We start from the raw sequence: 115,343 nt of genomic DNA, 5'->3' as shown, positions 1-115,343 counted from the left end.
TATTACTAGTCGCACTATAGCAGAAAAAAAATAAAAGTATACTTTTTAAATTGTTGTTTCTACTTAAAATTAACTTTAAACAGAACGATTCTGATGAAGTTTAATTGTGAAACTTCGGCATTTATTTTATATTTTTAAATATAGAAATAAATTACGAAATTATCTTTTAAAAAAGAATTTGATAACAAATAAGATGGCAATAAAAAGTAGAAAGACGATCAGGACTTTGTAGTTTCCTTTATAAAAAATCTTGTGCAATGCAAGATCTTTTCGATAAGCAAATATCATTACGATTACAAAGGCGATGAAAAAACAGACTGCGAATATTAATTGTCCCTGACTAAACATAGTTGAAAATTATTTTTGGCAAATTTAGAGAATTGTATACGAATAGTTGCTAATTTGGCTTTTCATTTCATTAAAAAACAAATTTATCTACATATGAAAAAACAAATAGACGCAGTAAAGGAATTTCATACTGCTTTTAAAATAGGACACAGTGAAACTCCGATTGCAGATGTGGGTGAAACTAAAAAGTATCTTCGTTATAATTTAATGAAGGAAGAGAACGAAGAGTATCTCGATGCAGTTCAGAATAATGATTTGGTTGAAATTGCAGATGCCCTTGGAGATATGATGTATATTTTGTGCGGAACCATTATTGAGCATGGTTTGCAGGATAAAATTGAAGCTGTTTTTGATGAAATTCAGCGTAGTAATATGAGTAAATTAGGTGAAGATGGTCAGCCAATTTATCGTGAAGACGGAAAAGTTATGAAAGGTCCAAATTACTTTAAACCCGATTTTTCTAAGCTTTTATAAAATAGAAAACCCGACAAATTCTCAGAATCTGTCGGGTTTGTTTTTATAAATATCTTTTGATTATTGAACCTTAACAGTCCAGCCAAAAGTATCTTCAGAAAGCTTGTTTTGAAGACTTGTTAGTTTTTCTTTTAATAAAGAAGCATAAGAATTTTCAATTGGAGTCATTTCGTAATAAACATCCTGATAAGAGAATCCTTTGATTACGCTAATTACGGCAGCAGTTCCGGCTCCAAAAATTTCTTTTAAAGATCCGTTTTTAGCCGCTTCTACTAATTCTGATACAAGAACAGGACGAACCTCTACATTCAATCCCTCTTTTTCAGCCATAGCAATCAAACTTTTTCTGGTAATACCATCTAAAATTCTTTCGCTTGTTGGAGCAGTCATTAAAGTGTCATTAATTCTGAAGAAAACGTTCATTGTTCCCGCTTCTTCTAATTTAGTATGCGTTGCATCATCTGTCCAGATTACTTGTTGGAAGCCGTCTTTGTTAGCCAAATTAGTTGGGTAAAACTGTGCAGCATAATTTCCAGCCGCTTTTGCAGCTCCAATTCCACCATTTGCAGCTCTACTATAATGTTCAGCTATAATTACTTTTACTTCGCCACCATAATATGATTTTGCAGGTGAAAGTAAAATCATGAATTTATATTCGTCAGACGGATTTGCAATAACACCAGGTCCTGTAGCAATCATAAAGGGACGGATGTACATACTTGCTCCGTTTCCTCTTTGAATCCATTCCTGATCGATTTTCAATAATTCATTTAAACCATCCATAAAAATAGCTTCCGGAACTTCTGGCATTGCCATACGTACAGCAGAATTATTGAAACGTTTGTAGTTTTCATCAGGTCTAAACAACCAAACATCATTATTTTCATCTTTATAAGCTTTCATTCCTTCAAAAATAGCCTGACCGTAATGAAAGACTTTTGAAGAAGGATCCATTAAAATAGGAGCATACGGCTTAATGACAGGATTTTGCCATTCTCCATTTTTAAAATCACATTCGAATAAATGGTCTGTAAAAACAGCACCAAAGTTTAAGTTTTCAAAGTCTACCGCGCTTATTTTGGAAGATGTAGCTTTTCTGATTTCAATTTTGCTTGTTTGAGTTGTACTCATAATAATATATGTTTTATCTAATTTTCATCTCAACAGAAAGACTTCTAACGTGATGATTTGGTGTAAAATAGGTTTTATTAAATGCAAAATTAAGTAAAAATATATAAATTACTTGCTAAAACTGTATTAATTACGGCCTTTAACTGAGATTTATTTATCTTATAATAAACCTAAAAAAATCACTGACTTTTATAAAGAATTTATGAAAAAAGTATCGTTTTTTAAGGCTTTACGCATTTGTTTTGACTAAATTTGACTAGTAAAATGGTCTGAAAAAGTATAAAATCAGATTGTAAATATTGAAAAGGTGGAAAGAGAAATAATTAAAACGCTAGATGGTTCAACTACAATTCATTTGAAAGAATGGGATGAATGTTATCATTCGAAACACGGTGCCATTCAGGAAGCAAAACATGTATTTATAAAAAACGGACTTTCTTTATTTGAAAAAGACCCGGTTAGTATTCTTGAAATAGGTTTTGGAACTGGATTAAATGCTTTTATTACTTTTTTAGAATCAGATAAAAAAAATCAGAAGATTGATTATGTTGGGGTAGAAGCATACCCTGTAAATGCTGAAGAAGTTTTAGCTATGAATTATGTAGAAGAGCTGGAAGCATTGGAATTTCATAACATTTTTGAGAAAATGCATAAATGTGAATGGGATAATAAAGTAGAAATTTGCGATCAGTTCTCGTTAACCAAAAGAAAACAATTTTTTGATGAAATAGATGATTTTGAAACTTTTGATTTGATTTACTTTGATGCCTTCGGGTATCGGGTTCAACCCGAATTATGGAGTACTGAAATTTTTCAGAAAATGTACAATAGTTTAAAACCAAATGGTGTTTTAGTTACATATGCTGCTCGTGGAGTTGTTAAAAGAAGTATGATTGCTGTTGGTTTTACAGTCGAAAAGTTAGCGGGTCCGCCGGGAAAACGAGAGATGTTTCGAGCCTTTAAAAGGGTTTAAATTAGTTATTTATAATGGTTCTATATTGATTTATCTGTACTAAGAAAACGGTTTCGTTGCTAAAGTTTTTAAAAAAAATAGTTAAAATAAAGCTTTGTATATGTTATTTGTTTAAATTTGGTGCGAGTTTAGAAATATAGATAACCCCCAAAAATCTTATTTTATTATGTCAAAAATGATGTTTGATTACACGAAATCAATACTTGAGAGAGTTAGTTTCGATCCGATACTTTTCTGCAAAGAGCTGGAAAAAGCTATCAAAACACTGTTACCGTATGAGATGGAACAATTGCAAGAATGGTTATTGAATTTTATTATTGAAAAACCAGAATTAAAACAAAGTCTACTACTAATAAAAGTATAAAAAAAGGAGCCAAATTGGCTCCTTTTTTATTTTTATTTCTTTGATAGCGGACTGATGATTTGCACATTCTGAAAAACAATTGCTCCTTTTACAACTCCGGCAATGGTTGATCGAAGTGCGTCAATGATTTGCATTTTTAATTCGCTCTTCGGGTAAATTAAACTTACCTCACGGGCAGGCTTTGGTTCCTTAAAATTACGTAGTTTCAGTTTATCGGAATCTTTTAAATCCATGGTGTGCAAGTACGGTAGTAACGTTGTGCCCAAGCCTTCGTCGGCCAATTTTATCAGCGTTTCAAAACTTCCGCTTTGAATCTGAAAATTGTTTTGTTCGACATCAGTTCCGTTTTTGCATAAATTCAAAATACCATCTCTAAAACAATGTCCGTCCTGCAAAAGCAAAATTTCGTTGATATTTAAGTCGGCTACCTCAATTTCTTCTTTCTGAAAATTAGCATGTTGTTCCGGTATGTAAGCTACAAACGGCTCAAAATACAACACAATTTCTTTTATTTTTTCATCTTCAAGCGGAGTAGCGGCAATGGCAGCATCAAGATGGCCATTTTTAAGTTTCACAATAATTTCATCTGTATTCAGCTCTTCGATTAAGAGTTTTACTTTTGGATATTTTTTAATGAAATTGTTCAGGAACATTGGTAAAAGAGTTGGCATAATCGTCGGTATTATTCCCAAACGGAATTCTCCTCCAATGAAACCTTTTTGCTGTTCTACAATATCTTTGATTCTATCTGCTTCGTTTACAATATTTTTAGCCTGATTTACAATTTTCTGACCAATGTCTGTAAGTTGAATAGGTTTTTTGCTTCTGTCGAAAATTAAAATGTTAAGTTCTTCTTCAATTTTCTGAATCTGCATGCTTAAAGTGGGTTGCGTCACAAAACATTTTTCGGCAGCAAGGGTAAAGTTTTTGTGTTCGGCAACTGCTAACACATATTGTAATTGAGTTATCGTCATTTTGATAGTATTTTGTGATGCAAAAATAAGAAAATATAATTTTTTTTTATAACTTTTTTTAAGGAGTTACTTTAAATTTGTAGTAACTTACTGTAAAATAATAAAAAGATGAAAACGAATATTTTAGGATTACCTGTAAAAGAGTCAGAATTGTTAGTAAAAGAATTGAATGTCTTATTGTCTAATTTTCAGGTTTACTACCAAAATTTAAGAGGGATACATTGGAATATTAGAGGAAAACGTTTCTTTGATTTACATGTAAAATTTGAGGAATTATACACAGATTCTCAATTAAAAATTGATATGATAGCGGAGAGAGTTTTGACAATTGGCGGAACTCCTTTACATACTTTTGAAGACTACATAAAAAATAACAAATTGACAGTTGGAAAAAATATTTCAAATGATGAAAAAGCAGTTCAATTGATCGTACATTCTTTATCAGATTTACTTAAAATTGAAAGAGAAATCTTAAATCAGTCAGCTGAAATCAATGATGAAGGGACAAATTCTATGATGAGTGACTTCATTGCGGAGCAGGAAAAAACGATTTGGATGATGAATGCATGGCTTGAAGAAGAGTTGTAATTCGTTGTTTATAAATAATTTAAAAAGCAGCATTATCGCTATAGATGATACTGCTTTTTTTATGAATGTTAAATTTCTATAAAAATTTTTGCTTCAGGCTTTGATTTTATTTGTTTAACACTATTTTTGCGACAATGAAATTAGTCGCTCGCATATTATTATTCATATTTATTGCTTTCCTGGCAACGCCTACTGTTGTGACGTTGATGAAGAAAAGTAATGATACGTCTATATTCTTCAGTTTTTCTGAAGAGGAGCATTCACACAAAGAACTAAAGGCTGCGGTTTATCCGGCAATACTTCACCATGAAGTTGTAATGCCTGTTTATATTGAAAAAAAGACTATCGTGTCTGAAAATATTGTAAAATTAGACAATATTTCGCCGAGCATATTTGCTCCACCTCCCAATTTAGTATAATACTTCCGATTATTTTAAACTAACTGTATTTATAGTAAATGCAGTAGATCTTTAATGTATCAATTTTTAGTATTGTATTATGTCAAAAAAAATTAATCTTTTTGCCAACCTTAAATCTGATTTTGCTTCAGGTTTGGTGGTTTTCTTGGTGGCTCTTCCATTGTGTTTAGGTATTGCAATGGCTTCTGGAGCGCCGTTATTCTCTGGAATTATCGCAGGTGTTGTTGGTGGTATTGTGGTAGGTTTTTTAAGCCAGTCACATATTAGTGTATCCGGTCCGGCAGCTGGTTTAACAGCTATTATTCTTACCGCTATCACTGATTTGGGTGCCTTCGATGTTTTTTTAATGTCTGTTTTTATTGCTGGATTAATTCAATTAGCATTAGGATTTTTAAAAGCCGGAAGTATTTCAAATTATTTTCCAACCAATGTAATCGAAGGAATGCTTGCGGGTATCGGGATTATTATTATTCTGAAACAATTGCCACACGCTTTTGGTTATGATGCTGACTTTGAGGGTGATCAGGCTTTTATTCAGAATGATGGTAGCAATTCATTCTCCTTTTTATTTGATGTAATTAATCATATTCAATTAGGAGCTGTAGTTATTTCGTTAGTTTCATTTGTAATATTAATTGCCTGGGATAAAGTTTCTTTTTTGAAGAAACTAAAACTAGTTCCGGGAGCACTTATCGCGGTTATTGCAGGTGTAGTTTTAAATGAAGTTTTTACTTCTACAGGAAGCTCATTGGCAATTGCAAAAGAACATTTGGTTTCTTTGCCAGTTCCAAAATCTTTTGACGAATTTAAATCAATTCTTATTACGCCAAATTTTGCTGCCGTAACAAATCCGCAGGTTTGGGTAGTAGCTGTTACAATTGCCATTGTAGCTTCTATTGAAACTTTACTATGTATTGAAGCTGCTGACAGAATGGACGTTCAAAAACGTTATACCAACACAAATGTTGAGTTAAGAGCTCAGGGAATTGGTAATATCGTGAGTTCACTTTTAGGAGGTTTACCAATGACATCAGTTGTAGTTAGATCATCTGCAAATAATAATGCAGGTGCAAAATCTAAGATGTCAGCTATTATTCACGGTGTACTTTTGTTAGTAAGTGTATTGAGTATTCCGGCAATATTAAATAAAATTCCGTTGGCTACTTTAGCAACTGTTTTAATATTAGTTGGATACAAACTAGCTAAACCGGCAACTTTCTTCCATTTCTGGGAAAAAGGAAAATACCAATTCGTGCCTTTTATTGCCACTTTAGTATTTGTTGTAGCGACAGATTTATTGAAAGGTGTTGCATTAGGAATTATCATCAGTATTATTTTTGTACTGAGAGGAAACCTGAAAAGAGCTTACAGCTTTAAAAAAGAAGAATACGAAGACGGCGATGTTATTCATATCGACTTAGCTCAGGAAGTTTCTTTCTTGAACAAAGCAGCTATTAAGTTGACATTAAATGAGATTCCTGAAAACTCAAAAGTCATTATCAACGCACACGATACAGAATATATTGCACACGATGTTTTGGATTTAATTCGTGAGTTTAAAGAAACTCGTGCTATTGATGAAAATATCAAAGTAAAACTGAAAGGCTTTAAGAAAGCTTACGAGTTAGAGAATACACCTGACAAAGACAATCATGTTACAATCGAACATTATTATGATGTTGCGAAGAGAGCATTGGTTAAAAAGGAAACCTCAAAATAGAAATTTAAAACAAATTAAATAAATTAAGGGATTTCTAAACGGTGAGAATTATCAAAAATTAAATAACTTTACAGTTAGGTTACTTTGATGTGTTTAAACATATAGAAATTCCATTTAAAATAAAAAAGAATGAGAAAGTTTTATGAGCAGTTATTAGAAAACAATAAAGAGTGGGTTGAAAAATCATTAGCATTAGACCCAAATTATTTCGCAGATTTAGCAAAAGGACAAACTCCACCATTATTATGGATTGGATGTTCTGATAGTCGTGTTCCTGCAAATGAAATTATTGGTGCTAAGCCGGGTGAAGTTTTTGTACACCGTAATATTGCTAATATGGTTGTTCACTCAGACATGAATATGTTAAGTGTATTGGATTATGCAGTAAATGTTTTAAAAGTAAAACACGTTATTGTTTGTGGACATTATGGATGTGGTGGTGTAAAAGCAGCTATGGGAAATATGTCAGTTGGAATTATCGACAACTGGATTCGTCATATTAAAGACGAGTACCGTTTACACGATAAATACTTAAATTCGATTGAAGATGAAACAGAGCGTTTTAATGCTTTTGTTGAAATCAATGCTAAAGAGCAAGTTTATAACTTAGCAAAAACTTCAATTGTACAAGGAGCATGGAAAAATGGTCAGGATCTAATGCTTCACGGATGGGTTTACGGATTAAATTCAGGTTTTGTAACTGATTTAAATGTAAATATTAGTTCGAATGCTGAATTGGATGATGTATATCAATTGAGTAATCTATAACTAGATAAAATTATAAGAATAAAAAATCGCCTCAAAAGGGCGATTTTTTTTATTCGTTTTCGTCTAGATTTTCGTTGAAGGCTGATGGTAACATCGTTGGAATAAACTTTATTAAGATCGGCAACAACAAACTTCCGCCGGGAAGTAAAAAGATAGTAAGTGATGGAATCGTTTTACAGATATCCAAAAGCTGTTTTTTTACTTTTTTCTTTTCCTTGGCATCCAAGTCTCTGGTGGTAGAATAAGCCAGCAGTACCATTAATTCTTTACTCTGAACAATTTCCTTAACCAGTCTGTTTTTATTTCTAATAATCAATTTTACGACCGTGTGTGTCATTTGATCATAAAAATGTTTTACCGGATTCGAATAATTAAAATACGGTATCTTCTTTTTATGTGTTGTAATGAACGAATTAGTAGTATCAATACTGTGCGTTACAAAATCGTCTGAAACCCGCATCATTGATCCTAAAGAATATAAGAAGTAAGCTTCTTCATTCTCTACCACGCCATCACTCCATAAAGCCATTCCGGCCATATCGATCAGGTAATAATGCTCCAGTTTATTAGTAAAATATTCTAATTGTAAAGTTTCTAAAGTATCAACCGTAACTTTTGAAAATTTCGAATAGCGAATAGAAGCTTCAAAAAGCTTAATTAATAAATCATCATGCTGCGATTTTATTGTTTTGGTTTTTAAGGCCAAGCCAACAATACCAAGAACGGTTTCTTCAATTCGCTTTAAATATTTCTCCGGAATTGCACCATGTTCTAAATATTGTCTAAAAGCTAATACATCAATAAATAACAAGGCATTGGTTACCAGATGCGAAAAGTTTTTACTGATAATGCTGTCATTAGTTTGTACTCTCTGATCGATTATACTTTCTAATGAAAGGGAAGGAGTATCTTTTGGAAGTAAAATTTTAAACAGACTAAATCCTTCAGGATTCATTTCTTTATAAAATTTTAAAACTTCAGTAGTGAAATTGTTTGGTTCAGAATTTCTTTTTTCCAGACAAAAAACACCATACAAAGTATTTAACAAGGCAATTTTAGAAATCTCGGTTTTGAACCAGCCTTTTATCGGAATAGGAATTTGAGAATCAATCGAAATGATATGCCCATAAATAAATCCGGTTGCTCTGACTTTATCGTAAAACGATTCATTAGTCTCAAAAGGAATAGCTTCTGAAAACTTTTGTTCGCTAAAAAACTTATCTATCCAACCTGGTGCTGATGGGTTAATCATTAACTTTTGTTTGAGGCTACAAAGCTATATCTTTTTCTTGTTTTAGAATTACTTTAAAATGAAATAACCACTAGATTTTGTGAAAAAATAGTGGTTATTGTATTTTTATTTGATGATCCCTGCGCAGGCAACCCTACCGCCGGCATTTCCAGTTGGTTGTGTCGTGAAATCATCTGTTCCCTGATGTACGATTAAACCTTTGCCTAAAACATCCTTAGTTTCGTCTCCACAACCAACACACCATTCATCGGTAGTTAATGTAATGGTTCCGTTTCCTTTTGCGTCAGCAGTGAAGTTTCCAATATCTCCTTTGTGATATTCACCAACTCCCCATTTTCCGTGTTTTTTAAAGGTTGGATTCCAGTGTCCGCCAGCTGAACTTCCATCGGCAGCAGTACAATCTGATTTTTCGTGAATATGTATAGCGTGAACTCCAGGCTGTAATCCGGCAACTTTTGCAACAAACGTTACTTTTCCGTTTTTCTCTGTAAAAGTAGCTGTTCCGCTTACAGTGCTATTACTTTTTGGCTCTAAATTTACAGTTAAAGTTTTGGCATCATTCGACTTTGTACTCGTCTTACAGCCAATAATTAAGGCGGCAATTATAGCGAAAGAAACTATTATTTTTTTCATACGTGAGGCTTTTAAATTAAAGATTAAGTAAATTTAACATAAAAAATACGATATAACTTAACGTCTTAAGTTAAAAAAATCTAAAACTATTAGTCGTATTTTACTAATAGTTTGAGGCTGAAGACAAAAATATTGTTTAAATTCGTAGAGGTTTTTAACGAAAATTTTCCCAAATTCGATTTTCTAATTCATTAATATTTAATCTTTAACGTTATGATGAAGAATGTTTTTATCCTGGTTTTTTTAAGCGCCATACTAATTTCGTGTAAATGCAAAAAAGTAGATTCAGTTTCTAAGCTAGAGGGAAATTGGGAACTAAATTATATTTCGGGTCCAAGAATCGCTTTCGATGGATTATATCCAACTAAAAAACCAACTATAAATTTTGACCTGAAAGAAAATCATATTTCAGGGAACAGCAGTTGTAATTCTTTTAACGGAAAACTGATTCTAGACGGTAATAAAATTGATTTCACTCAACCTATGGCGATGACAAAAATGATGTGCCAGGACGGACAAGGAGAACAAGTATTTATGAGCACTTTGCAAAAAATAACTTCTTATGACGTGACAGATGATGGCAGGACTCTCAATCTTATTTCTGGTGACATTGCTATGATGCGATTTACTAAAAAATAAAAGTTTCATTGATTTAACTCTTTTAAAAATTTATTTATGAAACGTAAATTTTCCATTTTATTAGTGTTATTGTACTTTTTAAGCTTTCCGGTTTTGGCTCAGGAAAAAACAAAGAAAGAATTAAAAGCAGAACGCGAATTACAGAAACAAAAAGAAATTGAAGCACTTATCGATTCTAAAAATTTTGTTTTTGAAGCGCAAAAAGCAACTCCTCAAGGAGGCAGGATGTTGAATTTAGATTACAATACCTATTTTTTGAAATTTAATACAGAGAAAACAACTTGTGATTTGCCTTTCTTTGGCCGTGCTTTTAATGTACCATATGGCGGAGATGGAGGTATAAAATTTGAAGGTGTGCCGGAAGACGTAAAGATTGAAAAAAAGAAAAAATCGTACAACGTCAAAGCAACAGTTAAAGGTAAGGATGACGTTTACACGCTGTATTTTAATATTTTTTTTGATGGAGGAGCGTCGCTTTCTATTAGTAGCAATAATAGAGCATCGATTTCATATGATGGAGAAATTGAAGCTCCAAAAACGGATGAAATTAAGAAATAAGAATACTAAGAGCGTCTTTAGTTTTAATAATCATATCCCCGAATTCTTTACTTTATGCCAAAAAATACTTTTTATGTCTTGATTCAGAAACACCATTTTATAATATTGTTTCTACTAGGAATGTTTTCAGGTTTTAGCCAGGATTTAGAACCGCGAGTATACGCAAATGTTCCAAAAAAATTAAATGTAGCCGCCATTGGATATGCTTATATGGATGGAAATGTCTTAACAGAACCATCATTGCCAATTTCTGATTTTGTTATTCAAAGTCATAATCTGGCTGCAACTTATGTGAGAACATTTGGTTTATCAGGTAAATTGGCTCGCGTACAAGTTGCACTGCCTTTCACTTTTATGGACGGATCTGCGAATGTAAATGGTGAAAACATAACAGGATCAAGAACGGGCTTTGGCGATATGAAAGTTCGACTTGGTGTAAATCTGTTAGGTTCTCCCGCTCTTGATAAAGCCGAATTTAGAAAATTTGAGCAAAAAACCATTTTAGGGGTGAGTTTAGTAACGTCAATCCCAACTGGAAAATATTACGACGATAAGCAAGTGAATATTGGTACAAACCGTTGGGGATTTAAACCTGAAATAGGTATCTCGCAGCGGTTCTCTCATTTTTATGCTGAAGTTTATGGTGGCGTCTGGTTTTATACTGATAACAATGATTTTTTAGGAAAAAAGTTGGAGCAGAAGCATACTTACAGTTTGCAGGCGCACGGTAGCTATTATTTCAAGAATAGTATGTGGATTGGTCTTAATACTAATTGGTTTTTTGGAGGTGAAACCATAACAGATGGTGTTTCTGATGATAGTCAAATAGATAATTGGAGAGTTGGTGCAACATTTTCTACACCAATTGCAAAAGGTCAGAGTATCAAGTTTCAATACCATATTGGTGCCTATACCAACAACGGATTGAATTATTACGCTTTAACAGCGGCTTATCAATACTCATTCTTTTAAAGAATGGAAATAATGTAATGTGTTTAAAATCAGTATATTTGATAGGGAATAAATGTTTAAAATTAATCTAAAACCAAAAACCATGAAAAAATTAAGTCTTATTCTTGTTTTGGCAATCGCCTCGTTTTCATCGTATGCTCAATCTTCTTATAAAGAAGATGTAGAATTAGTGCAGAGTATTTATGGAAAATCTAAAAGTGATCTTGTAAGGCAATATATGAATTTGTCTGATACTCAGGCGGCAGCTTTTACAAAAGTTTACGATAATTATGAAACAGAGCGCAAGGGGCTCGGACAAACAAAGTTACAGCTGATAAATAATTATGCTGAAAGTTATGCAACACTTACCGATGAAAAAGCAGATGAATTAGCCAAGGGAACTTTGAAAAATAATCAGGATTACGAAAAGTTATATTCGAAAACATACGGACAAATGAAAAAAGCAATTGGTGCAATTAATGCTGCAAAATTTATTCAGCTAGAGGTCTATCTTCAGACTGTTATTCGTAACGAAATTCAGGAGTCAATTCCTTTTATAGGAGAATTAGATAAAACAAAAGTTCAGCCGTAATTTTCTTTTAGATATAAAAAAAAGCGACAGTTGTAGAAATCTATAACTGCCGCTTTTTTTATTTTTTAAACTCTTTATTTTGCTGTTTTAACTTCGTAAATAGCATTTACCATTCCATTTTTCGGACTATCCAGTGTAAGCTCCCAAAACATGATACCGCCTAATTTTTTAGCTTTCACATATTCTGTTTTTGCTTTTATAGATCTAACATCATCAGATGTTGCAAATGTTTTTGTCGTTGCATTATACCAATATGGCGCTTGCGCTTTTTCGTCATAAAAATATTTCCACCCATTTGCTTCTGTATAAGTTGTAGCAAAGTTTTTAAAATCAGCACCAGGAATGTGCTCACCAGCCTGATATAAACCATTGTTGATGTTTTCAACATTCTTCCATGTTCTGGTATAAAAAGCACCACCAATAACTAATTTTTCTGCTGGAACACCTGCTTTTAATAAGTAAGTTACAGCTCTGTCAGTTGATTCTTCTTTTGGATTTGTGCTGTATAAGGGTGTATGATGTCCTGTTACCTTAGAATATCCGTTTACTAAATCGTAACTCATGATATTAATACGATTTACATATGGTGCAACGCCTTTCCAGTCTATAGATTCATCTAAACATTTTTGAAAACCTCCTGCGGCAAAACTTAGTTCATACTTTTTACCCAGAGTTGAGCGCAATTTTTTCAATAAATCAGTAAAATTAGGCTTATCCGCGGCTTGGTATAAATGACCTGGCAGACCTTCAATTGATGGATATTCCCAGTCTAAATCTAAACCGTCTACTTTGAAATAATCACTAACTTCTTTCACGGATTTTGCAAAAGTAAGTCTGCCTTCATCTGTTGAAAATGCTGCAGAACATGGCTCGCAGCCACCCCATCCACCAAGAGATAATACAATTTTAAGTTGTGGATTTGTAGCTTTTAAAGAAACTAAATGTTTAATTGTGATTGAATCTTTAGGGGAATCAACACTTAGTTTGCCGTTTCTTAAATGACAAAAACTAAAAATAATTTGATCTAGTTTATTGACTTCATATTCGTTAATCAATTTGTCATCGCCTGTGTAGTATGCAATGATATCCATTTTTTTATTTTTTTGTGCAAAAGTATTTGTGGTACATAAGCACAATAATAAAAAGGCAATCAGGTTAATTTGTTTCATTTTAAAGTTTTTAGTTTTTTGAAGGTTAAATATAAAACTTTTAGAAATAAAATATTAGTTAAATAGTAACATAGTATTAAGTCAATTTGTTATACTCTTTTGTAAACAATTATTTATAGTAGTAAATAAGGAAGTTATTTCTTTTTGATTAAATTTACAATGCATTGATTAAAAGATTTTTGGAGTATTTTTTTATTCAATACTTCCTCGATTTAGACCCTTTTAGAGAATAACAATAATAAATCATTCCTATATGAATAAATCTGCCAATTCAAATGTCTTTCAAACCAATTTTACTAAATCAGTTGCTTTTCCGAGTTTAGCTATTATTATTGCCATTTCATTGTTTTGTGGTTTCTTTTCAAAAGAGGCAGAGCAGTCTTTTAATTTCGTAAAAGATATCATATTCAGAAATCTGAGCTGGCTTTACGTATTGTTAGTTACCGTTTTTGTTTTGTTTTTGATTACACTCGCGATCAGTAAATTCGGCAAAATCAAATTAGGAGCAGATGATTCGGAACCTGAATATTCTTTTTTTTCCTGGGTAGCCATGCTCTTTGCTGCCGGAATGGGAATTGGTTTGATGTACTTTGGAGTAGGAGAGACGATGTCACATTATGCAACGCCCGCAAATGCAAATTTGGCTGAAAATTTAAGAGCGAAAGAAGCGCAACTCTATACTTTTTTCCATTGGGGTTTTCATGCGTGGTCGATTTATGGTGTAGTAGGTTTGTCTCTTGCTTATTTTGCTTATAGACATAACTTACCTTTAGCAATTCGAAGCGGATTTTATCCCATTCTGAAAAGTAGAATACATGGTAAATTTGGAAATATTGTTGATGTTTTTGGTTTGTGCAGTACTTTTTTCGGAATTGCAACTACACTTGGTTTTGGTGTGGTTCAGTTAAACGCTGGCTTAGTGAGTCTGGGACTTATTCCGGATTCCAGCTTTAAATATCAAGTACCAATAGTTTTGGTTGTGATGATTATTGCTGTTTTTTCGGCCATTTCCGGTTTAGGAAAAGGAGTTAAAAAACTGAGCGAGCTAAATATAATGATGGCGGTTTTATTAATGTTGTTTATATTGATTTGCGGACCAACAATCTATATCCTGAGCACTTTTACTGAAGGTTTAGGACATTATATTAGTCATTTTATATCGCTTACGTTTAATACCTATGCCTACGAAAAAGGTAGTCAGGAATGGTTCTCTAATTGGACCATTTTATATTGGGCATGGTGGATTTCCTGGGCGCCTTACGTTGGATTATTTATTGCGAAAATTTCTAAAGGAAGAACTATCCGGGAATTCATTCTGGCTGTTTTATTCCTTCCTTCATTTTTTAATTTTCTTTGGATGACTGTTTTCGGAAGCAGTGCAGTATGGATTGACGAGCACGTCGCTCATGGTGCTTTAAGCGAATTCGCAAATAATCCGGATACCTTGTTGTTTAATTTCTTTACTTATTTTCCGCTTACCACATTTTTAAATGTTTTATCTATTTTGATAATCTGCGTGTTTTTTATCACTTCAGCCGATTCCGGAATATTTATAATGAATGGAATAGCCTCAAAAGGCGCAATAAGCTCGCCTAAATGGCAAAGTGTTTTTTGGGGTGTTCTGTTGTCGCTTTTGTCTTTAAGTTTACTACGCTCCGGCGGTTTGGCTTCGCTCCAGACAATGACATTAATTACGGCTTTACCTTTCGGAATTATTATGGCTTTACTCTGCTATAATCTCTGGAAAGCTTTGGTTGTGGATAGTGAATACAGTGAAAAAAAATATTCGCATGGAAGTTTAAACTGGAATAATAATAATTGGCGGGAACATTTAGAAAAAATTGTAACCGTTTCCCAGAAGAAAGATGTCCACAAATTTCTGAATGAAACCGTAAAAAAAGCTTTTGAAGAATTAGCAGTAGAATTATCAAAAAACAATATAGAAGCCCATATAAATTCCTTTACTGATCCACAGCAGGCAATTGAATTGGAAATAAAATACGATCAGTTGCGAAACTTTAAATATGGCGTTATGGCTCAAAAACAAACCGTTTCTGAAACATTAATTAATGAAAAAAATACGCCGGATATTGATTCCGAGGTAATTTTCCAACCCATAACCTATTTTGGAGATCATCGTATGGGGTACGATATTCAATATTTCAGCAAAGACGGAATTATTTCTGATGTGCTGAGAGAATATGAACGTTTCCTAAATCTAAGTTCAGAAGGAGATCACGATTTGATCATGAAACCGATAAATTAATTGTTAATTGTGAATGGTTAATTATAAATTAATTGGAATATAAAATGCCACAGATTACGCGATTTATAAAGATTTTTAAATCATTTTAATCCTGTAATCTGTGGCAAACTTATATGAACTGTGGTTTAGACGCACTGCTGTGCGCCTCTACATAAAATGAACTTATATCACTTATATGGTGAAAAAATAAAAAAATAAACCCGCACAGTTTCGGACTTGTGCGGGTTTAAACAAATTAAAAGCTAAAAACTATTTTTGTATTAGAAGCAGTATTCGTTTTCTGCAACTAACTTAGAAGTAATCGTTTCTCTTAAGGCTACAACATTTGGATTGTTTGTGTATTTTGTGAAACGTTTTAATCCCATTAACATCATACGTTGTTCGTCACCTTCAGCAAAAGAAATAATTCCTTCTTTTCCTCTTGAGTTAACGATATCTACTGCTTTGTATAAGTATAATTTTGCCATAGCAATTTGCTCTTGTACTTTTGCTTCACCTTGATTTTTGGCTAATTTTTCCGTTCTAAGAATAGTACTTTCAGCCATGTAAACCTCGATTAAGATATCAGAAGCAGCCATTAATAACTGTTGGTGAGAATCTAAATCCGGACCATATTTTTGAACAGCGCTACCAGCAACCATTAAGAAAACTTTCTTAAGGTTAGCGATGATTCCTTTTTCTTCAGCAAATAATTCAGAGAAATCAGGAGTATCAAAAGATGGAATTCCCATTAATTCTTCCTGAACCTTCATTGCAGGTCCAAGTAAATCAACATGTCCTTTCATTGCTTTTTTGATCAACATACCTACAGAAAGCATTCTGTTGATTTCGTTTGTTCCCTCATAAATACGAGCGATACGAGCATCTCTCCAGGCACTCTCCATTGGAGTATCTTCTGAGAATCCCATTCCACCAAAAATCTGAATTCCTTCATCAGCACAAGATTGAACGTCTTCAGAAACAGCTACTTTCAGGATAGAACATTCGATAGCATATTCTTCAACACCTTTCAATTCCGCTTCCTGGTGAGAAGTTCCTTCTGCCTCACGAGCAGCAATTCTGTCTTCAATATCTTTTGCAGCTCTGTAAGAAGCACTTTCTCCAGCGTATGCATTAGTTGCCATTTCAGCTAATTTAGAACGGATAGCTCCAAAAGAAGAAATTGCAGTGTTGAACTGAATTCTTTCGTTAGCATATTTTACTGCATTTGAAGTAACTCTACGTTGTGCATCTAAACAAGCTGCTGCCAATTTAATACGTCCAACGTTCAAAGCATTCATTGCAATTTTGAAACCGTTTCCTCTTTCAGATAACATGTTTTCAACAGGAACTTTTGTATCGTTGAAGAAAACCTGACGAGTAGAAGAAGCACGAATTCCTAATTTATGCTCTTCTTCATTCATAGAAATTCCGTTTGACGGATCGTTTTCTACGATGAAACCTGTAATGTTTTTATCATCTCCAATTCTAGCAAAAACGATGAAAACGCTGCAGAAACCTGCATTCGAAATCCACATTTTTTGTCCAGTGATTGAGTAATGTTTTCCATCTTCAGATAAAACAGCTTTTGTTTTTCCTGAGTTAGCATCAGATCCTGCACCTGGTTCAGTTAAGCAATAAGCTCCAAACCATTCTCCAGAAGCCAATTTAGGAACGTATTTTTTCTTTTGTTCTTCAGTACCATAAAGTGTAATTGGCATAGTTCCAATTCCTGTATGCGCACCAAAAGCAGTTGAGAAAGATCCTGTAGCACCAGAAATGTAATCGCAAACTAACATTGTAGAAACGAATCCCATTCCTAATCCACCGTATTCTTCAGGAACCGCAACTCCAAGAAGTCCTAGTTCTCCTGCTTTACGCATAGATGATTCTGTATAAGCGTAATCTTTTTTCTCAAAACGATCTTTATGCGCCCATAATTCTTTGTCAACGAACTCTTTTACAGAGTCACGCATCATTAATTGCTCTTCCGAAAAATCTTCTGGTGTAAAGACATCTTCGCATTTTGTTTCTTTAACTAAAAACTGACCACCACGGGTTACGTTTTTTTCGATTGTATCTGCCATTGCTTTTGTTTTTTGTATATTTTTTTATTTTATAACCTTGTATAATTTAGTATTTCCGGCTTTTTTGTCATTCCGACGGAGGAGGAATCTCCGCAAGTAGCTCCACAACGATTGACAAACTATGCGGATAATTGTCGCGGAGATTCCTCGTTCCTCGGAATGACAAACTATACGTTTACTTTGTCGAATCACTAGTGTGATTTACTTCGTCTGTTCGCTATCGCTCGAGTCTCCTTCGTCGAAATGACAAAAAAAAGACTTATTGTCTTAAAGAACTTCGTAAATCCCTGCAGACCCTTGTCCAGTTCCCACACACATACTCACAATTCCGTATTTACTACCTCTGCGTTTCATCTCGTCGAATAATTGAACAGAAAGTTTAGCACCTGTACATCCAAGAGGGTGACCTAAGGCGATAGCTCCACCGTTTACGTTTACGATATCCGGGTTTAAACCTAGCTCGCGAATTACAGCCAAAGACTGAGAAGCGAATGCTTCGTTTAATTCAACCAGGTCAATATCTTTCAATTCTAAACCAGCTTGTTTCAACGCTTTCGGAATCGCTTTTACGGGACCAATACCCATAATTCTTGGCTCAACGCCAGATGAAGCAAAATTTACTAATCTGGCAATTGGCTCAAGGTTTAATTCTTTAACCATGTCCTCACTCATGATTAAAACAAAAGCAGCACCATCACTCATTTGCGATGAGTTACCTGCTGTAACGCTTCCATCGGCGGCAAAAACAGGTCTCAATCCAGCCAAAGCAGCAACTGATGTTCCGGCTCTTGGACCTTCGTCTTGTTTTACAACGTATGATTTAGTTTCTTTTTTTCCATTTTCATTGATGAAAGTCTGATCAACAGTAATCGGAACGATTTGTTTGTCGAATTTCCCTTCAGCTTGTGCTTTCAAAGCTTTCATATGCGAGTTGTAAGCAAACTCATCCTGATCTTCTCTTGAGATTTTGTATTGGTTTGCAACCGCTTCAGCAGTTAAACCCATTCCCCAGTAATAATCTTCGTGACCTGCAGCGGCAACTTTATAATCCGGAGTTGGTTTGTAACCTCCCATCGGAATAAAACTCATACTTTCAGCTCCACCAGCGATAATACAATCTGCCATTCCTGATTGGATTTTAGCAGTTGCCATTCCGATAGTTTCTAATCCGGATGCGCAATAACGGTTCACTGTAACACCAGGAACATCTTCCACTTTTAATCCCATTAAAGAGATCAAACGTCCAACGTTAAGTCCTTGTTCTGCTTCCGGCATGGCATTTCCTACCATAACGTCATCGATACGTTTTTTGTCAAAATCAGGCAGTTCATCCATCATAAACTGAATAGTTTCTGCTGCTAATTCGTCAGGTCTTTTAAATCTAAAAACCCCTTTTGGTGCTTTTCCTACCGCAGTACGGTAAGCTTTTACGATATATGCTGTTTTCATGTTTTTTTCTTGTTTAGATGAAAGAAGAAAGAGTCAAGAGAAAAGACTTTATCTTGCTTCTTGTTTCTTGTCTCTAGTTTCTTAATGGTTTACCTTTTGTTAGCATGTATTGAATACGTTCAAGAGTCTTTCTTTCTGTACAAAGCGATAAAAACGCCTCTCTTTCGATATCTAATAAATATTGTTCAGATACTAAAGTCGCTTCAGATAAATCACCACCAGCCATTACATAAGCCAGTTTGTTTGCGATTTTTTTATCGTGCTCAGAAATGTATTTTCCAGCTTCCATTTGGTCAGTTCCAACTAAGAACATTCCTAATGCTTGTTTACCTAAAACCTTAACATCAGTTCTTCTGATAGGCTGAGTATAACCCGCTTCAGCCATTAATAAAGCATGTTTTTTAGCTTCAGCAATCTGACGATCTTTGTTTACTACGATAACATCTTTTCCATGTTGAAGAAGACCTGTATCAAAAGCTTCATAACCAGAAGTGGATACTTTTGCCATAGCGATCGTTAAGAAATACTCTTGAAGAACATTCAATTCCACATCGTTTTTGCGGAATAAATCTGAAGCTCTCAAAGCCATTTCTTTAGATCCACCACCACCAGGAAGTACACCAACACCAAATTCAACCAATCCCATATACGTTTCAGCAGCAGCTACTACTTTATCAGCATGTAAGCTCATTTCGCATCCACCACCAAAAGTCATTCCGTGAGGCGCCACTACAACTGGAATAGAAGAGTAACGAACGCGCATCATCGTGTCCTGGAACAATTTGATAGCCATGTTTAATTCGTCATATTCCTGCTCAACTGCCATCATGAAAATCATTCCGATATTAGCTCCAACGGAGAAATTCGCTGCCTGGTTACCAATAACCAAACCTTGATATTCTTTTTCAGATAAGTCGATTGCTTTATTGATAGCCTGAAGTACATCGCCACCAATTGTATTCATTTTAGATTGGAATTCTAAGTTCAAAATTCCGTCTCCTAAATCCTGAATGATTGCACCGCTATTGCTCCAAACTTTTTTGCTTTCGCGGATGTTGTTTAGGATAATGAATGAATCTTGTCCAGGAACTTTAACTTGTGATTTTGTTGGAATATTGTAGAAATAAGTTGCTCCTTCTTTTACAGAGTAGAAGCTTTCGCTTCCAGAAGCCAACATTTCAGTAACCCATGCAGCAGGCTCTAAACCTTCTGCTTTCATGATTTCGATTCCGTTGGCAACACCAATCGCATCCCAGATTTCGAATGGACCATTTTCCCATCCAAAACCAGCTTTCATCGCATCATCAATTTTGTATAATTCATCTGAGATTTCAGGAATTCTGTTTGACACATAAGCAAACATTCCAGAGAAACTCTTGCGGTAGAATTCACCTGCTTTGTCTTTTCCTTTTACTAAAACTTTAAAACGATTGATTGGTTTATCAATAGTTTTTGTTAGTTCAAGCGTAGCAAAATTTGCTTTTTTAGCAGCACGGTATTCTAATGTATCTAAGTCTAAAGACAAAATATCTTTATCTACTTTTTTATAAAAACCTTGTCCTGTTTTGCTTCCCAACCATTTATTTTCCATCATTTTATTGACGAAATCAGGAAGTTTAAACAATTCGTGTTGTTCGTCTGTTGGGCAGTTTTCATAAATACCGTTGGCAACGTGTACCAAAGTATCCAAACCAACAACGTCAACCGTACGGAAAGTAGCCGATTTTGGACGACCGATTACCGGACCAGTCAATTTATCCACTTCTTCAATTGTTAATCCCATTTCTTTTACCAAATGGAATAAACTCTGAATTCCGTAAATACCAATTCTGTTTCCAATAAACGCTGGAGTATCTTTAGCAATAACCGAAGTTTTTCCTAAGAATTTAGATCCGTATTCGTTTAAGAAATCCAATACTTCAGTAGAAGTTTTTGGACCAGGAATAATTTCAAATAATTTTAAGTAACGCGCAGGGTTAAAAAAGTGAGTTCCGCAGAAGTGTTGTTGAAAATCTTCGCTTCTTCCTTCGCTCATAAAATGAATCGGAATACCAGAAGTGTTTGATGTAACCAAAGTTCCCGGAGTACGGAATTTCTCGATTTGTTCAAAAACCAGTTTTTTGATATCCAAACGCTCTACAACAACTTCAATAATCCAGTCAACATTGGCAATTTTTGCCATATCATCAGTCGTATTTCCAGTTGTGATTCTGCTAGCAAATTTTTGACTGTAAATAGGAGACGGTTTCGATTTTAATGAATTCGCCAAGTGCTCGTTTACTACACGGTTGCGAACTGCTTTACTTTCAAGTGTTAATCCTTTTTTAGCTTCAGCTTCTGTCAACTCGCGTGGTACGATGTCAAGCAGTAAAACTTCAACACCAATGTTGGCAAAATGACAAGCTATTCCTGAACCCATAATTCCGGATCCAATTACAGCAACTTTTTTAATTGTGCGTTTCATAATTTGTTACTATTTGTTTTTTGTTTTGAATTGAAATAAGCCGTCTCCATTAATACGAATCTGCTTATTCCTTTTCTTTGTTTTCTGTTTGGGTAAATATGTTTTTGTCCTGAATCAATTCGTTGATAATTTCAGAAACTTCGATAAAATGTTTCAGTTTTTCGTCCGAAACATGTTTTCTAACGGTTTCATTAAATTTCAGAACTGTATTCTTAGATAAATCTCTTTTTTCTTTTCCAAATTCGGTCAGGTAAATCAAAACACCGCGTCCGTCAGATGGATTTTTTTTGCGAACAATCAAACCTTTGTCTTCCATTGATTTTAATGTTCTGGTTAGGCTGGTGGCTTCCATTCCCATTCTTGGCCCTAAGGCAGTCGAAGGTGTTCCTTCTTCCTTGTCGATACTCAAAAGAGCAAACCCGGTGGCCATAGTGGCATCGTATTTTGCAGCTTCTTCGTTATACATTCTTGAAACAGCTTGCCATGTCGCTCTCAAAATATAATCTATTGTTTTGTCTTTCATAGGTAACTATATCGATTTCAAATATAATCAAAAAATACTATGCATGCATATTATTTTAAGATAAATTTTTGGTTAATAAATTTTTTGTTCTGGTTTTCAGTGTTTTATGGTTATTTTTAATTTGAAATATACTATTCTTTTTTGATATTTTAACAAATTAAGTGCGGTAAAAATTGTTTTATGACTTTAAAACGGAGTTAAATTCCATATAATGTAAAAATTGCTGTTTATAATGCAGTATTATTATCCAATTCATATTTGGAAAGTGCCTTTTGCAGTATATTTTTCATTCGTTTTCGGAGGTTTTCGGGTCGGAGAATTTCGATTCCGTCTCCAAAACCCAATAAAATACGTTCCATTTCATAATTAGGAGAAATAAACAGATGCACAATAATACTTCCGTCTTCATTTTCTTTAATCAACCGCTGCGACGAATGCAAAGGTTTGGTCACAACATAAGGCGCATTTACAGCATCAACCCAAAGTTCGATTCTCTTGGGCTGTAAGCCTGTATTTACCGTAACGCCAATTACATTCTTATAAAAAGAATCCGCATCAAAATCTTCTTCTATATAAGGTAGGTTAAAATCGTAGTCGATTGCGATAATGCGATCCAAAGCCAAATTTTTAATGGGCTGTAAGCTTTTTGTCTTTCCTACTAAAAACCATCTGTTATTAAATTCCTTCAATATAAAAGGATGAAAATGGAATTTTGTTTCTTCTCTCGATTTAAAAGACTTGTACGTAATCACAAGCGTAACTTTCTTAATAATCGCCTGATAAATCTCGTCCAGAAAATGGAGCCCTTTCAAATTCTCATTTTTATCCAGATAAATAACGGGTTTCGTATGTGATTTCTCGGAATAGATTTTATCTTCCAGTCGCTGTAAAATATCTGATACATCATTAAACAAAGAGAAATCCTTAAACTGTTTCAGCATCGAAACGGTTTCGGTTAAAACATTCATATCAGTTTCCGTCAGCGGAATATCGGTTATCGAAAAATCTTCGTCTTCATATTTATAATACTTTTTATCGTAAACTACGATTGGCGCATTATAACCCAATTTCTCGCTCCGCATCAGCTGAATATCCATTTGAATCGTTCGCTTGCTGATTGGGTTTTCCCGACCTTCATATTCAAACAAAGCTTCAGAACAACATTCGATTAAATCTTCTAAAGTCCATTGCCGGTATTTATTCTGCAGGCATTTGTCGATTGTTTTGTAGCGTATTAAGGCATTTTTGTTTTGTGACATGTTGTGTTGTTTTTGCTCGCAAAGTCGCGAAGTCGCAAAGTTTTTATTTTTTAAGCCATAGATTTAAAAATTAAACAGATTCAAAAAATCTGCAAAATCTGCTGAATCTGCGAGAAAAAAACTTTGCGTACCAAAAATCATCTTTGCAAGATTCAAATTTTCAATTACGTATAATTATTTCGAGTTTTTGGGCGTGTCCCTCCGGGTCGCGCTTTCGGCTTTATCTTTTGTTCCGTTCCACTTCACAAAAGGATATCGCCTCTATCCCTCACGCGTCTACGTTCCATAAAGGCATTTCTGTTATTACAATATTATTTAACGTCACAATATTTAAGTCCCAGCGGGACAGCATGTTTATAGAAACCAGCGGGACAATAGGTTTATAGAAATAATAAAACACGTTTTCATAAACCCGATCGGGGTGACATATTTTGTAATGTATTTACAGCCTAAATATCGCTCCGCTGGAGCTTTGATTCAACAATTCAATATTAAGCTATAAACATATTGCTCCTCTGGAGCCTTTAAATAAATTCAAAAAAAATCTGCTAAATCTGCTAAATCTGCGTGAAACAAAACTTTGCGGCTCTGCTCCCGATAGCTATCGGGATTGAGAGATTCAAAAAGCCCCAATTAAATTAAAAGCTTTATTTCCTTTTCAATATTAACCCGTGCCTTCTCTTCATATAATTTCCTAAATTCATCCGTCTGAAAAATAAACTCATTCTCCAGAAAATGTTTCAACGCTTTTGCACGTCCGGGTTTATAGAGAAAATCGGGATAAATGCGGTATTCTTTTCTAATCTGTTCAAAATAGATTTTATAATCCTCCCAATCTCTGGCGAGAATCTTCAAATCAAAATCGATCAGCCAGTTTATATCTTCAACTTCATTATGCTGATGTTGTTGCGTTGCACAAATCATATCAAAAACCAATGCCGAATTCAAAGTAGTTTCCTTCGGAAGAATCTTAACCGCATATTCAGCACTTTTTAATTCGTTGTCTTTTTTGCTGCTTACATAAATGTAATCATGATAAAAGATCGAGTACAAAACTTCATTCGGAAATTGAAGCTGATCAAAATAGGTTTCATAACTGGCAATCATATCTTGTATATGCGTCAGATTATGATAATGTCTTGATTTTTTGGAATAGGCTTTTTCTAAATCAAGCCAGTTTTGCTGAATCTCATTTTCTCCGAAACCAATATTCGTGAGTAATTCGGTATATTTATCTTTAAGATTCATGTAGTTTTTTCTCAAAAATAGCCATTCTTTTTTACTGCGCAAAATAATTGCGTAGTAGTATTTGAATCTTTGAAAGATAAATTAATAGATATGAAAAATTCAGAATTTGAAATCCATCCTTTTAATGAAGTTTTCTACATTGAATCTTTATTAAATAAAACACGTTCAATTTTGAATGATGTTGAATCAGTAAACAATTTTTGGAAAAATGGAAATCATGATTGTCAAAACGATGATATGATTTTAGATTTATTTCAGAATATCATTCTTAATGCAGGAGGAATTTCCCGATTTTTTTGGCCTCCAAAGAATAAGAATAGCGGGCATTATCAAATTAGAGGGGAAAAATTACGCGAAGTTTATCTTGTTAGTGATTCAAATATTTTGAAAAATCGAGATATGAGAAACCTTATTGAGCACTTTGATGAGAATTTAGATGACTTTTTAAAAGAATTTGTTAGCGGAATAGTCATGCCAAAATACGTTGGACCAATAATTTATGTAGATGATTCAAGAATATTTTTTAGAGCATATTTTTACGATAAGCAAATTTTTAAGATGCTCAATGTGGACTATGAAATAAAACCAATAATAGCCGAAATTAAGAGAATTCATGAAATTTTATTACTGCAACTATCGAATGGTGGTCGATTTAAATAACTGCGCATTAGTAAAAAACCTTTGCACCTATGAACCTCTGCAACTTTGCCCCTTTAAATATAGAAACAATGAAAACACAAATCAACGGATTTGAATTAATGGAATTAGGATTCCCGGAAGGAAAAATAATCGGAATCGCATTAAAAATAAACAGTAAAAGACATGGATTAAAACGTGATGAAATGATAACAAATTTCAAAAACGTTTTGGAAACACCAGAAAATTATACAAACGATGCTATTTTTAGCAAACTCGCCATTGCCTTAATCGAAAAAGCGAATGAAAAACCAGAAGATTTCATCACTTTAAATCAAAATCCAAACGCCTATTCTGCTTACGGATTAGCACATATCGAAGACGGCGCCAGAAAACAAATGGAAGTGGCCATGAAATTGCCGGTTACGGTTGCCGGAGCTTTAATGCCGGATGCACACCAAGGTTACGGATTGCCTATTGGCGGCGTTTTAGCGACCAAAAAGGCCATTATTCCGTATGGTGTTGGAGTTGATATTGGTTGTAGAATGGCTTTGTCGGTTTATGATATTCCGGAAGCTTTTTACTTTGAAAACGAAGCTAAATTCAAAAGAGAATTAGTGGCACATTCTAAGTTTGGTGCAGGTCATGGTTTTCAGGGACAATACAAATCAGATCACGCGATTTTAGAAAATGACACTTTCAATATGAACCCGTTTGTTCAGCACTTAAAAGATAAGGCCTGGTCGCAATTGGGTTCGTCTGGTGGAGGAAATCATTTTGTGGAATTCGGAATCATGGAATTCGCCAAAGACGATGCCGTTTTAAATATCCCAAAAGGGAAATATGTCGCTTTGTTAACGCATTCCGGTTCACGTGGAATGGGCGCAACTATTGCCGGACATTATACCAAAATTGCCAAAGAGGTTTGTAAACTTCCGGAAGTGGCAAGAAACTTAGCCTATTTGGATATGAATTCGCAATTGGGTCAGGAATATTGGATGGCGATGAATCTGGCGGGAGATTACGCTTCGGCTTGTCATGAAATTATCCATAACAAAATGGAGAAAGCTTTAGGCGCAACAATTTTAGCCAAAGTAGAAAACCATCATAATTTTGCCTGGAAAGAAACCTGGAATGGAGAAGAAGTAATTGTGCACAGAAAAGGAGCAACGCCAGCCGGAAAAGGCGTAATGGGAATCATTCCGGGAAGTATGACTGCACCGGGATTTTTGGTGAGAGGAAAAGGAGAGGAGAACGCGATAAACTCAGCTTCGCACGGAGCAGGAAGACAAATGAGCAGAACTCAGGCGATTAAAAACATCACGAAAACCGAAATGCAGTCCATCCTAAAAGACCACGGCGTAACGCTTATTGGTGCTGGTTTAGACGAAGCACCAATGGCCTACAAAGACATCAATCAGGTGATGGAAGCACAACAGGATTTAGTTGATGTCGTAGCAAAGTTTACCCCAAAAATGGTCAGAATGGCGGATGACGGAAGCCGTGAGGATTAAGCAAACCTAACAGGTTTTTAAAACCTGTTAGGTTTTTTAGGTTTAAAGGTGCAGAGGTTCAAAGGGACAAAGTTTTTCGTCATTTTATGTCATTTCGACGGAGGAGAAATCCTCGCGAGTAACTCCGCAACGAAAGTCCAATCTTTGTCGAGCTTCTGGCGAGGATTTCTCCTACGTCGAAATGACAAACATCGCCAAAAAACTTTGCGCCTCTGCGTCTTTGCGAGATTAAATTACTTTAATTTGCCAAAAAAAAACGGAATGAAATTTATACAGCAGCGAACCATAATCTTAAAGTCACTTATTGCCGCATTGGCCATATTAATAATTAAAAATTTTGTTTTCAAAAAACTTTCTCTTTACGGACAGGATTTTCACGATTTGATAGAACTATCCGATATTACGATTATTTTTACCGGAGCCTTTTTCGTATTCGGATTATTATTGGCGGCAACCATGACCGATTTTAAGGAAAGTGAAAAAATCCCGGGTGAAGTCGCTTCGAATCTGGAAGCGATCAAAGACTGGATTTATCTGGCTTTCAAGGCGCCAAGAACAGGAACTTCTGATTTGTGCAAGGAGGAATTGGACAGCACCTTTTTACGCGAGCAAATGATCGCCATTACCGATGGTATCATTGCATGGATTTATTCCCACGGAAAAGATTCTACTGTTATCTTTCCCTTAATTCGAAAATCAAATGAGATTGCCTATTATTTTGCCGAAAGAGGTGTCGATAAAGAAGCCATAAAAGGCATACAGGAAAATACAAATGCGATGCGAAAACAGCTTACGCGTGCCTATTCGATTTCGAGAAACAACTTCATCAAACCGGCTTATACCTTGCTGCAAAGTATATTGTTTATCGTGATGTCACTTTTACTGATTACCAAATTCAAAAGCCCTTCAGCCGATTATCTGGTAACGTCTGCCATTACATTTTTGTTTTGCTATTTGTATTTATTAATTAGTGGTTTAGACGATCCTTTTGATATCCTCAACGGAGATACCAATGTCGATTTGAAACCTATCGATCGATTTAAACAACGATTGTGTTCGGATTTTTTGGTTTGAAAACCGATTAATATTTGAAAAGCTTTTTATAAATTTAATTTTTTAAGAAACCATCATCTTAACTCCCAAAATGTGCTTACAAATTCCTCTTTTGCCCTGATAAGCCGTAAACCAGTCACAAGTACATCTTTGCGAATTAGCATCGATAATCACTTTGTGTAAAACGCCCGAACCTTTTACTTTGGCTTCGATATAGTCGGCCCTTCGTTCGACGATTTCGATGTCTTCATTGTCGATTAGTTTTTTGGCATTTTTAAGTCTTGGGTTTAGCGATAAAATGCGTTCGGTTTTAAAAGGAAGACGGCGGTAGAAATGCGCTTTTTCGCTTAAATCATAACCTAATAATCCCATTGAAGATAAATTAGACGTCAGGTTGTCCATTGTTCCAAAATCAATATCGTTTTCTATAGAAAGCATTGTTGGATCAAAAGTCTCATTTGATTTTAATAAACTGTTTAATCCATAAACCCATTCTATTGGTAAATTTTCAGTCATGGTTTCCAATACGTTTCCTTCGCCTGAAAATCCGCGATACGAGTCGGGAGAAAAAGCCATTAAAAGCTGCATTTTTCCAAATTCGGCCACTATCGCACAAGTTTGTTTGTCTGACGATTCATAAATATAAATTTTATCTACAATGGCCAGAATTCCTTCTAACAAACGCAAACGCTGTACACCGCCAATTCTAACACTGTCGGCGGTAGCCAAAGTCGAAAACATAAATTTTCCGGCTCTTTTGGTAATAAAAAAATCACCTTTTACAGCTCCTTTTGGTAAACTTTGAAACAACTGAATGGTCTGAATTTTATTCAACTCAAACTTAATATCCATATCTGCCAGATACAACTGAACACTCGTTAAACCTTTTATCCACCGCATTGGTAAAGTCACTTTTTTCTCGGTCACTTTTGCTTTGCTGGTAATCACCTGAATATCCTGCTGACCAACGGCAAGGGTTACTTTTTCGTTTTTCTGAATCGCATTTAAGGCATTCAGCATCGGATCATTAAAATCGACATTCGTCGTTCCGTTAGCAATAAATTCTCCGTCAATCGCTTCTGGCTTCATATCCAGTCGTACATATACGCCATTGCAAGACGAAAACCCTTCGAAACGCAAGCGCTCAGATCCCGCCGAAACGATAGGATCCCGAAGACTTGGCGGAATAGGTCCAAAACTGGAACCAACTACTTTGGCAATCGTACTCCAGCATTTTGCCGTAACATAAGGATCTGTCAAACTTCCCCAGAAAAAACACGGAATGTTATTGACTTCTTCAATTTCGGTCTGATGTGCCAAAACCAAATTGTTGATGCCTTTGGTTTTACTGTAAGTCGATATTCCTTTATAATTATATTGTAGATCGGTCATGCTATTAATTTAAAATTTGTTTTACTAAAACTTTTAAGGAATTGTTCTCTTTTAACTTTTCTAAAAAAACTTTTGTTTCAGGTGAAGGTTTTTGATTGGTTTTAGATAGAACATCTAAGTAATTTTCTACTAATTTCTTGAAATTGGCAGGAAGTTTTTCTTTTAGTTCTACGTTTTTTAGAATACCATCTAAAAGTAAAAATAAGGCAGAATTATGCAAAGATGAAATATCTTTTAGAGCAATAATAGATTCTGCTAATCGAAGCAAAACACCGTATCTATTTGAAATTAATAAAGCTACTTTTTCTGCAAATAAATTGATTTCGATTTTTTGATTTTCAACTAAATTAATTAAAACTTCTGAAGCCAGTAATCTTGTGTCTTTCTTCTCCTGAAAAAAACAGCAAGTGAAAATGAGCAAGGTGATATCAGAAAATTTAAAATCAGGCTGATTCACAACTGTAAGGAACCCTTTTAATTCAGCATTTGTTCCATCTGCAGTACTACAACATTTTTCTAATAATAAATAACCTAACGGATCATTATTTTGAGGCATTAAACTGTTCCAATAATAAGCATTTTCTATAGATTCCAGTTTGAAATGGCTCATCCATGTATATTGCTCTTTTTTTTTGTGAATATCTAAACTGTATAAAAAATGACTTGGAATTGATGTGTCATCTGGTAACTCAAAAAGAATTTCTGTCCAGGTTGTTCGCATTATTTTTTTGGTATAACTATCTGTCCATTCATTTGATTTTTCTTTAAATTCAAGTTTTGGAGAAAAAGGTGCGACCAAAAAAGGAAGATCTTTTAAGTATGTTTTTTCGAATTCTGTAAAAGTTTCATTCGGATAAAATGTTCTTGAAGCGGCTGCCCATAATCCAACTTTTTCTATATTCTGACTGGCTCCGGTAGCTTTTTGAAATAACTTAGTAATGATAGAACTTGATTGAATGTTGATATCTTTTGTAACACCCAGACAAAAAGACATTAATTGCTCCATGTCAGCATCTAATTTGCTTAATAACGGAATTGCTTCTTCAATATTTTCGCGGGGCATTCTGCTAATTGCAATGCTTAAATCAACCAAATCAATAGTTTCGCCCGCAGTTTGATAGGAGATAATTCGTTCCAATAAAATTTTAGGTGCGACCCAATGTGGTTTATGTGTTGGAAAAGACAATAAAGGCAAAGTAGAATTGTCTTTATTTTTTTGTAATACTTTTTGAATAAGAGGTTTTACTGATCGAAGCGTTTTAAGGGAGACAAGCTTTTTATCATCAAGTACATAAAAGAAATTTTTATCATTAATTTTATTGACCAGCAAATTTTTTATATAGATTTTCAGAATACTAGTAAAATGATTTTTATCTAATTGCTTTAAATAGGGTTGTAACTGATCAGAATAGTCACTCGGGAATAAATCTTTTTGCGTAATATAAACATTCAATAACGTTTCAGAATCAATAACATCTTCAGAAGAAATAAAACGCCCGAAAAGAAACAAAATTTCATTCCAATCTCGAGGAATTTGAACTTCATCAATTAACACTTTTGATTTTTTAGGATTAAATTCATAAAGTTCCAGAGACGATTCGTTCGCTGCTAAAATATCCTCACTCAAGAAATCACTTAAACTCGACTTTATACTGCCTTGCATGTACGAAGCGTAGTTAGAGAGTTTCTCTCTCAAAAGGGCATCTTTTTTATTGCCTAATTTTAGAATTATTTTTGTTGCTCTTTCTTGTAAGCTTAAATCAGATACGACGTAAATATCAGCAATTAATAGGGCTGTTAACTTGTTTAATTTTGGATTTATTTTGCTAAGTTTTTCTAAAACAATTAAATTACTTTTTATTGCAGCTTTACATTCACTTCGCATCATTAATGCTTCAAGCCACTCTAAATATGATTTAGTTTTAAACTTGGGATGATCATATATTTTTTTTATTAATTCGGAACCATAATTAGTAATCGTTGGATTTGAATTATGAAAATAAGTGAAAATATTTTCCTGAAATGGAATTAACTCATCAGGAGTAAGGTTTAATTCGGCAAGAATTTTTCTAAAAAATAATTTTAAATTGTTATTCCATTCTTTTGTCTGAATTAGAATTGCATTTTCAATAAATGATTTTTTATCTAATTTGTTTTCTGACAATAACTGTAAAAAAGTAATTGACCAGGTATTACATTCTCTGTAACTAGCATTTTCAGTTTCTCTAAAAGTACTATTTTGTATGCCAGTTTCGTAGTTATATAACTGGGGAATATCTCTTTCGTAGGCGATTTTATCATTTACTAAATAAGCAACAAATTCGCGAGCATTAACTTTTCCTGACCAGCTGTTGAATCTTGATAAACACAAAGCGGTTAATTCAGGATTAAAACTTATTAATTCTTGTTCTTCAAGAGAACGTAATGCTTTATAATCAAAATTTAACCATTCTGATTTTCTAAATCTACCTAGTATGTAGGTTTCAATCCAATTTGGTTTTGCCCAATGTAAAATTTCTAAAACATATGGCTCATTTACCTTTTCTAAAACTTGTAATACTTCATCAAATGCTAAAATAGAAGATTTATCAAATAAGGCGATAGCGCTTAATGTAATTATATTTTTAATCTTATCATCTCCTCTAGTTCCCCAATCCCAATTATTTCTTGTGATTTTATTGTATCCAGGTTCTTTTGTCAAATCAATATAAGTCATCCAATGACGTTTGTTTTTTTTGATCTGATTTTTTAAAACTTCAATATTTCCTTTTGATTTTTCTTTAAGAAAAGGTAATAATAAAGCAACGTTTTTCGATTTTAAAATTGCATCATATTCTTCAATAATTTGGTTGGAATTACCACTTTTTGAATTGTTTGTTTTAGAAACAACACTAACATCTCCATTTTCAGAATATCCCTTTTTAATTTTTTCAGCTAATATTTTTTCCGCTACTTTTAAACATTCCTCATTGGTACTAAAACTTTTTGTTTGTGATGTTCCAGAAGTTCCATTCCTTCCATAAATAACGGTATAATTTAAACCTGTAACTTCGATTTGCCAAAATTTATCGGAATTTCCATCTATGTATTTAAGACTTTTTTTCATGGGATTTTAATGGAATGGATTTTTAAAATGATTGTATGTATGTTTTTTTTAAATAGATTTTTTGTTCGAAATCAAACGGATAGAACTGAATCAAACAATAATGGTTTCGTTAACGGGTTGTTCCGCTTTTTTAACGAACTTCAAATAAATAAAATACTCCACAAAAGGAATAATCAAAAACAAAAGGAAAAAAAGCAATTCGTGTTTCAGGATTTCGTTAAAAATAAGATCCAATCCGGCTTGCAATTTGCGTCCTATTTCAGATTGTATGGAGTTTTCGATTCTTTGTGGTTCGATTTGATCTAGTTTTTGTAAAAGCGTTTTGAATTTATTGTAATCAATATCTTTTACGTTTTTCATGTCGGCTTTGTCGTCAACGACTTTCATAAAGCCATACACGCAGGCGCTGTAAATTTCCGACTCGTATTTTTGAAGCAAAAACGATGTCGATGAATTCTTAAAGTTATCTACAGTTTGTAAACCGCTGTTGTTTTGTTTGATATAAAGCGCCAATGCCTGGGTCAAAGATTTGCTGACATCTTCTGAAGAATTAGAAAGCAATTGAAGCGAATGCAGAAAATCTTTTTTCTCCTTTTCAGATGAAAAAGTAGTTCCGATTGTTTTCGAATAAATATTGGCGGTTATGTTTTTGTTTTCTGATTTCAAAACAGATTTTCCTCCATACAAAAGGCCAATCATAGCAAAGAAATAAAGGAAAACGATCATAAAATACGGAATCCAGAGTTTGGCAATCCAATTGTAATATTTCCTGTCACGGGTGAAAATATTTTTTCTGTACAAAAAGACATTGAAAATGATTCCTACAATGAGGCCCAGAATAATAAATAAAACCGTCCAGAATATAAACCAACCAATATTGGGTAAAATAAATTGTTTCGAAAATTCCCAAACTTCAGACCAGACGATACTGTCAATATATTCTTTCATAGGTTTTATTTAAGTGAGATAAAAATAATCAAAAGTCGCTACCAAACTAAAATTCTGGAAGAAATCAATGGGTTTTGTTTGTTTTAATTTTAACAAAAACAATAGAAAAAGTTATATTAAATAAAAATATACGTTACATTTGCCCTCGAATTAGTAAAAAAACAATCATATGACCCTGTCAGCAATAAAAAATAGCGATCGTTTAGCGGGATTTCTTCCGGCTAAAGACTCAGGATGTCATATACATTTTATGGAATAGAAACGGAATTGTAGTTCCAAACTCAACATAAATAGATAAAAGCGTCCTCATCGGGACGCTTTTTTTGTTTTTAATGCACTTCGACTCCGCTCAGTGTGACAAGAAAATTGCTGAATGGGACAAGAAAATGATAAAAAATAACCCTTAACTAAAAATAATTAGAAAAATAATTGACCAAATTTTACATGATAAAACAAATTAGTGAAATATAATCTTGAAAAGTAATCTGATGAGAGACAGTCATTTGATACAAAAAGAAATCTGCACCAGTATGCGGACAGGGATTTTTATGGATGTTGTTTAAATGTAATTAACTGATAATCAATAAAATAATTTTAAAAATGATTTGGATAATTGATTTTTTCGACTTTATCTTTGCCGAAGAAAATCTGAAAAGAGAATTTCAAAAAATAACAACGATTTCAAAATATAATACAACATATAAAATGGCTTTTAATAAAAACATATATAACGAACAACTGCTAAACCCGGGATCAGATCTTGGATGTTTAACAATACAGGTGCATCAATACAGGCAATAGGATAGTTATATCCCGTTGAATTTATAAAGCACCTTTAACCGGGTGCTTTTTTTATGCTTGTGAGGTTTGCCACGAAGGCACAACGACACTAAGTTTTTTTGCTTTGCGACTTTGCGACTTTGCGAGAAATTACTCGCCAGTATTGTTAACTATACTTTGTCAATCTCTCGCAAAGTCGCAAAGACGCAAAGTTGATTTCCCTTTGTGACTTAGTGGCAAAAAAAACACTGCGCAGAATAACTGCGTAGTACAATTTGAATATTTGTCTAAGAAATAAAACAAGTTCTTTATAAACTGAAATTCATCAAAGGAAACTTTGATTTACAATATCAAACAAGTCCTGTTGCGTGTTTCTGTATAGCACCATTGTAGGGAACTTTCCGCAAAAGCGTATTATGTTTTTCTATGCAACTTGATTTGGAGGTTTTGATTGTTTTCCAAAAAATAATCCCACACTCTATGTGTCATGGGTTCGAATCCCATTCGCAGCAATGCGATAGCTCAGTTCGGTTAGAGCAATAGACAATTCGCAGGTTCGAATCCTGCACCGATTTTTGGATTCGGTTTGACAGCGGCGGTCACAGACTCAAAATCTGTATCCCAGAGAACATCACTCTTTAAAAGATGACCACAAAAAAACTGATTTGTCTTTGTCAGTGAAATTAGGATTTGGGGATCCTAATTCACACTCATGATAAAACCAGTGCGAACAGAAATGTATTTTGAAATACGCTTTTTCTTTTCGGTTTGATTGTTAGAGTGATTTTTTTAGAATTAAAAATCGCTTTTTCAAAATAGAATTGCAAAACAATTAGGGTAAACAAATTACAAACTGTTAGTCCGTTTTTCTCGGAGGAGAAGGGCAATGAGGTTTTTTTATTTAACGAGAGAATAGAGTATAGAATATAGAGAATAGAGGCAAGAGGCAAGAAACAAGAAGTAAGAGAATAGAATATAGAATATAGAGAATAGAGGGAAGAGAATAGAGTATAGAATATAGAGTATAGATTTATGCGGTTTCAAAACTTGAAACCTGAAACCTGAAACTTGAAACAAACAAAACAAAACAAACTAAAAAAAATAACCATGATTACAAGAATTAAAATCGAGGCTTACCAAGTAGGATTGGTATTCGAAAATAGAAAATTGGTAAACGTACTAGAAGAAGGATTGCACTGGATTTTTGGAAACAAAAATGTGATGATCTACAATACGAATGAATCATTTCAGGCACCATTTGAGTTGAATATTTTGTTGCAGAACGAAGTATTGGCTTCAATGCTGGAAATCGTTGAGGTGGCCGATAACGAGATTGTTTTGCAATTCGTAAACGGAAACTTTAAAGGTGTTTTGCAAGCGGGAAGATATGCTTTCTGGAAAGGCATTATAAAAAATGAATTCACAAAAGTGGATGTTTCCAAAATTGAAATCACGGAGAATATTCCAGTGAATTTATTGGAGCACAATCAATTGAAATACTTTGTTAGAAAATTCATAGTATCAAGTAACGACAAAGCTTTGTTGTTTGTAAATGGAACTTTCGTGAAAGAATTGAAAGCCGGAACGCACTACTTTTGGAATAACGCGATTACGATCGAAGTTAAAACGGTTGATGCAAGACAACAACAAGTGGAGATTTCGGGTCAGGAATTGTTGACAAAAGATAAAGCGGGATTGAGAATCAATTTCTTTGTGAGATACCAGGTTGTTGATATCATGAAAGCGTTGGTTGATAACAAAGACTTCGATAAACAATTGTATGTTGCTATGCAATTGGCTTTAAGAGCTTTTGTAGGCGGATTGACTCTGGATGAATTGTTGGCGAAAAAAGATTCGATTGCTGATTCGATTTTGACTGAAGTAACTGCCAAGATAAACGAATTGGGATTGACGATTTCTGACGCCGGAATTCGTGACGTGATTTTGCCAGGAGATATGAAAGAAATCATGAATCAGGTTTTGGTTGCCGAGAAAAAAGCACAGGCCAACAGCATCATGAGAAGAGAAGAAACCGCTGCAACAAGAAGTTTACTAAACACAGCAAAGCTGATGGAAGAAAATGAAATGCTGTGGAAATTGAAAGAGATGGAATACGTTGAAAAAATCGCTGATAAAATTGGAGAAATCACAATTTCAGGCGGCGGAAACGTCATTGGTCAATTAAAGGAAATCTTCGTGAAGTAAAAAAAAGAAACCCTTAGCAGTATTTGCTAAGGGTTTAATTAAAAATAAAATTTAAGAATGAATCAAAAAACAGTATTTACGTCTGATCCTTATGTTGGTCAGACAAATATAATTAGGGGTATTGAGCTTCCGTTGGCTTCGGCAGAAGAAACGGGTTTAGAGCTCATTAAACGACGGAATGAAAAGATAGAAGCAAAGAATATTGTATACAATTTATATAATATTCCTCTGGCAAAGTATGGGTGTTTTTAAAACTTACAGCTGGAGGATTCTGCGAATTCCTGCGTTTTTCCTGAGATTCTCAAGAATTTCTAAAGAGAAATACCATGCGTAACAATACATTAAAAGAATATAAAAAAGCGATCAGAATTAAATATGAGATAGAAAAAAACGGAAAATACTTTGATTATTTGCACAAGCCTTCTCGTGGAAAACTTCGTGATTTTTGTTGGCTTATTTTCGAGAGTAACCCAACCCAGGATGACTTAAATGTTTTTAAAAATCTATTTTCTTTAGATTTTGATCATACTAAAAAGAAAAAGTTTAAGGAGCAAAAAGATAAGTTCAGACCTATTGAGACTTTCTTTAAAGGCGAAACAGATCCGGTAAATATTGATGCAATTAATATGGCTGCAATTATGGTTGATTTTCAACCGCGTCCTTTTAAAAAGTTTCATGAAAAATGTAAAAATGAAGAAGCGAAACAGACTGAAAAAAGCGGCAAAGCTATTTCCGGAAAAAAGAATCGCAAAATAAAATGGCAGAAGCGTTATATAGTAATTGAAAGAAACCTTCGTCAGGTCATGGCTCTTTTTTAGAATCGAGGCAAAGCACAAAGATTTTTATTTAAGGATGTCATAGAAAACACAGAGTTCACAAAGCTAAATTAATACAAAGCTTTGTGAACTTGCCCTTTTATAGTTTGCGCAATTAAAAAAGGCTGTCCTTGGGAGACAGCCTTTTTCTTGGTTAATTATTTTGGAATGTTATTCGTGACCATAGATTTTAGCGTAAAGATCTTTGTAAATTTCTTTAATGATCTTACGTTTTAATTTTAAAGTAGGAGTAAGTTGTCCGCCGTCGATAGACCAAACATCAGGAGTTAACTCAAAACGTTTGATTTTTTCCCAGTTTCCAAACTTCTCATTAATTGTTTCAACTTCTTCGTCGATACGTTTAATTACTTCCGGATTAGCACTTATTTCGGCGTTTGTGCTTCCTAAAGTTGTTTTATGAAGCTTTGCCCATTCTTTTACAAATTCAAAGTTAGGCTGGATAAAAGCAGCCGGCATTTTTTCACCGTCTCCAATTACCATAATCTGCTCAATAAAACGAGATTGTTTCATCGCATTTTCAATCAGCTGAGGTGCAATATATTTTCCACCAGAAGTCTTGAACATTTCTTTCTTACGGTCTGTAATTTTTAAGAAACCTTCGCTGTCAATTTCGCCAATATCTCCTGTATGGAAATAGCCGTCTTGCAACGCTTCAGCCGTTTTTTCAGGATCTTTAAAGTAACCTAACATTACGTTTGGTCCCTTGCAAAGAATTTCTCCGTCAGCAGCAATTTTAACTTCGACATTACGAATTACTTTTCCAACCGTTCCAATTTTAAATCCTTTATTTCTTTGATCGTTTACGGCAATTACCGGAGATGTTTCAGACAAACCGTAACCTTCCATAACCGGAATTTCTGCAGCAGCAAAAACTCTTGTTAAACGTGGTTGTAAAGCGGCACTTCCGGAAACCATTAAATCTAAATTTCCACCCAAACCTTCTTTCCATTTACTGAAAATAAGTTTGCGTGCAATTTTTAACTGAAACTCATACCAGGCACCATTGGCTCCGTATGGTTCATATTTTAAACCTAAATCAATAGCCCAGAAAAACAGTTTTTTCTTGATACCGGTTAATTCAGATCCTTTTGCGTAAATTTTATCGTAAACTTTTTCTAAAAGTCTTGGTACAGCTGTAATTACAGTTGGACGAACTTCTTTTAAGTTATCACTGATTTTATCAATTGATTCTCCAAAATATACCGAAACACCATAATATTGATAGATGTACAAAATCATTCTTTCAAAAATATGGCAGATAGGCAAGAAGCTCAACGCAGTGCTTTTTCCCGGATCAAACGGAATTCTTGGCGCGCTGTCCAAAACATTTGAAACAATATTTTTGTGTGAAAGCATAACCCCTTTAGGTCTTCCTGTTGTTCCTGAAGTATAAATAATTGTAGCTAAATCATCAGTTTGAATACTGTCTTTTCTTGCTTCAACTTCGTTTTGATTACTTTGGTCTTCACCAAGTGCCAATAAATCACTCCAGTGTTTACAACCCGGAATTTCATTAAAAGAATAGACTTCTTTTAAAGTCGGAACATTAGCCTGTATCAGTCTTACTTTTTGAAGTACTTCATCATCAGATACAAAACAGTAAATACTGCCACTATGGTTCAATATATATTCGTAATCTTCTTCAGAAATGGTTGGATAAATCGGCACGTTCTGAGCACCAGTCTGCAGAATACCAATATCCATAACATTCCATTCGGTACGGTTATTTGAGGTGATTAAAGCGATTTTATCATCTTTCTGAACGCCCATACGCAACAATGCTCTCGAAACAGCATTGGCTTTAGCAATATATTCTTCGCTAGATGTTTTTTCCCAGACTCCGTCTTTTTTTGTTGCCAAAGCAACCGGAAGGTTATAAGTTTCTTGTTGATAATAGGGAAAATCAAAAAGGCGTGTGATTGAAACCATGTTTAATATGTTGAATTTTATCGCAAATTAAATAAAAAATAGGTATAATTTTTAATTTTGTGGAATTTTATGGGAAAATTTATATGGACTCTTGAAAATCAACGAAAACGTTTTCTTTTTGTGGGTAATTTTTCCCAAAAACTAAAAATTATGTAATTTGATGTGTGATTTTTTTTTCAGATTACTGAACATCATAATCTACATATTCTTTCACTCTTTCTCCCATCAAAAACATTTTTTTCTTGGTAAAGTGAATAGAAAATTGAGAGTTAATCCATTCGTTGCTATCATTTGGCCTGTACCAAAAAGTATAAGAGGCGCTATTGAAACCTTCTCTGAAAACAGGAATTCCTTCTTCAGTACATTCAATTCCCCAATTCATTTTTGTTTTGCTTAAATCTTCAGACTGAATTACTCCGGTTCCGTCCGGATTTAATACGGTGCTAGGCTCTTTTTGTCCTGCCGGAATATAAGTACCGGGAATGGGATACCCAATTGTTGTGGTTATATAACGATCACGACCATTATAAGAAATTTTATTTACCTCGACTTGTGAGTAGGATTGGGAAACAGTAAAAAATAACGTGATTAGTAATAAATGTAGTGCTTTCATTCTTTGTAGGTTTAAAAGTATTTTTGGGGTTAAAAAAGATTTAGCGGCAAATATTTTTTACGAATATAGTTCAAATTTTAATTAAAAATAGTGATTATTTTAACTAAAAAATACCGTTTTTTTCTGGGATTCACATGAAAAACTGTGGGCGAAAAAATTTTACCGCAAAGTGCGCTAAGATTTTTTATCTGTTTGTGTTTGCAGGATCTTTATGTAGTTCGCAAAGCTGTATGTGATTGCCTTTGCGAGCCTTGCGTAAACCCTTTGCGTACGTTGCGGTTAAATTTAACGCAAAGTTCGCTAAGGTTTTTATCTGCTTGTGTTTGCAGGATCTTTATAAGTACGCAAAGCTGTATGTGATTGCCTTTGCGAGCCTTGCGTAAACCCTTTGCGTGCGTTGCGGTTAAATTCAATTTGTGAAATTTGTGGCAAAAAAAAAGCGCCCGAAGTTTCGAGCGCTTTTAGAAAAATATATTTTTTAGTTTTTCTCAATCCATTTTCTCGCATTGATAAAAGCTTCATGCCAAGGTGTAAACTCGTCATTTCTGTCTTTTGGATAATGTGCCCAGTTCCATTGGAAAGTTGAACGCTCAATATGAGGCATTGTAACCAAGTGTCTTCCTGTTTTGTCGCACATCATGGCTACATCGTAATGAGAACCATTTGGGTTTGCTGGATATCCTTCGTAAGCGTATTTAGAAACAATGTTATAATTTTCTTCACCCATTGGTAAATTGAATTTTCCTTCTCCATGAGAAACCCAAACTCCCAAAGTAGTTCCAGCCAATGTCGATAACATAACCGAATTGTTTTCCTGAACTTTTACAGAAGTAAAAATACTTTCGTGTTTATTACTATCGTTATGAAGCATTTTTCCGTGCACTTCATGCTCCGGATTAATAACTTCTAATTCCATGAACAACTGGCATCCGTTACAGATTCCGACAGATAATGTATCTTCTCTTTTGAAGAAATTATCTAAAGCAGTTTTTGCTTTTTCGTTGTATAAGAAAGCTCCGGCCCAACCTTTAGCAGAACCTAAAACGTCAGAATTAGAGAATCCTCCAACAGCTCCGATAAATTGAATGTCTTCCAATGTTTCACGTCCAGAAATCAAATCTGTCATGTGAACGTCTTTTACATCGAATCCTGCCAAGAACATTGCATTTGCCATTTCACGCTCAGAATTACTTCCTTTTTCACGAATAATAGCTGCTTTCGGTCGAGGTTTTGAAGCATCAATTACAGGCGCTTTACCAGTAAAATGTGCTGGGAAAGTATAATTTAAAGCCTGATTTTTATAATTTTCAAAACGTGCTTTAGCCGTTCCGTTTTTAGATTGTTTTTGATCTAATAAATAAGAAGTTTCAAACCAAACGTCTCTGTAAGTTGGAATATCCAATTTATAATCAGCAAATTCTAAAGTTGCAGTACTTTGAACTGAACCAATTTTGAAGAATTCGATATTATTTGCTTTCAATTTAGCTTCAACAGCTGCATCAGATTTAGCTTGGAAAACGATTCCGATGTTTTCTGCGAAAAGGATTTTCAATAGATCTTTTTCTGCGAAAGCACTAAAATCAATTTTAGCTCCAAGATTCACATCAGCAAAACACAATTCTAATAAAGTAGTAATCAATCCACCGCTTCCGATATCGTGACCTGCTAAAATTTGGCTTTCGCCGATTAATTCCTGGATTGTGTTAAAAGCATTTTTGAAGAAAGAAGCATCTTTAATGGTAGAAGTTTCGTTTCCGATTGTGTTTCTGATTTGTGCAAAAGATGAACCTCCTAATTTGAAATCATCCTGAGACAAATTGATATAATAAATTGAATCTCCGTCTTTTTGTAAAACAGGTTCAACTACTTTTCTGATATCCGTACAGTTTCCTCCAGCCGAAATAATAACCGTTCCCGGTGCAATTACTTCGTCGTTTGGATATTTTTGTTTCATCGAAAGTGAATCTTTTCCTGTCGGAATGTTGATTCCCAATTCAATTGCAAATTCTGAACAACCTTCAACTGCAGCGTACAAACGAGCGTCTTCACCTTCGTTTTTACAAGCCCACATCCAGTTGGCAGATAATGAAATTCCTTTCAATCCGTCTTTAATTGGCGCCCAGACAATGTTTGATAACGATTCTGCAATAGCATTTCTGCTTCCTGCAACCGGATCAATCAAAGCCGCGATAGGAGCGTGGCCAATAGAAGTAGCGATTCCTTCTTTTCCTAAATAATCAAGAGCCATAACCCCAACATTATTTAAAGGCAATTGCAACGGTCCTGCACATTGTTGTTTGGCAACTTTTCCACCAACGCAACGGTCCACTTTGTTTGTTAACCAGTCTTTTGAAGCAACAGCTTCTAAACGTAAAACATCTTTTAAATAACTTTCGAAATCATTTGCCGAATAAGAAACAGCAGCATATTTTCTGTCGATCGTTTTGTCTGTCATAACCGTTTTTGGAGAACTTCCGAAGAAATCTTCTAAAGCATAATCCATCGGTTTTGAACCATTTGATTTTGATTCGAAAGTAAAACGGTGATCTCCCGTTACATCTCCAACCTCATACATTGGCGAACGCTCTCTGTCGGCGATTCTCTGTAAAGTATCAATATCTTTTTGACCAATAACCAATCCCATTCTTTCCTGAGACTCGTTACCAATAATTTCTTTTGCAGAAAGTGTTGGATCTCCCACCGGTAATTTATCTAAATCGATTAATCCACCAGTTTCTTCCACTAATTCAGAAAGACAGTTTAAGTGTCCACCAGCACCGTGATCGTGAATAGAAACAATCGGATTATGATCGCTTTCTACCAAACCACGAATGGCATTAGCAGCACGTTTTTGCATTTCAGGATTTGATCGTTGAATCGCATTTAATTCGATTCCTGAACCGAAAGCTCCGGTATCTGCAGAAGAAACCGCAGCACCACCCATTCCGATTCTATAATTTTCTCCACCTAAGATTACGATTTTATCGCCTTCTTGTGGTTTCTTTTTGATTGCCTGATCTAATTTTCCGTAACCAATTCCACCCGCCTGCATGATTACTTTATCGTAACCAATTTTGCGGTCGTTTTCTGAATGTTCGAAAGTTAAAACTGAACCTGTGATTAACGGTTGTCCAAATTTATTTCCGAAATCAGAAGCTCCGTTTGAAGCTTTAATTAAAATATCCATTGGAGTTTGGTACAGCCATTTTCTTTCTTCCATTGCGTTTTCCCAAGTCCTGTCATCCTGAGCGGAGTCGAAGGATTTCAAACGAGAGTATGAAGTCATGTAAACTGCAGTTCCTGCTAATGGCAATGAACCTTGTCCACCAGCCAAACGGTCACGAATTTCTCCTCCTGAACCTGTTGCAGCTCCGTTGAAAGGCTCAACTGTTGTTGGGAAATTGTGTGTTTCTGCTTTTAGAGACAAAACTGAATCAAATTCTTTTATCTCGTAATAGTCTGGTTTGTCAGCTGTTTTTGGTGCAAACTGCTGCACTTTTGGTCCTTTTACAAAAGCAACGTTGTCTTTGTAAGCAGACACAATATCGTTAGGATTTTCCTGTGATGTTTTTTTGATTAATTTGAAAAGAGAAGTTTCTTTTTCTTGGCCGTCAATAACAAAAGTTCCGTTGAAAATTTTGTGACGACAATGTTCTGAATTCGCTTGTGAGAAAGCAAAAATCTCGGAATCAGTTAACTTTCTTCCTAATTTTACAGCAAGATTATCTAAGTAATCTACTTCTTCCTGGCTTAAAGCCAAACCTTCTACTTTGTTATATGTTGCAATATCATCGATTTCCAGAATTGGTTCCGGCTGTACGTTGATAGTGAAAATTTCCTGATCTAATTGAGTAAACTTTTGAAAAAGCATTGGATCAAAATCAGTAAAGTCAGCCGTTGCAGGATGAAATTCTTCAATTCTGATGATGCCCGGAATACCCATGTTTTGAGTGATTTCTACAGCATTTGTACTCCAAGGTGTGATCATAGTGGCGCGGGGACCAACAAAAAAATCCGTCAAAGCGGATTTTTCGATCTTATTAGAGTTGGCAAAAAGCCAGTTTAATTTTGAAATGTCTTGAGCCGAAATTTCGTTTTGCGTTTGTACCGCGAAAACAGTTTTGCTTTGGTTTTCAAAGAAATGGATCATTGTGATGTGTAGTTTGTTGTATTGAAGGTGCAAATTTAGTGTAAATAAATAGTAAGCGCAAATTTGAAAAGGAACTCTTTTAATGTTTTTTTGCCACAAAGACACAAAGGCACAAAGTTTTTTTTGTTTCACGCAGATTTTGCAGATTTATGCAGATGCTCGCAGATAATTTATTGCAACTAATTTTTAAAATTAAATCTTTTAAAATCTGCGTGAAATATCTATTTTAATCCTTTAATCTGTGGCTAAAGAAAACCTGATGTCTTAGTGGCAAAACAAAAAAAGCGACAATATGCCGCTTTTTAAATGAAGTAAGATGTGGTTTTATTATTTGATAACGATGTTTTTAATAATCGTTTTGGAGTCTTTTGTGATTTTTACCAGATAAATTCCTTTAGCAAGATGACTTACTGAAATAGCAGGGTCTGAAGTGTTTTGTTTTTCAAAAACTTTTTGTCCGGCAAAGGAGATAATTTCAATGGAGTAGACTTCTTCTAAACTAGAAAAACCAACATAGAAATTCCCGTCTGAAGGATTTGGATAAATTATAATTTCATCTGAAAGTTCAATAATTTCTTCGTCTTCAATAGGCTGTGCCATTTTGCTTGCCAGATTGTTACAAGTATCTGTGGTGTACGAATCCCATTGTGAGCTTAAATTGAAAGTTGTTGAGGGAGAAGTTACAGTTGATTTCCTTCTTAAGGTAACATCAATTGCAAAGTTTGCAGTTCCGCCGCTGAAAGTTCCAATAATATCAATCAAAACGCCATTTTTGAATAAACCTACAGCGTCATTTCCGTTGAAGGTCAATTCGGTTGCTGTGGTCGAAATATTGGCTGCGCTTGTAGAAAAACAAGCGGAAGAAATAGAACTGTTTACAATTACAAATTTACTTCCAGTTGTTAGCGTTCCGCTTAAAGCTAAACCAGTACTCCAGGAACCTGCCCCGTTGGTTTGTTTTTTTATAGTGTAAGCAGATAAGCTGACAGAGCTTCCGGTATTGTTTGCAATCTCCAAAGCTTTATTGTTGCCTGAACCCTCAATATACTCAGAGAAAAGCAAATCGGTTGCTGTTCCGGTACCGCTGCTGTTTGTGGTTACGGCAATAGTATTGCTGGATGCAGAAGCATTTCCGGCAGCGTCTTTTGCTTTTACATAGATTGAATAACTTGTCGAAGCTGTTAAGCCAGTGATTGTTGCTGATAATCCTGAAACAGTAGTTTTTAAAACGCTATTGGCATAAACGTCATAACCTGTTACACCAACATTATCAGTTGAAGCTGTCCAGACAACTGTAATTGAAGTCGCTGTTTTTGATGTTGAAGCCAGACTTGTCGGAGTAGTTGGTGACTGAGTATCTCCGGAAGGAGTACCGCCCCAGATCTGATTTACATATTCCGGATGATCGATATAGGGATTTCTATTATTTTGGCGTGCATAAATGGCATTGTTTCGTGCAATTTCTCTCGCACTTACCGGATCCTGTGTATGCCAGGCCAAAAGAAGATTTAAAAATGCCGTTGTAAAAACTTTGTTACTTGAACCATCAAACATGGCGTAGGAATATCCCGCAACGGTATTCTCATAACGTGTTGCAAAATAGAGATACATTCTGGCAATGTCGCCTTTAAAAGCATTTACAGGTTCAAAAACAGTTCCTGAATATCCAGATACAGAACTTGAACCTAATTTTCCTCCATTTTGAGCCGTATAAGTTGCTGAAGCTACAGTTCCATGAGGATAGTTGGAACGTATGCCGTTTACTTTTCCATCTGTTGGTGTAATGAAATGTGCATCAGAAACCATTGGAGATTGCTCGTTAAATACAGATTGCGGAATAATATGTTCTCTATTATAACAATCGCCTTCAACAGAATAATTTCCGCATCGTTGTGTAGTTCCTGTGCTGTAATTGTAAGGATCTGTTCCGGAAGGATTTTCAGAATACATGTCCAGGACCGTTCCGTCGTTTTCATAAAAGTTATCGACGTCAGAAGTTTGATAGGTGGTGTACAAACCTGCATATCCGTTATCGGTATGTCCTTTAATGATGTTGTACAATTGTGTTTTTAAGGTATAACCGGTCCCGGTTGCAGTGTTATAATACCCACTTGGAATCTGTGCAAAACTTGCTGTGAAAACAAGTAATAAAAAAAAAGAGTAGTGTTTTTTCATAAAAAATAGTTTTAGATTTGGTTGTGTAATAAATTGATATTAAATGAATTAATTTATTATTGTATCAAAAATACTACTTTTATGAATGCATGAAGTTAAGGAATGTTTATTTTTAGATATATTTTCTTACTAGTTGTTTTTTTGCCACGAAGACACAAAGACACAAAGTTTTTTTAATTTCGCAAAGGCACAGAATCCCTAGGTTGTTTTCATTTTTTTCCATTTCGAAGAAATGAGATCTGTAGCTTAATTGTTTCTTAAAACAAAAAAAATGCGACTTTACGAGATTATTTCACCAGCATAGATTCACATAGAAAAATAAAAAACTTGGTGTCTTTGTGCCTTCGTAGCAAATTTTCTTTATTTAGGGAAGACTGCACTCTGATAAGCACCTAAATCCGGAGGAGAAGTTCTTGTTGCCCCAATAATATCGAACGGTATTATGTAGATCTGATTTCCTTTCGCGAAAGCGGATGAAGTATTATCAATGTTGAATTTATTCTGAGAAACATTATAAAACTTCGGATTTTCATTCAGGATAATCTGATTGTAATGAACAGCATCTGTTTTAAATTGATAATCTGGATTAGTTGAAGAACTGCTAAATTTTAACAGACAATTGTTTAATTGATAAACAAATGGGGCGCTGGTATTTTTGTTTAAATTAAATTCATTAGTATTTGAGCCGTAAATAATACAGTTGTTAAAAGTTGCGTTCGTCAGCGGATTTGTTTCGGGTGTTTCACCAGACAGACTATTACTTAAATTAACAGCAAAATGCGAGCTGCTTTGCCAGTTATTATTGAAGGTGCAGTGTGTAAAATTATAGTTACCACCATACACGCAAGATAAACTTGCTAAACCAGCATAATTAATTACAATGTTTTCGCCAATGATATGCGTGTTTTTTGCTAAAATTCCATATTCGACACAATTGTAAATTTGAGTATTCTTTATTTCAACCGTATTAAATGGATTTTGGAAATCTAAACCAATAACAGCATTTTTTAGAGTTAAATGATTGATAGTATGATTTGCGCTTCCATTAGAAAAAATAACTGAATTCCATTGCCCTGGAATATCTGAATAAAGCGACTCCAATCGATCACCTTCAAAAATAATCTCGTTTTCAAGTTTGTTGGTTGTTGAAGCTGCGCCATTAATTTGGAGTGAAGCATTGTCACCAATGTATAAGCCCGAATTATCATGAAAATGAACTCTTGCGCCGGCTTCAAATTTTACAGTTTTATTCTCGGGAACTCCGGCATAACCGTAAAGTACATAAGGTTTGTCATTAGTAAAAATTAATTCATTTCCGTTTACAACATCATTTTCATCTAAATAAAATCCATCAACCTCTTTTCCGCCGATTTGAATTTTTTCCTTAGTTCCATCAGCATTTTGCTTCGGATATAAAAAAACAGCATCCTGAATTAAAGTTACTAAAGCTACTTGCTGAAGATTCGCTCCACTGTCAAACTGAATTTCGTCAGTATATAAAAAATCAGTGGGATCAGCATCTGTAATATCTGCTGTTGTCTCTACAAAAATGTACAAACTGTCTTTGGCTAAAAGCGTAACATTATTGAAGATTTTCCCATTGTTACCAGTCATTCCGTCAACTGTCATTCGGTATTTAGAATTTAATCCTTTTTTGAGTTGAATAATCGGAATTGAGATATCGTTTTTAGTTTTATTATAGACTTTTAGTTGGTAAGTGCTCGAACCAATATTCTTAAAAACGGTGTCCAAATAAACGGTATCTTTTGAAAACTTTAAATCTCCTGTGCTGGCAACGGTATCAAAATCAGTTCGGCAAGAACTGAAAGCTAAAAGTAGGCCGAGAAAGAAGAGTGCAAAATAGTGACGCATTTAAAATCTTTTTTTGTAAAAATAACAAAAAAGGGTCAGGTTCATAAATGATTTTTAATATTAGAATTGGATTTTCTAATTTGTATCTTATCTTTTCTTTAATTTTACGATTTTAAAGCCTATTTTAAATGAATTATACAAAAGAACAAATTTTAGAGCGTTGCAATCAGTTTTCTAAAAACACTTTGATGGAAACGCTAAAAATTGAATATATAGATGCAGGCGAGGACTTTTTAACTGCAAAAATGCCTGTAAATCCAAGTGTTCATCAACCAATGGGCTTATTACATGGAGGAGCTTCAGTCGCTTTGGCCGAAAGTGTTGGAAGTGCAGCCTCTTTCTTTTTTATCGATCCGAGAGAACAGGAAGTTCGTGGAATCGAAATTTCAGCAAATCATCTAAAAAGTATTCGTGAAGGTTGGGTTTTTGGAACTGCAAGAATCATTCATAAAGGAAGAAGTATTCATCTTTGGGAGATTAAAATTACGGATGAAGCCGGAAATTTGATTTCGCTTTGCAAATTGACTAATATGGTTTTAGATAAAAAGAAAGATTAAAATATTTTACAATCCAAATCGCTATAAAATTAATGACGCAAAATTACACAGCTCCGGTTTCTGCCACCTTCAAAAAAAGGACAACTAATGCAATTCTTTCTGTTATCTTTTTTTTTATTGTTTATCTCGCCTTAATTCTTTCAGGAATTGCTATTACCGTTTTAGCAGGTTATGCAGGTTTTATGATTATTGCTGCAAAGCCAATGTTTATTACTATTATGATTGGTGCAGGTCTGCTCTGTATGGGCGTACTTGTTTTGGTTTTTCTTTTTAAATTTATGTTTGTAAAACATACTGTTGATCGCTCTCATTTAATAGAAATAACCCGCGAAGAAGAGCCTAAATTATTCGCTTTTATTGATGAAATTGTAAGTGCAGTTAAAACAGATTTTCCTAAGAAGATTTATTTATCGTCAGAAGTGAATGCCTCGGTTTTTTACGATTCTACTTTTTGGAGCATGTTTTTACCGATCAAAAAAAATCTACAAATAGGAGTTGGGCTTATAAATTCCGTTTCCGAGGTTGAGCTGAAAGCCATTTTGGCACATGAATTTGGACACTTTTCGCAACGAAGTATGAAAGTGGGTAGTTATGTTTATAATGTAAACCAAATTATTCATAATATGCTTTATGATAATAATTCATATAACTCAATTGCCAATAGTTGGGGAAGTGTTAACGCATACTTTGCTTTTTTTGCAACAATTGCTATAAAAATTGTTGAAGGAATTCAATGGGTATTGAAACAGGTATATAGCGTAGTAAATATCAATTATCACGCTTTGTCAAGACAAATGGAATTTCATGCGGATGCTGTTGCAGCAAGTGTTACAGGTTCCAAGCCATTGATAACATCGTTGTTAAGGCTTGATCTTGCAGACCATTCGTTTAATGCTGTGTTGGATTATTATGGAAAAAAAATTTCGGATTCGGTTACTACAGAAAATATTTATTCACAGCAATCTTTTGTAATGAACTTTATTGCTGCAAAAAGTAAACTTGAGGTCGAAAATAATTTACCACAGTTAACGCCTGATTTTCTTTCCAGATACAATAAATCAAAATTGGTTATTGAAAATAAATGGGGAACACATCCTAGTATAGAAGATAGGGTTAAGGAATTAGAAAAATTGAATATAAAATCTAATGGAGAAAACAATTCATTAGCAATAGGGTTATTTAAAGATGGTGAACAATTGCAAAATAAGTTTACAAATAAATTATTTTCTGCGGTTACTTATTCTAATGAAGTAGTTTTTCATGAAAATGAGAAATTTTTTCAAGAGTATGAAAATGACTTTTTATCAAACTCATTCAATGATTTTTACAATAGTTATTATGATGATAAAAACCTGGGTGAGATTGATTTCGATTCGGTTTTGCCGGAAGCCTTAATTTCTGATGTAAACGAACTGTTTAATAATTCGTCAGTAGATTTGGTATATAATTCCATTTCATTAGAAAGAGATATTAATACATTAAAACAAATTGTTGATGGTAATTTTAAGATAAAATCATTTTCATATAATGGGCACAAAGTTTTATCTAAAAATGCTAAAGAATTAATTGATGAATTAGAAACGGAATTAGAAGAAATTAAAGATCAAATCACCAAGAATGATGTTGAGATTTATCTTTATTTTTTGAATTTGGCAAAGAATCAAAATAAAAAGGAAGAGTATAAAAGTAATTATGCTGAGTTGCAAAAAATGGACAAGGAATTTGATGTTAAGATTGATTACTTTGTGAAAATGATAAATGCTTCTGAATTTATGCATCAGGTAAACACCTATGATGTGATTGAAAAAAATATGATATTGCTAAAAAGAGAAGAAGATAAGTTTAAAAAACAAATCGAAGAAATGTTGGAAAACAAAAATTACAGTAATGTAATTACAATCGAGATGAAAGAATTGTTTACAAAATATTTATCTGAAGATTGGGTTTACTTTAGTAAAAACGAATATCTAAATGAATGTTTAGACGTTATGTCTAAAGCAATGAGTAATTATCAACTAATTTTATCTAAATCATTTTTTGAGAAGAAAAAAGATTTACTGAATTTCAATATTCAGCTGATGAAGATTAAATAACAAGATACTTTATGTATTTTGACAGAACACATATATAAACATGAACGACTTTTTCTCCACTATAAGAAAACATCAGGAGCAGAAATTGCCTTTTGTAATTTATTCTAAACCTAATTCGTCCAGTATTTTTGCGCTTTTGCAGCAAAATGATACTTTGTACAAAGTCACAGATTATAGTGAAAAAGGCTTTGTTTTTGCTTCTTTTGATGAAAAACAGCTATTTGTAATTCCAGAGGAAGAATCGAGAATTATTAGTGCCGAACAGACCTTTGTTGGTTTTAGTTTCAACGAAATTGATGATCTGTTTGTTGATTCCGAAGCAAAAAGTCAATATGAGGATTTGGTCTCAAAAGGAATTGAAGCCATTAATAACGACGAATTCAAAAAAGTAGTTTTATCCAGAAGTGAAAAAGTTGATTTGATAGATTTTGATTTTATCGTCACTTTTAAACGTTTGATTCATCTTTATCCGTCGAGTTTCTCCTATTGTTTTTTTCATCCGGAAATTGGATTTTGGATGGGAGCAACTCCGGAACAATTGTTAAAGGCAAATGGAAATTTTTTTGAAACAACAGCTTTGGCAGGGACGCAAAAAGCAACTTTAGAAACAGAGATATCCTGGCAGCAAAAAGAAAAAGACGAACAGCAATACGTAACTGATTTTATTGTGAAAAGATTGCGTGAAGTTGCTTCTTCAGTAGTTGTTACGGAACCATATAGTATAAAAGCAGGATCAATCTGGCATATTAAAACGGATATTTCGGGAGTTTTAAATGATAATTCTACTTTAGAGGAAGTTATTGACACACTTCATCCGACACCCGCAGTTTGCGGTTTACCAAAGAAAAAGGCAAAAGCATTCATAATTGAAAATGAAAACTACGATAGAACTTTCTACACGGGTTTTCTAGGCGAATTAAATTGCAGTTTCGCGCATAATGCGCATAGTTCTGATTTATTTGTAAATTTACGTAGCATGCAAATTATAGATAAAACAGCCATTCTATATATGGGATGCGGTATTACAAAAGAAAGTATTCCCGAAAAAGAGTGGGAGGAAAGCGTCAATAAATCAATGACGATGAAAAGAGTTTTGAATATAAAAAAGAATAATAATTGTTAAAAAGTTTCAAGCTTCAGGTTTCAAGTTTTTGGAACGTAAAACCTGAAACTTGAAACCTGAAACTTGAAACCTGAAACTTGAAACAAAAAAAATGAAATTAGATATACTAGCCTTTGGCGCACATCCTGATGATGTAGAATTGGGTTGTGCCGGAACAATTTTAAAAGAAGTTTCACTAGGAAAAAAAGTGGGAATCGTAGATTTAACCCGAGGAGAATTAGGAACCCGAGGAACTGCCGAAATCAGAGATGAAGAAGCGAAAGCTGCCGCAAAAATATTAGGTGTTTTGGTTCGGGAAAATTTAGCCATGCGCGACGGTTTTTTCGTTAATGATGAAAAGCATCAGTTGGAAATTATTAAGATGATCCGAAAATATAAACCGGAGATTGTATTATGTAACGCAATTGATGATCGCCATATTGATCACGGAAAAGGAAGCAAATTAGTTTCTGACGCTTGTTTCTTATCTGGATTGATGAAAATCGAAACTGTTGTTGATGGTGAAAAACAAGAAGCCTGGAGACCGAAAGTGGTTTATCATTATATACAGTGGAAAAACATTGAACCAGATTTTGTTGTAGACATTACGGGCTTTGAGGATAAAAAAGTAGAAGCAATTGCGGCTTATAAAACTCAATTTTATGATCCAAATTCTGATGAACCTGCAACGCCAATTACAAGTAAAAACTTTTTTGAAAGCCTAAATTACCGCGCTAAGGACTTAGGACGACTTGTTGGGAAAGATTTTGCTGAAGGTTTTACGGTTGAAAGATGTTTGGCAGTCAATAGCTTAGAAGATTTGATTTAAAAAGTTTAATAATTTTTCAATTTTTTATTTGCGGAAGTAAACATTAGTTGTATATTTGCAACCGCTAAGCAAAATGGTGGTTGTAGCTCAGCTGGTTAGAGTAGCGGTTTGTGGTGCCGCGGGTCGCCGGTTCGAACCCGGTCAGCCACCCAGAAATTTAAAGCCTTGAAGAAATTCAAGGCTTTTTTTGTCCGCTTAATTTTTTCACCATATAAGTCATATAAGCTTTTTTTAAAATTACTGCGAAAGCTTGTGGAGTGATTAAGTTTTAGTACATATAAATCTAGTGTGGAAAGGAAATATTTGAACTTCGTATTCTGAAGGAAAAACTCAAACAACACAAATGAAAACTTAAAAAGTCTTTTTATAAGTTCAAAGTAGTTTTTAAATGAACTTATATGACTTATATGGTGGAAACAAAAAAAGCATGACGTTTAAGTCATGCTTTGGTTGGTTATTATATTTGGTTTATTGAATTATCGAATTTCTTCAAATGTAGTTCCTTGTTCAATGTCTCCGGTTTTAAAACCTTTTTTAAACCAGTACATTCTTTGTTCTGATGATCCGTGTGTAAAAGAATCCGGAACCACCTGATCGCTCATTTTACTTTGAATTGCGTCATCACCAACAGCATTGGCAGCACTTAAAGCTTCGTCAATATCATCGGTATCTAAGTTTTTCTGATTATAGTGTGTCCATACCCCAGCATAAAAGTCGGCTTGTAATTCTAATGCAACGGAAAGCTTGTTTGCTTCGGTCTCACTTTTCCCTTCCTGTGCCTGACGCATTTTTGCCGACGTTCCAAGTAAGGTTTGAACGTGATGGCCAATTTCGTGCGCTATAACGTACGCAATTGCAAAGTCGCCACCCTTGGCACCAAATTTAGTTTTTAGCTCCTCAAAGAAGCCTAAATCCATATAAACCTTTTGATCACCCGGACAATAAAAAGGTCCGGAGGCAGAGGATGCCCCACCGCAGGCTGTTTGTACAGAACCTCTAAAAAGCACCAATTTTGGATTTTTATAGGTCATGCCATGTTCTTCAAATATTTTACTCCAGATGTCTTCGTTGTCAGCAAGAATTACACGTACGAAATTCCCCATTTCTTCGTCTTCTTTGCTCAATGGAGTCGCAGCTTCAGTTTGCTGTTGACCACCTTGCAGTTGCTCTAATGCAGAGCCGACAGTTTGACCGGTTTCACCACCAAAAACATTTAATAACAAAATAATGATTCCGATAACGCCGCCTCCAAGGGCTACTTTTCCTCCTGAGACACCTCTTCGGTCTTCAACATTATCACTTTGTCTTCTGCCTAACCATTTCATAATACTTTGGTTTTAAACTTTTTTAAGTTTTCTTTCACACGAATTTATGTATTTTTCGGGAATTACACAGTACCAGAAACAATTTAGTTTAAAATTATTTCAACCATTTTCGTATCGCTTCTTCAACCGTACCTCTTATAATAGGTTTTGAGATATAATCGTTCATTCCCGCTGATAAACATTTATTTCGTTCTTCTTTTTCTGCTCCGGCGGTTACAGCGATTATAGGTATACGTTGGCCTATTTCGGTAACTCTGATTGCTTTTGTAGCTTCATAGCCATTCATAATTGGCATTTGAATATCCATAAAAACAAGATCCGGATTAATGCTTTCAATTTGTTTGACGGCTTCGTATCCGTTTTCACATTCAAAAATAATAGCATTCAGGTTTAAATTCTTTACAATCGTTTTTAAAAGAAGCATATTTACTTTGTTGTCTTCTACGATTAAAATACTCACCTTCTTTCGATTCGAACTATAACTTAAAGCATATTCCGGATTATTTTGCTTTGAAATTTCTTTAAATTTTTCATTGATGCTTTCATGGCTGGTTTTTAAATTCAGATCAAAATAAAAATTACTTCCCTCGTTTATTTTACTCTTAAGTTGTAAACGACTTTCCATTAAAGCTAATAATTGATTCGAAATAGTTAATCCTAAACCTGTTCCTCCAAATTTTCTAGTTGTTGAGCTATCTTCCTGGGAGAAAGCCTTGAATATTTTTTTCTGATTTTTTTCTAAGATTCCAATTCCAGTATCAATTACAGAAAAACGAATGATGTAATTATCATCTGATTTTTGATCCAGAACAGTGACGTTTAGTTTGATTGATCCCTCGTTTGTAAACTTGATAGCATTAGATAAAAGATTGATCAAAATTTGTTTAAGGCGAACAATATCTGTCCAGATGTATTTTGGTACTTCAGGATCCAGGTTTAATTCGAGTTCGAGATTTTTTTGATTGGATTCGTAAATAATTAAATCAAATATTTGACCCAGTATTTTCTGAACATCATACAAATCAATAAAAAGCTCCAGTTTTCCGGCTTCAATTTTAGAAAAATCAAGAATATCGTTGATGATTTCCAGTAGTGAATGAGCCGATTGATTGATGGTTGTCATGTATTTTTCCTGAATTTCTTCAAGATTGGTTTTCATCAATAAATGGGTAAAACCGATAATACCATTTAAAGGTGTTCTGATTTCGTGCGACATATTAGCCAGAAAATCAGATTTTGATTTATTTGCAGCTTCTGCCAGTTCTTTGGCTTTAATTGCATCTTCACTTTCTTTAATTTTGGCGATATTTCTATTTCGGTCTAAGGCAGAAGAAATGTTATTGGCTAATGTTTGAAAAATATAAATTTCATCATCAGTCCATTTTCTTTCTTTGGTACAATCATCAAAACCAATAAAACCTGAAAAAATGTTGTTGGTAAATAGCGGTAATATTAATATGGATTTAATATTATTAGCGATTAGTAATTGCTTAAAAAACGTGTCTTCCAGATCGCGGGTTCGCGTATTTAACACTTTTCTATTATGAGAATGAAGAATAATTTCTTTTAAATTATCCTCAGTAAAATCTTGCAATTCAGTTATCTGGTGTTCAATTCCATCTCGGGACCATTTATACTGTTGACTTATAGTATTGGTTTCGAAATTTTTATCATGGTAAAAAATATGATCCACTTTGGAGGCTTTTCCAATAATATCAAATGTTTCCTGAAACATTTTTTGCAGACTTTTACTCAGAAGAAACTTTTCGGTACATAAAGCTAATGCAGATAATAAATCACTTTTAAGTTCTAATTTTTTCTCTGCTTTGAGTCGCATCTGAGAAGAAATAGCCAATGAAATTACATCAGAAATAGTTCTGGCATAGTTGATATCTTCATTGTCCCAATCTCTTTTTTCTCCTGTACTTTCAAAACACACTACGCCGGCTAACTGTCCATTTGAAAAGATTGGAACATCAAGCATTGATTTTATTTTGTTTTTATTAAAATAAATTTCCTGAAATTCAGAGGTTTCTAATTTGTCAAAAACATCGGGCGCATTTATTATGGCTTTGTTTTTTAAGGTTTCAAAATAAATAGGATATGACTCCTTGTCCAGAATGTTTTTATCACTTAAATTTTGATCATCACTACTGAATAGGTTTCTGCATATAATTACGTCACCCGTAAATTTCCAGAAACTTACTCTGTTTGCTTTTGAAATTGTCGCCGCTTCTTTAATTATTGAATCGATTACGGTTTGCAGATTATTATATTCACGAAAATCTGTTGTCGATAATTTTTTAGTTGAATTGTTATAGGCTTCAATTTTTTCTAAACGCCTTTTTTTCTCATTTTCAATATTTTTTATCTCTGTAATATCCCTGGCGATACCAGCAAAACCTATGATTTCGTCTAAATCATTTTTGCGGACAATTACTTTTTGTGAAATCCATACCAGGCTTCCATCTTTCTTTATAATTGGAATTTCGATTGTGGGATAATTGTTTCCGTTTTTTTCCAGATTTTCGTAAAAATCAACAGCATTTCTAATATAATCTTCATGAATAAAATTAGAATAATGCTGTAAAATCACTTCATTTTCTGCATAACCTAAAAGTGAAAAACCAAATTCATTGATAAACGTAAAATATCCATCGGCATTTATTTCAAAAATAATATCGGTCGCAGTCTGAATAAGATTTTTATATTGATCCTGAACAATAATTTGTTCTGTAACATCCTGACCAATACTAATAATCAGACGTTCTGAGAACTTTTTATCTTTCCATTGGATGTATTTAAATTCGCCGTTGTTATTTTTTAATTTTCTAATGTATAATTTATTGTCAATGTAGTTTTTTTGATAATTCTCTTTGTTGAATTCCGGGTCTTCTGTAAGTCTCCAGAACTCCAGTCCTTTTACCTCTTCTGGCAGATAGCCTAAAATTGAAGTGATGGTTTCGCTGCAAAAAAGTAATTCCCCTTTTTCATTTGTGGCAATTGTCAGGGAGTTTCCTTTATGAACAATTTCATTGGTAAATCTAAAGTTATCCCGATTATTTAATAGAACGGCATACTTTACCTGATTAATAATAAAAGTGACAATGCTGAAATTGATCAGTAGAACAGATGATTTAAGTGGAATTAAATTAAAAACAACTGTTATGGTTAGAAAGGTAAAGGTGATCGCAACAAATGCCCAATATATTTTTATTGGTTTTAAAATGTTGTACGAAAAGAAAAATGAAATTAAAAAGGTAATTATGGGTACAACATCACTTGGAAGGTAAATAATATTGCGGGCAACATAGCTTATGTAAATAAAAAACGATACGATAAAAACGCCCTGAATTTTATCTCGTAGTATTTTTATTTTATCTGTCAGAAGATAAATTATCAGGACAAAAACACCTATAGAAACATTGGCAACTAGGAGGCTTTTTGGTCTGATCTTAAATATTTCATTGATGATTTCAATTAAAATAACCGCGATACCAAAAAATAAAGTATATAATTGATATTCGTTATTGGCTGTGTCCGTTTCTTTTCTTTTCTCAATGAAATTACCAATTTTAGCTTTGATTTTAAAAAACTGATAAACGAGAATGCTTAAGAAACCCAAAAGAGATAAACCTAAAATAATAAGTTTTGGATTGTTGTAGAAAATAATCTCAGGAGCAAACACATACCAATTTGTTATAACTGCTTTCAGGGTATTACCAAAATAGGTAATTCCTGAAAGCAGTGAATTGTAAAAACTATAGTTTACTACCATAGTATTTGTGGTATGTTGGTTTAGTAAATAGCATTTTGAATTTTCTAAACAGAGTTGGTTAAGCTCTTAATTTATTTAGAATTTTCGTTTTATTCTAAATCTGACTGACCTATTGTGTCAATTGGATCTTCTTCTTCCATATTAAAAATCCCATAATAAGTTGCGTAGGTCATTGATGTATTAAAAGCAAGCGTGAAAATTATGGCAATACAACATCCAAAGAAACCGATGAAAGACCCTATAAAACCAACAATAACCAGAGCAAGGATTATTAGTGGATTTTTACTAATGATAATTAAACATGATTTCAAGGCATCTAATGCTTTTAAATTTCCAAAAATCACCAATGGAATAGCTAAATAGGTAAGAAATGATATGATTAAATTTAGCAAGATCGACACAGCAATGATACCCATTTCGTTAAAATAAGCGCCAATAATTGTTGAAATTGCACCGCTAATGATAGCTATAATAAAGCCAACTGTAAATATCTGTGAAAAATGATGTATTTTATAATAAGTAAAAATAGTGGAAACATTAAATTCTTCATCCTTATCTGCACAGTCTGCCATTTTAAGAAAACCAGCGCTAAAAGGAGCAATAAGACCACTTATTACTGAAGTGCCAAGTAAAGAAATAAGCATTTGTACAGCGCTTTGTTTTTGACTATCGAAATTTTCAAAAAAATCTTTACTCATACTTTCTACTCCATATATAGCAAAAAGTACACTAAAAAGGCCGAAAAAAAAGATAACTGAAAAGACTAAAATAATGAGCCCGAAGTAAAGTGCTATTTTTTTATAATTTTCAAAAGCATGGTTAAAGACAGTTGAAAAATCTAAGGAATAGCCGTGATTTTTAATGTCTTCGATTTGATCAAGTGTAGATTTCATTTTAATAGTAGAATTGTTTTTATATTTTTTACGCTTAGGTTTAATACTGAAACGTAAATATAATATTTTTAATCAATTACGTATGATAATCTACAAAATATCAATAAGTCTATTTTTGATTAATTACATCCAGTCTAGTAATCGTTTGATAGAAGCTAATTTATCTTTATAAGGTGCATATCGCATAGGAAGATCTAACCAATTTCCTTTTTTGACAATAGCTTTATGATGAGAGAAAATATCAAAACTCAATTTACCATGATAAGCTCCAATTCCACTATGTCCAACGCCACCAAATGGTAATCTTTTGTTTGAGAAATGAACAACGGTATCATTAATACAGCCACCTCCAAAAGAATAATTTGCTATAAGTTTTTTAGCAAAAGAATGATTTTCACTGAAAATATAAAAGGCGAGTGGCTTTTCATATTTATTTATGACATTGTGAATTTCGGCTTCAGTCTCATAGGTAAGAATAGGTAAAATTGGACCAAAAATTTCCTCTTTCATTACAGGACTATCAAGTGCCGGCTCTTCAATCAATGTAGGAGAAATAAATAACTTATTGGCATCCGTTTCACCTCCAAAAATTACCTTTTCACGTTCGATCATGCTGTCTAGTCGAAGAAAGTTTTTTGTATTGATAATACGGGCAAAATCAGGAGATTTGTCTAGTTTTTTGCCGTATGATTTTATGATTTCGTCAATTAAAAAAGTAATAAAATTGACTTTCATATTCTTTTGTATCAAAATATAATCCGGTGCAATACAAGTTTGGCCTGCATTGATGAATTTTCCCCAGACAATTCGTTTGGCAGCTAATTTTAAATTAGCAGTTTCGTCAATAATGCAAGGGTTTTTCCCACCTAATTCTAATGTTATCGGAGTTAGATTTTCTGCCGCTGCTTTGGCAACAACTTTACCAACGGCGACACTTCCGGTAAAGAAAATATAATCCCAGCGTTGTGCGAGTAATTTATTAGAAACGTCAACACCGCCTTCATGTACTTCAACGTGATTGATATGAAAAGTCTTTGCAATAATTTTAGCAATAATAGCTGATGTGTTTGGAGTAAGTTCAGATGGTTTTAAGACAACTCTGTTTCCAGCTGCTACAGCTGCTATAAGCGGGCATAAAGCCAATTGAAAAGGGTAATTCCAGGGTGCAATTACCAAAACGTTTCCGTAAGGTTCTTTATAAATATAATCAGTAGAAGGGAAGTTAAGAATAGAGGGAAAAACACGTTTGCGACCAGACCATTTGTAGATGTTTTTGATGGTGTCTTTCAGGTCTGAGATAACATAATTTGTTTCTGTCAGAACAGCCTCAAATTCTGGCTTTTTAAAATCATCGTATAAAGCTTTTACAATTAAATCTTCGCTTTTTTGGATGTTATATAACAACTTTTTAAGCGTTTCTTTTCTATATCCGATGTCGTTTTTATAGTCCATTTTTTGATCAACTTGTTTTTTTACTCTATGCAAGTTAATCGATAAAATTTAAAAAAGTAACAATTAAATCATAAAATCACAACGCATTCCAAATGGTTTCATCGGGAGTAGGTGCAATAATTGTTATGTTTTCTTTGGAGACCGGATGAATAAAAACAAGTTTTCTGGCATGTAGATGAATGCCTCCATCGGGATTGCTTCGGTCAAAACCATATTTCAAATCCCCTTTAATTGGTGATCCAATAGCCGCTAATTGTGCCCGAATTTGATGATGACGACCTGTGTGAAGATTAATTTCTAAAGCGACATAATTTTGAAGTTCTTTGAAAACAGTATAATCTAAACTGGCAATTTTACTATCAGGAACTTCTTTTAAATGTGCTTTTGAAGTATTATTTTTTTCATTTCTTTTTAAGAAATGAACCAATTTGGCAGTTGCTTCTTGAGGTTTATTTTTCACAACTGCCCAATAGGTTTTTTGCGTTTCACGATTGCTGAACATTTCGTTCATTCGTGTCAAAGCCTTACTTGTTCGGGCAAAAACAACAATTCCGGTTGTAGGTCGATCCAAACGATGAATTACACCCAAAAATACATCACCAGGTTTGTTGTATTTGTCTTTGATATATTCTTTAACAACATCAGATAAAGGTTTGTCTCCCGTTTTATCGCCTTGCACAATATCACCCACACGTTTGTTTACCACAATGATGTGATTGTCTTCGTGTAAAATTTGGAGATTATTTTTATCTGAAATTATTTTCATTTTAGACTTGCTTAGATTTTTAGACTTACTTAGACTTCTTAGATTTTGGATTGAAAGAATTCGGCTATAGCCTTTTTATGTGAATAAAAAATCCTCCAGCTAAAGCTGGAGGCTATTCATTTTAAAACCTTTGAACCTTTGTTGCTTTGAACCTTTGTACCTAAAAAAGGAACCTTAGAATCTTAGCAACTTAGAACCTTAGTACCTTAAAAATTAATACTGTTCCTTCTCGTTTGGAAAATCACTAGACTTAACATCAGCCGCATATTGACCAATTGCTGTAGTCATTTGTTCGTATAAATTTAAATAACGACGTAAAAATCTTGGGCTGAATTCATTGTTCATTCCTAACATATCATGAATAACTAAAACCTGACCGTCAACGGCGCCACCCGCTCCAATACCAATAACCGGAATTGAAATACTCTCTGCAACTTTTTTTGCTAAATCAGCTGGAATTTTTTCGAGAACTACTCCGAAACAACCTATTTTTTCAAGCATTTTGGCATCTTCAATCAATTTTTCAGCCTCTTCATCTTCTTTTGCACGAACGCTGTAAGTCCCGAATTTATAGATAGATTGTGGTGTTAACCCCAAGTGTCCCATTACCGGAATTCCCGCGTTTAATATTTTTTTGATTGATTCTTTAATTTCTTTTCCACCTTCTAATTTTACAGCATGTCCGCCGCTTTCTTTCATGATTCTGATTGCAGAACGCAAAGCTTCTTTTGGATCTGATTGGTAACTTCCAAAAGGTAAATCGACTACAACCAATGCTCTTTCGACAGCACGAACAACAGATGAAGCGTGGTATATCATTTGATCTAAAGTAATAGGCAAAGTTGTTTCGTGACCAGCCATAACGTTTGATGCAGAATCTCCCACTAAAATCACATCGACTCCTGCGGTATCAACAATTTTAGCCATTGTGTAATCATACGCAGTAAGCATAGAGATTTTTTCTCCATTGCTTTTCATTTCGATTAATGATTTGGTAGTGATTCTTTTATAATCTTTTTTAGCAACTGACATTATATAAGTAAGTTTTAGTTTTTTTGAATAGTTTTAAAAGCAGAATATACTTTTAAAACGAAATTTTTTTGACTGCAAAATTAAGTAATTATATTCTAACAATCAGCCATATTAACCGCAATTGCCAATCCGCCTTCAGAAGTTTCCTTGTATTTGGAATTCATGTCTTTTGCAGTTTGCCACATGGTGTTAATTACTTTATCCAAAGGTACTTTTGCATTTTTTGAATCAGTTTCTAAAGCCAATTCGGCAGCATTTATGGCTTTTATAGCGCCCATAGTATTTCTTTCAATACACGGAATCTGAACTAAACCACCAATTGGGTCGCAGGTTAAACCAAGATGATGTTCCATGGCAATTTCGGCAGCCATCAATACCTGAGCAGGACTTCCGCCCATTAATTCGCAAAGTGCCGCCGCTGCCATTGATGACGAAACACCAATTTCGGCCTGACAACCACCCATTGCAGCAGAAATAGTTGATCCTTTTTTGAAGATACTTCCAATTTCTCCGGCAACCATCAAAAATTGTTTGATTTCTTTTTCTCCGGCATTATGGTTTTCAATTACCAAATAATACATTAAAACAGCCGGAATTACACCAGCGCTTCCATTAGTTGGGGCAGTAACAACACGGCCTAAAGACGCATTTACTTCATTCACAGCAAGTGCAAAACAGCTAACCCATTTTAAAATCTGGCGGAATTTAACTTCGGTTTTTCTAATTTCTTCCAGCCAGGATTGTGGATTATCATAATTGGCCAGACCAATTAAATTCTGATGCATATCAAAAGCTCTTCGGCGAACATGTAGTCCGCCAGGAAGAATTCCTCCTGTATGGCATCCAATATACATGCACTCTAACATCGTATTCCAGATGCGCATTAATTCAGAGTGAATTTCTTCTTCCGGACGCATCGATTTTTCGTTTTCATAAACAATCTCTGAGATTGATTTGTTTTCTGAAACCGTATAATTTAAAAGCTCAACAGCATTTTGAATCGGGAAGGGGAAAGCGCATTTAATCTCTTCTTTGATCTTGGCATTGGTACGTTCTTCTTTAACTACAAAACCTCCTCCAATAGAGTAAAATATTGATTCATATTCAGAATCATCGGCTTTGTAGGCAGTGAATTTTAATCCGTTAGCATGAAAAGGAAGAAAATCTTTGTTGAAAACAATATCCTGAAGAAAATAAAACGGAATCGTAATCTGATTCCCTAAAATGATTTCATTTTTGGTTTCGATCGTTTTAATAATCCCTGCAATATTGTCTACCGGAATATATTCAGGGTCCTGGCCACTTAAACCAAGCATAACGGCCAAATCAGTAGCGTGACCTTTGCCAGTTAAGGAAAGTGAGCCATATAGATCAACCTTGACTCTGGTAACTTGTTCCAAAATAGATTCGTTTTTTAACTCTTCTAAAAAACGTTCAGCAGCGCGCCACGGTCCCAAAGTATGTGAACTTGAAGGGCCAACGCCAATTTTAAGCATATCAAAAACAGAGATACATTCTTCCATTGTACAATTTTTATTAAGACAAAGATAATTGAATAATGCAATGATGATTTATTTTTGATTGTTAATGTTGCAGTTTTGTTAAAATAAATATTAAATATTAATAATTTGGCAAAGAAGTAAATTTAATTACTTAATATCGGTCTTTCATAAAAAGTTCGGGATTTTTTTAGGTATTTTTGTAAATAGCTATTACTAGAAAAGACTGATTTTTTTAGTTTTTAATAATCGAAATAAACTGCAACTTTGGGTATTTTGTCTGAATGCTGAAAATGTCTTTTTTAAGACAATTTATATACCACACAGGAGCTAAAACCACATTATGATAGAATTTTTCAGGAATTTATTAGAAGAGTTTGAACTGCCACTTAGCAATCCAGTATTGATTTTTTCATTAATACTTTTCATCATTTTATTATCGCCAATTTTACTTAAGAAAATTAATATTCCCGGAATTATAGGTTTGATTATTTCAGGAGTAATTATTGGCCCTCACGGACTTAATATTCTGGCTAAAAATTCGGCAGTAGATTTATTCTCAACTATTGGACTGCTTTATATAATGTTTATTGCAGGTTTAGAACTCGATATGAATGAGTTTAAAGCCAACAAGAATAAGAGTTTATTATTCGGTTTTTTTACTTTTATTTTCCCCCTTTCTATTGGTTTTCCCGTTTGTTTTTACCTTTTAAAATATGATTTTAATGCCAGTTTTTTAACAGCAAGTATGTTTGCAACGCATACTTTGGTTGCATATCCAATTGTGAGTAAACTGGGAATTGCAAAAAATCAGGCAGTTGCCATTACAGTGGGAGGAACTATTTTGACCGACACTGCCGTTCTGATTATTTTGGCTGTTATTATGGGAAGTAGTGAAGGAAATCTGAATCAGGCTTTTTGGTTAAAACTAACTGCTTCGTTGATTATTTTTTCTGCTATTATGTTTTTGGTTATTCCAAGAATTGCGAAATGGTTTTTTAAGAAACTTGAAAGTGAAAAACATGCCCATTATATTTTTGTGCTTTCTGTCGTTTTCTTTGCAGCATTTTTAGCACAAGTAGCAGGAGTAGAACCTATTATTGGTGCATTCGTTGCCGGTTTGGCCCTGAATCCTTTAATTCCGCAATCATCGGCATTGATGAATAGAATTGAGTTTATTGGGAATTCATTGTTTATTCCGTTTTTCCTGATTTCTGTGGGAATGTTAGTTGATATTAGTGTGATTTTAAGTGGCCCAACAGCGTTAATCGTAGCCGGAACATTGAGTGTTGTAGCCATTTTCGGAAAATGGTTTGCTGCCTTTTTTACCCAGATCGTTTTTAAATATACCAAAACTGAAAGACAACTTATCTTTGGTTTAAGCAGTGCGCATGCCGCAGCTACTTTAGCCGTTATTTTAGTGGGGTATAAAGCTAAAATATTAGATGAAAATATCCTAAACGGAACGATTATCTTGATTTTAATTACCTGTATCGTAGCTTCTTTTGCTACAGAAAAAGCAGCGAAAAAAATTGCCATTTGCGAAGAAGAAGTTTCTCATGAAGATGCTCATCAAGATCAAATTTTAGATGAACATATTTTGATTCCGTTGGCGAAAACCTCTGCAACATCAAGTTTATTAGATTTTGCGCTTTTGATCAAAGATAAAAAATCATCGAATCCCGTTACTTTATTGACAATTGTTCCGAATAACGATCAGGCTGAAAAAAATATTTTAAGATACCGAAAAGCAGTTGATAAATTCGTGATCCAGGGTTCGGCATCAGAAGTAAAAATAAACACAATTGCCCGAATTGACCATAATCCTGCGAGTGGAATTGCAAGAACTTCAAAAGAAATAATGTCGGATATTGTGATTGTGGGCTGGCCGCGAAAAACGGGTTTCTTAGATAAAATTTTTGGTGAAAACGTAGATTCAATTATTAATAACGTTGATAAAAGTTTGTTTATCTGTCGTTTCGAAAGAAACTTTATAGAAGAAAAAAGGTTAGTTTTCATTTGTCCGCCTTTCTCTGAAAGAGGAGTAGGATTTCAACTTCTGATTCAGAAAATCTGTCGCTTATCACAGGAATTAAGTATTCCGATTGTGATTTATGCCGAATATAAAACGCATCAGTCAATTCAGCAAATTGCCAATTATTTGAAACTGAATGCCAAATTAGGTTTCAAAAGTATTTTAGACTGGGATGATTTCGATGCAATCTCAGATGAAATTAAATCAACCGATTTGATTGTTTTCAATTTATCAAGAAAAGGTTCTGTATCGTACCAATCCATTTTTGATAAATTACCTCAGAAATTCGAAAAATCATTTAGCGAAAATAACCTGATTTTGGTGTATCCGCAAGACGATAACAAAGTAACTTCTATGGATGCTTATGAAGATTTTACTGCGACACCATTAACCAAAGGTCTTGAAGCAATTGAACAGATTGGTCGAGGTTTGGGGAATATTTTGAAGAAGAGTTAGAAAATAGATAATAGAACAAATGACAAAAAGTTTCTTATTACTTGCATTTATATTTATAACTTTTATTGCAACTGCACAAAACAAAATGAAAAGTGCTGAAGAACTTATAGATAAAAAAGATCCGGCTTGGACAACTGTTGAAGGTTGGATTAAAACGGCAAAAAACAAGGTTGAAGTTTTGCCTGTAGAGGATATTAAAGCAAAAGAAACATTATATAAAGTTCAGGTTTCGACACATTCGTCGATGGGGGCAATTGTTTTTATGACAGGCGGTCTTTTAATTGATGATGGCTGGATTCGAATTTTGGGTTCAGGCAATTTAAGATTTAATCGTACACTTCCGGATTGGAATAAGGGAAAATCCTATAAAGAACTAGGAGAAAATCCTTCTTTTTTATTAATTGCAGATGATGCAATTGGCGGTTTTTATCTTTTAAACGGAGGCGGACTGGGAAAAGATTTAGGCAAAATTTATTATTTTTCTCCGGATAATCTTGAATTTGAACCTCTTGATATTACTTACTCTGAATTTCTAGGTTTTTGCTTTAATAATGATTTGGATAAATTTTATGAAGGCAACAGATGGAACGGATGGAGAGATGACGTTTCTAAATTAAAAGGAGATGAAGTTTTTAATTTTTATCCGTTTTTATGGACCGTCGAAGGCAGTGATATTAACAAATGCTCGAGAAAAGTAATTTCAGTTCAGGAACAATATAGTTTCAATTTAGATTTGCGAAAACAATTAGGTTTTGAGTAATAAAGAAGCAAAATGCAACACAAAGTTCAATCAATAAGACCATTCGTAGGTGCCAAAGATTTTCAAATCTCCAGAAGTTTTTATAAAGATTTAGGTTTCGAAGAAGTGATTTTAGATCCCAAATTTTCTGTCTTCAAGACAGGAGAAATCGCTTTTTATCTTCAGGATTATTATGCAAAAGAATGGATTGAAAACACCATGATTTTTTTAGAAGTTGATGATGTCGATCGTTATTATAGAGAGCTTTTGGCTTTAAACCTAACAGAAAAATATGGAGTAAAATTAACTCCAGCGCGTCATTTAGATTGGGGAAGCGAATGTTTTTTACACGATCCTTCGGGTGTATTATGGCATTTTGGGAAGTTTAAGTAAAAAAAACTATAAATAGAAATCAGCAAGATCAATAGTATTGCTTTTGCGCTGATACCAATCATTATAAACTAATTCGAGTTTATCAACTGTAAATTCTCCAAAATCGTAATCTCGAAATTTTTCTACAACAGCCATTAGTTTCTCTGGATTTTCTAGTTTTTCCTGAAATCTCAGAACCGTTGAATGTGCAGTTGCGATGGCATAACGGCTGTCGATGCTTTGCTGTAAAATTGATTTTTTGAAATTCTCACGCAATTTATCCCTTAAATTATTTAAAGATTCATCCGTTGGAAAACCCTGAATCATTATTGCAGAAGTTGAAGCCGTAACGCCTTTAAATTCGATTTTAATTTCATCTACCTCAAGTAAACTTTTTTGAATGATTTCGATATATTCTTCAATCCTTATCTTATCCAAAGTGAAACCTTCATAACAAGAAATAATCGACATTACCGTAATATGAATGTCTGAATTAGGATAATAGTATTGTTGGGAATCTACTTCTCTCAGTTTATCTAAAAACAACTGAATTTGAGCTTTAATTTCATCGCTTGGACGAATCAATAAAGTTACTCCGAATCGGGAATCCGATGCGTCATTAATTTGGTGATCAACTTTATAATTTCCTTCCAAAATAGCTTTTGAAGATTTTTTATAAAGCTGGTTATAATGTTCTTGTAAATTCATCTAAAAAATTATTCAGCTTCAAAAATAGATTTGAAAAGCTGGTCTATTTCATTTTTGTTAACCTCACGATTGCCTTTCCATTTTCCAATTATAATTCCGTTTTTATCAATCAAAACTTTATGTGGAATACCCGTAACGGCATATTTTATATCAATATCAGTTTGATTTTCTTTTAAGGAAAAATGAGTCCAGGATTCTATTTTTTCTTTTGCAATAGCCTTTTTCCATAGATCTGATTTTTCATCTTTGGTAATACTAATGATCTCAAATCCTTTTTGGTGGTATTTTGAATATAATTCTTTAATGAACGGAAGTTCTTCCCGACATGGAGCACACCAGCTGGCCCAAAAGTCAATTAAAACATATTTGCCTTTAAAGTCATCTAAAGAAACGGTTTTACCCTTTACATCTTTTAAAATGAATTTTGGCGCAGGATTTCCAACTTTGTTTTGGTTGATATTATTGAGTTTTTCAGCCATTTGTTTTCCAGTTTCAGAGTTTTTGATTTCAGGAGAAAAATTTTGAAAGACTTCAACGAAACTATCGTAAAAGTTTATGCCTTCAAACCGGTTTACTCTGAGTTTGATCATTTGTAAGCTTTGCATGGAGTTTGGATGTGCCTTTGCAAATTTTAACTCAACTTTTAATTCATCGATATAATTTTTGTCAACATGATTGTATATAGAATCGCCTTTGAGAATCAGCTGATTTCGTTTAACTGAATCCTTCTCAGTTTTAACCAATAATTCATTTTCATTATAAGATTTCATAATTGAATCGTGCTTAACTTTAAAAGGTTTACGTAATTCAATGATTTCTTTTTCTATTGCAGCCTCATCTTGTGCAAAAATAAAATGGCTTGTAAAAAATATAATAGCTATAAAGCAGAATTGCAATTGTTTCATAGAAAATGGTTTAATTCAGTTGTGAATAATGTACCCAATATAGAAAAGAAAATGGAAAGGATTTTATTTCTTTTTGACTTTTTCAAGATTTTCTTTCACTCTAAATTTTACAATCTTGGTAATCAGTTCAAATGGCATAGGCTGATTCAAGGGAAACTGAACAGAGCCTTTCCCGGATTTATATTTTGAAAGTTCTTCCTGAAAAGCTTCATGACCACTTGGTAAGGCATACAAACCAATATGATTTTTAAAAGCAGCAAAATAAACCACAATCCCATTTTGCTCAAAAGCTGGCATCGAATAACTGATTTTCTCGGTAGCATCCGGAGCTGCTTTTTGAATCGTCATTCGAACTTTTTCTAAAATTTCCTGAACATCATTCGGAAATCCACCAATGTATTCGTCTATGGTTATAGGTTTTTTAGTCTCCATAATTTTTGTTTTAAAAAGTTCCAAGTTTGCTTCGCCAATTCGGCTTTCAGCCTCGGGTCAGGTTTCAAGTTGCTGTAGAACTTGAAACTTAAAACCTGAAACAAAATTAACTTTTAAGCTAATCCTTTAGGAAACCTGTCCAAAACTAAATTTAATAAAATATGATGTTCTAAATAGGCTTTTGCTCCAGCTAAAACCAAAGTAAAGCCTTCGGTAGAATTACGAACCTGATCAATTATTTTATCTGTATCTCCTTTAAAACCTGAATTTGTTATGCTAACAAAGGTTTCATTTTCGTTTAATGGCGTGAAAACCCATTCTACCAAAGTGTTTTCTTCAGGAGTTCCCCATTCAATTACAATTTTTTTATTTTCCTGTAAAACATGGGTCGTGACGGTTAATGAAAAACCATACATTTCCCAGGTCCATTCTGTTTTTTTATCCTGCTTTAATTTGCCTGAGCCTTTTGTAAACCAAAATTTGCTTGTGATTTCCGGATCAGTAAAAGCCTGAAAAACTTCTGAAACAGGTTTTCTAATAAGCATTTCGGCTTTTGCGAATTTGTTATTTTCTGTTTTCATTTTTTTAATTGTGAATTGTGAATTGTGAATTGTGAATTGTGAATTGTGAATTGTGAATTGTGAATTGTGAATTGTGAAACTTGATGTAATTTTTTGGGTAACTAATTTAATAATAATACTTTACATTTTGTCTTTATCAATCCATTTTCCAACTGTAGGGGGTGTATAATTTCTCATTTGATGTAATAAATCGGGAATAGTATCACTTACCAGAAGCATTTTTTGATTCACTTCTTTTAATAAACCTTTTTCAACCATAGTTTTGGTTAGCTCAATCAAAGAATCATAAAAGCCATTTATGTTTAGAATAGCGATTGGTTTTTTATGAAGTCCCAATTGTGCCCAGGTTATCATTTCAAAAAGTTCTTCCAGTGTGCCAAAACCACCCGGAAGCGCAATCACGCCATCACATAAATCATTCATTTTGGTTTTTCTTTCGTGCATGCTTTCTACCAAAATTAATTCGGTTAAACCGAGATGCGCAATTTCTTTTGATCGTAAAAAGTTTGGAAGGACGCCAATTGCTTTTCCTCCATTATTTAAAACTCCATCGGCTACTGCGCCCATCAAGCCTACTTTTGCACCGCCGTAAACGAGTTCTATGTTTTCTTTTGCAAATGTTTCGCCAAGTAATGTGGCTTGCTCTGTATAAATGGATTCGGTTCCAAAACTTGAACCGCAGAAGACAGTTATTCTTTTCATGTGTTAATTGTTAATTGTGAAAAGTAAAAATTAAAAAGTAAAGTTTGTAAGAGATTTAATTTATTGCTACTAACGAGTATCTAACATCTAACATCTAACATTTAACCTTTTACCAATTCATATTCATAATGCAGAATACCATCGGGAGTCGGAGGAAAATTCATCTCGTTTACTTTTGTTGCACCCAATTTTAAAACTGCTTTTTGAGAACGGAAATTTTCAGCTCCAATGTGGAAAAATACCGAATCTACATTTTGAAAAGCGTAATCAATCAATAGTTTTTTGTTCGATTTATTATAAGGACCACCCCAATATTTTCGACCAATAAAAGTGTAACCAATCGCAATACTTGAATTTTCCGGTTTGTAATCATAGAATCGGGTAGTACCAATTGCCTCATTAGTGAGCGCATCCAGAATTAATAAGCCGCCTTTAGAATTCAAGGCTCCATCAAAGAACGTCTGAAAAACTTCTTTTTTATAACGGTCTTTTATTGGATGTTGTTCCCAAAGCAAAGGATCAGAAGCAATTTCAAATAAAGCATCAAAATCGGTTTCCTTCAATGGAACTAATTTGGTAATATCGTCTTCTAAAATTTCTGGTTGTAAATTAATTTCTGATTTCATTTTTTATTGTTTTTATTTTTTGCCACCGATTCACGTCATGGTTTGTCATCCTGACAGAGGAAGGATCACACTAGTAACTCTACAAAGATTGTCCGCCTTTCTATGAGGAGTTACTTGCGGGGATTCCTCGTGCCTCGGAATGACAAAAAAATAAATACTTATATCCGTGGGCAATTATTTATATTCTTCTAACCTGAACACAAGAAACATTTTCCATTTTAATTTCGTTTCCTGTTTTCTTTAGCAATCCTGTTTTTTCATTTCTTTTAAAAACCACCACATTTCCAGATATAACATTGCTGGCAATAAGGAATTTTCCGCTTTCATCAAGAGCAAAAATTCTTGGATGTTTTCCTAAAGTGGATTGATATCCAATGTTTTTCAAAATACCATTTTCATCAATAGAGAAAATAGCGATGTTGTTTTCTTTTCCACGGTTTGTAGCATAAAGAAATTTTCCATCAGGCGAAATATGAATGTCTGAACTTTCAAAACCTTCTGTGACTTTATCAGGATGTGTGTTGATTCTTTGGATTTTACTCAACGTTCCATTATAGTATCGATACACACTAATCGCACCAGCCATTTCTTCGATGCAATAACCAAATTTCTGATTCGGATGAAAAGTAAAATGTCTTGGCCCGGCTTCTAAATCTGTTTTTATAAAAGGAAAATTGGTTTCAACTAAAGGTTGTTTCACCGTTTCATCAAAACGATAACAACGTATTTTATCTGCACCTAAATCGGGTAAAAACAAGTAATCATTTTGAGGAGAAAAAACAGCTGAATGCACATGTGATCTCGTTTGTCTTTCCTTATGAACACTGCCGTCTGCATATTGAAAATTCTGCGCAAGCGAATCTATTTTTCCGTTTTCTAGTAAAGGATGAACAGAAACGCTTCCTTCTGTATAATTGGCATTAACCAACCATTTTCCACTTTTATGAACAGAAACATAAACCGGATTTTCGCCGCCGCTTTTCTGTTTGTTTAAAAAGGTCAGTGTTTTATTTTCGGTATTAAATTCAAAACTGCTGACATTTCCATCATTTGGTGTTTTGGTTTCTGTACAGGCATAAACATATTTTCCGTTTGGAGAAATGGTTAAGTAAGACGGATTTATGACATTTTTTGCAGAAGTTACTTTGGTTAGTTTACCTTTTAGAGTATCTAATTGATAGATCTGAATTGATTCGGCATTTTTGTCTTTATTGTAGCTTCCTAAAAACACATACGTATTTTGAGAAAACAGATTTAAAGTTACCAGAAAGGCAATGACTACAAGGTTGATTTTTAGTTTCAATGTTTTTTTAGTTTCAAGTTTTAATAATTGTGTAATTTCATTGAGAATAGGATGTATAAATAATTTCATTCTCATTTCTTGTCATTCCGAACGAGGAATCTCCGCAAGTAACTCTACAATCAAAATCGACAATCTTTGACGAGCTACTTGCGGAGATTCCTCGTTCCTGGGAATGACAAACATGATGTTTCCGCATCAATCTAAAATCTGCAATCTAAAATTTATTTCACTCCTTTCCACCATTGTTGAAACACTTGATTTTCGTTTTTCAACTCCACTAATTCTCCAATCTTTGGTGTAATCAACGGAATAGGATTTTCTGAATTGGCATTCAATTCGGTTACTTTAATCAGAGGTTCATCCCAGGAATGAAGAGCTAAAGGGAATTTGGAATTATGTACCGGAAATACTCTTTTTGCCTTTAAGTCTTTCATCGCTTTTATTCCATCTTCCGGTAAATTGTGAATGTATTTCCATGCCGGATTATATTGTCCATTGTCGATAAGCGCAATATCAAAAGGACCGTATTTGTTGCCAATTATTTCATAGTGAGAATCATAACCACTATCTCCGCCCAAATACATTTTGAAATTTTTCGTTTCTAAAATAAAGGAAGTCCAAAGTGTATTGCAGCGCTTGATACTTCTGCCAGAAAAATGTCTTGAAGGAGCGGTATAAATTGTCAAATTCTCATCTAATTCTATTTTTTCATGCCAGTCTTTTTCTATAACATTTTCTACAGGAAATCCCCAAAATTCAAAATGCGAACCAACGCCAAGCGCCGTGATTACCTTTTTTATTTTTGGTTTGAGTTCCATAATGGTTTTATAATCTAAATGATCATAATGGTCATGTGTGATTAGCAGGTAATCAATTTCCGGAATATCATCGTAGGTATAAATATCAGTTCCTTTAAAAGCCTTTGTAGTGCCGTAAATAGGAGAGGCGTTCCCGCTGAAAACAGGATCTATTAAAAAGCGTTTTCCTTCTAATTGAATGAAATAAGAGGAATGCCCAAACCAAACTAAAACATCCTGATTTAAAGGCAATTCTTTTAAATTGGTTTTTACGGAAGGAATAAGATCGGTTGGGATTTTTCGGTCAACCTTTTTGAATAAAAATTCAGTTAAAACATCATAATAGCCATAACCTTCTGCAAGTTCCGGAGTAAAACTTTCGTTTTCGAATTTTCCATTTTTGTATTGAGGTGATTTTTGTATTAAGGACAGTCTATCGCCAGAAGGTTGTTTTCCAAATCTAGGATGGAATAAAAAATAAAATATAACGGCTAGTAAAAGAAGTGTTATGGTAAGGATCATGTTTTTTTATTTATTATAATTGAGAACAAACTTTTAATATAAAATCATAGGATAATTTGATACCCATTATTGTTAACATAGTCAATCCCAAATATAATCGATGACTTCGTAATTCAGTAACAGGAAAATTTTCAACGAAATATTTACGAACGTTTTTATGATTATAAATGCAAAATAAAATAAGCGTTATAAAAATTAAAAAGAATATAGATTCTAATATAAATGTGTCATTTTCTTGCTGAGAACTATTATCTGAAAATATTTTATTCATTAAGTTTCGTAAAGATTATTTAGAAGGATATAATTTTAGCAAATATTCAACTGAAGCCGAAGTCATTTCTTTGAGAATTTCGACATTAATATCACTTATTTTTTTGATGTAAATACAACCTTTCGCAGCTCTATGTTTTCCTAATTTCGAAAGTAAATCTTCTCTATTTTCGGGAGATAAATAAACGTATAGGGAAATAGCGGCTTTTCTCGGAGAGAACCCTGCAAGAGGTGCATCGCCCTCGTGCCCGCTGGCATATTTGTAATGATAACTTCCAAAACCAATAATGCTTGGTCCCCACATTTTAGGTTCAAAACCCGTTACGCTTTGCATTATTTTAATAAGCTGAAAAGAATCATTTCTTTTTGTTTCATCGTCTACAAAAGTGTTTATAAAATCTATAACACTGGTTTCTGTTTCTGTCGTTTTATTTTTTGCCATGATTTATTTTTTTGGATGAACTAAATCGCTTTTAAAAAGAATGCTTCGGATTTTAATTTCGGTCGCATAAAATAAATCCATATCAGCATTAGATTGATTTTCCAATACAATCATACTTAAATCACTTTTGGGAATATATACATTAACCGAAGAAAAGCTATCTCCTAAACCGGTATGCCCAACATATTTTATAACATCTTTTTCAATAATTCTAATGCCTAAACCATAACCTTCTTTTTCTTTTCCAAAAAAGCCGTGTTGTGCAGTTATATCGTATTGAAACATTAATTGGTAGCTTTCTGGCTTTAGCAATTTTCCTTTATGTAAATTTTGATTCCAAATTGCCAAATCGCCAACGGTTGAAATAATACCGTTTGAAGCTATACTTTCGGTTGTAATCATTGTTTTTTCTACTCGTTCGAATTTGTTATTTGTATTAATGTAACCCGAAACGACATCCTTCATTTTATCTTTAGAATAGCAAAAAGTATTTTTCATTTTTAATTCTTTAAAAAACGCATTTGCTACTTCTGAGTAACTTTTTTTGGAAGTAGCTTCAATTATTTTCCCTAATAAACTATATCCTAAATTTCCGTATTTAAATTCAGTTCCCGGTTTAAATAAAAGCGGCTTTTCTAAGTCAATTATTCCATGCGTGTGATTCAATAATTGATGAACAGTCACAGAATCTGCCCAGGTTTGCTTCAGTTCTGGCAAATACTTTTTGATCGGTGTCTGTAAATCAATTAGTCCTTTCTCAACTTCTTTTAAGATTAAAACCGCTGTTATCTGTCTCGTGTTAGACATGATTTCAAACTGGCTGTCTAATTGTAAAGGTTTTTTAGTTTCGAAATTTTCAAAACCATAAGCTTTATTGTATAACGTTTTTCCGTTTTGAGCGATCAGAACTACGCCATTAAATTTAGGATCGGCAACTTTGATTAAGCTGTCTATTTTGGCAGCATAATTATCCTTTTTTTGGGCGAAAGAATTACAGTTAGAAAATAGAAAAACGATAGAAAGCAGAGGGAAGAATCGGGTAATAGCGTTCATTAAGAGGGTTTTGTTTTTTAGTTTGTTTGTTTGTTTGTTTGTTTGTTTGTTTGTTTGTTTGTTTGTTTGTTTGTTTCAGGCTTCAGGTTGTTCAGTCGCAGTCGCAGTCATAATTTTCAGTTGCAGCAACTGTAAACTGCGACTGTAAACTGAAAACTCTTTTCTAGAACATTCCGTTTTCGTTAATTGTTTCTTTTGGAATCGGTTGTCCTAAATCCCAAAGTTCTACTATTTTGTCTGCTTCAAATCTAAAAATATGCACAACGGCTGTGCCTAAGTCAGCCGAATTTTGTTTAACACAGGAGTGTACCGCAACCAAATCGCCATCTCTCAAAGCATGATGAATTTTGAAAGTCTTATTCGGATTTTTTCTGGAAGATTCTTCCATTGCTATCATCAAAGTATTGGCATCGCCTTTAAAATAAGCATTATGATGCTTAAAATTCTCGCCTATATAAAGCCGGAAAGCTTCATGTGAATGCCCATTTGCAGCGAGTTTTAAAAATTCCTGAGCAATATATTTCTTAGTCATGACTCTAAAATTAAAAACAAACTAAGTTATGAAATTTAGAAGTATGTTTTCAAGGAAATAAAGCCACAGAAAGGAAGTTTTTTATAAATCTTCTGATTTGATTTGAGAAGTGTCAATACCCAATTTTTTAAATTCTTTTTGACCTAATTCGGTAATATGAAAATGTTTATCAGCGGGTTTATTTTTAACAATCCAGCCTTTATCGGCAAAGGTTTCTGCAAGCAATTGACCGAGTTTTCCACCAATATGACTGTAACACATTTTTGCTGGTTTCATAGAAGTTGATTTCCCGCTCATTTGATGTTTTTTTAGAATAACATTTTCTAAACTCTTCTTTTGACAACCTTAATTGCCAAATAAGCCATTGGGATATAGGCAAAAACTAAATCTACAACCGTAAACCACATTGGCGAAGGCAGAGAACAAACGCTTACAATACCGCCAAGCAAAAAGAAAGCTCCAATAATTAAACCGAGTTTCGTTCTGTGATTAAATGCGATTAAGGACGTTGTTAGCGCTCCGGAAAATGTTCCGATAGCGTGCGCCAAAAATGGAAAAAGAAAATGTTTTGGTTCAAATAAATGCATCGTTTTTTGCAAACCTTCCATAGTGGTGTTATCGGCTCCGTCTGGAGGCGGAATAATAGAACCGCTCATTAAAATAATACTCATGTTAACAATGCTTCCAACAATAAGGCCGGCAATAACGGCCAAAGTATTCTTTAAAATAGGGTTCATAAATTTTGGTTTTTAGTTGCACTAATTTATGAAAAATATTAGAGTTGCAATAAAGCAATTGCATTATTCTATTTTCAATTAAATGACTGTCTAAATTCCAAAGGTGAAAAATTAGTTTTGGTTTTGAATAACTTACTAAAAGATTGTTGATGCTCAAAACCCAATTCAAAGGCAATTTCACTAACGGATAAATCAGTAGTCGAAAGTTTTTCCTTTGCCTTTTCAATCAATTTATTGTGAATATGTTGTTGCGTACTTTGACCTGTATGGAGCTTTAATAATCCACTTAAATAATTAGGAGAAACATTTAGATTTTCGGCAATATAATGTACGGTAGGTAATCCCTTTTTTACGAGCGAATCATCAGTAAAGTAATCTTCCAATACTTTTTCTAAGCGTTCCAGAATCTGATGATTGTTTATTTTTCTTGTAATAAACTGGCGGTTATAAAAACGTTCCGCATAGGTAAGGAACAATTCAATTTGGGCAATAATCACGTCCTGACTGAATTTATCAATATTAGACTGATATTCCTGACGAATATTTTTGATAATGCCTATTAGCATATTTTCTTCCTTTTCAGAAAGATGCAGCGCTTCATGAACGGCGTAACCAAAATATTCATACTGCTTGATTTTCTTTGCGAGAGAAGTATTCCACAAAAAATCAGGATGGATCAATAATGACCATCCTGTATGTTGTAATTCGGAATTACCTTCAATAGAAAAAACCTGACCAGGCGATATAAACATCAAAACACCTTCGTTAAAATCATATTCCTGCTGGCCATATTTCATTTTGGCATTAGAATTTCTTTTAAGCGCAATAGAATAAAAATCAAGCATTAAACTCTTAGGTTCGTCTTCATTAAGATATTTAAGATCTTCAAAATTATAAACGCTCACTAAAGGATGTTCCGGTTTAGGCAAATCTCTAAATTGATGAAATTCGCTGATCGTTTTAATACGCAAAGGTTGATGATTTGCCATAGTACAAGTTACTTAATTTTGATTATAAATCGCAGCAAATTCTTTCGCATAATCTGCCAGTTTTACTTTTCCCATTACTGCAGGTCGATTGTTGTAATAATCTTCGCCAAGAGAACCATTGTAAAGTGCTGCGTACATTTCAACCAAACCCTGAGCAATTTTAGGCTGCATGCCAATCGAAACTAAACTATCCAAAGTTTCCTGATCACTTACTAATTTCCATTTTAAGTCTGTAATTCCAATAGCTTCTCCTAAAGTACGAGCCGTTTCATCACCAGTAAGTTCTTCGCTTGCAACATAACGAACTTTTTTCCCGTCAAGCGGAGTTGTTAATTCTTCAGAAATAGCTTCAGCGATATCATTTGGAGAAACCCACGGAATCGTTTGATCTGCGCCATAATTTGCAGCAATAATTCCTGCATTTTTTATCATCGGAATATAGGCCAATAAATTATAATAGAAAGAAGTTGGACGCATAAAAGTAATCGACACATCCTGAAGTTGATTCAAAACGGCTTCAATTTCATTGTAACGCTGAATAATACCCGAATTTTCTTTTAAATGTGCACCAATACTGCTCAAAAAGGCCACACGTTTTACACCCGATTTTGAAATCGCTTCTGCATAATTATTTCCAATTTTACGTGTAAAAGCATCCAAATCAAGATTCGGATCGAAATAATTCGCACGCGGAATCATGCAATAAACGGCATCTGCATCCGTAAAAGTTGAAGTTAAAAATGCTACTTCCTCAACAGATCCAATGGCTGCTTTGGCGCCTAAAGCTTCAATCGCAATTTGTTTTTCGGCATCGCTGGTAATTACCGTAATATCATGTCCTTTTTGCACTAATGCTGTAGCTAGTGGCTTGCTAATGTTCCCTAAAGAACCTGTAATTATAATTTTCATCGTACTAATTTTTTGATGTTACAAAGTTTCGCAACATCAAAACGGGAATTGTAGCCAAATCTACTATTCTCTTAGCCAAAAAAAGAGAATTACTTCGCACTCAGTCTCTTTTCATTTTCTGTCTGCGGTTTGTCTTTGCCATTTGGCTGGCCTTTTCCAGTGGTAATTAATTTTTTTAAACTATTCTGAATATAATTGGTCCAGGAATCCTTGCAAATATCAAAACATTCATAATCAGGAACCAAACCAACATGTGTAAAGCGAAGTGCCGTTTTTCCGTCTTTTTCAAAAATCTCAAAAGTTGGTTGGGTGCCTGTCCATTCCGTTTCGTCTTCTGTGAATTTGAAGTAGTTTTTCTCTACCAGCCAAACAATCTTCTCATTCGGAATCACCTCAATCAATTTGACTTTGCAGCGATGTATATCTTCATAATGATAATCAAATTCATCGTTCAATTGGGCTGTATTGCCATCAATTTGTTCAGACCACCATCCTCGAACGTTGGTAACGGCATTAAAAACTTCTTCCGGAGATTGGTCAACTATAAGGGTCGTGGTAAAATCTTGCGCACTCATTTTGTGTAATTTAGAAAGTTAGATAACAAATTTACAATCTAAAAATCAATATGTTAGGGTGTTGGTGAGACAATTGTAAGGGGGTAATCAGACAAGTTAGAATTTTAGATTTTAAATTAGCGAATTTCTATGTTGCAGAATTAATTTTACCGCAAAGCACGCAAAGTATTTTTTTTTGCTGCGTTTGTTAGTGGCTTAATTAAGTTCGCAAAGCTGTTTGTGGCGAACTTTGCGTAAACACTTTGAGAACTTTGCACTTAAATCAAATTTTATTATTGTTAGTTCGTCTCAGGAGACTTATCAATAAATTAATAATAAAAATTGGGATAGCTAAAAAAGCAATCAACAAAAATTCTGAAACTAAAGTCATATTTATAATTTCATCTTTATAATTGAGTAAAGGAAAATTAGGGTCGATTACAAACAATTTATCATCAAGAAAAATAATTAACCAATAGATTATAAAACTTCCAATTAAAATAATGGTATGAATTATTGTCAAAGGTTTTATAAGTTGCTTTTGAGGTAGTTTTTCAAATAGCCAATATAATATTCCCATCAAAAAGTAAGTAGTAAACAAAACTAATGTGCAATCATAATTGGATAAAACTAAATAAGTAGAGTGAATATTTATATCTAAACCTGAATTTAAATCAGTACTTCTACACATTCCTATCAATAAAATAAGAATCGAAACAATTAAAAATAAGTGGTGGGCTTTTATTTTTTTTAAAATCATAATCTACGATGATTATATATTTAGTTAGGCAGAATAGCTTTTAATTTTTTGAACAATTTCGTCAATTTGCTTCATGTGATATTCCATCACTTTCTCCAATTCTAAAGTTCCGCCTAGAATCAACATTTCTTTATTTTCAAAACGTTTTCCCAGTCGGTCTTCCAGCATAATGGTTTCCATGCTCTGCGCCATATTTATTTCTTTCAAAAACGCATTTGGATGTCCGGCTGTACAAATCACAAGTCCGTACGGAATGGTTTTCATACTTTGCGAAGTTTCATTTTGCCCATAAGCATATCCAACCGAATAAACCCGATCAAACCAACCTTTGAGTTTTGCAGGGCAATCGCTCCACCAAACCGGATAAAGAAAAATAATGCAATCGGCTTTTTCGATTTTTGCATGTTCATCCAGAACATCATTAGAAATAGGGAGTACCGTTTTTGCAAAACCTTCTCTTTCATATTCTTGTTCAGACATATCACTTTGAAAATTCATCGCATATAAATCGGAGACTTCAAGATTCCAGTTTTGTTTTAAAATTTGAAATTTCAAATGTTCTAAAACCTGAAAAGTATATGACTTTTTACTTGGATGACTGTAAATGATTAAAATATTCATAAACTACTATTTAAGTTAGTCGTTGTGATTTTTTGTTTTATTGATAAACGTTAAGAAACCTATTAAAAGTTTATATTCTCGGATCTGGCTTTAAGTCAAATAGCTTGTCCTCTACTTCAAAGCCTTAGATTCGTTCTCCAACATCTTTTCGATATTAAAGTAAATACCATCAACCTTATATTTCCCTTTTTCAAAACTTAAGTAATCGCAATTACCAACTAAAGCTTGGGACTTACTTTCGATTTCAAAAACATTTAGCATTAGATATTCATGTTCAACAAGTATAACATGAAATCCGGTTTCGCATTGTTTTCCGTCTCCGGTAGAAAAAATAGCATTTAGAATGCTGTGGAATTTTAGAGAAGCCATTTTTGCAGCTTCTTCATCGCCTTTTAAGTGATAGATATAACTTAGAAAATTAAGCTGCTTTAAATCAAACGGAAAATCACTTAACGAATGATTGGCTAACTTTATAATTTCATCATAATCTTTAGTGTCAAGCTGTTCTTTGCTATAAAATTCACGAAGTTTTTTTTCGTCCGGAGATCGCCAGAACGCATTGTATTTTGGTTGAAAAACATAACCGAGATATAAATGCTGATAATCGTCAGTGGTTAAAAGGGTATCATTTTTTACTAATCTTTCCATTAATTTAGGATAATAGTAAGAAGAGTTTTTGTCTTTAATTTCTTTTTCGATTGCTTTATAATCCGGAATTTTAAAAGTAGGTTCTTGTGCAAAAGCGGTGATTCCGATTAGAAATAATGCTGATAACAGAATTTTTTTGATCATAATTTAGGGTTTAGTTTATGGTTTTTGGCGAGGCTAAAATTTTGATACCTAAAGATTTTGTGTTTTTTTATTATTTCAAACGTTCTAAAACTCCTTTGCGTTTGACAATGTTTTTATAATCCCATTGTATTTCTCTTGCTTTTTTGAGCCAGCGTTTTAAATCGTCTTTATTAATTTGTTCCGATGAGGTATAGCGAAATTCTGCTGCTTTAAAAGAACCTTCATTTGAAAGTTTTTCTTCGTCAAAAGATTGTCCGCTCCAAAAGAGTAAGCGAACATTATTTTTTAATTTACTATAACCAACGATAGGATTTCCGTCTATAAACCAAACGGGATGTGCATGCCATATTTTATTTTCTGTATCCGAAAGATTTTCATTGATTATTGTAGCAAGCTGATTACAGATTTCTTTGTCTGAATCGCTTTGTGAATTGTTATAATCTTGTACCGCTGGATTCATATCAATATATTTTGTAGAAAATAATTTGTTGAATTTTTGATGATTTAATTCGTAATCTAAATTAGTCTTTTTTTTATTACAAAAAATTAAGAAAAAACAACTTGTTATAAAAACTGGACTGCGTGAGGGATAGGAGTAGGCTACCGAAGTAGCGCGGATAGCCCGGCATCATCCTGATAAGAGGGTGTGTATACGCAAAGTTAATTTGCCCTCTTATCGGGATGATGACACGCCCTAATAAAAAATCCGACTTGCTTTCACAAATCGGATTGTTGTTTTGAAAATTATATTTGCTGTAATTTATTTTACAAACTCCAGTATGTCACCGGGCTGGCATTCTAATGCTTTACAAATTGCTTCGAGAGTACTAAAACGTACGGCTTTTGCTTTACCGGTTTTTAGGATTGAAAGGTTAGAAAGCGTTAAATCTACTTTTTCTGAAAGTTCGTTTAATGACATTTTCCTTTTGGCCATCATCACATCTAAGTTTACTATTATTGGCATAGTTAGATTGTTAATTCGTTTTCTTTTTGTAATTCAATTCCTTTAGCAAAAAGCTGTGAAATGAAGTATAAGATTCCTGCGAAAAATAAAAAAGCATCACCGTGTCCAATATGTTCCGTTAAGTGTGAGAGATTCATTCCCATCTCAGTGAATTTTTCCAAATAAGAAACCGTTATGTTACTAAAGATACCAATTAATAGAGAGAAGCCGCTCATTTTCTGAATCAATTTTCCGATTGTTTCATGAAATGGACTAACGTAATTAATTTTTAAGAAAATTTGAATTACAGCATAAAACAGCAATGCTTCAAATACAGTAATAGTTGTAATACAGAAAACCATAATTGAGTAATCTATAACGTCATAAGCTTTTAATTGAGACAAATCTAAACCCAATGACAGGTTTTTTGCTCCGACCTCATTGATAAACATGCTTACGCCATATGAGCATAATAGTGAACCGGCTTTTATACAAAGTCCAATAAAAACAATCCATGAAACTACATTCAGTAGTTTTAAAATGTAAGTTGAGTTTTTTGACATGATTTTTGATTTTAAATAAATATACAGCAAATATAAATAAAAATTTATTGATAAACAATAAATTTTTATTTACTGTAGAAAAAGTCACCAATATTGAACTTACTATTTGGTCATCTTATCAAAAAAAATCCGACTTGCTTTCGCAAATCGGATTTTGATATTTTATTTGAATTAAAATTACAACTCAACCACTTTTCCTGTATGTACATCATATCGCATAGAAACGATTTTAACATGATGCTCTTTTACAATTGGATTATCCTGAATTAATTTTAGAGAATGTTCGATATTAGAATTAATGGCGCCTAAATAATTGGTTGCTTTTGGAGTTAGTTTATCGGCGTCAATTTCTTCTTTTTCTTGTGAAATTGTTTCTACAATGTTGTCAATATGGTTGAAATGTTTTTTGTACGAACCATCTTTATCATTGATATAAGCTTTTATAGCACCACATTCGGTATGACCTAAAACAACAATTAATTTGGTGTCTAAATGCTGTACTGCATATTCGATACTTCCCATATCAATATCCGAAATTAGATTTCCGGCGTTTCGAATTACAAATAAGTCACCAATTCCCTGATCGAATACGATTTCTGGGGAAACACGACTGTCTGAACAAGTAATCACTACAGCGAAAGGTTTTTGCCCGTCCTGATTGGCTAAAACGGTCTTCTTGTTTTGACGTGGATGAGCTGATTTACCACTTAAAAACCTTTGGTTACCTGCTGTCAATTGTTCAAAAGAAGTTAAAATTTTCTCTTCAGCTGTTTTGTGTTTTTTACAGCTAATTATAGAAAAAGCGATTAATACAAGTATTGCAATTTTTGTTTTCATTTTACGAATTTTTAAAATTATTTGTTATTTAAAGAACCGCGCAAAATTATTTTGCTTTTACCTGCAAGTTATCCACAAGAAGTTTTTATTGTATCAATTAAATTTATTTTTTGAAGGAGTTGAAAGTAGCTGAGATATTGGCTACGAATTCTCTTGTGTATTGTCCGGATGTATCCAAATCAGGATCTAAAATCGTTATCTCCAGTCCACTCAATTTTTCACTTTGAAATAAATAGGAGTTAAGCTCGTTAAATTCTTCGTAAGTAAGTCCATCTGTTGTTCGGCTGTCAACACATGGCATTACAGCGTCATTTAAAACATCGACATCGATATGAAGCCAAAAGCCATCCAGATTCTTACTTTGGATTTCTAAAAGAAAAGAATTGACACAATTTTTAATGCCTTGTTTTCGTAACATAGCAAGACTTAAATAAGTTGCCGATGAATTCCGAATTTCATTTTCGTATTCGTCATCATATTCACGATTGCCCACGCACCAAAGGTTTTCTTCTTTTATATAAGGAGATAAATTAAGGATATTAGTTAATTTCTCGTGTCCGTTTCCGGTCACGATTGAAGCTGCCATTCCGCCAACGCCTCCCGTTTCAGATAAAGAAACATCCATAAAGTCGGTATGGCCGTCGAGATAGAATAAACCGTAATTTCCTTTTTGTTTTAAGGCAATGGCTGGTCCTAATAGAATACTACAATCCCCGCCAAGTATAAAAGGAAATTTATTTTGAGTCAATAAATTATTTATTAAATAGGCTTGTTCGCGAGCATATTCAACTAAGGAATTTGCATTGAGAATTTGGGTTTCATTATCCTTACTATTGGAATATTTTGGTGGATCAAGTCGGACAATATCTTTGTGTGGAATGAATTTATGTAAATTGTTTTTCCATAACCAGTCTGGTAATTTTTTTACGCCGGGTTCTTTTCCGGGTTGAGGTTCTTTTAAACCCAGATTAGATGGAAATTCAACTATGTATAATTCTTTCATGACTTCTTATTTAGCTATAAAGTTATTAAAATATGATTTAGATCTAAATAAAAGCCAGATTTTGTGGAATGAAACGATGAGTAGATTTTATTCAAGCTTTTTAGCGAGCTGACTTGTGCCTTGTTGTAAAGCCTTATAATAATCGCCTTTTTTTAATTCAGGAATTACATAAGTCGAGACAATATCTTTCATTTCCTGATCACTCATTTTAGATCGTAATTTATTAAGTCCCTGAACTTGAATTTGTCTTAATTGCTTGCTAATCACTATTAAAATTGAAGCGTCGATATTTAACTTAGAAATTAAATATTTATCTAAATCTAATGAATAGTCGCTTAGATCTGTATATGGAGTTATTGACGCAGTTGTTACAATCAGGATTTTGTTTTTGGTTTTAGCTTCATTTGATTTTAAAAAATCGGTTAAGGACTTAATTTGACTTGGAGTAAGAATTTTTTCAAAATCATTTACATAATCGTACGACTTTGCAAAAATATTGTGTGATTCAACTTTTTTTTGCGCGAATAAATTATGCGATAAGAAAAGAGAAATGGCTAAAAAAAACACTAATTTTTTCATGATGATTCGTTTTTGGGCGCTGCAAAATTAGTGCTTTATTATTAAAAATCACTTTCCGGATTGTTACCATAATTAAATATTTATTTTTATAGAAGTGAAAAAAAAATCCGAATTGCTTTCGCAAATCGGATTTTTTAAATTGAAAATTATATGTAACTGTTGAGCCGCACAGCAGTGCGTCTCAACTTAGTTTTACAAGTGAATTACTTCGCCATAAGCATCAGCAACAGCTTCCATAACAGCCTCACTCATTGTTGGGTGAGGGTGAATAGATTTTAAGATTTCATGACCTGTAGTTTCTAGTTTACGAGCTACAACTGCCTCAGCAATCATATCTGTAACACCAGCACCAATCATGTGGCATCCTAACCATTCTCCGTATTTAGCATCAAAAATTACTTTTACGAATCCATCTGGAGTTCCGGCAGCTTTAGCTTTTCCTGAAGCTGAGAATGGGAACTTACCAATTTTTAATTCGTATCCTTTTTCTTTAGCTTGTTTTTCAGTTAAACCTACAGAAGCAATTTCAGGAGTTGCATATGTACAACCTGGAACGTTTCCGTAATCGATTGGGTCTACGTGTAAACCAGCAATTTTCTCCACACAGTTGATTCCTTCAGCAGAAGCTACGTGAGCTAAAGCTTGTCCTGGAGTAACGTCTCCAATAGCGTAGTAACCAGGAATGTTAGTTGCGTTGTAAGCGTTTACTAAGATTTTATCTCTGTCAACAGCGATTCCAACTTCTTCTAAACCAATGTTTTCAATGTTTGTTTTGATTCCAACAGCAGAAAGTACGATATCAGCCTCAAGAACTTCTTCTCCTTTTGCAGTTTTAACGAATGCTTTTACTCCTGCACCAGTTGTGTCAATACGCTCAACAGATGAATTGGTCATTACTTTAATTCCGGCTTTTTTCAGAGAACGCTCAAATTGTTTTGAGATATCTTCGTCTTCTACAGGAACTACGTTTGGCATAAATTCTACAATAGTAACTTCAGTTCCCATTGAGTTATAAAAGTGAGCGAACTCAACTCCAATAGCTCCAGAACCTACAATGATCATAGATTTTGGTTGTGTTGGCAATGTCATTGCCTGACGGTATCCAATAACTTTTACGCCATCCTGAGGTAAGTTTGGTAATTCGCGAGAGCGAGCTCCTGTAGCAATAATAATATGGTCAGCACTGTATTCAGTAACTTTATTATCTTTATCTGTAACGTCAAGTTTTTTACCTGGTTTTAGTTTTCCAAAACCTTCAATAACGTCAATTTTGTTTTTTTTCATTAAGAACTGAACTCCTTTGCTCATTCCTTCAGCAACACCACGGCTACGTTGTACAACTGCAGGGAAATCTTTATCGAATTCAGAAACTTTTAATCCGTAGTCTGAAGCGTGTTTTAAGTAATCAAAAACCTGAGCTGATTTTAGTAATGCTTTAGTTGGGATACATCCCCAGTTCAAACATACACCACCAAGGTTTTCTTTTTCAACTACAGCTACTTTAAAGCCTAATTGTGAAGCTCTAATCGCTGTTACATATCCGCCAGGACCACTTCCTAAAACAATAACGTCGTATTTCATTTTTTTGGTTTTTAGTATTTATAACCGAAAATGAGGTTTATAATTCCGAAACTCACTCTTCGATTCTTCTTTTGTTATTTGTGATTGCGAATTTAAGGATTTATTTTAAAAAACACTTTAAAATTTATTTTTACCAGCGCTGATTTTGACCTTTTCACAGAAACTAAGGTAATTGTTAATTGTAAATTGTGAATTATTAATTGGAAATTAGAATTGAGGCGTTAAATCTGAAAATTATAGTGTTTGCCAAAATAAACAAAGTCGAAGCCTTTTCGTACTGAAAAGCTTCGACTTCGATCAAGGTGACGGATAATTAACCATTCACCATTAATAATTATACTTTAACGTGTCCCCAGTTTTCTCCGCTGGCGATTCGTCTAATCTGCATTTCGCTAACGCCAAATTGTTTGGCGATCATTTTTAGACGTGTTTTTTGTTCTGGTCGGGCCAAAATTTTCTTGATTAACATCACTTTAGTTGTGGTTAATTTTCTTCCGTCTGCTTTTAAGTTGTGTTCGATTAGATTTTTTTTCGCCTGAATCACACGTGGGCTTTTACGGCTATGTGCCATCATTTCGGCTTTTGTTGCCCAGCGTAAATTGCTTACATCATCATTGCTTCGGTTGTAGTCTAAATGCAAAACATAAGTTTGCTCTTCAGAATCTTTTGGAAGGAAATATTGAGCAACTAATTTGTATAAAAACAGGTATTTGTTGACAATTTTATCGTCTTTTTTAACTTTAAATCTGAAGGTAGGATAACCATCACTCAAACCGCCTTTTAGGAGACGGCCATTTTCAATTTCGTCAGTAAAGCTTATAAGTCGGCCTCTGTTTGAAATTGCGTAACGTAATTGTAATGAAGCGTTTATTTCTATTTCTTTGAATTGTTCGTTTGGGTAAAATCTGTTTTGTGGCATTTTCTTTTACATTTGATTTCTATTATCTCAAAGATAAAAAAAGCAAAAGTTAAAAAAGTTACATAATTTCCACAGAATATTACATTTATGATTCCTATAACGCTAATTTAACTTTTTTAAGAACTTTTTTAGCATTTCAAAATCTAGTTCGCAACTGAAAATTGTGAGTCGTATAAATTTTTGTAATAACCTTCTGCCTTATTCAATAATTCCTGATGTGTACCTTGTTCTACAATTAATCCTTTATCCATTACAACAATTTTATCTGCATTTACAATTGTTGCCAATCGATGCGCAATAATAATCGAAGTTCTTCCTTTTGTAATAGTTTCGGTCGCACGCTGAATCAATTCTTCTGAATAAGTATCAATAGACGAAGTAGCTTCATCTAAAATTAAAATACTCGGATTACTTACGTACGAACGTAAAAAGGCAATTAATTGACGTTGTCCGGATGATAGCATTACACCACGTTCTTTTACATCAAAATCATAATTATCAGGCAAGCTCATAATGAAATCGTGAACACCGATTTTTTTGGCAGCATTCAAAACCTGTTCGCGGGTAATTTCGGGATTTTGTAATGTAATATTATTGTAAATGGTATCGGCAAACAAAAATACATCTTGTAGAACCACAGCAATTTGCTTTCTTAAAGATGCCAAGGTATAATTTTCAATGTTATATCCATCAATAAAAATAGTACCGCTGTTTATTTCGTAAAAACGATTAAGCAAATTAATAATAGTAGATTTCCCGGCTCCTGTAGAACCTACAATAGCAATTGTTTGTCCGGCATCAACTGATAAATCAATTCCCTTAATAACTTCTTCTTCGGGTATATAACTAAAACGGACTTCTTTAAATTCGATACTTCCATTAAAAATAGGTGCTTCAATCGTTCCGGTATCCTGAATATGATCTTGTGTATCGATGATGTCAAAAACACGATTAGCAGCAATCATTCCTAATTGCATCTCATTAAATTTATCTGCAATCTGACGCAATGGATTAAACAACATTCCAATGAACATTGTATACGAGAATAAATCTCCAAACGTAGTAAAATGATCGCCGTTTAGGATTTTAAAGCCACCATAAACGACAACTAAACCTAAAGTTATCGAAGATATGATATCAGCAATAGGGAAGAATATCGAGTTATATAAAATTGTTTTGATCCATGCAACGCGGTGTTTATTGTTGATTTCTTTAAAGTTTTCAGCTTCAATTTTCTCGCGGTTAAAAAGCTGAACGATTTTCATTCCCGTAACGCGTTCTTGTACAAATGAGTTCATGTTGGCAATCTGCGTACGAACTTCTTCAAAGGCAACCTGCATTTTACGCTGAAAGATTCGGGTAATATAAACCAGAATTGGCATCGCGACAATAACAATCCAGGTCAGTTTCCAGTTCATATAAAACATGAAAATAAGTACTACCAGCATTTTCATCATATCACTTATAATCATAAATAATCCCTGACTGAAAATACGGGCAATAGATTCAATATCTGATACTGATCTGGTTACCAATTGTCCAACCGGAACCAAATCAAAATATTTCATTCTGAAACTCAAAATATGTTTGAAAAGCTTGGTACGAATGTCTTTTACAATGTCCTGCCCGAGCCAGTTAGCCCAATAAACAAAATAGAATTGGGAGAAAACTTCCATTAAAAGCACAATTCCCATTAATATTATGTACATCAATAAACCATGTTTATCATGCGTCTTAATATAGCCGTCGACCGTTTGTTTTAATAAATAGGGGCGAAGTGCTGCAAAAATCGAAAGTGAGACTGCAAAAATAATAACGCCGTAATAACGCCATTTATAAGGTTTGGTATAAGTAAGGATTCGTTTGAATAATCCGGTATCGAATGCTTTTGCTTTCATTATATTTTTTAGGAGCTATTTCCTGCTTTCCGTTTCAAGTTTTTTTCAAAAATATGTTTTTGTATAATTTTTATAAAGCTTCCGTTGGTCGCTCCATAAAAATTACAAAAACAATATTTTTTTCAAAAAAGCTTTCCACTGCAATCAGGGCTATTTTATGATGTAATCGTATTTTATTTCAGTTAAATATAAACCATGAGCAGGCACCGAAAAACCTGCTTTTTCTCTGCTTTTGCTGGCAATAATGTTTTCAAAATCTTCTAATGAAATTTTGTGCAATCCAATATTAACTAAAGTTCCCACTATAGAACGAACCATATTTCGTAAAAAGCGATTTGCTGAAATCGTGAAAACCAATTTATTATTTTCTTGTTTCCAATAAGCCTCAAAAATCGTGCAATCAAATGTATTGACATCTGTATTTACTTTTGAAAAACATTGGAAATCGGTATGATTCAATAAATTTCTTGCCGCTTCATTCATCAAAGCTACATCTAATTTCTGATTAAAATACCAACTCAATTCCTCCAAAAACGGATTTTTAACAGTATTGATATGGTATTCATAAGTTCGTTTTGTCGCGTCAAATCGGCAATGTGCATCGTCATGAACTAATATAATGTCAAAAATCGCAATGTCTTTTGGTAAATACGAGTTTAGTTTGTGTACCAAAGTAGGAATATCAAGTGCCGTTTCAACATCAAAATGCCCGTACATTTCCTGAGCATGAACTCCGGTATCTGTTCTTCCGGCGCCCATAACATTTATAGGAGCATTTAATAATACCGAAAGCGCTTTGTTTAAAGTTTCCTGAACAGAAGACGCATTCGGCTGAAATTGCCAGCCATGATAATGTGTTCCGTTATATGCAAATTGAATAAAATATCTCATTTTAAGGTGCAGAGTTCTGAGGTGCAAAGGTACAAAGATTTTTTTCTTTATAGGTTCACAGTCGGAAAGGTACAAAGGTTCAGAGGTTTTTTAATGTAGAGATGCACTGCAGTGCATCTAATTTTCTTTATAGAAAAATATTTGATAAAGGTTACTTAATTTTCGAAAGAGAAACCTTTGAACCTTTGTCTCTCTGAACCTCTGAACCATATAAAAGAACTGTTAAAACCCAAAATACCAATCATAGTTTATCCGGCAAAAAATCGTGTCAGAAATTGACAATTCCAACGATTTAATTAAAGCTTTTTTTTAATTTTTTTTGATGAAAATAGCCAAACGTTAATTTTGAAAATATTTTATTTTAACAGGAAATATTTCTCCTATGTTTGTAGTCTAAATATCAAAAATTATGAATGAAATTACTTCTTACTGGTGGATACTTTTAATCTTATTCTCCATTATTTTTTACAAATTTATTTTACGTGTTTTCTTCGGAATGGTAATGGTTCCGGAGGATAAAATTGGTCTTGTGACCAAAAAATTCGTTTTGTTTGGTACCGACAGGTCACTTCCTGATGGTCGTATTATTGCGACAAAAGGAGAAGCAGGATATCAGGCAAAAACGCTTGCTCCAGGTTTGTACTGGGGAATGTGGATCTGGCAGTACTCAATTGATATGAGCGGATTTACAGTTATTCCGGAAGGAAAGATTGGATTGGTTTTAAGTAAAGACGGGCAGGAGATTCCAACCGGACGAATCTTAGCCAGAAAGGTAGATAGTGATAATTTTCAGGATGCTACTTTTTTCTTAAACAATGGCGGTCAAAAAGGACGTCAAACTGCTTTTATCACAACAGGTTCATATCGTATTAATACTTTCCTTTTTGAAATTGTTATTGCAGACCAAATCAAGATTTATGAGAATATGATTGGTATTGTAACAGCTTTGGATGGTGAGCCAATTCCGCAAGGACAAATTGCCGGAAAGTTTGTTGAAGGTCATAATAATTTTCAGGATTTTGACAAATTTTTAGAACATGGTGGAAATCGTGGTTTACAGCCTCAGGTTATGCTGGCCGGTTCTTATTATATTAATACATGGGGAATCCTGATCGAACAGAACCCAATGACTGATGTGCCAATTGGATATGTTGGAGTTGTGATTTCTTATATTGGTGAAGATGGACAAGATGTAACCGGTGATACTTTTAAACATGGAAATATCGTTTCAAAAGGACAACGCGGTGTTTGGATGGAACCATTTGGTCCGGGAAAATATGCCTTGAACAAATATACTACCAAATTAGAACCGGTTCCTACAACTAATTTAGTCTTAAACTGGGCAAATGCGAGAAGTGAATCACATGATTTAGATAAAAATCTTTCTACGATTACCGTTCGTTCAAAAGATGGTTTCCCATTTAATTTAGATGTGGCACAGATTATTCACGTTCCTGCAGCTGAAGCACCAAAAGTTATTGCACGTTTTGGAAGCATGAATAACCTGGTTTCTCAGGTATTAGAGCCTACAATTGGTAACTATTTCAGAAACTCGGCTCAGGATAGCGATGTGATTTCTTTTTTAAGTACCAGAAAAGAGCGTCAGGAATCGGCTAAAAATCATATTAAATTAGTTCTTGATGAATATAACGTAAACGCAGTTGATACTTTGATTGGAGATATCGTTCCGCCAGATTCATTGATGAAAACATTAACGGATAGAAAATTGGCTGAAGAAGAACAAAAAACATATCAAACCCAAAGAATGGCCCAAGAGCAACGTCAGGGTATGGAGAAAGAAACTGCGATTGCTGATATGCAGAAAGAAATAGTACGTGCTTCGCAAAGTGTTGAAATCGCACAAAGAACTGCCGATGCAACAGTTAAAAAAGCAGAAGGAGATGCAACCAGTTTGAAACTGAATGTAAATGCTGAAGCAGAAGCTACAAAAATGCGTGCGAACGCAGAAGCTGAAGCAACAAAAGCAAGAGCAGGAGCACAGGCAGAAGCAACTAAATTGAATGCAAGTGCCGAAGCAGAAAGAATCTCGAAAACAGGTTTGGCCGAAGCAGAGAAAATCATGGCAATTGGTAAATCAACAGCCGAATCGTATCAATTGCAAGTTAGCGCAATGGGAGGAGACAACTTTACCAGATATAAAGTTACAGAAGAAATTGGTAAAGGAAATATCAAAGTAATTCCAGATGTCCTGATTTCCGGAAATGCAGGATCTGACGGTTCTATAAGTGGTCTATTAGGATTAAAACTAATGGAAATGATGGATACCAAAGATTCGAAAGATGGTAAAAATTCTAAGAATTAATTAAATCCAGATGTTATATAACAATACCTAACAGGTTTTTAAAACCTGTTAGGATACAAATCCGGTTTGCGAAAGCAAATCGGATTTTTTTTATAAAAAAAACTTAGCAACTTAGTATCTTAGAACCTTAGCACCTTTAAAAAAAACCTTTGTACCTTTGCATCTCTGAACCTTTGCGCCTTTTAAGAAAAATGACAAAAATCCTCCTCCTTTCCGATACTCACAGTCATATTGACGAAACTATTTTAAAATATGTGGCTCAGGCCGATGAAGTTTGGCATGCCGGAGATATTGGAGATTTAAATGTTACCGATACTATAAAAAAGCTAAAACCCTTGCGTTGTGTTTATGGTAATATTGATGATGCTCAGGCAAGATTAGAATTTCCGTTGCACAATCGCTTCTTATGCGAAAATGTTTCCGTTTGGATTACGCATATTGGCGGTTATCCGGGAAAATATAATCCGGCAATTAGGGAAGAAATGACCTTAAATCCTCCAAAATTATTTATCTGTGGACATTCGCATATTTTAAAAGTAATGTTCGATAAAAAGAATAATTTACTGCATATGAATCCTGGTGCATGTGGAAAAAGTGGTTTTCATCAAATGCGTACAATGTTGCGATTTGTTATTGATGATGATAAAATAAAAGATCTGGAAATTATTGAAATAGGTAAAAAATAAGATATTTGCTTAGTGAGGAAGCGGAATTTTAATTTTAATCGTCGTTCCTTCTTTGGGTTTTGAATCTATAGTAAAATTTCCTTTGAATTTTTTAATTCTTGCTCTAATTCGGTTAAGCCCAAAACCTTCTGCGTCTTTTGTTTTTTTAGTTGTAAAACCTTTTCCATCATCATGAATTACAATAACTAACTGATTGTTTTTTTCTACTAATGAAATTGTAGTTTTTTTTGCGTCACTGTGCTTTATAATGTTGCTAAAAAGCTCAGAGATAATAAAATAAATCTTCATTTCGAATTTTTCAACATATCTTTTTTCTGTTGGAATTGTACTTGAGAATTCAAAAATAATATTTGAATTAGAATTTCTTTCGCATAAATCTTCCAAAGCATAAATTAATCCAAAACGAACTAAGAGAGCGGGAACAAGATCATGTGAAATGTCACGAAGAAGATCATGAACTTCTGTCAAAATTGCTTTTGTTTTCTGAATTTCTTCCGAATTGATATTGTTTTGGATTGTGAAAACATTCAAATGCAATCCTGCTGATGATAGAAGGGAGTTAACGTTATCATGCAAAAAAGAAGCAATTTTTTTTCGCTCAATTTCCTGACTGTCAATTCCGGCATTGATAACATTGAGCAATATTTTTTGCTTGATGTCTTTTCGTTTAATTTTTTGTTTTAATCTATTATTTTCATAAAAGAAATAAAACAGAAAAAATAAGATTATGATTAAAACGATAAATAAACTGACTACTTTTTTATTTCTTAATTGTTCATATTTATTAAGCGCGAGAACAGGATTTTTTTTCGAATTTTCAGGTGTGTGAATTTCTTTTAAAGTCTCTTTATATTGATTAAAAACTGAGTTTCCATTAGAGGAAAGGAGAAAGAGAAGTATTGTAAAAAGTCTAATACAAAACATCTAAGGATTAATTAAATTGTTTTTCAAAGCGTATTTAACCAGGCCAATAGTGTTTTTAGTCTGCAATTTTCGCATAATATTTTTCCGATGGGTCTCAACTGTATTGATGCTAATGAAAAGCTGTTCACTAATTTCTTTACTGCTATATTCCAATGAAATTAGTGCAACAATCTCAATTTCACGAGGAGTTAAAATCGGATTTTCGATGTAAATATTTTTATTTAATTTGGGATTATTGCGGGTGAAAATATTGAAGATTTGCTCTCTGACTGAATTCGAAAAATATTCCTGTCCCTGGTAAACTGTTTCTATAGCTTCGATGATATTTTCGCCAGCGCATTTTTTGGTTAGATAACCTTTTGCGCCAAATTTCATCACTTCTTTAATGATTTTTAAATCATCATAACTGGATAAAATAATGACTTTGCAAGGGCTATTATTTCTATGAAATTCCTGTAATACTTTAATACCATCTTTTTCAGGCATACTTATGTCGAGAACTAAAATATCAGCATTGTTTTGAAGAACATCATCGTATGTAGTAGTGCCATTTAATGAATTTCCGACGACTTCAAAATCAGGAACGGTTTGTAATAAATTGGTAAGACCATCAATCAGAACCTGATGATCATCGGCAAGATGTATTCTTATTTTCTTAGTTATCATTGTTTTTGGAAATGAAAATGCAAAATTAGAAAGAAGATATCTTATCAAATTACCTTAAGAAAGTCGCAGTATATCATTTTAAGGCACAAAAAAACCCGAATATAAATTCGGGTTCTCTTCGCACAAAAAAATTAAGTTTATAGGTTTACCTCAAACGGTCTACAGATTTTACGAGATCTTCATCCTTCTTGATGGCCTTATTAGCTAAAACTAATAATACGATAGCAACAATCGGTAGAAACATCCCAATACCTTTCTCTGAAACAGCGTTAGCTGCCTCTCCAGATAAATTTAGAGAGCGATATACAAATAATCCTAATAAAATTAAATTTAATATTATGTTCAGTCTGTTCATTACAAACTGATTTTGTCTTTTTTTGAATGAAATAATACTAACAATAGTAAGCATTGTACTCAGACCTAATAGAATGGTGTAAAACTGGTCCTGCATAAAATAGAATGCTTTTCCAGTGTTTAATGTCCAAAGCGGAATAAAAAACATTAAAACCCCTGTTACAACAAAGGTAAGAAGTAAATAAACAGTTTGAATTCTTTGTATCATGGTCTAAAATTGTTTTACAAAAATATATTTTCTTTTTTTAAAATACTATTGTATGATTAAATTTTATTCGTATTATTGCATCATAATACCGTAAGCACTTCATACTGCGGTCAATTGAAAACAATTATCTACCTATTCTTTTTACAGTATTTCCTTTAAAATAATTAAATTCATAGAATATTCATGTTTGATATTTCTGCATTAAAAGAAATGAAGCTTTCTGAGCTTCAAGAAATAGCTAAGTTAGCTAAAACTATAAAGTTTAATGGCGTTAAAAAAGAGACTTTAATCAGTCAGATTTTAGCACATCAGGAAACGGCTGAAAAGCCGCATGTCAATGTTGCGCCTCAGGCAGAAATAGCAGATGATAAACCTAAGAGAGCAAGAATTGTTCCGACTAAAAAAGTAGTACCTAATAAAAATGCTCCTGTTTTAGAGTTTGATAAGGTAGAGGAAACAGCTGAGAAGATAGAAGAGGCACCAGAAAAAGTGGTAACACCTAAAATTTCAAAACCAAGTGTGAAAATTCAGCCGGCTTCAAAGATTCAGGAAGCTGCAGAGCCAGCACCGGTAGAGAAAAAAGGACCGAAAATCGTAAAATTTAATAAATCTGCTTACGAGAAAAAGGTTGCTTTACAAAAGGAAAAAGAAGTTGCTTCTGAGCAAGCAACTGAAACTGAAGTAGAAACTGTAGCTCCGGCTCCGGTTGTCGAAAAAGTTGAAGGGAATGCTCCGGTAAAAAAAATAAATCCAAATCAGAATAAAAATCAAAATCCGAACCAAAACCCTAACCAGAATCCAAACCAAAATGGAAATGGTAACGGGAATAACGGAAACCAAAATCCAAATCATAAAAATAAAAAGAATAATTTCAGAGATTCAGATTTTGAATTTGATGGAATTATCGAAAGTGAAGGTGTTCTTGAAATGATGCCTGACGGATACGGTTTCTTACGTTCATCAGATTATAATTACTTAGCTTCTCCTGATGATATTTATTTATCAACTTCACAAATCAGGTTATTTGGTCTTAAAACCGGAGATACTGTAAAAGGAGTGGTTCGTCCTCCAAAAGAAGGCGAGAAGTTTTTTCCTTTAGTTCGTGTATTAAAAATTAATGGTCACGATCCGCAGGTAGTTCGCGATAGAGTTTCTTTTGAACACCTGACTCCGGTCTTTCCTTCTGAAAAATTTAAATTAGCAGAAAAAGGAAGTTCTATTTCAACCCGAATTATTGATTTATTTTCTCCAATAGGAAAAGGACAACGTGGTATGATAGTCGCACAACCGAAAACCGGTAAAACAATGTTGTTAAAAGACATTGCTAATGCGATTGCAGCCAACCATCCTGAAGTTTATTTGATCGTTCTTTTGATTGATGAGCGTCCTGAGGAGGTTACAGATATGCAAAGAAGTGTTCGTGGAGAAGTTATTGCTTCTACTTTTGACAGAGAACCACAAGAACACGTAAAAATTGCAAATATTGTTTTAGAAAAGGCAAAACGTTTAGTAGAATGCGGACATGATGTTGTAATCTTATTAGATTCAATTACCCGTTTAGCAAGAGCATATAATACAGTGCAGCCAGCTTCTGGAAAAGTATTAAGTGGAGGTGTTGATGCTAATGCATTACAAAAACCAAAACGTTTCTTTGGAGCAGCTAGAAATGTTGAAAACGGTGGATCATTGAGTATCATTGCAACAGCATTGACTGAAACTGGTTCTAAAATGGATGAGGTTATCTTTGAAGAATTTAAAGGAACCGGTAACATGGAACTTCAGTTGGATCGTAAAATCGCCAACAAACGTATTTTCCCTGCAATCGATCTTACGTCTTCAAGTACACGTCGTGACGATTTGTTATTAGATGAGAAAACATTACAAAGAATGTGGATTATGCGTAAATATCTGTCAGATATGAATCCTGTAGAATCTATGGATTTTGTAAACGACCGTTTCAAGAAAACCAGAAATAACGAGGAGTTTTTGATTTCTATGAATGACTAGAAAAGGTGCAAAGGTTCAAAGGTGCAAAGGTTTTTCTTTTAGGAATCTAGAATATAAAAAAAAGGGATGAGTTTTTAAAACTCATCCCTTTTTTTGCTTTTACTTTAAAAATTTAGTTGCTTAGAATTTAATAAACTTTAAAAAAGACCTCTGAGCCTTTGCAACTTTGAAGCTTTGTCCCTAAACAAGAACCTATTTTTTATCAACTACCGGTCTATTCTCTCTATTCGCTAAATCCCATGCTACAACAAATGCCAATTGTGTTCTTTTTGTTAAAGCGTCGTATTCGATTTTTTCTGGTTCGTCGCCTTTACCATGGTAATCTTCGTGCACTCCATTAAAGAAGAAAACAGCAGGAATACCAAATTTAGCAAAGTTATAATGGTCAGAACGCTCGTAAAAATGATTTGGATCTTTAGGGTCGTTAAATTTAAAATCTAAATCTAATTTAGTGTATTTGTTATTTTCAGCCACAACAGCATTATGAAGATCTGACGAAAGTCTGTCAGCACCAATTACGTAGACATAGTTGTTAGTTTTAGCATGTTCTACGTCGCGACGTCCAATCATATCAATGTTGATGTCACTAATAGTGTTTGCAATTGGAAACAATGGGTTTTCAGAATAATAACGAGATCCGTGTAAACCGTGTTCTTCGCCAGTTACGTGTAGAAACAAGATAGAACGTTTTGGTCCGTGGCCATCTTTTTTTGCTTTGGCGAATGCTTTAGCAATTTCCATAACAGCTACTGTTCCAGAACCATCATCATCTGCTCCGTTATAGATTTCTCCATTTTTGATTCCAACGTGATCGTAATGCGCTGAAATTACAAGGACTTCATCTGGTTTTTCAGAACCTTCAATATAGGCCCAGATATTCTCAGAATCAGGTAGATTCTCATTACGTTTTGCATTCAAAAATGCTGCAGGAATGTGTTGGTAATAATCTGTTGCACCTTTTGGGAAAGAGATCTTATTTTTTTTGTATTGCTCAATCATATAAAGTCCTGCTTTTTTCTGTCCTTTCGAGCCTGTTTCGCGGCCTTCCATTTCGTCAGAAGCTACAACGTAAAGCATTTTTTTTAAGTCTTTTGCTGTAATGCTGTTCATGTATTTGGTAGGGTCTGAGTTGTCTTTTGAAGCAACAGACTGTACATTTTTACATGAAAATGCTGAAGCAATTAGTAATAGAATTGCAATTTTTTTCATTGAATAGTTTAGTGTAAGTTGATAAATATATATAGCACATAAAAAGTGAGTAAAAATAGGATAAAAAAGAAGTTTATAAAAAATAAGATAAAACTTTTAACAAATGAAACTATTCTGCTTTCGCCATAAAAACGATGATGTGCCGGATAAAAATAATAAGACATCCAGACAATTCCAACGAAGTTAATAATATTACCAACGAAAGTAAGTGGGCCGTTTTCTCCAAATAAGCCAATTACTCTGGTAGTAATAAATAAAAGGAGAAATATTAAAAGTAAAAAGGAGAAATAATGTAAGGTGAAAATACCGTGATCAAAATAGTACCATTTCTTTTTGCTATGAAAAATCCATAAAAAGAAGGCAAAGAAAGGCATTATAATGAACAGAATTTTGGGGATATTATGAATAAAAGACTCGATGAATTTTTCGATAATTTGCTTTTTGGTATTATGTTCAGTAACATGTACAGCTTTTTCATAAACCCAATATTGAAAATCAGAAAGTTTTTCGCTCTCTTTTCCATATTTTTGAATATAGTCAATTTCTTTCATTGTTTTTAAGTGAAAGTAATTTTTATTGACTTGTTTCATTGTTTTTGATTCAAAGTAGTTTTTATCATCATTTGAATTTTTAACTTTTTCATCTTTATCTTGTTTTACCAGGTTTGAAGTGATTTCTTTTTCACTTTTGGTAAGATTCTCAGTTACCTTATTAGGAAACATGGCAATCAATAAGAAAGTAATAAAACTGATAAAAATATAAAGACGAACAGGGGCCAGATAGGATAATCTTTTTCCGGATAAATATTCCTTAGTTAAAGTGGAAGGTTTAAAAAGAAGATTTTTGATCGTTTTCCAAAATGCATTTTCATAATGCGTTAAATCTTCAAAAAAATGAATAAATAAATGATGAAAAGTTTTTCGTGAATCTGTATTTTCCTGCCCGCAGTTTGGGCAAAACTTTTGTTCGACAACGTGCCTGCAATTCAAACAGGTTTTATCTTTTCTAATTGGACTATGTGACATTGGTTAGTTTTGGTTGTTTTTGGGTTTTAGTTTATTTTGCCCGCGGATGTTACGGATTTAAACCGGTTTACGCTGGCTTGCCATTAAAGCAAGTTGTTATTTTTTTAACACTTCATCAAGAAACAATTGCAAATGTTCAAATGATCGCTTAGCAGCTACAGCATTGTAGGCAGCTCCTTTAGAATTGTCATTTCCTGCTTCAGGATTAGTGAAAGAATGGACAGAATCTGAATAATAAATCATTTGCCAATCGGCTTTTGAATCGCGCATTTCCTGTTGAAAAGCGGTAACTTCTTCTTTAGAAACAAAAGGATCATCAGCACCGTGACAAACTAGCACTTTAGCAGTAATTGGTGTTGCAGGTCGCGCAGCATCTTTGCCTAAACCTCCGTGAAATGAAGCTACTCCTTTTACATTCAAATGACCACGTGCAGCTTCTAAAACTCCAGTCCCTCCAAAACAATATCCAATAACGACAATATTATCTGCATTTGCTCCCGATTTGATTAATTCCTGTAAACCAAGATTGATTCTTTTTTGATAAGCTTCGTAATTTGTTTTATAGAAACCAGCTTGTTTTCCTGCTTCTGTAGTGTTTTTGGGATAATTTCCTTCACCATAAATATCAGCGATAAAAACATGATAGCCTAGTTTTGACAGATTCTCTGCAATACCTTTTGAAGCAGTATCAATTCCGAGCCACGCCGGTAAAAGTAAAATTCCTGGATTATTACTGCTTTTTTTAGCAGATTTTATGGCTAAACCATTTAATTTCTGATCACCGTCAGCATATTGTACGGGTTTTAATTGTGCAATTATAGTGTTAGAAAACAGTATACTAGCAAAAATAATTAGGGCTGAATTTTTCATCGTTTTACAATTTTAAACAAATATCAGAAATAATATGTTAGAAAAAAACCTCGAAAGCTATTTCTTACGAGGTTTATAAATGGTATCATCTAAGATTGAAATTATTCGCCCGGATGATATGTTTTTTCAGCATTTTTTATAACGTCTTCTTTATAGAATAAAACATCTTTAAATTGTCCTTTGCGATACATTTCAGCCTGATCGGTAAAGTGCTTTGAGTTTTCATCACCACTGTTTCCTCCGGCTAATAATGATTTTGCTTTTATTTTTGGACCAAATTCAACGGCACAAATAAAACTGTTTCCGTTGTAACCGTAACGTTTTTTAGAACCGTTTTGGTAACTGCTTTTAAAAGAAGGTAAACTTCCCCATGAACCTGGGCCAAAACCAATTGGCAAACTAGGTTTCGAATCATCATATTTCAAATCTATAGCACCGCTTGAACGCTGAAAACGATTAATTTCTCCCCAGGCTACTTGCCAGGTCCCCCATTTCGATTTTAATTCTTTCAGTACGGTTTGCAATTGTGGAATTAGTTGATCAACTCCTGCGGTTACAGCGAATTTTTTTGTGTTATCCACCTGATCTAATTCACCTGCATTAGTATAAGCTTTTAGAATAATAGGATCTAATTTATAGCCCCATTCAACTGCTAATGTCGTTGCCACTGAATTTTCTTTAGCATAATAATCCCAGTTTTTCAAAATTGTAACCGCTTCTGATAATTCATTATAGTCGGGATATTCAGGTTTTATGTTTTTTTCGAAAACATTCACCAGACTCGGAATCAAAATTTCAAAAATGGATAATTTAGAATCGTAACCGTCAGCAATTACTTTGTCTAAAGTATATTTATCGCCTTTGCTGAAAATTTGAACAGCATTTATTCCCCTGAAATTTTCCCCGTCCGGAGCCATGTATGGTAAATAATTTTCTCTTTTTGGACTATTTTCTCCAGCAACAGAGTAAGGAGTAGAATTACAATTCTGAAGCCAGCCGTTTGCAGGATTATATAAATGAACTGTTTCATCCACTTCGTGTAAACCTTTCCATTGTGTGGATGAAATGGAACCATCAATAATTTTTGACCAATTCAGGTTTTTATCTCTTATCGGAATAAAATTACCGTGCCAATACGCAATATTTCCTTTATTATCGGCATAAACCGTATTGTTGGAGGTATTAGCTTTTAAATCCATTGCTTTTTTGTAATCGTCAAAGTTTTTGGATTTTGTTCGAACCCAACTCTGAATCAAACTGGTCATTGAACGATTATTCGATTTTAAACTGACCCATTTCCCGTCACGTTTAGCCATAATTGGACCATTATTGGTGGAATAGGTTTTGAATTTCTTCGGAATTAATTTTCCGTTTTCCGTATAATTTATGGTGATTTCTTTTTCGATTACGGGCAAAAGTTTTTTATCGAATTCGTAAAATAGTTTTCCGTCTTTATAAGTGATTTTTTCGGCATACATATCTGCAACATCTACGTTTGATGAAGTATGCATCCAACCACAATTTTCATTGAATCCCTGATAAATAAAGAATTGGCCCCAGGTTACTGCCCCGTAAACGTTTAGACCTTCTTCACTAGTAACCTGAACTTCTGGTCTGAAGTAAAAAGTAGTGTGCGGATTAATGTATAAAATTGCATTTCCGTCAATCGTTTTTGAAGGAGCAAAAGCAAAACCATTTGAGCCCGTCTGAACGTATTTCTCTCTTTCTACATAAGCTACTTTATCATTATTTCCAGAATAAAAAGTTTTCAATTCGCCTATAGAAAGATCTGCAGTGCTGATAGCGCCAATACTTCCATCTGTCCAAAGCAAGGGAAACCACGGTTCAAAATGCGTTAAAAGTGCCGGTTTTACTTCCGGATGTTTATAAAGATAAAAGTTGATGGCATCTGCATAACTGTTCAGTAGTTTTTTAAGCCATGAAGGTGCTTTTTTATAGTCTGCTTTGGCTTCGTTAACATCAATTAAAAGTTTAATTTCTAAATCATTGTATAAAACAGATTGGCCTTTTATCTCTGAAAGACGTCCCAGTTTTTCAATATAGTTCAGTTCAATTCTTTTGAAATCATCTTCGCATTGTGCATAAAGCAAACCAAAAACAGCATCAGCATCTGTTTTTCCGTAAATATGAGGAATGCCCCAATTATCTCGAATAATTGTAACTTGTTGCGCTAGTTTCTCTAACCGGTCAACTTCTTTTGAATTGATTTTTTGTGCCGAGATTTGAAAACTAATACAACAGAATAGAAAAGTCAGTTTTAGTATTTTTAAAGAATAAAACATGATTTATAAAGTAATATTTCTTTTAAATGCGCAACCCAATTCAATAATGGAATCTGTTTTGGCAATGCCGGGAATGCTATCAATTTTTTCGTAAAGAATTCTTCGCATGTGTTCGTGATTCTTCGCAATAATTTTGATATAAAGTGTAAATGAACCCGTTACATAATAACATTCAGTAATCTCCGGAATATCTTTTAAGGCTTCGATAATTCGATCAGAATCCGAATCTTTATTCAGTGTAATTCCGGTAAAAGAAGCCCAGTCATAGCCAATCTTTTTTTCCTGAATAATTGGTTTTATACCACCAATTACACCTTGTTCTATCATTCTGTTGATACGTTGATGCACCATCGTGTTTGATATTTTCAAATTTGCAGCAATTGCAGAAAAAGCCATTCTCCCGTCTTTTTCCAATTCCTTAATTATATTGATATCAAATTCGTCTAATGTTTCCATTCCTTATAAGTTGAGTTTACCTTTTTATATTCATAAAAGTAATTATTTTTTTTAATAAAAGGTTATAAGATTGATTTTATACTAAAATCATATTTTACTTTTTTAAATATAAAAGCGTGTATTTTGACTTATTTTTATGAAATTTAAGTCAAATGTTTGTTTTTAATGGCTTGAATTAATATTTTTTAATACTTTTGCAACTCTAAAAAGACAGATCATGATTCATACTGAAAATACCCTTTCGTCAAAATCAGAAATTTTGATTGAAAAAGAAAATAAATACGGAGCTCATAATTATCATCCGCTTCCGGTTGTACTGGAAAGAGGAGAAGGTGTATATGTTTGGGATGTAGACGGAAAGAAATATTATGATTTTTTATCGGCTTATTCTGCAGTAAATCAAGGACATTGTCATCCTAAAATTGTGAAAGCAATGGTTGATCAGGCTCAAAAACTGACTTTAACATCACGCGCTTTTTACAATGATCAATTAGGAAATTATGAAGAATATGTAACAAAGTATTTTGGTTTTGATAAAGTTCTACCAATGAATACTGGTGCAGAAGCGGTCGAAACGGCATTGAAAGTTTGTAGAAAATGGGCTTATGAAGTAAAGGGAATTCCGGAAAATCAGGCGCAGGTTATAGTTTGTGAAAATAATTTCCATGGAAGAACAACTACTATTATTTCCTTTTCTAATGATGAAACTGCACGTAAAAACTTCGGCCCGTTTACAGATGGATTTATAAAAATTGAATATGATAATCTTGAAGCTCTTGAAAAAGCATTAGAATCATCAAAAAATATTGCAGGATTTTTAGTTGAACCAATTCAGGGCGAAGCAGGAGTTTATGTTCCTTCTGAAGGTTATTTGGCAAAAGCAAAAGCCTTGTGTGAGAAACATAATGTTTTGTTTATTGCTGATGAAGTTCAAACCGGAATTGCGCGTACCGGGAAATTATTAGCGGTTCATCACGAAAATGTGCAGCCGGATATTTTAATTTTAGGAAAAGCAATTTCCGGAGGAGTTTATCCGGTTTCAGCGGTTTTGTGTAATAACGAAATCATGAATGTGATTAAACCGGGACAACACGGTTCTACTTTTGGAGGAAATCCTGTTGCAGCTGCGGTTGCGATTGCAGCTTTAGAAGTTATAAAAGAAGAAAAACTGGCTGAGAATGCAGAGCGTTTAGGAATTATTTTAAGAAAAGGATTAAACGAAATTGCGGAAAGAAATAATTTGATTACGCTGGTTCGCGGAAAAGGTTTGTTGAACGCTATCGTAATTAATTGTGGTGAAGATTCGGATTTAGCCTGGGAAATTTGTCTAAGATTTAGAGACAACGGATTATTAGCCAAACCTACTCACGGGAATAAAATTAGATTGGCGCCGCCATTAGTAATGACCGAAACTCAAATTCAGGAATGTTTAGAAATTATCGAGAAATCTTTGAACGATTTTAGAGATTAGGTTTTTTTGTTAATACAAACAAAAGCTGCAAGATAAAGAGTCTTGCAGCTTTTTGTTTTTTATGACATATGAAATTATGTAACAATCAAAAATAATTATATAACTTTTAGATGAGGATGATAAGTAGTTTTGGATGTCTTCAATAAGGAAATTAAAATTAGCCATTTTATTTCATTTGATTAGAAGACAAACAATCAATAACTGGATTACAAACTTAAATTCAATTTCAAAAATGGCCTACGCAAATAATGATATTACACGTTTCTTAGACGCACAAAACAAACTTTATCTTACTGCTTTTTCTGAAATTAAAAAAGGGAAAAAAGAAACACACTGGATGTGGTTTATTTTTCCTCAAATAAAAGGTTTAGGAAAAAGTACTATTTCTCACTATTATGCTCTTAATGGTGTTAAAGAAGCAGAAGAGTTTCTTAATCATCCCATTTTATCTAAACATTTGATTGAGATTTCAGAGCTTTTATTAAGTTATAAAACAAGATCTATTGAGGCTATACTAGGAGAATTGGGTGCAAGAAAATTGCGTTCTTCTATGACACTTTTTTCTCAGGCTGAAAATGCACATCCTGTTTTTCAGGAAATATTAGACACCTTTTTTTCAGGTTATTCAGATCCGTTCACATTGTCTATGCCAGCTGCATCCAGACAAATTGCTATGGCATCATAATTAATTTTCAAATTTCACTATAAAAAAGCGACTGTTCAGTAAAACAGTCGCTTTTGGTTTAATTACTTAAAATATCAAAAAAAGCAGTTACTTTTTTAAATCTAAAATCGAACTTTTTTTAGTTCCCATAACGTTTTTATAAAAGTATCTACATCTTGCGTTGTGTTATAAAAAGCTATTGAGGGACGAACAGTAGTTTCGACTCCCATTCTGCGTAAAATTGGCTGAGCACAATGATGCCCGGTTCTTACAGCAACACCTTCTTTATTTAAAGCTTGCCCAACCTGATCATTGGTATATCCTTGCAAATTAAAGGATAAAACACTTGCTTTATCTTTTGCAGTTCCTATCAAACGTACACCCGGAATTTCCTTTAGCAATCGGGTAGCGTATTCTAACAAATAATGTTCGTATTGACCGATAGTTTCGATTCCTATTTTGGTAACATAATCGATGGCTGCGCCAAGACCTATTGCGTCGGCAATGTTGCCAGTTCCGGCTTCAAAACGATTGGGTGCTTTGTGGTATTTTATTTCCTCAAAAGTCACATCCTGAATCATATTACCGCCAGATTGATAAGGCTGCATTTCGTTTAACAATTCTTCTTTACCATATAATGCTCCAATTCCGGTTGGGCCAAATAATTTGTGACCTGAAAAAACAAGCCAGTCCGCATTTAAATCCTGAACATCAACTTTCATATGCGAAACAGATTGCGCGCCATCTATTAAAACTTTCGCTCCGGCAGCATGTGCCATTTCAGTTATTTTTTTAGCAGGAGTTACAGTTCCGAGGGCGTTTGAAACCTGAGTAAAAGCAACCAAACGTGTTTTTGAATTCAGCAGTTTTGCATATTCATCCAACAAAATCTGACCGTCATCGTCAACCGGAATTACCCTTAATTTCAAACCTTTTTTATCGGCCAGTCTTTTCCAAGGAACAATATTCGCATGATGTTCCAGATTGCTAACTATGATTTCATCTCCGGCGACCAAATTAGGATCGCCCCAGCTTTGCGCCACAAGATTAATTCCTTCTGTAGCACCACGAACAAATACGATTTCATTTACAGAACCGGCATTTAAAAACGTTTTTACCTTTTCACGAGCTGCTTCGTATGCATCAGATGCCCGCGCTGCCAACTCATGTGCCGCGCGATGAATATTCGAATTTTCATGCTCGTAGAAATAAGCAACACGATCAATTACAGCTTGCGGTTTTTGAGTCGTCGCCGCATTATCAAACCAAACTAAGGGTTTTCCATTTACAGTCTCACGCAGAATTGGGAAATCTTTTTTGATTAATTCTGCATTAAAATTATTCCCTGTAATGCCGCCAAATTCTTTTAATCCAAAAGTATTTCCAACAATTGCATTTGTGTTTTTTTGATCAAAAGCAAATGGATTCTGATCTAAAAAATAATACGAATTTGCATATTCACTTCCGCCTGACGGAAAATCAACACGTTTTCTGAATTGCGTATCAACCATTTCCAGAGCCACTTTTAATTCTGCCTCAAAAGAAGAATTTTCACTCTGAAATGGTAAATATTGATTGTTCAAAAGCAATGACGAAAAAAAGGATTCCTCATTAATTTGTGGTGCACTTCCGTTTTTCAAATTAATATCTTGAAAACCAGTATGTGGATTATTCATGTTTACGCTATTATCTTCAGGAATTCCAGAGGAAGGAATACCGTATTGAGGATCAAAACCGGCACCTGCATTAGGATACAATGCAGAAGCACTCGAACTTTGATTAGCAATTGATGGAGAAACTCCAAAACCACTAAACGAAGTTGGAGAAGGCTGTACATTTAACGGACTTTGCGTTGGAAATGGTGCAATGATATTTGCTCCGCCAGCATGCAAAAGTGTTTCTGCAATTTTTGTTGCACGAGGATGTTCTGCTTTATCGGGACTCAACGAAATCTCCTTGGGAAATTCGTTGGGTAAAGTTTGGAACAACTCATTGGCTAAATTTTGCAAATCGTCAATGTTTGGCAATCCGTTTTCGTTAGTATTTATACTCATGATACTTTCCTATTTCTACATCTTCCAAAACGGCAATTGCGTCATCAACCAAAACGGCTAAAGAGCAATAAAGAGATACTAAATACGAAGCAATCGCTCTTTCATTGATTCCCATAAAACGAACAGATAATCCAGGAGATTGTTCTCCTTGTAAACCAGGCTGAATTAATCCGATAACGCCTTGACGGCTTTCTCCGGTTCTCAGTAATATGATTTTAGATTTTCCGTTTTTGATAGGTAATTTATCTGAAGGTATAAGCGGAATTCCTCTCCATGTTAAAAATTGCGATCCAAACAAAGAGGTAGTAGGCGGAGGAACGCCGCGACGCGTACATTCACGGCCAAAAGCAGCAATCGCTAACGGATGCAGTAAGAAGAATCCTGGCTCTTTCCACACTTTTGTAAGTAGTTCATCAAGATCATCCGGAGTTGGTGCGCCAGTTCTTGTTTTTATAATTTGAGAAGGAGCAACATTGCTTAATAAACCGTAATCTTTATTATTGATTAATTCACTTTCCTGACGTTCTTTGATGGTTTCGATGGCCAATCGAAGCTGTTCTGTAATCTGATTGTATGGTTTACTATACAAGTCTGAAACACGGGTGTGAACTTCGACAATTGTTTGTACGGCAGCTAAATTATATTCTCTCGGATTTTCGATATAATCGACAAAAGTATTTGGCAAAATCCTTTCGTCTCGTGCAGAACAATCTACTTCGATATGACTTCCGTCTTTAACTTTATTCAAGCGAAATACGCCAGATTCTACAGGTGTCCAATGCAATAGATGCGTTAACCAGCGTGGAGAAATAGTTCCGATTTGTGGGACTGTACGTGTTGCAATTGCTAACTGCCTTGCTGCAACATCGCCTAATGCGGTCTGTTGTTGTTTAGATTCTGCCATTTTGTTTTTGGATTTTTACTAATTAATAATCTATTCTTTTTGGTAGCTTAAAGTTATTGATAAAATTTAAAATTTTAGTCAAATAATTGATTTTCAAATAAATATATTTTAACTGTCGTTTGGTTAAAGTCATCATCACGATATTTTTACTTCTTTAGAATTGCGCCACCGGGCATTACCTCTGGTTTCAATTTAAATTTGCTGTATTCAACAACTCCGGTTCTGTCTGCCCAATCAAAATAAGAGGCAGAAAGTTTATTGACAATTCCTGCATTTTGTTGCGCCACATTGGTTGTTTCGCCACGATCCGTTTCAATGTTGTAAAGTTCCCATTCATAAGAAGGGTAGGTTGAAACTAATTTCCATTTGCCATCGCGAACGGCTCTGTTTCCTGCTCTTTCCCAAAATAATGGTGCGCCTCTATCGACCTGCGAAACATTATTAAATAAAACAGGCAACAAACTGCTTCCAACCAAAGGGTTTGTTGTCACACCATTATATGTTTTGGGATATTCGATTCCGGCCAATTCATAAAAAGTAGGAGCGAGGTCAATAATATGACCAGTTCCTTTATCGATTCGGCCCGCTTTTATTTTGGATGGAAACCATGCAATAAAAGGAGAACTGAAACCACCTTCGTGCATGTTATTTTTGTATTGCTGCAATGGAGTGTTCGATAAATAAGCCCAGTTTTGTTCCTGATAATCAAATGATCCTGAAGTCCCAACTGGTCCGTCATTTCGAACTAAACCTCTTCCAAGCGGATTGTAAGTGTTAAATCCACCTTGTGCACCATTATCTGAAATGAAGATTATCAGTGTATTTTTGTCTTTTTTAAGCGCTTTTAACTTGTCTAATACTTTCCCTACATTCTGATCCATATTGTCGACCATTGCAGCATAAACTTCCATTTTAGCTTTCCAGAATTGTTTTTCGTCATACGTTAGTTTACTCCATTCCGGAACTTCAGGATCTCTTGGTGCCACAGTTTGATCAGCTGGCAAAATGCCATTTGCTTTTAGTTTCTCAATTCTTTTTTCTCTTAAAACATCCCAGCCTTCGTCAAATTTCCCTCTGTATTTGGCAATATCAACCGGTTTTGCCTGCAACGGCCAGTGCGGTGCGGTAAAGGCTAAATACAAAAAGAAAGGTTTATTCTCTTTATTTTGTTCGTCTAAGAAAGTGACAGCGTTATTCCCAATTTCATCTGTAAAATAATACGAATCATCTTTTGGATGCAGTTCTTCATTATTTCGAATCAATTTTACGGGATAAGGTGTTTTTCCGAAAGGCAATCCTTTGGTATCAAAGTAATTCGACGCTCCTTTTAAGATGCCGTAAAATTTATCAAAACCACGTTGATTAGGCCATTGCGCCTGATCTTCAGAGCCAACATGCCATTTTCCTGAAAGTAAAGTACTATAACCACCAGAACGAAAAACTTCGCCTAATGTCAAAGATTCTTTGTTTAAATAACCCTGATACGCTGGCAATCCCAAATTAACATCAAAGAAACCCATTCCGGCTTTGTGCTGGTATTGTCCCGTTAAGAGCGATCCACGAGTTGGTGCACAAATCGAGTTATTGTAAAATTCGCGTAAGCGTAAACCTTCGCTGGCTAATTTATCGAGGTTAGGGGTTTTGATTTCAGAGCCATAATTTCCTAAATCGGAATAACCCATATCATCCACCATAATCAGGATAATATTGGGTTTTGAAGCAGTTGAGGTCGTTTTGTTTTGAGCCTGAATCAGTAAAACTGAAGAAAGAAAAAGGCTGAATGTAAGAGATAATTTTTTCATTTTATTTTAAATTTAATAAGTCGATATTCAGACTTATAGTGGTAATCTAATTATTTACTAAAAAGTAAAAAAGCTATTAGTAGTGTGACAAGAACATTGAATAATTGGGCTATTAGAAAGGCGTATAGCGGTTTTTTACTATTATTTTGAAAGAGATCTTTAAAATTGGTTTCTAAGCCAATACTTGTAAATGCTAATGCAAACCAGATTCCCTGTAAATTTTTTAAACTGTCTTTTACTCCGTCCCGAACTTCTGACGTAAGGAAAAAAGAAAATACTATTGATGCCAGAATAAAACCAATTACAAATTTTGGAAAACGTTCCCAAATTACTTTTAATGTAGGTTTTGATGTTTTGGCTTCCGCCGAATTATTATGCGTATACGTCCAGTAAACAGAGATTGCAAAGGCCGCTAATCCTAATAATACATTTTGAGAAAACTTGACGATGGTGCTGATTTTTAAAGCTGTTTCTCCAACCAAAGTTCCAGAAGCGACAACAGCACCCGAAGTGTCAATACTACCTCCCAGCCAGGCTCCGGTGACTTCTTCCGGAAAATTGAAATATTTGGCAATTATTGGCATGAAAATCATCATTGGGATGGCAGTTACCAAAACAATCGAAATAACATAAGACAGTTTTTTTGAATCGCCTTTTATCGCTCCGGATGTTGCAATTGCTGCAGAGACACCACAGATGGAAACTGCACTCGAAATCATCATCGTCAATTCGTCGTCTACTTTTAATTTTCGGCAAAGCCAAAAAGCAAAATACCAAACCGATAAAACAACAACCAGAGCCTGAATTAATCCCAAAGAACCAGCTTTCAGGATATCTGAAAAAATCACGCTGGTTCCCAATAAAACCAATCCGATTTTTACGAAAACTTCTGTAGAAAGGGCAGAGCGAAACCATTCCGGAAGTTTGAAAAAATTGCCAATAGCCAAACCAATTATCAAACTGAAAATTACGGCTTCTAAATTTAAGGCTTTTATTTCAGTATTTCCTGCAATTATCAAGGCAATTACCGTTAAGAAATAGACGATTGGAAAAACCACTAAAAAATATTTAACCGATTTTCCAATTAAAAAAGCGCCCAAAGTTCCAATTGAAATCAGATATAGAAATTGGATTCCAAGGATTTTCAGATTGCCAAAATTAAAGACATCGTGTAACAATTCTGTTCCGTTTGACCATTTAAAAATGGGAACTTCGGGAAGGAAAATAAAGAGAGAAATTATGATAATCAGGAATCCGAGAATAACTACGGTCCAATCTTCGTGGATGGTAATTTTTTTTGTTTGGGTTGACATTTTATATTTATTTCCTGCAAGGTTTTCAAAACCTTGTAGGTATTAATGGATAGATTTTAAAAAGTGTTAAATAATAAACCAATAAGGTTTTGGAAACCTTGCAGGAGTAGGGATTTTACAAATCAACAAAGTATTTTTGTTTACCAAAATCAAATTCATAATGTGTTAAATTGGGCCATAAAGGTTTAACCAAACCTTTTTCCCAGTTTTGCAAAGCTGTATGTAATTCTTTTACTTTGGCTGGATTTTTTTGAGTACGATCTGTTGTTTCAGATTTATCTGAAGCCAAATTATAAAGCCATTCCTGATGCGTTTTTCCGCTAATGATTAATTTCCAGTCACCGCTTCTGATCGCTTTTGCGTCGCCAGAACGCCAATACAAAGTTTTATGAGCTATTTTATTTTCATTCACAGTACTAATCAGATCTACTCCGTCATAAACACGATCTTTTGGTAAACCGGAATGTGTAACGGAAGCAATCGTAGTAAAAATATCCAAAGTACTTACCGGTGATTTATAGATTGTATGTGGTTTGATTTTTCCTTTCCATGACAAGGCAAACGGAACATTTACACCACCTTCAAAATGAGAAAATTTACCACCTTTTAAAGGTGCATTTGTGGTTGCAAAAGTATAATCGGCGCCACCATTATCGCTGGCAAAAATGATTAAGGTGTTTTCTTCTAAACCTTCTTTTTTGACTTTAGCTCTGATGCGACCAATAGCATCATCCAAAGCGCTGATCATGGCAAAATAAACACGTTTGTTTTCGTCTTTTACATTCGGAAAACGGTCGTAGTATTTTTTGCGAACCTGAAAAGGTGTATGCGGTGCGTTGAACGGAACGTAAAGTAAAAAAGGTTTTGTTTTATTTTTATCAATAAACGCTTCTGCTTCATCAGCAAAGGTTTCGGTCAAATATTTTTTGTCTTTTATAATAGTAGTATCACGACGAATTTGTCCAATACCAACACGACCATTTCCCCAAATTGTTTTATCGGTAAAATCTTTGTGATGGTGGTTGATGATATCCGGATTATCATCTTCAGGCGTGTAAAGCGAGAAAGCCTGATAAAACCCGTAATGATAATCGAAACCTCGGTCTAGAGGAAAAAATCCTTTGTTGTGTCCTAAATGCCATTTTCCAATAATTGCGGTGTTGTAGCCTTCTTTTTTGGCCAAATCGGCAAAAGTAATTTCAGATTGTGGCAAACCCTGAGTAGCAATTGAAGCATCGTTTGGATATTCGATTTTATCATTCAATCGCCAATTATTGGTATTGATTAAGTACTTAAAAGCGTAATATTCTAAGTTATTTTTTGGATAGCGATCGCCGGGCTGAAATTCATGTCCAAAACGTTCCTGATAACGGCCTGTAAGCAATCCGGCGCGCGAAGGCGAACAAATAGAAGAAGATACATAACCATCTGTAAAAGTTACTCCTGAAGCAGCTAGCGAATCAATTTGAGGCGTTGGAGTAGATTTTCCTCCGTACAATGAAATATCATATTTTCCTAAATCATCCGCAAGCAGAATAATGATATTAGGTTTTTTTTCTGCGGTTCCTGAAGTATCTTTTTGAGCTAAAAATGCTGCTTTTCCTTCGACTAATTTTTCATTTGGTTTTATCAATGTTCCATCTGTATTGATCGGCCAGAATAAAAATATCGCTATGATTAATAGTATGGTTAGAATCGAGAAAACGATTTTTTTGGTTTTGGTTAATGCCATGGTTTTTTATTGTTTAGTCTTTTTAGTTCTAGAGCTTTGTCAAAGTTTTAAACTTTGACAAAGCTTACAGTGTTTCTTATTAGAAAATGAATTATTATTTAGATGCCAAAGCCAAATCAACATCATTCTTCAAATCTCCTAAACCGTCTTTTTTGAAAACAATTTTTCCATTTTGATATAAGATCAAAGTAGGGAAGACTTTTACGGTTTTTAAGTCTGCTATAACTTGCGGACTTTCTTCCAGCTCAATTTGAACTATTTTCAGTTTCTCACCATATTGTGTTCTGAGATTTTCTAAAATTGGTTTAACTGTTCTGCAGGTTGCGCAATATTTTGAACCAATGTCTACCAAAACATAATTGTTATCAGCGATGATTTTTTTGTATTCCGGTAATGTTAATTTGCTTTTTAAATTGGTATAAAAAGGTTTTCCGCCACCAATCCAGCTGGCAATTCCACCCTCTAAAATATACACTTCAGAAAAGCCTCTTTTTATTAATTCGGTTGATAGAAGCCCACTTCTGTAGGCGGCAATTGAATAAATAAATACAGGTTGTGCCGGATTTAAAGCGACAACCTGTTTTTCATAATCTTCTGATTTAAGATTGAAGTTTAAGGCGCCTTCAATATGGTTTAATGCAAATTCATCAGCGCCTCTTGCATCAATTATTTGTGGATTTTTTTGACTTTTAATTTTCGCATAAAAGGCATCCAGTAATACAATACTACTGGAGCTTTTATCTTGCGAAAAACCACTTATGGTGAAAAGAAAAAATACAACTGCGAAACTATTTTTGAATATTTGGGTCTTCATAATTTTTAGATTTAGAATTACAGGAAGCAATAAAAATTAGCAGTGCTTTCAAGATTTAATTTTGATTGCACTGCTACATTTATTTTTTATAAAGCTTATTTATTTTTTAAGACTGAACCTGCTCGTAAACCGGGCTCGGACTGATATTTTCCGGTTTTGGTCTCAATGGCACGGATAAAACGCCATCAGCCAAAGCACTTCCTTCTTTTTTAGATTTGAATATGGGCCATAAAAATTGGGCGTACCATTCTTCTTGTTTGTACGATTTCATTCCGTATGATTTTGGAAATTTTCTGGTAATTAAACCTGTTCCGAAGATGATATCCCAAATGAAAAACATGTTTCCAAAGTTGCCTTTAAAGTGCCCAACACCGTCTCCGCTCGTATCGGCATGATGTGCGTGATGCGTTGCGGGAGTCGAAATCAAGCGTTCTAAAACCCACGCAATCGGATGTAATACTTTGTATTTATAAAAAGGTTTATCCCAGGCAACACTAGAGTGCGCTCCCAATACTATAATACTTTTGATAACAAGGACAAATAAAGCCGGTAATCCCAAACCTAAATAAGTTAAAGTAGCGGTTAAGTAAATCTGAGAGAAAAATACAGTGTAAATAAAATTCTGTCTGTTCAACATCGCTACGCCCATATATGGAGCGGAATGATGTGTTCTGTGAAAACGCCATAAAAATGGAACCTGATGATGCAAACGATGGTACCAATATTGTGTCAAATCATCGGCCACGGCAATTAAGAAGAAGCCTCCCCAAAATGGAACCCATGAAAGCGAGTTTTCAAGATTCGGAATTAAATTTGGTAAAATTGTTAAGCTGAAAAAAGCAATTATTGGAGGTAAAATTAATTTAGGAGCAAGAAAACATATAATATCAATTTTACGTTCTTCGCCTGTCCATTCGTCATCATATAAACCTGCCGCGAATTCTATGATCCCCAGGACAAGCATAAAAACGATTAATCCCCATGTTCTGATGTTTTCGAAAGCGGGTTTTGCAAATTCTAAAAAAGAAGGCAGGGTAATATGCGATTCGCTTACAACGCCATTGCTTAATTTAAAATAAAGGAAAATTGCCAATACTGGCAAACTGTATAGTATAAGACTAATACTTAAATCTCTTGTTAGTTT

The 115,343-nt window shown here is 34.0% G+C and carries 102 protein-coding genes and 1 tRNA gene (1 of these 103 only partly in view); 32 read left to right on the top strand and 71 right to left on the bottom strand.

Features of this window, described 5'->3' with window-relative positions:
- Positions 1 to 159 precede the first annotated feature (159 nt).
- Entirely contained in the window at positions 160 to 348 is a 189-nt protein-coding gene (locus IRZ99_RS21190) for a hypothetical protein (RefSeq protein ID WP_072972699.1), read from the bottom strand.
- A 93-nt stretch (positions 349 to 441) separates the two neighbouring features.
- On the opposite strand from IRZ99_RS21190, the gene IRZ99_RS08855 reads away from it, so the two are divergent.
- Positions 442 to 822, top strand: a complete 381-nt coding sequence (locus tag IRZ99_RS08855) for a nucleoside triphosphate pyrophosphohydrolase family protein (protein ID WP_194656934.1) — start codon at positions 442 to 444, stop codon at positions 820 to 822.
- A gap of 60 nt (positions 823 to 882) precedes the next feature.
- Here the strand turns inward: IRZ99_RS08855 and IRZ99_RS08850 are convergent, their stop codons facing one another.
- A complete protein-coding gene (locus tag IRZ99_RS08850) occupies positions 883 to 1,953 on the bottom strand; it encodes a branched-chain amino acid aminotransferase (protein WP_194656933.1) in 1,071 nt (356 codons plus the stop codon).
- 307 nt (positions 1,954 to 2,260) lie between these two features.
- Here IRZ99_RS08850 and mnmD point away from each other — a divergent pair, with 307 nt between their 5' ends.
- Both mnmD and IRZ99_RS21185 read left to right on the top strand, forming a co-directional pair.
- Positions 2,261 to 2,926 carry a tRNA (5-methylaminomethyl-2-thiouridine)(34)-methyltransferase MnmD gene (mnmD, locus tag IRZ99_RS08845; RefSeq protein WP_194656932.1) on the top strand — a complete coding sequence of 222 codons (666 nt, stop codon included), beginning with the start codon at positions 2,261 to 2,263 and terminating at the stop codon, positions 2,924 to 2,926.
- A 166-nt stretch (positions 2,927 to 3,092) separates the two neighbouring features.
- Positions 3,093 to 3,290 (top strand): hypothetical protein, encoded by a 198-nt coding sequence (locus IRZ99_RS21185; RefSeq protein WP_017496117.1) that lies wholly within the window; start codon positions 3,093 to 3,095, stop codon positions 3,288 to 3,290.
- 32 nt (positions 3,291 to 3,322) lie between these two features.
- Here IRZ99_RS21185 and IRZ99_RS08840 read toward each other — a convergent pair whose 3' ends face one another.
- On the bottom strand, positions 3,323 to 4,264 hold the full coding sequence (locus IRZ99_RS08840) for a LysR substrate-binding domain-containing protein (protein WP_194656931.1): 942 nt from the start codon (positions 4,262 to 4,264) through the stop codon (positions 3,323 to 3,325).
- Between the two features lie 108 nt (positions 4,265 to 4,372).
- On the opposite strand from IRZ99_RS08840, the gene IRZ99_RS08835 reads away from it, so the two are divergent.
- The 4 genes from IRZ99_RS08835 (at position 4,373) to can (ending at position 7,759) form a co-directional block, all read left to right on the top strand.
- On the top strand, positions 4,373 to 4,852 hold the full coding sequence (locus tag IRZ99_RS08835) for a Dps family protein (RefSeq protein ID WP_194656930.1): 480 nt from the start codon (positions 4,373 to 4,375) through the stop codon (positions 4,850 to 4,852).
- Positions 4,853 to 4,986: 134 nt separating this feature from the next.
- Complete coding sequence (locus tag IRZ99_RS08830; protein ID WP_194656929.1) at positions 4,987 to 5,271, top strand: hypothetical protein; 285 nt, start codon at positions 4,987 to 4,989, stop codon at positions 5,269 to 5,271.
- Between the two features lie 79 nt (positions 5,272 to 5,350).
- On the top strand, positions 5,351 to 6,991 hold the full coding sequence (locus IRZ99_RS08825; RefSeq protein ID WP_194656928.1) for a SulP family inorganic anion transporter: 1,641 nt from the start codon (positions 5,351 to 5,353) through the stop codon (positions 6,989 to 6,991).
- A gap of 129 nt (positions 6,992 to 7,120) precedes the next feature.
- Positions 7,121 to 7,759 carry a carbonate dehydratase gene (can, locus tag IRZ99_RS08820; protein WP_194656927.1) on the top strand — a complete coding sequence of 213 codons (639 nt, stop codon included), beginning with the start codon at positions 7,121 to 7,123 and terminating at the stop codon, positions 7,757 to 7,759.
- A gap of 49 nt (positions 7,760 to 7,808) precedes the next feature.
- Here the strand turns inward: can and IRZ99_RS08815 are convergent, their stop codons facing one another.
- Positions 7,809 to 9,011 (bottom strand): LETM1-related biofilm-associated protein, encoded by a 1,203-nt coding sequence (locus tag IRZ99_RS08815; protein ID WP_194656926.1) that lies wholly within the window; start codon positions 9,009 to 9,011, stop codon positions 7,809 to 7,811.
- 105 nt (positions 9,012 to 9,116) lie between these two features.
- Entirely contained in the window at positions 9,117 to 9,644 is a 528-nt protein-coding gene (locus IRZ99_RS08810) for a superoxide dismutase family protein (RefSeq protein ID WP_194656925.1), read from the bottom strand.
- A 213-nt stretch (positions 9,645 to 9,857) separates the two neighbouring features.
- On the opposite strand from IRZ99_RS08810, the gene IRZ99_RS08805 reads away from it, so the two are divergent.
- The 4 genes from IRZ99_RS08805 (at position 9,858) to IRZ99_RS08790 (ending at position 12,384) form a co-directional block, all read left to right on the top strand.
- On the top strand, positions 9,858 to 10,283 hold the full coding sequence (locus IRZ99_RS08805) for an META domain-containing protein (RefSeq protein WP_194656924.1): 426 nt from the start codon (positions 9,858 to 9,860) through the stop codon (positions 10,281 to 10,283).
- A gap of 36 nt (positions 10,284 to 10,319) precedes the next feature.
- Complete coding sequence (locus tag IRZ99_RS08800; RefSeq protein ID WP_194656923.1) at positions 10,320 to 10,841, top strand: DUF4251 domain-containing protein; 522 nt, start codon at positions 10,320 to 10,322, stop codon at positions 10,839 to 10,841.
- Between the two features lie 54 nt (positions 10,842 to 10,895).
- Entirely contained in the window at positions 10,896 to 11,813 is a 918-nt protein-coding gene (locus tag IRZ99_RS08795) for a transporter (protein ID WP_194656922.1), read from the top strand.
- Positions 11,814 to 11,895: 82 nt separating this feature from the next.
- The gene (locus IRZ99_RS08790) at positions 11,896 to 12,384 is read left to right on the top strand and encodes a hypothetical protein (RefSeq protein WP_194656921.1); all 489 of its coding nucleotides are present in this window, start codon (positions 11,896 to 11,898) and stop codon (positions 12,382 to 12,384) included.
- A gap of 74 nt (positions 12,385 to 12,458) precedes the next feature.
- Here the strand turns inward: IRZ99_RS08790 and IRZ99_RS08785 are convergent, their stop codons facing one another.
- On the bottom strand, positions 12,459 to 13,553 hold the full coding sequence (locus IRZ99_RS08785; RefSeq protein ID WP_194656920.1) for a glycoside hydrolase family 18 protein: 1,095 nt from the start codon (positions 13,551 to 13,553) through the stop codon (positions 12,459 to 12,461).
- 253 nt (positions 13,554 to 13,806) lie between these two features.
- Between IRZ99_RS08785 and IRZ99_RS08780 the strand changes: the two genes are divergently transcribed.
- Entirely contained in the window at positions 13,807 to 15,819 is a 2,013-nt protein-coding gene (locus IRZ99_RS08780) for a BCCT family transporter (RefSeq protein ID WP_194656919.1), read from the top strand.
- A 260-nt stretch (positions 15,820 to 16,079) separates the two neighbouring features.
- Here the strand turns inward: IRZ99_RS08780 and IRZ99_RS08775 are convergent, their stop codons facing one another.
- The 6 genes from IRZ99_RS08775 to IRZ99_RS08750 all read right to left on the bottom strand — a co-directional run bounded on the left by IRZ99_RS08775 (position 16,080) and on the right by IRZ99_RS08750 (position 24,843).
- Positions 16,080 to 17,885, bottom strand: coding sequence for an acyl-CoA dehydrogenase family protein (locus IRZ99_RS08775; protein ID WP_194656918.1), 1,806 nt, complete (start codon positions 17,883 to 17,885; stop codon positions 16,080 to 16,082).
- Positions 17,886 to 18,152: 267 nt separating this feature from the next.
- The gene (locus IRZ99_RS08770) at positions 18,153 to 19,334 is read right to left on the bottom strand and encodes an acetyl-CoA C-acyltransferase (protein ID WP_042563104.1); all 1,182 of its coding nucleotides are present in this window, start codon (positions 19,332 to 19,334) and stop codon (positions 18,153 to 18,155) included.
- 73 nt (positions 19,335 to 19,407) lie between these two features.
- The gene (locus IRZ99_RS08765; protein ID WP_194656917.1) at positions 19,408 to 21,798 is read right to left on the bottom strand and encodes a 3-hydroxyacyl-CoA dehydrogenase/enoyl-CoA hydratase family protein; all 2,391 of its coding nucleotides are present in this window, start codon (positions 21,796 to 21,798) and stop codon (positions 19,408 to 19,410) included.
- A gap of 64 nt (positions 21,799 to 21,862) precedes the next feature.
- Positions 21,863 to 22,321 (bottom strand): MarR family winged helix-turn-helix transcriptional regulator, encoded by a 459-nt coding sequence (locus IRZ99_RS08760; protein WP_056193743.1) that lies wholly within the window; start codon positions 22,319 to 22,321, stop codon positions 21,863 to 21,865.
- Between the two features lie 227 nt (positions 22,322 to 22,548).
- Positions 22,549 to 23,580: a YafY family protein gene (locus IRZ99_RS08755; protein ID WP_194656916.1), complete on the bottom strand. Its 1,032-nt coding sequence runs from the start codon at positions 23,578 to 23,580 to the stop codon at positions 22,549 to 22,551.
- Positions 23,581 to 24,213: 633 nt separating this feature from the next.
- Positions 24,214 to 24,843, bottom strand: coding sequence for a hypothetical protein (locus tag IRZ99_RS08750; protein WP_370527660.1), 630 nt, complete (start codon positions 24,841 to 24,843; stop codon positions 24,214 to 24,216).
- Between the two features lie 75 nt (positions 24,844 to 24,918).
- On the opposite strand from IRZ99_RS08750, the gene IRZ99_RS08745 reads away from it, so the two are divergent.
- The 3 genes from IRZ99_RS08745 (at position 24,919) to IRZ99_RS08735 (ending at position 28,052) form a co-directional block, all read left to right on the top strand.
- On the top strand, positions 24,919 to 25,488 hold the full coding sequence (locus IRZ99_RS08745; protein WP_194656915.1) for a hypothetical protein: 570 nt from the start codon (positions 24,919 to 24,921) through the stop codon (positions 25,486 to 25,488).
- Between the two features lie 68 nt (positions 25,489 to 25,556).
- Positions 25,557 to 26,978, top strand: a complete 1,422-nt coding sequence (locus IRZ99_RS08740; RefSeq protein WP_194656914.1) for an RtcB family protein — start codon at positions 25,557 to 25,559, stop codon at positions 26,976 to 26,978.
- A gap of 261 nt (positions 26,979 to 27,239) precedes the next feature.
- Positions 27,240 to 28,052, top strand: coding sequence for a hypothetical protein (locus IRZ99_RS08735; protein ID WP_194656913.1), 813 nt, complete (start codon positions 27,240 to 27,242; stop codon positions 28,050 to 28,052).
- 42 nt (positions 28,053 to 28,094) lie between these two features.
- Here the strand turns inward: IRZ99_RS08735 and IRZ99_RS08730 are convergent, their stop codons facing one another.
- From IRZ99_RS08730 to IRZ99_RS08720, 3 genes are all read right to left on the bottom strand, one after another.
- Positions 28,095 to 29,423 (bottom strand): SWIM zinc finger family protein, encoded by a 1,329-nt coding sequence (locus IRZ99_RS08730; protein ID WP_194656912.1) that lies wholly within the window; start codon positions 29,421 to 29,423, stop codon positions 28,095 to 28,097.
- A gap of 4 nt (positions 29,424 to 29,427) precedes the next feature.
- Positions 29,428 to 32,529 (bottom strand): DUF6493 family protein, encoded by a 3,102-nt coding sequence (locus IRZ99_RS08725; protein WP_194656911.1) that lies wholly within the window; start codon positions 32,527 to 32,529, stop codon positions 29,428 to 29,430.
- A 90-nt stretch (positions 32,530 to 32,619) separates the two neighbouring features.
- Positions 32,620 to 33,477: a hypothetical protein gene (locus tag IRZ99_RS08720; protein WP_194656910.1), complete on the bottom strand. Its 858-nt coding sequence runs from the start codon at positions 33,475 to 33,477 to the stop codon at positions 32,620 to 32,622.
- Between the two features lie 600 nt (positions 33,478 to 34,077).
- Here IRZ99_RS08720 and IRZ99_RS08715 point away from each other — a divergent pair.
- From IRZ99_RS08715 to IRZ99_RS08700, 4 genes are all read left to right on the top strand, one after another.
- A complete protein-coding gene (locus IRZ99_RS08715; protein WP_194656909.1) occupies positions 34,078 to 34,278 on the top strand; it encodes a hypothetical protein in 201 nt (66 codons plus the stop codon).
- A 1,086-nt stretch (positions 34,279 to 35,364) separates the two neighbouring features.
- Complete coding sequence (locus tag IRZ99_RS08710; RefSeq protein WP_194656908.1) at positions 35,365 to 36,462, top strand: slipin family protein; 1,098 nt, start codon at positions 35,365 to 35,367, stop codon at positions 36,460 to 36,462.
- 57 nt (positions 36,463 to 36,519) lie between these two features.
- A complete protein-coding gene (locus tag IRZ99_RS08705; protein WP_194656907.1) occupies positions 36,520 to 36,714 on the top strand; it encodes a hypothetical protein in 195 nt (64 codons plus the stop codon).
- A gap of 74 nt (positions 36,715 to 36,788) precedes the next feature.
- Entirely contained in the window at positions 36,789 to 37,280 is a 492-nt protein-coding gene (locus IRZ99_RS08700) for a hypothetical protein (RefSeq protein WP_228519058.1), read from the top strand.
- A gap of 168 nt (positions 37,281 to 37,448) precedes the next feature.
- On the opposite strand, the gene IRZ99_RS08695 is transcribed toward IRZ99_RS08700, so the two are convergent.
- The 5 genes from IRZ99_RS08695 to IRZ99_RS08675 form a co-directional block, all read right to left on the bottom strand.
- Complete coding sequence (locus IRZ99_RS08695; protein ID WP_194656906.1) at positions 37,449 to 39,227, bottom strand: long-chain fatty acid--CoA ligase; 1,779 nt, start codon at positions 39,225 to 39,227, stop codon at positions 37,449 to 37,451.
- 181 nt (positions 39,228 to 39,408) lie between these two features.
- Complete coding sequence (locus IRZ99_RS08690; protein WP_194656905.1) at positions 39,409 to 39,840, bottom strand: hypothetical protein; 432 nt, start codon at positions 39,838 to 39,840, stop codon at positions 39,409 to 39,411.
- 478 nt (positions 39,841 to 40,318) lie between these two features.
- The gene (gene purL / locus IRZ99_RS08685) at positions 40,319 to 43,990 is read right to left on the bottom strand and encodes a phosphoribosylformylglycinamidine synthase (RefSeq protein ID WP_194656904.1); all 3,672 of its coding nucleotides are present in this window, start codon (positions 43,988 to 43,990) and stop codon (positions 40,319 to 40,321) included.
- 327 nt (positions 43,991 to 44,317) lie between these two features.
- Positions 44,318 to 46,165: an endonuclease gene (locus tag IRZ99_RS08680; protein ID WP_194656903.1), complete on the bottom strand. Its 1,848-nt coding sequence runs from the start codon at positions 46,163 to 46,165 to the stop codon at positions 44,318 to 44,320.
- A 360-nt stretch (positions 46,166 to 46,525) separates the two neighbouring features.
- Positions 46,526 to 48,037 carry a hypothetical protein gene (locus tag IRZ99_RS08675; RefSeq protein ID WP_194656902.1) on the bottom strand — a complete coding sequence of 504 codons (1,512 nt, stop codon included), beginning with the start codon at positions 48,035 to 48,037 and terminating at the stop codon, positions 46,526 to 46,528.
- Positions 48,038 to 48,165: 128 nt separating this feature from the next.
- On the opposite strand from IRZ99_RS08675, the gene IRZ99_RS08670 reads away from it, so the two are divergent.
- From IRZ99_RS08670 to IRZ99_RS08650, 5 genes are all read left to right on the top strand, one after another.
- Positions 48,166 to 48,594 (top strand): PaaI family thioesterase, encoded by a 429-nt coding sequence (locus tag IRZ99_RS08670; protein WP_194656901.1) that lies wholly within the window; start codon positions 48,166 to 48,168, stop codon positions 48,592 to 48,594.
- Between the two features lie 32 nt (positions 48,595 to 48,626).
- The gene (locus IRZ99_RS08665) at positions 48,627 to 50,687 is read left to right on the top strand and encodes a M48 family metalloprotease (protein ID WP_194656900.1); all 2,061 of its coding nucleotides are present in this window, start codon (positions 48,627 to 48,629) and stop codon (positions 50,685 to 50,687) included.
- Positions 50,688 to 50,727: 40 nt separating this feature from the next.
- Positions 50,728 to 51,810, top strand: a complete 1,083-nt coding sequence (locus tag IRZ99_RS08660) for a chorismate-binding protein (protein ID WP_194656899.1) — start codon at positions 50,728 to 50,730, stop codon at positions 51,808 to 51,810.
- A gap of 91 nt (positions 51,811 to 51,901) precedes the next feature.
- Entirely contained in the window at positions 51,902 to 52,618 is a 717-nt protein-coding gene (gene bshB1, locus IRZ99_RS08655; RefSeq protein WP_194656898.1) for a bacillithiol biosynthesis deacetylase BshB1, read from the top strand.
- Positions 52,619 to 52,694: 76 nt separating this feature from the next.
- Positions 52,695 to 52,768 (top strand) — tRNA-His (locus IRZ99_RS08650).
- Between the two features lie 326 nt (positions 52,769 to 53,094).
- Here IRZ99_RS08650 and IRZ99_RS08645 read toward each other — a convergent pair.
- The 7 genes from IRZ99_RS08645 to IRZ99_RS08615 all read right to left on the bottom strand — a co-directional run bounded on the left by IRZ99_RS08645 (position 53,095) and on the right by IRZ99_RS08615 (position 63,387).
- The gene (locus tag IRZ99_RS08645; RefSeq protein ID WP_194656897.1) at positions 53,095 to 53,943 is read right to left on the bottom strand and encodes a neutral zinc metallopeptidase; all 849 of its coding nucleotides are present in this window, start codon (positions 53,941 to 53,943) and stop codon (positions 53,095 to 53,097) included.
- Positions 53,944 to 54,037: 94 nt separating this feature from the next.
- A complete protein-coding gene (locus IRZ99_RS08640) occupies positions 54,038 to 57,721 on the bottom strand; it encodes a response regulator (RefSeq protein ID WP_194656896.1) in 3,684 nt (1,227 codons plus the stop codon).
- Positions 57,722 to 57,810: 89 nt separating this feature from the next.
- Positions 57,811 to 58,614, bottom strand: coding sequence for a hypothetical protein (locus IRZ99_RS08635; RefSeq protein WP_194656895.1), 804 nt, complete (start codon positions 58,612 to 58,614; stop codon positions 57,811 to 57,813).
- 123 nt (positions 58,615 to 58,737) lie between these two features.
- Positions 58,738 to 60,066 (bottom strand): aldehyde dehydrogenase, encoded by a 1,329-nt coding sequence (locus IRZ99_RS08630; RefSeq protein WP_194656894.1) that lies wholly within the window; start codon positions 60,064 to 60,066, stop codon positions 58,738 to 58,740.
- A gap of 76 nt (positions 60,067 to 60,142) precedes the next feature.
- Positions 60,143 to 60,832, bottom strand: coding sequence for an RluA family pseudouridine synthase (locus tag IRZ99_RS08625; protein ID WP_194656893.1), 690 nt, complete (start codon positions 60,830 to 60,832; stop codon positions 60,143 to 60,145).
- A gap of 213 nt (positions 60,833 to 61,045) precedes the next feature.
- Entirely contained in the window at positions 61,046 to 61,864 is an 819-nt protein-coding gene (panB, locus tag IRZ99_RS08620) for a 3-methyl-2-oxobutanoate hydroxymethyltransferase (protein WP_026984628.1), read from the bottom strand.
- A gap of 95 nt (positions 61,865 to 61,959) precedes the next feature.
- Positions 61,960 to 63,387 carry an L-serine ammonia-lyase gene (locus IRZ99_RS08615; protein ID WP_194656892.1) on the bottom strand — a complete coding sequence of 476 codons (1,428 nt, stop codon included), beginning with the start codon at positions 63,385 to 63,387 and terminating at the stop codon, positions 61,960 to 61,962.
- Between the two features lie 319 nt (positions 63,388 to 63,706).
- On the opposite strand from IRZ99_RS08615, the gene IRZ99_RS08610 reads away from it, so the two are divergent.
- Genes IRZ99_RS08610 through IRZ99_RS08600 form a run of 3 tightly spaced genes read left to right on the top strand, consistent with a single transcriptional unit; the run spans position 63,707 to position 66,986 of the window.
- Entirely contained in the window at positions 63,707 to 65,854 is a 2,148-nt protein-coding gene (locus tag IRZ99_RS08610; RefSeq protein WP_194656891.1) for a cation:proton antiporter, read from the top strand.
- A gap of 19 nt (positions 65,855 to 65,873) precedes the next feature.
- Complete coding sequence (locus IRZ99_RS08605; RefSeq protein WP_228519057.1) at positions 65,874 to 66,614, top strand: DUF2625 family protein; 741 nt, start codon at positions 65,874 to 65,876, stop codon at positions 66,612 to 66,614.
- Between the two features lie 12 nt (positions 66,615 to 66,626).
- On the top strand, positions 66,627 to 66,986 hold the full coding sequence (locus IRZ99_RS08600) for a VOC family protein (RefSeq protein ID WP_194656890.1): 360 nt from the start codon (positions 66,627 to 66,629) through the stop codon (positions 66,984 to 66,986).
- Between the two features lie 6 nt (positions 66,987 to 66,992).
- On the opposite strand, the gene IRZ99_RS08595 is transcribed toward IRZ99_RS08600, so the two are convergent.
- From IRZ99_RS08595 to truA, 29 genes are all read right to left on the bottom strand, one after another.
- On the bottom strand, positions 66,993 to 67,673 hold the full coding sequence (locus IRZ99_RS08595) for a 2'-5' RNA ligase family protein (protein WP_194656889.1): 681 nt from the start codon (positions 67,671 to 67,673) through the stop codon (positions 66,993 to 66,995).
- Positions 67,674 to 67,681: 8 nt separating this feature from the next.
- Entirely contained in the window at positions 67,682 to 68,578 is an 897-nt protein-coding gene (locus IRZ99_RS08590) for a TlpA disulfide reductase family protein (protein ID WP_194656888.1), read from the bottom strand.
- A gap of 63 nt (positions 68,579 to 68,641) precedes the next feature.
- The gene (locus IRZ99_RS08585) at positions 68,642 to 69,010 is read right to left on the bottom strand and encodes an iron chaperone (RefSeq protein WP_194656887.1); all 369 of its coding nucleotides are present in this window, start codon (positions 69,008 to 69,010) and stop codon (positions 68,642 to 68,644) included.
- 113 nt (positions 69,011 to 69,123) lie between these two features.
- Positions 69,124 to 69,591: an SRPBCC family protein gene (locus tag IRZ99_RS08580; RefSeq protein ID WP_194656886.1), complete on the bottom strand. Its 468-nt coding sequence runs from the start codon at positions 69,589 to 69,591 to the stop codon at positions 69,124 to 69,126.
- A gap of 120 nt (positions 69,592 to 69,711) precedes the next feature.
- Positions 69,712 to 70,293, bottom strand: coding sequence for a TIGR00730 family Rossman fold protein (locus IRZ99_RS08575; RefSeq protein WP_194656885.1), 582 nt, complete (start codon positions 70,291 to 70,293; stop codon positions 69,712 to 69,714).
- A 101-nt stretch (positions 70,294 to 70,394) separates the two neighbouring features.
- On the bottom strand, positions 70,395 to 70,919 hold the full coding sequence (locus tag IRZ99_RS08570) for a GNAT family N-acetyltransferase (protein ID WP_194656884.1): 525 nt from the start codon (positions 70,917 to 70,919) through the stop codon (positions 70,395 to 70,397).
- 178 nt (positions 70,920 to 71,097) lie between these two features.
- Entirely contained in the window at positions 71,098 to 72,222 is a 1,125-nt protein-coding gene (locus tag IRZ99_RS08565; RefSeq protein ID WP_194657090.1) for a lactonase family protein, read from the bottom strand.
- 221 nt (positions 72,223 to 72,443) lie between these two features.
- The gene (locus tag IRZ99_RS08560) at positions 72,444 to 73,541 is read right to left on the bottom strand and encodes an MBL fold metallo-hydrolase (protein WP_194656883.1); all 1,098 of its coding nucleotides are present in this window, start codon (positions 73,539 to 73,541) and stop codon (positions 72,444 to 72,446) included.
- A 286-nt stretch (positions 73,542 to 73,827) separates the two neighbouring features.
- Positions 73,828 to 74,253, bottom strand: coding sequence for a DUF1801 domain-containing protein (locus tag IRZ99_RS08555; protein WP_194656882.1), 426 nt, complete (start codon positions 74,251 to 74,253; stop codon positions 73,828 to 73,830).
- Positions 74,254 to 74,256: 3 nt separating this feature from the next.
- On the bottom strand, positions 74,257 to 75,306 hold the full coding sequence (locus tag IRZ99_RS08550; protein WP_194656881.1) for a serine hydrolase: 1,050 nt from the start codon (positions 75,304 to 75,306) through the stop codon (positions 74,257 to 74,259).
- A 163-nt stretch (positions 75,307 to 75,469) separates the two neighbouring features.
- Positions 75,470 to 75,838 (bottom strand): nuclear transport factor 2 family protein, encoded by a 369-nt coding sequence (locus tag IRZ99_RS08545; protein WP_194656880.1) that lies wholly within the window; start codon positions 75,836 to 75,838, stop codon positions 75,470 to 75,472.
- 81 nt (positions 75,839 to 75,919) lie between these two features.
- Positions 75,920 to 76,135 carry an ArsR family transcriptional regulator gene (locus IRZ99_RS08540; protein ID WP_194656879.1) on the bottom strand — a complete coding sequence of 72 codons (216 nt, stop codon included), beginning with the start codon at positions 76,133 to 76,135 and terminating at the stop codon, positions 75,920 to 75,922.
- A gap of 26 nt (positions 76,136 to 76,161) precedes the next feature.
- The gene (locus IRZ99_RS08535; RefSeq protein WP_194656878.1) at positions 76,162 to 76,575 is read right to left on the bottom strand and encodes a hypothetical protein; all 414 of its coding nucleotides are present in this window, start codon (positions 76,573 to 76,575) and stop codon (positions 76,162 to 76,164) included.
- Between the two features lie 74 nt (positions 76,576 to 76,649).
- Entirely contained in the window at positions 76,650 to 77,564 is a 915-nt protein-coding gene (locus IRZ99_RS08530) for an AraC family transcriptional regulator (protein ID WP_194656877.1), read from the bottom strand.
- Between the two features lie 12 nt (positions 77,565 to 77,576).
- The gene (locus IRZ99_RS08525; RefSeq protein WP_194656876.1) at positions 77,577 to 78,473 is read right to left on the bottom strand and encodes an NmrA family NAD(P)-binding protein; all 897 of its coding nucleotides are present in this window, start codon (positions 78,471 to 78,473) and stop codon (positions 77,577 to 77,579) included.
- Positions 78,474 to 78,562: 89 nt separating this feature from the next.
- Positions 78,563 to 79,048: an SRPBCC domain-containing protein gene (locus tag IRZ99_RS08520; protein ID WP_194656875.1), complete on the bottom strand. Its 486-nt coding sequence runs from the start codon at positions 79,046 to 79,048 to the stop codon at positions 78,563 to 78,565.
- Positions 79,049 to 79,310: 262 nt separating this feature from the next.
- The gene (locus IRZ99_RS08515) at positions 79,311 to 79,787 is read right to left on the bottom strand and encodes a hypothetical protein (protein WP_194656874.1); all 477 of its coding nucleotides are present in this window, start codon (positions 79,785 to 79,787) and stop codon (positions 79,311 to 79,313) included.
- Between the two features lie 24 nt (positions 79,788 to 79,811).
- Positions 79,812 to 80,408 carry an NAD(P)H-dependent oxidoreductase gene (locus tag IRZ99_RS08510; RefSeq protein ID WP_194656873.1) on the bottom strand — a complete coding sequence of 199 codons (597 nt, stop codon included), beginning with the start codon at positions 80,406 to 80,408 and terminating at the stop codon, positions 79,812 to 79,814.
- A gap of 111 nt (positions 80,409 to 80,519) precedes the next feature.
- Positions 80,520 to 81,200, bottom strand: coding sequence for a DUF4919 domain-containing protein (locus IRZ99_RS08505; RefSeq protein WP_228519056.1), 681 nt, complete (start codon positions 81,198 to 81,200; stop codon positions 80,520 to 80,522).
- A gap of 70 nt (positions 81,201 to 81,270) precedes the next feature.
- Entirely contained in the window at positions 81,271 to 81,660 is a 390-nt protein-coding gene (locus IRZ99_RS08500; protein ID WP_194656872.1) for a DUF1801 domain-containing protein, read from the bottom strand.
- Between the two features lie 300 nt (positions 81,661 to 81,960).
- Positions 81,961 to 82,164 (bottom strand): helix-turn-helix transcriptional regulator, encoded by a 204-nt coding sequence (locus IRZ99_RS08495; RefSeq protein ID WP_194656871.1) that lies wholly within the window; start codon positions 82,162 to 82,164, stop codon positions 81,961 to 81,963.
- 2 nt (positions 82,165 to 82,166) lie between these two features.
- Positions 82,167 to 82,706 carry a DUF2975 domain-containing protein gene (locus IRZ99_RS08490; RefSeq protein ID WP_194656870.1) on the bottom strand — a complete coding sequence of 180 codons (540 nt, stop codon included), beginning with the start codon at positions 82,704 to 82,706 and terminating at the stop codon, positions 82,167 to 82,169.
- A gap of 177 nt (positions 82,707 to 82,883) precedes the next feature.
- Complete coding sequence (locus IRZ99_RS08485) at positions 82,884 to 83,543, bottom strand: carbonic anhydrase (RefSeq protein ID WP_194656869.1); 660 nt, start codon at positions 83,541 to 83,543, stop codon at positions 82,884 to 82,886.
- Between the two features lie 103 nt (positions 83,544 to 83,646).
- Positions 83,647 to 84,546: an arginase family protein gene (locus IRZ99_RS08480; RefSeq protein ID WP_194656868.1), complete on the bottom strand. Its 900-nt coding sequence runs from the start codon at positions 84,544 to 84,546 to the stop codon at positions 83,647 to 83,649.
- A gap of 87 nt (positions 84,547 to 84,633) precedes the next feature.
- On the bottom strand, positions 84,634 to 85,125 hold the full coding sequence (locus tag IRZ99_RS08475; protein WP_194656867.1) for a YgcG family protein: 492 nt from the start codon (positions 85,123 to 85,125) through the stop codon (positions 84,634 to 84,636).
- A 192-nt stretch (positions 85,126 to 85,317) separates the two neighbouring features.
- The gene (gene lpdA, locus IRZ99_RS08470; RefSeq protein ID WP_070907207.1) at positions 85,318 to 86,706 is read right to left on the bottom strand and encodes a dihydrolipoyl dehydrogenase; all 1,389 of its coding nucleotides are present in this window, start codon (positions 86,704 to 86,706) and stop codon (positions 85,318 to 85,320) included.
- Positions 86,707 to 87,040: 334 nt separating this feature from the next.
- Positions 87,041 to 87,625 (bottom strand): HNH endonuclease, encoded by a 585-nt coding sequence (locus IRZ99_RS08465; RefSeq protein WP_194656866.1) that lies wholly within the window; start codon positions 87,623 to 87,625, stop codon positions 87,041 to 87,043.
- Between the two features lie 143 nt (positions 87,626 to 87,768).
- Positions 87,769 to 89,523 carry an ABC transporter ATP-binding protein gene (locus IRZ99_RS08460; RefSeq protein WP_194656865.1) on the bottom strand — a complete coding sequence of 585 codons (1,755 nt, stop codon included), beginning with the start codon at positions 89,521 to 89,523 and terminating at the stop codon, positions 87,769 to 87,771.
- 150 nt (positions 89,524 to 89,673) lie between these two features.
- Positions 89,674 to 90,414 (bottom strand): tRNA pseudouridine(38-40) synthase TruA, encoded by a 741-nt coding sequence (gene truA, locus IRZ99_RS08455; RefSeq protein ID WP_194656864.1) that lies wholly within the window; start codon positions 90,412 to 90,414, stop codon positions 89,674 to 89,676.
- Between the two features lie 409 nt (positions 90,415 to 90,823).
- Here truA and IRZ99_RS08450 point away from each other — a divergent pair, with 409 nt between their 5' ends.
- Both IRZ99_RS08450 and IRZ99_RS08445 read left to right on the top strand, forming a co-directional pair.
- Complete coding sequence (locus tag IRZ99_RS08450; RefSeq protein WP_194656863.1) at positions 90,824 to 92,737, top strand: SPFH domain-containing protein; 1,914 nt, start codon at positions 90,824 to 90,826, stop codon at positions 92,735 to 92,737.
- A 191-nt stretch (positions 92,738 to 92,928) separates the two neighbouring features.
- On the top strand, positions 92,929 to 93,423 hold the full coding sequence (locus IRZ99_RS08445) for a metallophosphoesterase (RefSeq protein ID WP_194656862.1): 495 nt from the start codon (positions 92,929 to 92,931) through the stop codon (positions 93,421 to 93,423).
- Positions 93,424 to 93,432: 9 nt separating this feature from the next.
- On the opposite strand, the gene IRZ99_RS08440 is transcribed toward IRZ99_RS08445, so the two are convergent.
- The 3 genes from IRZ99_RS08440 to IRZ99_RS08430 all read right to left on the bottom strand — a co-directional run bounded on the left by IRZ99_RS08440 (position 93,433) and on the right by IRZ99_RS08430 (position 95,575).
- Complete coding sequence (locus IRZ99_RS08440) at positions 93,433 to 94,065, bottom strand: sensor histidine kinase (protein WP_228519055.1); 633 nt, start codon at positions 94,063 to 94,065, stop codon at positions 93,433 to 93,435.
- Positions 94,066 to 94,347: 282 nt separating this feature from the next.
- Complete coding sequence (locus IRZ99_RS08435) at positions 94,348 to 95,010, bottom strand: response regulator transcription factor (RefSeq protein WP_194657088.1); 663 nt, start codon at positions 95,008 to 95,010, stop codon at positions 94,348 to 94,350.
- Positions 95,011 to 95,158: 148 nt separating this feature from the next.
- On the bottom strand, positions 95,159 to 95,575 hold the full coding sequence (locus IRZ99_RS08430) for a DUF4293 domain-containing protein (RefSeq protein ID WP_194656860.1): 417 nt from the start codon (positions 95,573 to 95,575) through the stop codon (positions 95,159 to 95,161).
- A gap of 183 nt (positions 95,576 to 95,758) precedes the next feature.
- Here IRZ99_RS08430 and rho point away from each other — a divergent pair, with 183 nt between their 5' ends.
- Entirely contained in the window at positions 95,759 to 97,582 is a 1,824-nt protein-coding gene (rho, locus tag IRZ99_RS08425; RefSeq protein ID WP_194656859.1) for a transcription termination factor Rho, read from the top strand.
- A gap of 192 nt (positions 97,583 to 97,774) precedes the next feature.
- Here rho and IRZ99_RS08420 read toward each other — a convergent pair whose 3' ends face one another.
- From IRZ99_RS08420 to IRZ99_RS08400, 5 genes are all read right to left on the bottom strand, one after another.
- The gene (locus tag IRZ99_RS08420) at positions 97,775 to 98,791 is read right to left on the bottom strand and encodes a M28 family peptidase (RefSeq protein ID WP_194656858.1); all 1,017 of its coding nucleotides are present in this window, start codon (positions 98,789 to 98,791) and stop codon (positions 97,775 to 97,777) included.
- 8 nt (positions 98,792 to 98,799) lie between these two features.
- Positions 98,800 to 99,816 carry a DUF3667 domain-containing protein gene (locus IRZ99_RS08415; protein ID WP_194656857.1) on the bottom strand — a complete coding sequence of 339 codons (1,017 nt, stop codon included), beginning with the start codon at positions 99,814 to 99,816 and terminating at the stop codon, positions 98,800 to 98,802.
- A 96-nt stretch (positions 99,817 to 99,912) separates the two neighbouring features.
- Positions 99,913 to 100,686, bottom strand: a complete 774-nt coding sequence (locus IRZ99_RS08410; protein WP_194656856.1) for a dienelactone hydrolase family protein — start codon at positions 100,684 to 100,686, stop codon at positions 99,913 to 99,915.
- A gap of 101 nt (positions 100,687 to 100,787) precedes the next feature.
- A complete protein-coding gene (locus IRZ99_RS08405; protein ID WP_194656855.1) occupies positions 100,788 to 102,989 on the bottom strand; it encodes a penicillin acylase family protein in 2,202 nt (733 codons plus the stop codon).
- 3 nt (positions 102,990 to 102,992) lie between these two features.
- The gene (locus tag IRZ99_RS08400) at positions 102,993 to 103,445 is read right to left on the bottom strand and encodes an Lrp/AsnC family transcriptional regulator (RefSeq protein WP_026984584.1); all 453 of its coding nucleotides are present in this window, start codon (positions 103,443 to 103,445) and stop codon (positions 102,993 to 102,995) included.
- 217 nt (positions 103,446 to 103,662) lie between these two features.
- On the opposite strand from IRZ99_RS08400, the gene rocD reads away from it, so the two are divergent.
- Together rocD and IRZ99_RS08390 are read left to right on the top strand one after the other, a co-directional pair.
- Entirely contained in the window at positions 103,663 to 104,916 is a 1,254-nt protein-coding gene (gene rocD, locus IRZ99_RS08395; RefSeq protein WP_194656854.1) for an ornithine--oxo-acid transaminase, read from the top strand.
- 232 nt (positions 104,917 to 105,148) lie between these two features.
- Positions 105,149 to 105,601 (top strand): DUF1810 domain-containing protein, encoded by a 453-nt coding sequence (locus IRZ99_RS08390; protein ID WP_194656853.1) that lies wholly within the window; start codon positions 105,149 to 105,151, stop codon positions 105,599 to 105,601.
- Between the two features lie 101 nt (positions 105,602 to 105,702).
- Here the strand turns inward: IRZ99_RS08390 and IRZ99_RS08385 are convergent, their stop codons facing one another.
- The 7 genes from IRZ99_RS08385 to IRZ99_RS08355 all read right to left on the bottom strand — a co-directional run.
- On the bottom strand, positions 105,703 to 107,634 hold the full coding sequence (locus IRZ99_RS08385) for a family 2A encapsulin nanocompartment cargo protein cysteine desulfurase (protein WP_194656852.1): 1,932 nt from the start codon (positions 107,632 to 107,634) through the stop codon (positions 105,703 to 105,705).
- A complete protein-coding gene (locus IRZ99_RS08380) occupies positions 107,618 to 108,538 on the bottom strand; it encodes a family 2A encapsulin nanocompartment shell protein (protein WP_026984580.1) in 921 nt (306 codons plus the stop codon). Before IRZ99_RS08380 ends, IRZ99_RS08385 begins: the two co-directional genes overlap by 17 nt.
- Positions 108,539 to 108,684: 146 nt before the next feature.
- Positions 108,685 to 110,340: an arylsulfatase gene (locus IRZ99_RS08375; protein WP_194656851.1), complete on the bottom strand. Its 1,656-nt coding sequence runs from the start codon at positions 110,338 to 110,340 to the stop codon at positions 108,685 to 108,687.
- Positions 110,341 to 110,390: 50 nt separating this feature from the next.
- A complete protein-coding gene (locus tag IRZ99_RS08370) occupies positions 110,391 to 111,653 on the bottom strand; it encodes a YeiH family protein (protein ID WP_194656850.1) in 1,263 nt (420 codons plus the stop codon).
- Positions 111,654 to 111,768: 115 nt separating this feature from the next.
- Positions 111,769 to 113,385 carry a sulfatase-like hydrolase/transferase gene (locus IRZ99_RS08365; protein ID WP_194656849.1) on the bottom strand — a complete coding sequence of 539 codons (1,617 nt, stop codon included), beginning with the start codon at positions 113,383 to 113,385 and terminating at the stop codon, positions 111,769 to 111,771.
- 94 nt (positions 113,386 to 113,479) lie between these two features.
- Positions 113,480 to 114,199, bottom strand: coding sequence for a thioredoxin domain-containing protein (locus IRZ99_RS08360; RefSeq protein ID WP_194656848.1), 720 nt, complete (start codon positions 114,197 to 114,199; stop codon positions 113,480 to 113,482).
- Between the two features lie 106 nt (positions 114,200 to 114,305).
- Positions 114,306 to 115,343: the 3' portion of a sterol desaturase family protein gene (locus IRZ99_RS08355; protein ID WP_194656847.1), read on the bottom strand. It continues 21 nt past the right edge of the window; the window shows 1,038 of its 1,059 coding nt (coding positions 22-1,059); its start codon lies beyond the right edge, outside the window — the gene reads right to left on this strand; the stop codon is at positions 114,306 to 114,308.

The organism is Flavobacterium sp. LC2016-12 (genome assembly GCF_015351595.1).
Classification (GTDB): domain Bacteria; phylum Bacteroidota; class Bacteroidia; order Flavobacteriales; family Flavobacteriaceae; genus Flavobacterium.
This window is presented reverse-complemented; position numbering and strand designations above follow the sequence as displayed.

Coding starts and splice junctions, on each gene's coding strand:
- IRZ99_RS08700 (WP_228519058.1), top strand. CDS start 36,789: ATGCGTAACAATACATTAAAAGAATATAAAAAAGCGATCAGAATTAAA.
- IRZ99_RS08530 (WP_194656877.1), bottom strand. CDS start 77,564: ATGGCAAATCATCAACCTTTGCGTATTAAAACGATCAGCGAATTTCAT.
- IRZ99_RS08735 (WP_194656913.1), top strand. CDS start 27,240: ATGAAATTTATACAGCAGCGAACCATAATCTTAAAGTCACTTATTGCC.
- IRZ99_RS08520 (WP_194656875.1), bottom strand. CDS start 79,048: ATGAGTGCGCAAGATTTTACCACGACCCTTATAGTTGACCAATCTCCG.
- rho (WP_194656859.1), top strand. CDS start 95,759: ATGTTTGATATTTCTGCATTAAAAGAAATGAAGCTTTCTGAGCTTCAA.
- IRZ99_RS08400 (WP_026984584.1), bottom strand. CDS start 103,445: ATGGAAACATTAGACGAATTTGATATCAATATAATTAAGGAATTGGAA.
- IRZ99_RS08705 (WP_194656907.1), top strand. CDS start 36,520: ATGAATCAAAAAACAGTATTTACGTCTGATCCTTATGTTGGTCAGACA.
- IRZ99_RS08420 (WP_194656858.1), bottom strand. CDS start 98,791: ATGAAAAAAATTGCAATTCTATTACTAATTGCTTCAGCATTTTCATGT.
- IRZ99_RS08730 (WP_194656912.1), bottom strand. CDS start 29,423: ATGACCGATCTACAATATAATTATAAAGGAATATCGACTTACAGTAAA.
- IRZ99_RS08525 (WP_194656876.1), bottom strand. CDS start 78,473: ATGAAAATTATAATTACAGGTTCTTTAGGGAACATTAGCAAGCCACTA.
- IRZ99_RS08790 (WP_194656921.1), top strand. CDS start 11,896: ATGAAAAAATTAAGTCTTATTCTTGTTTTGGCAATCGCCTCGTTTTCA.
- IRZ99_RS08490 (WP_194656870.1), bottom strand. CDS start 82,706: ATGTCAAAAAACTCAACTTACATTTTAAAACTACTGAATGTAGTTTCA.
- IRZ99_RS08775 (WP_194656918.1), bottom strand. CDS start 17,885: ATGGCAGATACAATCGAAAAAAACGTAACCCGTGGTGGTCAGTTTTTA.
- IRZ99_RS08835 (WP_194656930.1), top strand. CDS start 4,373: ATGAAAACGAATATTTTAGGATTACCTGTAAAAGAGTCAGAATTGTTA.
- IRZ99_RS08840 (WP_194656931.1), bottom strand. CDS start 4,264: ATGACGATAACTCAATTACAATATGTGTTAGCAGTTGCCGAACACAAA.
- IRZ99_RS08665 (WP_194656900.1), top strand. CDS start 48,627: ATGACGCAAAATTACACAGCTCCGGTTTCTGCCACCTTCAAAAAAAGG.
- IRZ99_RS08480 (WP_194656868.1), bottom strand. CDS start 84,546: ATGAAAGAATTATACATAGTTGAATTTCCATCTAATCTGGGTTTAAAA.
- IRZ99_RS08595 (WP_194656889.1), bottom strand. CDS start 67,673: ATGAATTTACAAGAACATTATAACCAGCTTTATAAAAAATCTTCAAAA.
- IRZ99_RS08580 (WP_194656886.1), bottom strand. CDS start 69,591: ATGAAAACAGAAAATAACAAATTCGCAAAAGCCGAAATGCTTATTAGA.
- IRZ99_RS08640 (WP_194656896.1), bottom strand. CDS start 57,721: ATGGTAGTAAACTATAGTTTTTACAATTCACTGCTTTCAGGAATTACC.
- IRZ99_RS08505 (WP_228519056.1), bottom strand. CDS start 81,200: ATGATCAAAAAAATTCTGTTATCAGCATTATTTCTAATCGGAATCACC.
- IRZ99_RS08410 (WP_194656856.1), bottom strand. CDS start 100,686: ATGAAAAATTCAGCCCTAATTATTTTTGCTAGTATACTGTTTTCTAAC.
- IRZ99_RS08360 (WP_194656848.1), bottom strand. CDS start 114,199: ATGAAGACCCAAATATTCAAAAATAGTTTCGCAGTTGTATTTTTTCTT.
- purL (WP_194656904.1), bottom strand. CDS start 43,990: ATGATCCATTTCTTTGAAAACCAAAGCAAAACTGTTTTCGCGGTACAA.
- IRZ99_RS08670 (WP_194656901.1), top strand. CDS start 48,166: ATGAATTATACAAAAGAACAAATTTTAGAGCGTTGCAATCAGTTTTCT.
- panB (WP_026984628.1), bottom strand. CDS start 61,864: ATGTCAGTTGCTAAAAAAGATTATAAAAGAATCACTACCAAATCATTA.
- IRZ99_RS08765 (WP_194656917.1), bottom strand. CDS start 21,798: ATGAAACGCACAATTAAAAAAGTTGCTGTAATTGGATCCGGAATTATG.
- IRZ99_RS08815 (WP_194656926.1), bottom strand. CDS start 9,011: ATGATTAACCCATCAGCACCAGGTTGGATAGATAAGTTTTTTAGCGAA.
- IRZ99_RS08855 (WP_194656934.1), top strand. CDS start 442: ATGAAAAAACAAATAGACGCAGTAAAGGAATTTCATACTGCTTTTAAA.
- IRZ99_RS08810 (WP_194656925.1), bottom strand. CDS start 9,644: ATGAAAAAAATAATAGTTTCTTTCGCTATAATTGCCGCCTTAATTATT.
- IRZ99_RS08515 (WP_194656874.1), bottom strand. CDS start 79,787: ATGATTTTAAAAAAAATAAAAGCCCACCACTTATTTTTAATTGTTTCG.
- IRZ99_RS08475 (WP_194656867.1), bottom strand. CDS start 85,125: ATGAAAAAATTAGTGTTTTTTTTAGCCATTTCTCTTTTCTTATCGCAT.
- IRZ99_RS08575 (WP_194656885.1), bottom strand. CDS start 70,293: ATGAAAAGAATAACTGTCTTCTGCGGTTCAAGTTTTGGAACCGAATCC.
- IRZ99_RS21190 (WP_072972699.1), bottom strand. CDS start 348: ATGTTTAGTCAGGGACAATTAATATTCGCAGTCTGTTTTTTCATCGCC.
- IRZ99_RS08600 (WP_194656890.1), top strand. CDS start 66,627: ATGCAACACAAAGTTCAATCAATAAGACCATTCGTAGGTGCCAAAGAT.
- IRZ99_RS08570 (WP_194656884.1), bottom strand. CDS start 70,919: ATGAAATCAGAAATTAATTTACAACCAGAAATTTTAGAAGACGATATT.
- IRZ99_RS08715 (WP_194656909.1), top strand. CDS start 34,078: ATGATTTGGATAATTGATTTTTTCGACTTTATCTTTGCCGAAGAAAAT.
- IRZ99_RS08610 (WP_194656891.1), top strand. CDS start 63,707: ATGATAGAATTTTTCAGGAATTTATTAGAAGAGTTTGAACTGCCACTT.
- IRZ99_RS08370 (WP_194656850.1), bottom strand. CDS start 111,653: ATGTCAACCCAAACAAAAAAAATTACCATCCACGAAGATTGGACCGTA.
- IRZ99_RS08675 (WP_194656902.1), bottom strand. CDS start 48,037: ATGCGTCACTATTTTGCACTCTTCTTTCTCGGCCTACTTTTAGCTTTC.
- IRZ99_RS08770 (WP_042563104.1), bottom strand. CDS start 19,334: ATGAAAACAGCATATATCGTAAAAGCTTACCGTACTGCGGTAGGAAAA.
- IRZ99_RS08535 (WP_194656878.1), bottom strand. CDS start 76,575: ATGAACCCTATTTTAAAGAATACTTTGGCCGTTATTGCCGGCCTTATT.
- IRZ99_RS08445 (WP_194656862.1), top strand. CDS start 92,929: ATGACAAAAATCCTCCTCCTTTCCGATACTCACAGTCATATTGACGAA.
- IRZ99_RS08690 (WP_194656905.1), bottom strand. CDS start 39,840: ATGAAAGCACTACATTTATTACTAATCACGTTATTTTTTACTGTTTCC.
- IRZ99_RS08405 (WP_194656855.1), bottom strand. CDS start 102,989: ATGTTTTATTCTTTAAAAATACTAAAACTGACTTTTCTATTCTGTTGT.
- bshB1 (WP_194656898.1), top strand. CDS start 51,902: ATGAAATTAGATATACTAGCCTTTGGCGCACATCCTGATGATGTAGAA.
- IRZ99_RS08430 (WP_194656860.1), bottom strand. CDS start 95,575: ATGATACAAAGAATTCAAACTGTTTATTTACTTCTTACCTTTGTTGTA.
- truA (WP_194656864.1), bottom strand. CDS start 90,414: ATGAGATATTTTATTCAATTTGCATATAACGGAACACATTATCATGGC.
- IRZ99_RS08485 (WP_194656869.1), bottom strand. CDS start 83,543: ATGAAAACAAAAATTGCAATACTTGTATTAATCGCTTTTTCTATAATT.
- IRZ99_RS08740 (WP_194656914.1), top strand. CDS start 25,557: ATGAAAACACAAATCAACGGATTTGAATTAATGGAATTAGGATTCCCG.
- IRZ99_RS08385 (WP_194656852.1), bottom strand. CDS start 107,634: ATGAGTATAAATACTAACGAAAACGGATTGCCAAACATTGACGATTTG.
- IRZ99_RS08635 (WP_194656895.1), bottom strand. CDS start 58,614: ATGAAATCTACACTTGATCAAATCGAAGACATTAAAAATCACGGCTAT.
- IRZ99_RS08800 (WP_194656923.1), top strand. CDS start 10,320: ATGAAACGTAAATTTTCCATTTTATTAGTGTTATTGTACTTTTTAAGC.
- IRZ99_RS08495 (WP_194656871.1), bottom strand. CDS start 82,164: ATGCCAATAATAGTAAACTTAGATGTGATGATGGCCAAAAGGAAAATG.
- IRZ99_RS08380 (WP_026984580.1), bottom strand. CDS start 108,538: ATGGCAGAATCTAAACAACAACAGACCGCATTAGGCGATGTTGCAGCA.
- IRZ99_RS08625 (WP_194656893.1), bottom strand. CDS start 60,832: ATGAAAATAATTTCAGATAAAAATAATCTCCAAATTTTACACGAAGAC.
- IRZ99_RS08745 (WP_194656915.1), top strand. CDS start 24,919: ATGAAAAATTCAGAATTTGAAATCCATCCTTTTAATGAAGTTTTCTAC.
- IRZ99_RS08680 (WP_194656903.1), bottom strand. CDS start 46,165: ATGAAAAAACACTACTCTTTTTTTTTATTACTTGTTTTCACAGCAAGT.
- IRZ99_RS08585 (WP_194656887.1), bottom strand. CDS start 69,010: ATGGAGACTAAAAAACCTATAACCATAGACGAATACATTGGTGGATTT.
- lpdA (WP_070907207.1), bottom strand. CDS start 86,706: ATGAAATACGACGTTATTGTTTTAGGAAGTGGTCCTGGCGGATATGTA.
- IRZ99_RS08450 (WP_194656863.1), top strand. CDS start 90,824: ATGAATGAAATTACTTCTTACTGGTGGATACTTTTAATCTTATTCTCC.
- rocD (WP_194656854.1), top strand. CDS start 103,663: ATGATTCATACTGAAAATACCCTTTCGTCAAAATCAGAAATTTTGATT.
- IRZ99_RS08695 (WP_194656906.1), bottom strand. CDS start 39,227: ATGGTTTCAATCACACGCCTTTTTGATTTTCCCTATTATCAACAAGAA.
- IRZ99_RS08415 (WP_194656857.1), bottom strand. CDS start 99,816: ATGTCACATAGTCCAATTAGAAAAGATAAAACCTGTTTGAATTGCAGG.
- IRZ99_RS08375 (WP_194656851.1), bottom strand. CDS start 110,340: ATGAAAAAATTATCTCTTACATTCAGCCTTTTTCTTTCTTCAGTTTTA.
- IRZ99_RS08720 (WP_194656910.1), bottom strand. CDS start 33,477: ATGAAAGAATATATTGACAGTATCGTCTGGTCTGAAGTTTGGGAATTT.
- IRZ99_RS08540 (WP_194656879.1), bottom strand. CDS start 76,135: ATGAGCGGGAAATCAACTTCTATGAAACCAGCAAAAATGTGTTACAGT.
- IRZ99_RS08460 (WP_194656865.1), bottom strand. CDS start 89,523: ATGAAAGCAAAAGCATTCGATACCGGATTATTCAAACGAATCCTTACT.
- IRZ99_RS08615 (WP_194656892.1), bottom strand. CDS start 63,387: ATGGAAGAATGTATCTCTGTTTTTGATATGCTTAAAATTGGCGTTGGC.
- IRZ99_RS08605 (WP_228519057.1), top strand. CDS start 65,874: ATGACAAAAAGTTTCTTATTACTTGCATTTATATTTATAACTTTTATT.
- IRZ99_RS08660 (WP_194656899.1), top strand. CDS start 50,728: ATGAACGACTTTTTCTCCACTATAAGAAAACATCAGGAGCAGAAATTG.
- IRZ99_RS08760 (WP_056193743.1), bottom strand. CDS start 22,321: ATGAAAGACAAAACAATAGATTATATTTTGAGAGCGACATGGCAAGCT.
- IRZ99_RS08755 (WP_194656916.1), bottom strand. CDS start 23,580: ATGTCACAAAACAAAAATGCCTTAATACGCTACAAAACAATCGACAAA.
- IRZ99_RS08785 (WP_194656920.1), bottom strand. CDS start 13,553: ATGAAACAAATTAACCTGATTGCCTTTTTATTATTGTGCTTATGTACC.
- IRZ99_RS08630 (WP_194656894.1), bottom strand. CDS start 60,066: ATGGACTATAAAAACGACATCGGATATAGAAAAGAAACGCTTAAAAAG.
- IRZ99_RS08545 (WP_194656880.1), bottom strand. CDS start 75,838: ATGACTAAGAAATATATTGCTCAGGAATTTTTAAAACTCGCTGCAAAT.
- IRZ99_RS08795 (WP_194656922.1), top strand. CDS start 10,896: ATGCCAAAAAATACTTTTTATGTCTTGATTCAGAAACACCATTTTATA.
- IRZ99_RS08500 (WP_194656872.1), bottom strand. CDS start 81,660: ATGAATCCAGCGGTACAAGATTATAACAATTCACAAAGCGATTCAGAC.
- IRZ99_RS08390 (WP_194656853.1), top strand. CDS start 105,149: ATGGCCTACGCAAATAATGATATTACACGTTTCTTAGACGCACAAAAC.
- IRZ99_RS08555 (WP_194656882.1), bottom strand. CDS start 74,253: ATGGCAAAAAATAAAACGACAGAAACAGAAACCAGTGTTATAGATTTT.
- IRZ99_RS21185 (WP_017496117.1), top strand. CDS start 3,093: ATGTCAAAAATGATGTTTGATTACACGAAATCAATACTTGAGAGAGTT.
- IRZ99_RS08365 (WP_194656849.1), bottom strand. CDS start 113,385: ATGGCATTAACCAAAACCAAAAAAATCGTTTTCTCGATTCTAACCATA.
- IRZ99_RS08590 (WP_194656888.1), bottom strand. CDS start 68,578: ATGAAACAATTGCAATTCTGCTTTATAGCTATTATATTTTTTACAAGC.
- IRZ99_RS08830 (WP_194656929.1), top strand. CDS start 4,987: ATGAAATTAGTCGCTCGCATATTATTATTCATATTTATTGCTTTCCTG.
- IRZ99_RS08510 (WP_194656873.1), bottom strand. CDS start 80,408: ATGAATATTTTAATCATTTACAGTCATCCAAGTAAAAAGTCATATACT.
- IRZ99_RS08550 (WP_194656881.1), bottom strand. CDS start 75,306: ATGAACGCTATTACCCGATTCTTCCCTCTGCTTTCTATCGTTTTTCTA.
- IRZ99_RS08780 (WP_194656919.1), top strand. CDS start 13,807: ATGAATAAATCTGCCAATTCAAATGTCTTTCAAACCAATTTTACTAAA.
- IRZ99_RS08710 (WP_194656908.1), top strand. CDS start 35,365: ATGATTACAAGAATTAAAATCGAGGCTTACCAAGTAGGATTGGTATTC.
- IRZ99_RS08645 (WP_194656897.1), bottom strand. CDS start 53,943: ATGAAATGGTTAGGCAGAAGACAAAGTGATAATGTTGAAGACCGAAGA.
- IRZ99_RS08465 (WP_194656866.1), bottom strand. CDS start 87,625: ATGCCACAAAACAGATTTTACCCAAACGAACAATTCAAAGAAATAGAA.
- can (WP_194656927.1), top strand. CDS start 7,121: ATGAGAAAGTTTTATGAGCAGTTATTAGAAAACAATAAAGAGTGGGTT.
- IRZ99_RS08725 (WP_194656911.1), bottom strand. CDS start 32,529: ATGAAAAAAAGTCTTAAATACATAGATGGAAATTCCGATAAATTTTGG.
- IRZ99_RS08825 (WP_194656928.1), top strand. CDS start 5,351: ATGTCAAAAAAAATTAATCTTTTTGCCAACCTTAAATCTGATTTTGCT.
- IRZ99_RS08805 (WP_194656924.1), top strand. CDS start 9,858: ATGATGAAGAATGTTTTTATCCTGGTTTTTTTAAGCGCCATACTAATT.
- IRZ99_RS08850 (WP_194656933.1), bottom strand. CDS start 1,953: ATGAGTACAACTCAAACAAGCAAAATTGAAATCAGAAAAGCTACATCT.
- IRZ99_RS08560 (WP_194656883.1), bottom strand. CDS start 73,541: ATGATCCTTACCATAACACTTCTTTTACTAGCCGTTATATTTTATTTT.